The sequence below is a fragment of the uncultured Veillonella sp. genome, assembly GCF_937981445.1.
Lineage (GTDB): Bacteria > Bacillota > Negativicutes > Veillonellales > Veillonellaceae > Veillonella_A.
Genome location: NZ_CALJON010000051.1, coordinates 1 through 108,846, shown reverse-complemented (window position 1 = coordinate 108,846; position 108,846 = coordinate 1). Strand labels below are relative to the sequence as shown.

Below are 108,846 nucleotides of genomic sequence, written 5' to 3'. Positions count from 1 at the left end.
GATCTTCATTGATTCAATAAAGTCGTATCGAGACGAAGATGGATGGTTAAAAAATATATTTGAACGATTATTAACTGAGAAAGTAAAAAAACTTATAGCAGAGTATTCTCAGAAGACATCGACTCGTGAACAAGAATATTTAAGCTTTTTAAAAGCTACTTTAGCACAATTAAAAGAGAATGTTCATGCTGGATATTTCAGTGAAGACCGTGGAAGTGGTGATGAGGCGATTCAAGCAGAAGTAGATGACATTTTGAGGAATAAAGAAAAACTGTTATCTTTTAAAGACGAGAAGGGAAACTGGGAAACACGGCGATTCTTATTTTCTAAGTGGACATTACGCGAAGGTTGGGATAATCCTAATGTATTTGTTATTGCTAAGTTACGAACATCTGGCAGTGAAAATTCAAAAATACAAGAGGTTGGACGTGGCTTAAGACTTCCTGTTGATGAAAATGGTCATCGCTTATTGCAAACTGAGTTAGATAGCCGGCTAAGCTTTTTAATTGGTTACGATGAAAAGGATTTTGCACAGAAGCTAATTTCTCAAGTTAATAGCGATGTAAATGTACAAATAAATGAAGTTACATTGACAGATGAATTAATTAATCAAATATTAGCAGTAGATACTTCATTAACAAAAGATCATTTACTAGAGCAGTTAGATGAGGCTAATATTATTAACCGTAGTAATGATTTTAAAGAGGGCGGATTTGATAAATTAGTATCTATGTTCCCTGCTGTATTTAGAGAATCAAGAGTTGCTAAAGAGCATATTACTGATGGTGGTTTAAAAACTAAAGATAGAGTGAAGTTGAAGAAATCTAATTGGAATCAAATGAGAGATTTATGGCAAACTTTCTCTAATCGTTACATGATTAAGTTTGATCGTTTAAATGAAACCGAATTAAAAGAGTTAATTGATGCTTGCATGCATAATGATGATAATTTTATGCTAAAAAAGGTGGAATTTAATAAGGAAAGTGTTGTTTATACGGGAAAAGAACAGAAAATGAAGCTCCAAGATTCTGATTATTCTTTAGAATATGGACAAACGATTTTGCCAGGAATGGTGTATGGTGAATTTGTTATAAAATTAGCTCGACTAACAAGATTAAAACCAGTACAGATTCATAGAAGTTTATATAGTACTATAAAAAATAAGTATAAGAGTGATACTCGATATTTAAATGAAGATACATTAAATAATTTAAGCCGCGATTTTAAAGCTAAATTTGAAGAGAAATATGAGCAATATTATCATTATGAAAAGTTAGATTTTCAAGCCAATACATCTATATATGATACAAGTAAACAAGACTTCAAAGAAGATATTCTTGCTACAGCATTGGGGATATATGAAGATGATAGTGTTGGCGAGGATAGTAGATCTTTGTATGAAACACCTCCAATTAGATATGATTCTTCAGATCCAGAACAAATTTTATTGAAACGAAATTATGGATCAAATGTTATTACTTTTGGTAAATTGCCTAAACGAGCTATTCAAGTTCCTAAATATATGGGAGGGACAACAACGCCAGATTTTATATATGTTGTTGAGAATGCAAATAAGCAAAAAGTATACTTACTAGTTGAAACAAAAGCCGAGGGTAGTGGTAAGCGTGAATCTGACACACAAATTTTGAAAATTCAAAGGAAATTCTTTGAGAAATTGAAAAATCAAGGTGTTGAATATAAAGAAGCAACTTCTGCTCAAGAGGTATATTCCTTATTAAATAAAATTGCATCAAGTAAATAGTCAATTATTGTGATGAATAGAAAGTGGGCATAGTTTTGGCAATTAAAGGCTCTGTTATTACATTATTCTTGTAACAACCACTGATGACTCACTATGGGCTATCGTATGTTTGAATCGAGTACAAAAAGCTCTGCTAAAAAAAGCGATAAATTTTATACAAAGAGAAAAGGATGCATTGCCTACGGAAAACAGACTAATGAAGGGTTTGTAGTTTTAAAAGGCAGTGATGTAGTTATGGAAAAAACTAAAAGCTGCCCAGATTCTGTTATAAAAAACAGAAAGAAATATGCTAACAAAATAAAAGATGGGAAGTTAATAGAAGATATATCTTTTTTCACGCCTTCGGGAGCGGCAACATTTGTTCATTATGCGAGTGCAAATGGACGAACGGCTTGGAAACGAGAGAAAGATGATAAATCATTAAATGATATTGGAGCAGAGATAAGTAATACAATAAAAGATTAATAGATTAGAGTTTTAAGGAGTCCCCCATGCGCGAAAATTTAATCAGCATTAGCGAGATGGCCAAGCTTCACAGTTTGACGCGGCCGGCGCTACTATATTATGACTCGATTGGCTTATTTTCGCCGGTTGTGGTGGATGAGTCCAATGGATATCGCTATTATGGACGGCATCAGATTCCCGTATTGAGGGAGATTTGCTTTTTGAAGTCCTTAGGCGTTAGTTTAAAAGAGATTGAAGCCCATCTAAATGGCCGTGATTTACAATCCGAGGTGGTTTTGTTACAGCAACAAGCGGCAAAGCTCGCCAAAGAAAAAGAACAATTAGAGCGAAAGCAATTGGCTTTGCAGCAACGCCTGTATTTATATCGTGAAGCCGTGGCCGCTACGAGTCATCCTCAGGAGGAGCCATTCTTGCGTTATTACAAAGATCGGCAGATTATTTTCTGCCCTTGGGCTGAAGAGGGGGCTACTGTAGATCGTGAAGATATTCATTTTACATCTATGGAGCTTTGGCGTGAACTATATTCCCATGAATTCTTGCCGGCTTATAGCTATGGCATGTTATTTAAAAAGGATAGTGTCATTACTGGTAATGTATTAAATGGTGGTGGCAGTTATATTCGGATACCTCCAGAAAGTGGCCATTTTGATGCGGAAGAGATTACCTTGCCTGAAGGAAATTACATTTGCCTATATAAAACAGGCCGGCCTAATGATACGACGCAATTAGAAACACTCTTGCAGTGGGTGAAAGAGCATGGCTATACGATTTGTGGTGATGTAGTGGATGCCTGTTTCTTGGATACTACTTTTGACGAAGCCGATCATGATGCGCTATTTTCCATGCTTCAAGTGCCCGTTGAAGGCGGGGCCTTGTAATATTACATTCCTAAAAAATTATATAGTATAAAATAAAAGACTTTTTCATACTGTCCCAGTACATATATGGCTAAACGCTTATACGTTAGACTGAAGTAGATTTAATTAGACTAAACATATCTAAAATATATCTAAACGTATCTAATTATATCTAGGTATAGCTAATTCTCATCAGTACTGGAGCTTATGAAGAAGTCTTTTTTATATTAGTATGATAGTTTATTTTAGTATGATATTTTATAGAGAAATATTTTCTATAGAAATTTCATGTAAATTTAATTTTTTAAATGCTTGACTGTAAAGTAACTTTATAGTTTAGAATAACAACGTGCTAAGAAATACAACAGTAAAAAACAAGTGTTGAGTTGTATTTTAGGAGCAGTGGTTTGAGACAAAAGGAGTGTTGAAACGTGGTAGCAATTTTTATTTTACTTCAACAAGCGATTGAAAGCTTCGTAAAAGGTTTATAATAGGCAGTCCTATTGGCTCAATAAGATGTTTGATTATAAATCAAAACAAATCTAAAAAATCTTTAAAAGCATAACAACAAAACAAACAAAACAAAAAACAAAAACAAAACACTAACATGAAAAATGCATGTCCTACTAAGGGCATGCATTTTTTATTATTTCTTTAAAAGTTGTAAGTTTTCGATTTCATTTTTAGCTTCGATAAGAAGTGATTTTATTTGTGCTACTTTTTCGTCTGTACAAAGGAAGACTGGCAAGCTAATGCTAAGTGCAATGCGTTCCGTTTCAGATAGCGTAATAGGGGTAGCATAGCAACATAAAAAAGGCGTTGTCTCCTCAGATTCATGAGAGATGTTAGATTGCTTAATGTCTTGAAGTTGAGTCCATAGTACATCCATATCTGTAATTGTATGAGGCGTTACGGCTTCAAGACCTTCAGGGTAGATCTCCTTAAGTTCTTCCAAGGTGTAATAGGATAGCAATGCTTTGCCCAGTGCTGTTGCATAGGCAGGCAATTTTTTCCCTGTATGAGAAATAATTTGAATGGGCATTTCAGTTTTAGGGACTTCTTTTAACAAGTATAAGATCTCCGTGCCTTCTAAAATACCTAATTGACACATTTCATTAGATTGCTCTGTAATGCGCTGCATAACAGTTTTGACTTTTGGAATTAATTCATTGGTTACATCATAGGAGCTAGCAATGGCATGTAAAGAGATACCGATGAAATATAAACTAGTGTCATCATCTAAGTGTAAATAATTTTGAAAGGTCATTTCTTGTAAAATTGGTGATAGGGTGCTCTTAGGAATTGAGAGTTGTTGAGCAATTTGGGTCAAGGTCAATCCTTCAGGATGGCCGGACAATAAATTAAAAATACTGAGCACGCGCTCTGTTGGCTTATGGAACATAGTTAAACATCCTTTGTCATTAAATAGTTAATCTCTATTATAAAGGGGAAATAGATTTTAGCATACTCTTATTTATAAAACAGAGAGGATTTAGAGTAAAAAACGATATAATTTCAAAATTTGCATAATGCGATATAGGTATTTTTTCAATCTCCTATTGACATAATACTTCATTCTGCGTATGATGTAAACATGAAGTACGGATATATGTATAAATAGTTCGTAAATACGGACAATAAAAGAGCCTATGAAGCGGATTATGAAATGCAGTAGTACCACAACGTGCGAAACAGGGAAGTAAATACCATAACATACAATAGAAATTACATATGCCATGGTAAATAACGTACGAAATAATTAATTATGTACATTTAGGTTGATGTAAGTAAGGAAAGGTGAGAGTATGGCTATCAAATCATTATACGAAAGTATTAATCAAAACATTCAAGACACAAAATTATCTATGAATGGTCCTAAAGGTGAATTGCCTTTAACTGATTCGTTATTGCGTGAATCTCCAAGTGGTAATTTGTTCGGTATGACTGTAAATGCTGGCATGGGCTGGGATCCAACAAAACTTGCCAATGGCGATGTCATGTTGATTAGTACGCAAGGTGGTATTAAAACATCTGAACGCACTGTAGCTGTAGGTTTACATAATGGTCACTTTGAATTGTCTGATTTGATGACAGAAGCTGCTGATAAAGTGGCTGAACTTGGTTTTGTACCTCATGCAGCATTTGTAACAGATCCATGTGATGGTCGTAGCCAAGGAACGATTGGCATGTTTGACTCCTTACCTTATCGTAATGATGCTTCCATCGTAATGCGTCGTTTAATTCGTTCCTTACCGACTCGTAAGGCGACTATCGGTGTAGCTGGTTGTGATAAAGGGTTACCAGCTATGATGATGGCTTTGGCAAGTATGCATAATGAGCCAACAATTCTTGTACCAGGTGGTGCTACTTTAAAATCTAATGATGGTGAAGATTTAGGTACGGTTCAAACAATTGGCGTTCGTTATGCTAATGATGAAATTTCTCTAGATTATGCAGCGTCCATGGGCTGTAAAGCATGTGCATCTCCTGGCGGTGGCTGTCAATTCTTCGGGACAGCTGGCACATCTCAAGTTGTGGGAGAAGGCTTAGGCCTTTCTATTACACACTCCGCGTTAGCTCCATCAGGTCAACAAGTATGGCGCGATATGGCACGCATGTCTGCACAGGCTGTTATGGACTTAGCGGCTCGTGGTATTACAACAAAAGACATTTTAACTGATAAGGCTGTAGAAAATGCGATGGTTATTCATGCCGCTTTTGGTGGTTCGACAAATTTACTCCTTCATTTACCAGCAATCGCTTATGCAGCTGGATGTAAGAGCCCAAGTGTAGATGATTGGTCTCGTATCAATAAATTGGTGCCACGTCTTGTCAGCGTATTACCAATTGGGCCAGTAAACTATCCAACTGTATATGCTTATATGGCTGGTGGTGTACCAGAAGTAATGCTTCACTTACGTAAACTTGGTTTATTACATGAAGATGTGTTGACTGTAACTGGTAGCACATTAGGTGAAAACCTTGATTGGTGGGAACAATCAGAACGCCGTCAAGCTTGTCGTGCGCATCTTGAAAAAACAGAAGGTGTATCCCCAGATGAAGTTATTTTTACACCAGGGGAAGCTAAAAAACGCGGTATTGGCTCAACAGTAACATTCCCTAAAGGTAATATTGCACCAGAAGGGGCAGTAGTCAAATCTACCGCTATTGATCCATCTGTTATTGATGATGACCATGTATTCAGACATACAGCAAAAGTAAAAGTCTTCACGTCTGAAAAAGCAGCTATTACAGCACTAAAAGAAGTAGGTAAAGTAGAAGCTGGCGATATTCTTATCGTTATGGGCGGCGGGCCCAAAGGAACTGGTATGGAAGAAACCTACCAATTAACTTCAGCATTAAAACATTTACCATATGGTAAACATGTATCTCTTATTACTGATGCTCGTTTCTCTGGTGTATCAACAGGTGCTTGCTTTGGTCATGTAGGTCCTGAAGCGCTCGCTGGTGGTCCGCTTGGCAAATTACAAGATGGTGATATTGTTGAAATTATTGTAGATACAGTAAACTTGGAAGGCAGTTTAAACTTTATTGGCCGTGAAGGTGAGCTTGTATCCTATGAAGAAGGGGCAAAAATCTTAGCAGAACGTCCAATGCGGACTGATTTACATGAAGATGATGATTTACCAGACGACACTCGTTTATGGGCTGCATTACAAGATGTAAGTGGTGGCACATGGCAGGGTAATGTATATAATGTGGATAAAATAATTGAAGTACTTGAAGCGGGTAAGAAAGCTTTGGCTGAAAAATAATTGTCAACCATAGGAGGAGCTCATTATGCCTTTATTGATCACTGCCGTAGCAGTTGTACTGTTAATATTTTTAATCTCAAAATGTAAGATTAATACATTTATTTCACTCGTAATTGTATCTACTTTGGCGGGGATTGCCTTTGGCATCCCTTTGCCAAAACTTCCTAATACATTAGAAGCCGGCATGGGTGGCACATTAGGTCATATTGCTTTAATCTTTGGTCTTGGCGCCATGCTCGGCCGTGTAATTGCCGATGCAGGTGGTGCACAACGAATTTCCATGACTTTAATTGATGCCTTTGGTGAAAAGAGAATTCAATGGGCCATTGTAGTGGCATCATTTATTGTAGGTATTGCGTTATTCTTTGAAGTAGGTCTTGTTCTTTTAATTCCTATTGTATTTACTATTTCTCGTCAAATGAAGGTGGCACCTATTTATTTAGGCTTCCCAATGTTAGCGTCTTTATTAGCTACACATTGCTTCTTGCCACCACATCCAGGGCCAACTGTTATTGCAGGTGAATATGGTGCTGATATGGGTAGCGTTTTACTATATGGTATTTTAATTGCCATCCCTACAGTTATTTTAACGGGTCCTGTATTTACTAAAATAGTAAAAGGCTATATGCCATCTGTATTTGAAAAAGCAGGCGATATTACAGCTCTTGGTGAACCTAAACTCTTTACAGATGAAGAAATGCCAGGATTTAGTATTAGCATGCTATCTGCCATGCTACCTGTTATTTTGATGATTTTTGCAACAATTGCTAATATTGTTAAAGATATTGGACATATTGAAAATGCCCTAGTTTTAGAATCTGTTAACTTCGTAGGCAATCCATCTATTGCTATGCTTGTGTCAATTATTTTTGCAATCTATGTATTAAATCTTCGCCGTGGCACACCTATTAAAGAAGTTATGAATTCTTGCTCTAAGGCGATTGCTTCTATCGGTATGATGCTTCTTATTATCGGTGGTGGCGGGATTTTTAAACAAATCCTTATCACTGGTGGTGTAGGTACTTATATTGCGTCTATGTTCCATGGTACGTCTATTTCTCCAATCTTATTCGCTTGGGCTGTAGCAGCTATTTTGCGTATCTCTCTAGGATCTGCTACTGTAGCAGCTTTATCTACAGCAGGCTTAGTAGTACCTGTATTGGCTACTACTGATGCGAATTTAGCACTAGTAACATTGGCAACTGGCGCGGGCAGTACTATTGCATCTCATGTAAATGATGCCGGCTTCTGGATGGTAAAAGAGTATTTTGGCTTAAGCTTAAAAGAAACTTTTGCTACATGGACTGTATTATCTACAATTGCATCTATATCAGGCTTAGTGTTTGTACTTGTATTAGATATGTTTGTATAGAAAAGTATTAAAAAAGGTACAGGCTCAGACCTGTACCTTTTGATTTGAGGAGGATTTGTATGTTTAAGGGCGTATATTCACCAGTCATTACAATTATGGACGACAATGGTAAATTAGATGCTGTAGCGATGCAACAGCATATTAATCATTTAGCAGAATCAGGTTTAAATGGTTTATTATTTCTTGGTAGTTTAGGTGAGTTTTATGGCTTTTCTGTAGAGGAAAAAAAGGAAATCATTGACTTAGCTGTAAAAACCGTTAATAAGCGTTGTCAAGTAATTGTAGGCATTGGTGGCACTTCATTAGATGAAGTAAAAGAATTGACAGCCTATTGTGAAAAGGCGGGGGTAGATGCACTTAATATAGTATCGCCTTATTATTTTGGGCCTACTGAAACAGCAGCAGAAGCCTATTTTGGTGCTATTGCAGATGCAACGACTTTGCCAATTATGTTGTATAATTTCCCAGATCGTGTGGGGAGTGATTTAACACCAAAATTAGTGGCTACATTAGCGTCTAAGCATAAAAATATTGTAGCGATTAAGGATACGGTAGATAATATTAGTCATACACGCCGCTTGGTTAAAGCCGTAAAGGCCGTTAATCCTGAGTTTAGTGTATTATCTGGCTTTGATGAATATTATGTAGTAAATCGCTTCTCTGGTGGTGATGGCACCCTTACCGGATTGACTAATGTGGCACCAGAATTGTTTGTAGCACTTCATAAGGCCTATGAAGCAAAAGAGTTTGAAACTATGGAATCCTGTGCCAGCAATATTTCTAAACTAATGAGCTTGTACGAAGTGACTGACTTATTTATTGTAGCTATTAAAGCCGCTGTGAAGATGCGAGGACTAGCTATGAGCACATATACTAAGGCACCTGGTTTGCCAATTAGTAAAGATGAGGAAGCCCGGGTTGCAGCGATTTTAAAAGAAGTCAACTTAATATAGTAGCCTGCTTAGAGTTAAGATGAGTTTACATTTATTGTTAGACTAATGCAGTTAATAATAGCAGCGTTTATTTTATGGACATATTGAAATCAGGTCATACAGCGAGAAGTCTGTTTGATGTCAATTTCTATAACCATGGGATAGGCGCTGCCTTATTGTTTTACGGGAATACGTTTCATTGTTTTACGGAAATACGCGTCAAGGTATAGTTTATAGCAAAAAACATTATCAAGCAGGAATATGCCACTACCATATGGAAATAATTATATATACGGATGTTAACTATCTTTTATTTTAGCAATCGTTGTGTAATTAATGATTGTTTGATTAGAGGAGGTACAGTATGAAAAAGGTTACAGCAATGGTATTGGCCGCTTTGTTTGCCGTTGGTGCAAGTGCGGTGGTTTCGGTGGATGCGCGAAGTGTACATGGTCAAATTACAGAGTCAGCTCGTCCTGGACGCTGGTATGGTAGTGATATGGAGGCAAAAGAGTTGGCCGTGGCTGGTGTTCCTATGGGTGTAACATTTAATGATATTATAAAGAGTTTGGGAACTCCGACTAAGACGAATTATTTACCTGGTAATGGTCCTTTAATGTCCGTGGAATACGGGGGCATTAAATATTCGACTATGCTACGTGAAGATTATATAACTATGATAGAGATTTCAAATCGTGATGCCACGACCTATCGCGGCATTGCTGTAGGGGATAGTATTGATCGAGTATATGAAGTATATGGTCAGCCTTTGATGGTGTCGGCTCGTAATTGGACAAATCAATATTCTGAGCCAAGCTGGTTTTATGGCCGTTTATTTATGACGAGTGAGTTAATTAAAGGTATTTGGTTTGCTAATGATGGCAAAAAAGTAACGCGTATTATTATCATGGATGGTATTACAAATTTTGAACACAAATAATGATACAGGGAAAAACAAGATTACAGAGATTGTTTTAGTAAATACTATGGGCGCGGCTTTATAGGGGTTGACTTGAAGTCGACTTCAAGGTGTATTCTTAGATTATACAAGGGTACTTTAAGTATTACTGATTTTTAGATTATATAAGGATACTTTAAGCATTACTGTTCCTTAGATTATATAAGGATACTTTAAGTATTGCTGGAGGATGTATTTTAAAAGTATATAAAGTCTATTAAGTCTACCCAAAGTAGTAAAGAGTGTATTTTATATACTATGTGATTAGTATTGAGGAGGTTATTATGTTAGGCACTTTTACGTATGAAAATCCTACACGAATTCATTTTGGTGAAAATTCTTTAGAAGCATTAAATCAAGAATTACCTAAGTTTGGTGATAATGTATTATTAGTATATGGCGGTGGCTCCATTAAAAAGTCTGGCCTTTACGATAAAGTAGTAGCAATTTTAAAAGCTCATGGTAAAATAATTGTAGAGGATGCAGGCGTTATGTCTAATCCTACATCTGATAAGCTCAATGAAGGGGTAGCACGTGCAAGAGCTGGCAAAGCTGATTTTATTTTAGCTGTTGGCGGTGGTTCTGTAATTGACTATGCAAAAGCGGTATCTGTATCCATTCATTGCGAAGAAGATCCATGGGAAAAATATTTTGAACGCATGGAAGATGTATCTTGCGACATTGTACCAGTGGGCACAGTGCTTACTATGGTAGGGACTGGTTCTGAAATGAATGGTGGCTCTGTTATTACAAATCATGACAAAAAATTAAAAATTGGCCATGTTTTTGGTCCTAATGTATTCCCTAAATTCTCTATTTTGGACCCAATTTACACGTATACATTGCCAAAATACCAAATGGTTGCTGGGCTCTTCGACATTATGTCCCATTTACTAGAACAATACTTCTCTGGCAAGGATGATAATACATCAGATTATGTTATTGAAGGTTTATTGCGTTCCTTAATTCATAGTGCTCGTGTTGCTGTAGTAAATCCTAAGGATTATGAAGCGCGCAGCAATATTATGTGGACCGCTACTTGGGCGCTTAATACTTTCACTCACATGGGGAAACCAGGGGACTGGATGGTTCATATGTTGGGCCAAGCTGTAGGGGCGTATACGGATGCCACTCATGGCATGACTTTGGCTGCTGTATCCTTACCTTACTATAAACATATTTTAAAAGAAGGACTTCCTAAATTTAAACGTTATGCTATGAATGTATGGAATGTAGATCCAGCTGGCAAATCTGACGAAGAAGTGGCTCTTGCAGGACTTGATGCCATGGAAGCATACATGAAAGAAATTGGCGTAGTTATGAACTTAACTGACCTCGGTGCTACTCCAGATATGATTGAAGGCATTGCTGATGCGACTTTCATTCTTGAAGGGGGCTATAAAAAGCTAACTCGTGATGAAGTGGTGGATGTACTACGCGCTAGTTTATAATTAAATTGAGTAATTGGTATGGTAATAGAGAAAGCACTCCTTGTGGGGTGCTTTCCTTATAGAAGGGGTGCTATTATGGAACGACCATATATGTTTTGTCATATGCTTACATCATTAGATGGTAAGATTATGGGTAATTTTTTTGATACGCCAGAAGGTATTAAGGCTGGTGAGGTGTTTGATAATATCGTCTTTGGGGCGGAACCATTTTACCAGGCCGATGCTTGGATGTGTGGGCGCATTACAACGGATGATAATTTTACCTTTTATAAGAAACCCGAATTAGATGAACAGGCGCTAACTGTACCAGAAGGGGATTTTGTACTGCCTAAAACAGAGCGCTTTTTCTATGTAAATGTTGATGGATCTGGTAAATTAGGTTGGACTACTAATACCATTGAGTATGCAGGGGCTAAGGCGCAAGTTTTGGAAGTTTTGACGGAGAAGGTAAGTAATGCCTATAAGGCGTTTTTACGAAAATTACAAATTCCTTATATTATTGCTGGTAAAGATACTATTGATGCACCTTTGGTAGTAAAGAAATTAAAAGACCTATTTGGCATTGAAACCTTAATGTTAGGCGGCGGTGGCATCGTCAATTGGACTTTCATTCAAGCTGGTCTTTGCGATGAACTCAGCGTTGTTATAGCAGCATCGGCTGATGGTTCTATGAAGACGCCCGCTTTATTTGCGGCCCCAGAGGGTCTTGCTACGGATACACCTAAGCGCTTTAAATTGATTGAAGTAAAGGTTCAATCAGGTGGCTCTTTATGGATTCGCTATAAAGTGATAAACTAAGTAAAATGAATAAGATGTTATTTACAAAAACGAATTAGATGTTATTTATAAAAACGAATTAGAGTTTATTTATAAAACGATTCATTTTTTACTTATAAAATCTGTTCGATTTTACGTTATATAACATTTTATATGTTACTTATAGTAATGGTGAAACATATAGGAGGGCTTTATGGGACATAAAGTACTTATTGTAGTAGATATGCAAAATGATTTTATTTCAGGTGCTTTAGGTTCTGCAGAAGCCCAAGATATTGTGAGCAAGGTAGTGAAAAAGATACAGACTTTTGAAGGGTCTATCTATTACACCTTGGATACGCATGAAGAGAATTATTTAAAGACCCAAGAAGGCACACATTTGCCTGTTCCTCATTGTATTGAAGGCACTGAAGGGTGGCAGTTGGCGCCAGACATTATAGCAGCACGCCCTATTACGGCAGAACATGTATATTGCAAAGGCCAATTTGGCTCTGTAGAATTGGCAGAAGACTTACGCGATTTCAACGATATGGAAGGCATTGACTCTATTGAACTAGTTGGTCTGTGCACCGATATTTGTGTAGTGTCTAATGCTATGTTGCTCAAAGCCTTTTTACCAGAAGTACCTGTTACAGTAGATGCATCTTGTTGTGCTGGTGTGACTACGGAGTCTCATGAAGCGGCGTTGACCACGATGAAGGCGTGCCAAATTATAGTTAAATAAGTTAACAATGTGAACGCCTCTTTTGATAATGAAGGCTCGTAGCATATAGTTAAATAAGTTAATAAAGTAGATCTGCCTTTTCATTGTGAAGGCTTGCAGATTGCAGCTATATATGAAGGTTGGAAGCAAATAATTATAGTAAAGCAGTCCCTTTTTATAGGGACTGCTTTTTGCTTTTTTATAAAAATAAAAAAAGTTTTATAGTACGAAATCATACCTCTTTACATTGGTCCGATTTTGTACTATAATAATTCCTGTAGAAAGTTATAGTACGAATTAGGACTAAGGGGAGGATGCTTATGAAGCACTTATATCATGAGCAAGTGTTAGCGATAGGCAGTTATTTTGGACAATTAAATGAATTATATAGTCAGTGGGCGAAGCGTCATGGATTGACTTATAATAAAGTGGCTATTTTTTATACATTGCACTATCAAGAATGGGCCACACAGAGTCAAGTATGTCGTGAGTGGGGGATTTCAAAGCAAACCTTATCCACGATTTGTAAAGAGATGGAACGCGAAGGGTATATTAGCTATGATGTACCGCTGGCTGATAAAAGGGAAAAGTTGATGCGTTTAACTCCCAAAGGGCGTGATGTTATTGGACCTCACATGGAAGAGTTAGAAACGATTGAAAGTAAGTCCTTAGATACCATTGGAACACATCGTATTGAATCAATGCTAGATACGATGCACCAATTTTTAACGCAGTTTTCCCAAGAAAGCGCTAAATTTGAAAAATAAATTAGTGGATTTGCCAAGTCAATAAAGCTGATTTATTTGCTAATCTATAAAGCTGATATATATTAAGTTAATAAAGTTAATAAAGTTAATAAAGTTAATAGAGTTAATAAAGTTAATAAAGTTAATAAAGTTAATATATGTGCTAAGTCTATAAAATCGGCATATATGATGAGTCTACAAGATTGATAAATGGGTTAACGTAAAATTTTAATACATGGAGGATATAATGTTAACAGGTTACATATTATTGGCGATTGCCATTGCAGTAGAGATTTTTTCTACATCTATGTTGAAATTGTCTGCTGGGTTCACTCGTGTAGTGCCTAGCATTATCTTTGTTTTGGGCATGAGCTTATCTTTCTTTGCCATGGGGCGCGCTCTTTTATCCTTGCCACTTAGCATCGCTTATGCGGTGTAAGCTGGTGTAGGTACGGCGCTTACGGCCTTATTAGGGGTTGTTCTTTGGAAAGAAGAACTTTCTATGACTGCTGTGGCTGGCATTGGACTCATTGTCGTGGGCGTTGTTTTATTAAACTTAAAAGGACCTGCACATTAATAAGATATATATTACTTAATTAATAAATAAGTCTATATCGTAAGAAAAAGTAATAAGTCAACAATCAAATACTTTATATAAGCACCATTTCCAAATGGTTATTTATTGTAATTAGCGCTGCTATATCGGGCATAATTGAGCTATTACATGAAAAATAACCTAAGGGGATGGTGCTTTTTTAACAGGTATTTACCTGTGGCTAGACTATAAATAACAGTTAGACGGTTTTTTTGAAAAAACCTATTATTAAAGTAGGAAAGTTTATAGTTTTAGAGGTAATTAGGTATACAGAATTTAGAGTGTATTTAAAGGGGGAAACGCTTATGACTAAAAAAGAACTAGTTAAAGCTGCCATACGTGGCGAAAAACTTAAGTCCATTCCATATGCTATATGGAGCCATATGCCTGATGTAGATCGGGATGTGCCTGCTATTGTACAACGGACTTATGATTTTTATAAGGCCTATGATGTAGACATCGTTAAAACTATGAATAATGGTATGTACAGTGTGGAAGATTTTGGCTGTGAAATTGATTTTTCGGACGTGGCCAAAGGTGGCGTTGCTAAAGTAATTAGTACGCCCATTAAATGTGCTGACGACTGGCTTACGATTAAAGAAGTGTCCATTGAAAAGGGCGCTCTAAAACGAGAGCTTACGTATTTACATGATTTACTAGAGCGTTTAAAAGGTGAAGAGGTACCCGTTGTATTTACTGTATTTAGTCCTATGACAACAGCTAATAAATTATGTGGCGGTAAGGTACTTGACTATATAGCACAAGGATATGGTCCTCAAATTCATGAAGCCCTAAAAGAAATTACTAAGACCACGGTTAAGTTAGTAGAGCGTACCATTGAACTCGGAGCGGATGGGATTTTCCTAGCTTCTCAAATGTCTTCGTATCAGATTTGTGACGAGAGCTGCTATAAAGAGTTTGGTGCTCCTTATGATACGCAGCTCATAATGGCGTCTAAGGGGTGGTGTAATATTTTACATTCCCACGGTACTAATATTATGTTCGATATTCTCAAAGATTATCCAGTGCAGATTTTCAATTGGCATGCATGGGAGACATTACCATCTGTTGAGGAAGTTAGCTGCTTTGTAGGTAAAACAATTATGGGTGGCATTGACCGTATGGATATTACCAATGGTCATAAAAATGAAGTGCGTCACCAAATTTATGAAACCATCAAGCAAACACATGGTCGTAATTTAATCTTATCGCCTGGTTGTGTAATTAGACATCCATTAAATACAGAGATGTTATCTTTTGTTAAAAAGGTAAAAGATGAAGTAGAGAAAATAGTATTGGCATAAGCTTCTTGAAAAGGTACAATTATTAAACGAGGAAAAAAGGTTTGTATAAACTTTAGATTCCATAAGCAGTAATTGATATCTAAAGGAGCTTTGAGATGGATAAAAAGATATATTTTCAAGAGAGAATTAAGCAATTACATCACCTTATGAATTCAGAAGGGTTAGATGTAGTTTTAGTGCTTAAGCCAGAGCATGTAATGTATTACAGTGGCTTTAATCCCATTATTAACTCAAAGCCCGTATTTTTTGTGCTAACTAAGGAAGGCGAGTCCTTCCTTTTAGTACCAGCTCTTCGTTATTCTCATGCTAAAGAAGAAGCTTCTGTGGAAGATGTGAAAGTGTATGGTATGTGGGGACGCATTGAATCACTGGGAGCAGATCCTTTAGATGTACTTCGTCAATTAGTTTCTGGCGAGAATTTACGGGTGGGGCTTGAATTGAATTATATCTCGGTAGAATGGTATAAAGCTTTACAACATATATTGAGTCCTTGTGAGATTCAATCTATTAGTCCATTGATTGGCCAGCAAACATTGATTAAAGATGAGTATGAAATTGACTTGATTCGCAAAGCGGCTCGTTTAGCTGATTGTGGCACGACTACAATTATTCATCATTTACAGCTTGGGCTAAATGAGATGGAAGCTTGTACTGAAGCGCAATATGCTATGCGCCAATTATGGCAAAACGAGTTCAAAGACTATGAGCCCTGTGGGTATGGCACGGTTGATGGCGGTATGATTGATAGCTTATTTGCCTGGTGCTTGACCAATGAACGTATTGCTTATGGCTGTGATACGCCCAAAGCCTATTGCGTTCAAAGTGGTGATATAAGCTTGCCTATGGCTTGGGCAAAGCTTGATGGGTATCATGCAGAAAATGAGCGTACCATTTTAGTCGGATCCGTTAGTGGGACTAGAGAAGTCGCTTATTTAGCTATGTTAAAGGCGCGGCAGAACGTGTTTAAGGCATTGCGACCTAATGTGCCAATTCGTGATCTATATCATGTAGCAGCGGAATGTTTTAGCGTAGCCGGTTTTGCTCATATTTTACCTGGTCGCATTGGGCATGGCATAGGGACTTCGGCCCATGAAGCATTGTCCATTAATGCAAGTAATGAGGGCAAAATAAAACCTGGCATGATTATAAGCATCGAGCCAGGTGTAATGGATCCTTCTTGGGGTGGCGTAAGACACTCAGATACTGTCTTAATCACTCCAACAGGGTATGAAGTTTTAACAAAATCGCCAGCAGGCGAACTTCGCATATAAATTGACTAGTTGCTAATAGATTATAGTTGGCACGCCATGGCTAAGGGCTTCTTTTGTGATTTTTATGAAGGCATTAATGGCCTCATTTTGATGAAGGCTAGATATGTAATTTATGGCGATTTGTCGCGGCTCTTGATGAGGGAGTGGCAAGACTATATGCTTGTCGCCGAACGGATAGGCACTGCAATTAATCAGTGTTTCAGGGCAAAACATAAAGCCCATGCCAAAATGGCACATGGCCATCATGGTGCCAACATTGCGCAAGGTTAAGGCTACATTAGGTTTGAGATTATGGCTGGCTAAGAATTTAGCGTTAAATTGCCCTATTAAAGTATTATCCGTAAGGGTAATGAAGGGGCAGGTTTTAATAATATCAAACACAAAATCAGGATCTGCTTGGTAGTTAGTAATATAACTTTTATTGGGATAATGAGCTTCTAATATTTTTCTGGCAATTACTAGGTAAATGGGATCTTTATACAAAGGAATCGTTTTAATATTTGGCTGATTTTTAATTGCATAGCCAATAGATAGTTCCACTTTTCCTTGCATTAAAGCTTCATTGACTTCTGGTGTGGTGCCTTCAAATAAGGTGACCTTGGTTAAGGGATAGCGCTTTTGAAATTCTGTAATAATTGGTGGTAATAAATACTGTCCTCTCGCGTAGGTGGTACCAATGGTGATGGACGCAGGCATCATATTTTTCAAGGTCCAAATAGCATCTTCTAGATTTTGTTGCTTCTCCAAAATATCTTGGGCATAACTTTTTAGGATAATGCCTGCTGGCGTAATTTTCAAAGGCGGACCATATTCAAACAGGGAAATGCCTAGGTCACTTTCGATTTTTTTGATGTGACCACTGAGGGACTGTTGGGTAATATGAAGTTTTTTAGCTGCATTGTTGAAATTTAATTCACTTGTGAGAACAAGAAAGTATTTTAAGTTTAAGAAGCTAATCAAAGCACTACCTCCTTATATGGGGTTCCGTATTTATTTACATACACATTTACTTTAGATTTAAGTACTTGTTTGTTTTACATCTAACTACTTGTTTGTTTTACATCTAACTATTCATTTGCTTTATATTTAAACACTCATTTGCTTTATATATAAATATTCATTCTATTTTGTATATACCAATATTTGTATATACAAATATAAGTATATAGGAAAACAGGCTCTTTTTAAAGTTGAGAGCTATTTTAAAAATGCAAAGGAGGCATTTTTATGAATATTCTAATAACTTTAATTGTCATGATTGTGGTGGGGTATGCCATTATAAAAAAGGTAAAGCCGCAAACTATATTAGTTATGGGCGGTATATTTTTGATGGTATTAGCCTTCTTGATGGGCTATAAAACATCTTTTATTACGGGCAAAATGGTGAGCACGGGTTCGCCTATGTTTGATATGTTTGGGTATATTAAATATACCTTGGCCTCTGACATTTCCACAATCGGTTTAAGTATTATGTGTGGTGCTGGTTTTGCTAAATATATGGACCATATTGGGGCCAGTGCACGCCTAGTAAAAATCTCTTTGAATCCATTACAAAAACTGCATTCACCATACTTAATTAATGCTTTGGGCTTTGCTGTATGTATGCTTATGTCATTAACTATTCAAAGCGCTTCTGCTTTGTCCATGCTTACGATGGTTACTATTTATCCGATTATTACGCGCCTAGGCGTAAGTAAAGTAGCTGCTACTTCAGCTATTGCTACAGGCCATTTACTCGATTGCGGCCCAGCAGCGGCTACAAGCCAAGTGGTAGAACGTTTATCTCATTATGGCATTAACAAATTCTTCGTAGAACATCAATTGCCGGTATACTTTATTGCCTTAGTAGCTGTAACTATTACTCATTTCTTCTGGCAAAAATATATGGATAAACGCGAAGGTATTGTAGCCGGTGAAGAAGGTAGTGTGGATCACGACAAGATTAAAGGCGATGTGGCCACACCTCCAGGGCCTTGGATTTATGCAATATTACCATGTGTACCATTAGCTTTAATTATTATTTATAGTGAATATGTGTATAAATCAATTAAGATTGATATTATTGTGGCTATGCTAATCAGCTTTGCTGTGGCTATGATTTGCGAATTTATTCGCTATCGTGATTTCAAAAAGGTATCTAAAAGTATTGAAGTGTTCTTCAAAGGGATGGGCAACATGTTTGCTGTTACTGTGTCCCTTATCGTAGCAGCTGAAGTATTTGCTTATGGTATTAAATCCATGAACTTCGTAAGCGACATTGTGGGAATTACGCAAACAGCAGGCTTTGGCTTAACCCCAATTACTATTGGCATGGGTGTTCTTATTGCCCTAGTAAGTGCTGTAACAGGTTCTGGTGTAGCCGCTTTCGTATCCTTTGCATCCTTAATTCCAGGCTTCGTAGAAGGCTTTGGTGGCAATATGATTGTCATTCTTCAATTGCTACAAAATGTGGCTAGTTTGTCTCGCCTCATTTCTCCAGTAGCAGCTGTAATCGTTATTGTGGCTGGTATTTCTGGTGTTTCTCCAGTGGCTATTGTAAAACGCAACTCTGTACCTGTATTAGTGGGCTTTATCGTATCTACTATTAGTGTATTGATTATGTTTTAATAAAACTTAGAGTGTATAGCTTTAAATATACTATTTGATACATAGAGAGTTGATTCTATGGATTACTAGGGAGGTATGGCTGTGAATAAAGACTTATCTAATGCATATGTTTCAATTCTTGAGAAAGAGTTAGTAGTTGCTTTGGGGTGTACAGAGCCGATTGCCATAGCATTTGCTTGTGCTAAGGCGCGGGATGTACTAGGTAGTTTGCCAACTCATTTAGATGTATATTGTAGTGGCAATATTATTAAGAATGTTAAAGGTGTCACAGTGCCTCATTCAAATGGCAAGAAAGGCATCGAGGTGGCCGCTATCTTAGGTGCTATTGCAGGTCATAGTGAACGAGGATTGGCCGTATTAGAGGGCATTAAGAATGATGACTTAGCTATTTGTGAGCGATTATTGGAAGCGCATATTTGCAATGTTGAACTTGTAGAGAATGTGCCCAATCTTTTTATCCGTGTAGTAGCTCATTCAGAAACAGGCATTGTAGAAGTTGTGATTGAAAATACGCATTCGAATATTATTCTTGTAAAAAAAGATGACCAAGTTATATTCGGGGACGAAGTACAATCAATAAAAAAAGACTTAGTGCCTGATTTGAAAGAACTTCTTACGGTGAAGGATATACTAGAATTTGCCAATACGGTGTCTCTAGATTTAGTGAAGCCCGTGCTAGGGCGGCAGATTGAGCTCAATAGTAAGATTGCAGAAGAGGGATTAACTAACTCTTATGGCGCGGCTGTAGGGCAGACTATACGTGATCATCAGAGTCCTACTGTGTATAATAAAGCACGCGCTTATGCAGCGGCTGGTTCGGATGCTCGTATGAGTGGTTGTCCTTTGCCAGTAGTTATTAACTCGGGTAGTGGCAATCAAGGGATTACAGTTTCTGTACCATTGATTGTATATGCACGAGAACAGAATATTAATGAAGAGACATTGTATCGCGCTTTGATTGTAAGTAATCTCATTGCTCTGCATCAAAAACGATATATAGGTAGTTTATCTGCCTATTGTGGGGCTGTCAGTGCGGCCTGTGGAAGTGCTTGTGGCATTGCCTATATGGAAGGTTTTGACTATGACGGCATTAGTGATGTTATAACTAATACAATTGCCACCGTAGGAGGCATGGTTTGTGATGGGGCAAAGCCTTCTTGTGCAGCAAAGATTGCTGTGGCCTTAGAAACGGCTTTTTTAGCTTTAGAAATGGCTAAGAATCAACGGAGTTTTAAATCTGGTGAAGGTTTAGTAAAAACTGACGTAGAGAAAACTATCGCTTGTGTGGGCACTATGGGACGTGTCGGAATGTATGGGACGGATGTAGAAATTTTAAATTTAATGCTCGATAAAGTAGAGCTTTAGCATCCTATGATTTTAAAATTAGAATAGTTCTAATTTGTTATATTTTTTCTTAAACTATATATCTCTTAACTTAGCATGTGGGCTCTTTCTAGGTAATAGAAAGAGCCTTCGTGCTAAAAGAAAAGGAGTCCTATTCAATATAGACTAGATAGGTTATAAAATGAGAATTGATTGCAAATTGATGCAAAGTAGTAAAAATCTGTAGTTTTTCATTTGACAAATTGACTAAAAAGGTCTATAACAGAATCGTAAGTTAAATACAGTATTTGTGTACAAACTGATTAAAGGATTTCGAAAGGAGTTAATTGAGAAATAATCTCAAATTATCAATTGAGGCGGAAAATTGAAATTGAGACTAGATTTATATTTATCGATGTGTTATAATGAGTTTGTAAGCAAGAACTGATACTTACAAATAATCAATAAAAGTTGCTATTGAAAAAGTAACTTCATAATTTAAGTAAATTAAACATTAATTAAGTAATTAAAAACAGAAGGGTCTTAGGTGATTTTTTATGAACAAGAATATTACTAAAGCACTAAATGAACAAGTAATTTTTGAATTTAACTCCGCATATTTATATTTAGCTCTTTCTTTGGCTATGGCTGATGCTCGTTTCAAAGGTTTCTCCGCTTGGTTGCGTCTTCAATACCAAGAAGAAATGGAACATGCATTCAAGATTATTGATTACTTAGAAAGCCGCAACGAAACTACTACTTTAGGCGATATTAAAGCGCAAGCAGTAGATGTTCAAGACCCACTAAAAGTTGCTGAAGCTGTTTACCAACATGAACAAGCTATTACTGCTAAAATCAATGATTTATATGCCTTAGCTACAGCTGAAAAAGACTATGCAACTGTAAACTTCTTGAACTGGTTCGTAACTGAACAAGTAGAAGAAGAAGCAAGTGCTCGTGATCTTGTTGATGAATTCAAATTCGCTGGCGATAGCCGTGCAAGCCAATTGTTCGTTGATGCTCGTTTGGGCCAACGTCAATAATTGACTAATATATAGTCCTTAAAGTAAGGATGCTAAAATTTAATACAAAGTGTAATATATTACAGTAGTAAGTATTACTGATTAAAAGACTAAAAGCGATTTAGAGCCGGTGCTCTGAATCGCTTTTTTGTGTTTAAAAGCTAGTCTGTGTCTTAAAAGTCAAAAAAAGTCAAAAAGTTTAAAAACTTTGACTTTTATTCTTGACAAAAGTCAAAAAGTCAACTATGATATAGCTAAGGTCGAAAGGACAAAAAGACAAAAGATAAAAAGGTGAAAAAAGATAAAAGTAAAATTAGAAATACTAAAAAACATAAAAAAATAAATGTTAATGAATAGTGTAACAAGTAATAGATAATTTACATATAAAGGTGGCGAAAAAAATGGGCATTTTAGCAGATCGAATTGAGCAATTTATTCTTTCCAAATTGTTAGAAGAACAAAAGAATATGGAAGAGGGCATTGTCCTTCGGCGTAATGAATTGGCTGACGAACTAAATTGTGCTCCATCGCAAATCAGTTATGTATTGAGCACACGGTTCTCCAATGATCGCGGCTTTATTGTTGAGTCGCGCCGTGGTCTTGGCGGTTTTATTAGTATTACTCGCATCCCTATGAAGTCTGTATCTATACAGACGATTAAGCCTATGACTGTACCAGCTACGGGGCAGCTTCCTTGTGGGCCATCGGGGGTAAGTAAGTCTAGTATGGCACAGAGTGCGGAGCAAGGTGCTAATAAAAAGGCGAAATCAACTAGGCGAAGTGCCAATGATACAAGAGCTGGGGCACAACAGAGTGGCGATGCCATTACGATTGGTGCCATTGACCATTTTCTATTTGAAATGATTCAAAGTAATTGGTTAAGTCGACGTGAAGCGGCATTACTTCATGAGGCTTTTAGAGTGCTGATGAAGGAAGAAGATCAAGCGCGTCGAGAATCTAATGTTAAACAACTTTGCCAGAAAATTCTTTCCATGGTGAAGGAGGGATGATATATGTTATGTGATAATTGTAAAAAAAATGAAGCCAGTGTCCATTTAACACGTGTTGTGAATGGTAAGAAAACAGAACGTCATCTTTGTTCTACTTGTGCAAGTAAGCAATCGAATGATGGTCTAGGCGGTGGCTTCTTTAATTTCGGAACGCCATTGATTGACAATGACTTCTTTACTAATGATTTCTTTACTAATGCTTTATATCCAGAAAGCTTCTTGAAGCATCAACAGGCTGTACGTTGCGATCGTTGCGGCATGAGTTTTGATGACTTTAATCAAAGTGGCAAATTTGGTTGTGATCATTGCTATGAAGTATTTGATGCACAAATTAGCCCACTTGTAAAACGACTTCAAGGTTCCTTAGCCTATGAAGGGCGTGTTCCAAGTCGAGGCACTGGGGTATTTAAGACAAAGCATCAAATAAAAAGACTTCGTCAGGAATTAGATAAATCCATTCGAGCTGAAAAGTTTGAAGAAGCAGCGCGCATTCGCGATGAAATTAAAGTATTAGAAGAGTCCTTACATGGTAAGGCGGAATAAAGGAGGGACACTAATGTTAAATACTATATTAGATGAACCTTTAAGTGGCTGGTTACGCAGCAAGGATACAGAAGGTAAAATTGATTCCCATATCGTCTTGTCTAGCCGTATTCGGTTAGCTCGAAATTTTAAAGGACTTGTATTCACTAATCGGAATAATATGGAAGGGCTTGAAAAAGTTGACACTATGATGCGCGGCGTTTTAGGTGCTTTGAAAGACGCTGATGGTCATGAATACTCCAATATTAGTTTAAATAAATTATCCGATGTGGAACGGGAGATTCTCGTAGAAAAACACTTGATGAGCCCGCAAATGAGCCAAAACTTGCCACATCGTAGTTTAGTCGTTTCTGATGATGCTTCTGTAGCCATTATGGTAAATGAAGAAGATCATATTCGCATCCAAGCCATGGAAGCAGGGCTTCAATTACAAAAGGCCTATGAACATGCAATAAAAATAGACGATGCTATTGAAGGAAAATATGATTATGCCTTTAGTGAACGGTATGGTTATTTAACAGCCTGTCCTACCAATGTGGGGACGGGGATGAGAGCTTCCGTTATGCTTCATTTACCAGCCCTTGCTATGACCGGTCGTTTAGCACGAGTAGTTCGAAATATTATTCAATTAGGTTATTCAGTGAGAGGCCTTTATGGCGAAGGTTCTCAAGGATTAGGGAATATTTATCAAATATCCAATCAAGTTACCATGGGTATTAGTGAAGAAGATACAATTGATCAACTCCAAAAAGTCCTTGAAAAACTAGTTCAAGAAGAAGTGAAAGCGCGTGAAACTATAAAAACAGGTGATTTTGAAGGCTTTGAAGATAAAGTATGGCGTGCTTATGGTACATTGCAATACGCCCGTCGTCTCAGTGGTGAAGAAGCACTTAGCTTATTAAGCGATGTGCAATTAGGTCGCGATTTAGGTGTATTACCTACGGGCAATACAGATATGTTTAATGAATTAGTCGTTACGACTCGACCTAATTTCTTAAGTAAATATGCTGGTAAAGAGCAGATGACTGCACCTGAACGAGATAGTTACCGTGCTAAGGTCGTTCGTGATCGTTTAGAGAGAAATTAAAACAATATAGTATGAAATAACATAACATGAAATAACATAATATAATCTTATGTTGATATAGATTGGTAAAAATAATATATAGTAATAAATACATACAAATAGATATTAAATAAGTAATTAGATGATGACAAAACTAGAATGAGGTGATTATATGTTAAGTCGTTTTACAGATGGGGCGCAACAAGTATTAACTATTGCGCAAGAAAAGGCCGAAGAATTTGGACACAATTTTATAGGTAGTGAACATTTACTACTCGGCTTATTAGAAGAAGGGCAAAGCGTTGCAGCTAAAGCGCTTCAAAAATTAGGCCTTGAAAGCAAGGCGTTAGAAAAAGCCATTCTTGATGAAGATGGCCGTGGCGCGGGCTATGTTACATCCATTGAGATGACACCGAGAACTAAGCGTATTTTGCAATTAGCTGTAGACTCTGCTAATCAAATGCAACATAATTATGTAGGGGCTGAACATATCTTGCTTGGTATTTTACGTGATGGTGGCGGCATTGCTGTAAGCATTCTCCAACGATTTGGTATTCGCGGTGAAGATATAGTAAAAACTATTAATGGTCTTATCGGCGGTGCAGATGGTAAAGGAGATAGCAAAGATGGTGCTAAAGCGCAGGGTAATGGCAATTTAGGCGAACTTGATGGCTTTGCTACAGACTTAAATGAGCAGGCTAAACAAGGCAAGATTGACCCTGTTATTGGTCGTGATAATGAAATCAATCGTGTAATCCAAATTTTGAGCCGTCGTACTAAAAATAATCCAGTTTTAATTGGTGAACCAGGGGTTGGTAAAACAGCTATTGCGGAAGGCTTAGCACAGCGTATAGTAAGCCAAAATGTGCCTGAAATTTTACGTAATAAACGGATTATTTCCCTTAGTTTAACAGCGATGGTGGCAGGTGCTAAATATCGTGGTGAATTTGAAGAACGACTCAAAAAAGCCATTGATGAAGTGCAAAAGCATGATGATATGATTATCTTCATTGATGAACTTCATACCTTAATCGGTGCTGGTGCATCTGAAGGGTCTATGGATGCTGCCAATATTTTAAAACCAGCTTTAGCGCGTGGTACATTCCAAGTGATTGGGGCCACAACACTTGATGAATATAAGAAACATATTGAAAAGGATGCCGCTCTTGAACGTCGTTTCCAACCTGTTCTTGTAGGCGAACCAAGTGAAGAAGAAGCTCTTCAAATTTTGACTGGTCTTCGCGATCGCTATGAAGCCTTCCATAAAGCAAAAATTACTGATGCGGCATTAAAAGCGGCTGTTGAGCTCTCCAGTCGATACATTTCTGATCGTTTCTTACCAGATAAAGCCATCGACGTAATGGATGAAGCAGCATCTAAAGTGCGTATGAAAGTATTTACAGCACCACCTGATGTAAAGGAATTAGAACAGCGTTTAGCTAGCATTCAAAAGGAAAAAGAAGAAGCTGTTGTAGCTCAGAACTTTGAAAAGGCTGCTACACTTCGAGATGAAGAAAAGAAAATCGCCGATGAAATTGAGGCTAAACAAAGCGAACGCAGCAAAGCTGATGAAGAAAAACTTGTTGTTACAGAAGATGACATTGCTTCTGTTGTATCCCAATGGACTGGCGTACCAGTAGCGAAACTAGCAGAAGAAGAATCAAAACGCTTAATTCGCTTAGAAGATGAACTTCACAAACGTGTAGTTGGTCAAGATGAAGCCGTAGTGGCTGTAGCCAAAGCAGTTCGCCGTGCTCGTGCCGGTCTCAAAGATCCTAAACGTCCAATTGGATCCTTCTTATTCCTCGGTCCAACTGGTGTGGGTAAAACTGAATTGGCTCGCTCTTTAGCAGCTAATCTTTTTGGTGATGAAAATGCTATGATTCGTCTTGATATGTCTGAATATATGGAAAAACATACTATATCCCGTTTAGTTGGGGCGCCTCCAGGCTATGTTGGATATGATGAAGGTGGTCAATTGACTGATGCAGTACGTCGTAAACCATATAGTGTTATCTTGTTTGATGAAGTGGAAAAAGCTCATGCTGATTTCTTCAACATTTTATTACAAGTACTTGATGATGGCCGTTTAACAGACAACCAAGGTCGTACGGTAGACTTTAGAAATACAGTTATTATTATGACAAGTAACTTAGGTTCTAACTACTTAAAAGAAGATAGTGCCGCTATGGGCTTCTTGGCTGCTAAGAATAAAGACAATGCAGAAAAAACAGCTGACGCTAAATTTGAAGAAGCTAAGAAGAACACTATGGATGCAGTAAAACGTCATTTCCGCCCAGAGTTCTTGAACCGTATTGATGAAATGATTGTATTCCATCCATTAAAAGGGGAAGATTTGAACAAGATTGTTACTATTTTGTTAAAAGGTGTAACTGACCGTCTTGCTGAACGTAATGTAACTTTGGAAGTATCTCCAGAAGCATTAGCTATTCTTGTAAAAGAAGGTTCTGATTTTGCCTTTGGTGCTCGTCCATTAAAACGTGCTATTCAACGCTTGATTGAAGATCCAATTTCTGATTTGATCTTAAAAGGCGATGTAGTAGATGGCACGACCATTAAAGCAGAAGCAAAAGATGATGACATTGTTATGACAGTGTAAGTTTGAGAATGAATTTACGAATGAGAATACCAGTATAATGAGGATGCTCAATGTTATGACAATATAAGTCTAAGCTCAAACGCATGATATATGTCCTATATTATGATGAAATGGTTCAAAACTATGTAATCTGTTTATAAAATATTGCACTAAAGCCACGTACTTTCGTACATTCCATGAAATGAAAATCCTCCGTGAAATGTAGTGAGTACGTGGCTTTTTTTTATTATATTTTATGTTATGATAAGAGGTAAGCAGTTATATAGTATAGGTAATACATGAAGCTTCTTATAGCATACAGTTAACCTAATGTTTTCAACATATAAGTAGTGTCATGTATGATAAGCGATAGTTAGGATAATTAGCTACAATATGTAATTAATAAATAGAGGTAAGAAATGGCTAAAGTTAAAACCATGTATTTTTGTAATAATTGTGGTGCAGAATCTCCTCGTTGGTTAGGTAAGTGTCCACAATGTGGACAGTGGAATACTTTGGTGGAAGAAGTGGTGAGGGAGACAAATACTAAGGGCACAGCCGCCTATGCACCAGTGGACCGTAAAGCCACTAAGCCCGTGTCTTTAGCGGACATTAAGACGGAAGATTCACCGCGTATGTCTACGTCTTACGGAGAAATAGACAGAGTCTTAGGCGGTGGCATTGTGCCAGGGGCGCTTATGCTTTTAGGTGGGGATCCAGGGATTGGTAAATCCACGTTGTTACTCCAAGTGTCCGGCGCCATTGCAGACAAGGCAGGCTATGTGCTCTACGCGTCTGGTGAAGAGTCGCAGATGCAACTTAAATTAAGGGCTGAACGTCTTCAAATTACAGGACAACATTTATCTGTTATGGCCGATACGAATTTGGATTCCATATTGCAAGAAGCAGCACAGAATAAGCCGATGCTCTTAGTAATCGACTCCATACAGACTATGTTTACTGATAATCTTGATTCCGCGCCAGGCAGTGTGGCGCAAGTGCGGGAGTGTACGGCTAGATTGTTGCGCTTTGCGAAGGAGCAAAATGTGCCAGTTATTATCATTGGCCATGTAACAAAGGAAGGCAATATTGCAGGTCCGCGCATGCTAGAACATATAGTGGATGTGGTGCTCTATTTTGAAGGCGAGCGTTCCTACCAATTCCGTATTTTACGGAGTATAAAGAATCGCTTTGGCTCCACTTCAGAAACAGGCCTTTTTGTAATGGAAGAAGAAGGTCTTGTAGAATTGTTGAATCCATCGGCTACTTTGTTGGCAGAGCGCACAGAAGAGGAAGTAGGCTCTGCTGTTATGGCTTATTTAGAGGGGATTCGCCCTATTCTAGTGGAAGTGCAAAGTCTGGTAGCTACTACGGCTTTTGGCATGCCACGGCGTACTTCCATTGGTTATGATTTAAATCGTCTTATTGTACTGCTTGCGGTGCTAGAAAAACGTTGTAATTTTAATTTAGGCAATAAAGATGTGTATATTAATGTTATTGGTGGCCTTAAGGTGAATGAGCCTGCTTGCGATTTATCTGTGGCGGCGGCTATTGTGTCGACCTTGGAGAACCAACCGGTGCCAGCTGATATGGTTATTTTAGGGGAAATTGGTTTAACTGGTAATATTCGAAGCATTCCGCGCATTGAGCAGCGTATTATGGAAGCAGCTAAGATGGGCTTTACAAAGTTTATTGTACCTAAGGGAAATACAAAGCAGTTAAAAAGTGATTGGAAGGATATTACGATTCATGCCGTTACTAGTGTGGAAGAAGCAATGCGCATTATATTTTAAGAGTAACCTTTGCGTGGCACCTTAAGTGTATAGGAGCGTATGTTAAGTGTCGATTAGTAGGTTACGTATCGATTGAGTATATTTTAAAAGATTGTAAAACATTTTAACAAAAATGAAAAAAATTTTATGTTTTATTTGAGAATTTATTGTACAATATATAAAGACATTGCGAAGGGAGGTGAAATACATGGTCTATAAAATATTACGTTATGTCATAGCCTTATTGGTTGGCGTTATGGGGTATGTATTAACTGATAATTTTATGCCCGTATTGGAGCCTATAATTGACGTGAAATTTTGGAATACTGGATTTTTAGGTATTTCCTTCATTAAAATATTAGCTCTTGCCTTGGGTGGTATGTTAGGTGCTGTAGTGGGATATATTATTTCCATGCCTATTATTAACCAAGGTTTGCGTTTGGCACGAAATTTAGAACGTTTACTATCCCGTGTACCTAGCCAGGATTTAATGGCCGGCACAGCCGGATTACTCTTTGGACTTATAATAGCAAATTTAATTGGCTTGGCATTTCATCAAGTTCCTATTATTGGTTCCTATATTCCTATTATTTTAAGCGCCATCTTTGGTTATATTGGTATGCGTTTAGCTTCGAATAAAGGACCTGAATTATATAACAATTGGTTACAAAATCGCATGCTAAGTCGCGATAAGAAAAAAGAGACCAATCATCAAAAGGCGGTGCCTGAAACGCCACGGGTAGGCGAATTTGAATCTATCTCGGCAGCTAAGCTCTTAGATACGTCTGTTATTATTGATGGTCGTATTGCAGAGCTTTGTAGTACGGGGTTTTTAGAGGGGCCTTTAGTGGTGCCACTCTTTGTATTGGAAGAGTTACAATTTATTTCTGACTCCTCAGATGTATTAAAGCGCAATCGCGGCCGCCGCGGTCTAGATATTTTGCAAGGTATGCAACAGAAGGATGATCTTCTTATCAAGGTTATCGATGATGATTACGAAGACATTAATGAAGTTGATTCCAAATTAATGCGTCTTGCCATGGAGCGTAAGTGGAAAATTATTACCAATGATTTTAACTTAAATAAAGTAGCTAGCTTGCAGGGCATTTCCGTGCTTAACTTAAACGAGCTTGCCAATGCACTTAAACCAGCGATGATTCCAGGTGAGTGGATTCGCGTACAGGTTATTAAAGAAGGTAAGGAAGAAAATCAAGGGGTGGCGTATCTTGATGATGGCACTATGATTGTCATTGAAAATGGTGCTGAATATGTAGATACATCCATTGATGTGATGGTTACGTCTGTACTACAAACGAGTGCTGGTCGAATGATCTTTGCCCGTGCGAAAGGAAATAAAGAATGATAAGTTGTATTTTGCTGGCTGCTGGAGCTGGTAAGCGGATGCAGAGTAAAGAAAACAAAATATTTTTACAATTAGGTCCCTATTCCGTATTGCAATGGAATTTAGTGCATATGAGTGAAGACTCTGGCATCGATGAAATTGTCGTTGTAGTGGCGGATGGTGAAGCAGCAAAAGTAAAATCACAATATGAAGCGATTCAACATTTAGTAAAGCCTTTTGTGAAAATTGTACTAGGAGGCAAAGAGCGTCAAGATTCAGTTATGCGCGGTACGGCTGCGGTCTCTAAGGAGACGGAGATTATTTTAGTTCACGATGGAGCCCGCCCTATGGCAAAAGGGGCTTTGTTTAAAGCTGTTGCACATAAAGCTCATACTATGGGCGCTGCTGTGGCTGCGGTGCCAGCAGTGGATACGATAAAACAAGTTGTAGCTGGGGAGATGGTAGACGCTACCTTACCGCGCGAGACTTTGTATGCAGTGCAAACACCACAAGGGTTTCGCCGTGCTATATTAGAAGGGGCTCAGGCCTATGCTAAAGAGACAAATTTCTTAGGTACTGATGATACTTCTTTGGTGGAGCACTGGGGGAAGCCTGTGGCCATTGTAAGTAGTGAATACAGTAATTTTAAATTGACTACCCCTGAAGATATTAGTAAAGCAAAGCATTGTTTAGGAGTGATGGAACCGATGATGCGCGTAGGATTTGGCTATGATGTACATCGCTTTAAAGAAGGCCGTCCTTGTATTTTAGGGGGCGTGACCATTGATAGCCCTATAGGTCCTGATGGACATAGTGATGCGGATGTACTCTTACATGCTCTTATGGATGCCCTCTTAGGTGCAGCAGGATTGCCCGATATTGGTTACTGGTTTCCACCAGAAGATGACACCTTTAAAGGCGCTTCTAGTATGGACCTATTAAATCAAGTCGTATTAAGACTACAAGAAAATGGATTTAAGGCGTATAATGTAGATATCATGGTGATTGCAGAAGCACCAAAATTAAAACCTCATATTGAGGCTATGAAGGCCAATATTGCTAAGGCATTAGGTATTACGGCAGATTTTGTAAGCGTAAAAGCTACGACTCACGAAAAGCTCGGTGCCTTTGGTCGTAAAGAAGGATTAGCTGCACAAGCTGTTGTAACAATTTGCCCTTTATAGGGCGTTTTAGTTGATACGCAGTGTCGATGCAGTATCATAGGCATATTGTGTTATATAGATACAATAGAGAAAGGATTTTTTATTATGATGAAAGTTCGATTTGCTCCAAGTCCAACTGGCCCTTTCCACATTGGTGGTGCCCGTTCGGCTCTATTTAACTGGCTACTTGCTCGTAAGGAAGGGGGCAGCTTCTTACTTCGTATTGAAGATACAGATTTGGCTCGTTCCACTAGAGAGAGCGAAGAGAATATTAAAGCCGCTTTAAAATGGCTTGGCATGGATTGGGATGAAGGCATTGACGTAGGTGGTGAACATGGTCCATACCGTCAAACAGAACGCCTTGATTTATATAAAGAAATTACAGATCGTTTATTGGCGGAAGATAAAGCGTATTACTGCTATTGCTCTGAAGAAGAGTTGGAAGCAGAACGTCAGGCTCAATTAGAACGTGGGGAAACACCTAAATATAATGGCCATTGCCGTCATTTAACGGAAGAACAAATTGAAGCTTACAAAAAAGAAGGGCGCAAACCAACAGTGCGCTTGCGTGTACCTTTAAATGAAACCTATGCATTTGATGATATGGTTCGTGGTCATGTATCCTTTGAATCCAATGGTGTAGGTGATTTCGTTATTGTAAAATCTGATGGCATCCCAGTTTATAACTATGCTGTAGTTATTGATGACCATACTATGGAAATTACGCATGTAATTCGCGCGGAAGAACATTTATCAAACACACCACGCCAAATTGCCATTTACAATGCCTTGGGCTGGGACGTACCTACTTTTGGTCATATTTCCTTGATTCTTGGCAAAGACTATAAGAAAATGAGTAAACGCCATGGTGCTACCTCTGTTGACCAATATCGTCAACTTGGTTATTTGCCAGAAGCGATTGACAATTTCTTAGCCTTACTTGGTTGGGCGCCAGAAGGTGAGCAAGAATTATTCACTATGGATGAATTAATTCAACATTTCTCCATGGATCGAGTAGCTAAAAATCCAGCAGTATTTGATATTGATAAATTGAACTGGATTAACTTCAATTATATGAAAAACTTAAGTGATGAAGCATTGTATGAACTTTGCTTACCTCATTTACAGGCTGCTGGTTATGCTAGTGAACAGCCTGATGAGGCAGAAAAGGCTAAGCTTATTATGCTTTGTGTATGCTTAAAAGATCATATTAGCTTTGGGGCTCAAATTAAAGACGAAGCTAAATTGATTTTTGAAGATAAAGAAGTACCAACTGAAGAAACTAGAGCAGAGATTGATGCTGTATTAGCAGAAGAATCATGTATTACTGTACTTACAGAATTCCGCAATGCCATTGCAGCATTTGAAGAGATTACACCAGATGTAGTAAAAGCGACTATTAAGGGCATTATGAAAGCTACTAAATTAAAGGGCAAATTTGTATTTATGCCAATTCGTATTGCTACTACAGGTCAAATGCATGGACCTGATTTAAATTACATCATTACCTTATTCGGCAAAGAAAAAACAGTAGCGCGCTTAGACGAAACAATTGCGAGCTTACGCTAATTCGCTAAGATCAGCTTACGCTAATGTTAATTTGTTAAGAAACGTATAGCTTACGCGATTTGTTTTGAGGCGTATAGTTTACGCTAATTTGCTAAGAATACGTACCGATTTTAATACAGACTGTGGGGGATTACTACAGTCTGTATTACTGCGTAAACGGTAAAATGACTGAGGCTTGAGCACATTTTATGTTGGCATAGAATGTGATATTCATATAAACCCGTAAGGAGGATTATTATGGAAACAATGGTGGAACGCTTTCTTCGTTATGTGAAAACTGAAACAAGGTCAAATGAAGAATCAACAACCGTGCCAAGTACGCAAACACAGGTGGAGTTTGCTAAGGTATTGGCTGAAGATTTGAAAGCACTCGGTGTTCAGGGTGTGAAAATCAACCCAAATAATGGCTTTGTTATTGGTGCTTTACCGGCTAATACGGATAAAGACGTACCAGGTATCGGTTTTATTGCCCATATGGATACAGCGGACTACAATGCAGACAATATTACCCCTCGTATTATTGAAAACTACGATGGTGGCGATATTGTGTTGACTCAGGATCCAAAACAAGAGCCAAAGCTTGTGTCCACGGTTAAAGCATTTCCTAATTTAAAAAATTATGTAGGAAAGACTTTAATTGTTACTGATGGCCGCACATTACTCGGTGGGGATGATAAAGCGGGTATTGTAGAAATTATGGAAGCTTTGCGTTACTTTGTGGAACATCCTGAAGTAAAGCATGGCCTCATTATGTGTGCCTTTGGTCCTGACGAAGAAATTGGTCGTGGCGCTAATTTGTTTGACGTGAAAGACTTCCCAGTAGCCTTCGCTTATACAGTTGATGGTTCTAAACTAGGTGAGCTTGAATACGAAACCTTTAATGCTGCTGGTGCTGTAGTCGAGCTTACGGGGATTTCCGTACATCCTGGTTCTGCTAAGAATACGATGATTAACTGCAATAAGCTCGCTATGGAGTTTGACCGCATGTTACCACAATGTGCCGTGCCAGAATTAACAGAAGGTCATGAAGGGTTTATCATGTTGTATGAATCCAATACAACCGTTGAAAATGGTAAAATGGAATATTTAATCCGCGATCATGACCGCGCACAGTTTGAATGTAAAAAACAAAACTTTGAACTTGCTGCTAAAGTGTTAAACGAACGCTATGGTCGTGAAGTGATTAAACTTACTATTACTGATCGTTATTACAATATGTATGAAGTAATCAAAGACCATATGGAATGTGTTGAAATTGCTGAGAAGGCAATGAAAGAAGCCGGTGTAACGCCTATTATTCAACCAATTCGTGGCGGCACTGATGGTTCTAAAATCTCCTTTATGGGTATTCCCACACCAAATATTTTCACTGGTGTAGAAAATTTACATGGACCTCATGAATTTGCCTGTGTAGATCACATGGAATTGTCCGTAAAAACGATTATTGGCATTTGTACAGGTGCAGAACAATCAGCTAAATAATTTTGCACAATTAATTAGCCCTTTCTAATTGACTTTATCTAGTGTTCATGGTAATATCTTATATATATCGAAAAAATTGTTTTTAATGACGATGATCGAAAGAAGTACTTTGTAACTAGCTTTACAGCGAGAACTAGATAGTGTGAGAGTTCAAGTATAGACAGGGGAAATGCCTTCGGGAGTTGACAAGCTGAAGCCGAGTAGGTTTGTCCGGTTACGCCCGTTAAGCGTTTGAGTGGGTGTATACCTAACAGAGTGGAACCGCGGGCCACCGTCTCTGTATTGAGATGGTGGCCCTTTATCATTAAACGGAAGAGAGGCATCGGTGACGATGAGAGAAATTAAAGTATTTAATACGATGACAAGAGAAAAAGAAGTATTTAAACCTGTAAAGGACGGGGAAGTTAAGATTTATGTATGTGGTGTAACCCCATATAATCATCCCCATATAGGGAATGCACGCCCTTTTGTTACTTGGGATGTTATTCGTAGATACTTGACTCATGTGGGCTATAAAGTAACTTATATCCAAAACTTTACAGATGTGGATGACAAAATCATCAACACATCTAATGGTGAAGGTGTATCCTGGGATATTATTGCTAATCGTTACATTGATTCCTATTTTGAAGTTATGGATAAATTACATGTACGCCATGCCGATGTATATCCTCGCGTATCTGATCATATTGAAGAAATTATTGCTATGATTGCGGCGTTAGTGGAAAAAGGCTTTGCTTACGAGCTAGACGGGGACGTATACTACAGTGTTGAAAAATTCCCTGAATATGGTAAACTATCTGGCCGTACGCTTGATGATATGGAAGCGGGCGCTCGTGTAGATGTTAATGACCGCAAGCAAAATCCTATGGACTTTGCACTTTGGAAGGCTGCTAAACCAGGCGAACCATTCTGGGAAAGTCCTTGGGGGAATGGCCGTCCAGGTTGGCATATTGAATGCTCTACTATGAGTAATAAATATTTGGGCGATGAATTTGACTTCCACGGTGGTGGTAGCGATTTAATCTTCCCACATCATGAAAATGAAATTGCTCAATCAGAAGGCTGCACAGGACATCATCCTTCCGTACGCTACTGGTTGCACAATGGCTTTATTACAATCAACCAAGAAAAAATGAGTAAATCCTTAAACAACTTCTTCTTGGTTAAAGATATTTTAGAAGAATATGCGCCAGATGCATTGCGCTACTTCTTACTCAGCACTCATTACCGCAGCCCATTGGACTTCAGTGATGAACGCTTAGAAGAAGCCAATAAATCCTTAGAACGCATGACAACAGCTATTGAAAATCTTCTTTACTTAGAAGCAAGTGAAGAAGGCGAATGCGATGATGAAGCTAAGGCATTACTTGAAAAAGCACGTGCTTATCGCGACGAATTTGAAGAAGCTATGGCTGATGATTTCAACACAGCATTAGCAGGGTCTCCAATGTTTGGCTTAGCAAAAGAAATCAACATTTACTACCAAGCTGTGCAAAATTGCAATGGCAAAGTATGTCATGAAACATTAGATGAAGTTAAAAATATCTTCAAGACTATGACTGATATTTTAGGCATTTTAGATGATGCTTGGGAAGGCGCATCTAAAGGTGCTGATGCAGAAGAATACGAAAAATTGATGCAAGTTGTGCTTAATGTACGTCAACAATGCCGCGAACAAAAGCTTTGGGATTTAGCTGACGCAATCCGTGATGAACTTGGCAATATTGGCATTATCATTGAAGACTCTCCACAAGGGGCACGGTGGAAAAAACGTGAAGTTTAAGCGCTATCAATTTTTGAAGAGCACCGCTATTGAAAAACTGAAAACGCGTGATTTGCATGAGGGAGTGATTCTGGGAGACACAGATGACTCCCTCATGCTTGCCTATATAGGGGATGCGGTGTTTTCCCTATTTGTACGTCAGCATATTTGTTCTGTAGGCATTACTAAGGTACAAGTGATTCATACGCTAGTTACGGAGTGTATATGTGCTAAAATGCAGGCTAAGGCACTTTATTACTTGGAAGAGGAAGGCATTTTAAATGAAGTAGAACTATCCGTGGCCAAACGAGCGCGCAATAGTAATGTAAATGTTCCTAAAAGTGCTACGGTGCAAGAATATCGTAGTAGTACGGCTTTTGAAGCCGTTATTGGGTATTTATATGGATCTAAACAAGAGGCACGTTTAGCTATTATTATGGAAACAGCCTTTAAATTTATGATTCATCAGTTAGTATAGAATGTAAGGAGAGTCACTATGAGTGATTATATTGTAGGACGCAATGCCGTGCGAGAGGCACTTCGCAGTGGCCGCTCTATTCAGCGTCTGTTTATTACTAATGAAAAGCTACAAGGCTCTTTGCAAGAAATTATAAAATTGGCGAAGGATCGTCATATTGAAATTCGAAAGGTGGGCGAGCAGCAATTAAATAAATATGCGGAAGGTGTTGTTCACCAAGGTGTAGTGGCTTTAGTGGCTCAGGTGGCATTTGCGGATCTTCAAGAGGTATTGCAACAGCAGGCTCTTGGAGCGGAGAATCAAGCCCCCTTATTGGTCTTATTAGATGGTATTGAAGACCCTCACAATATGGGAGCAATTATTCGTACTGCTGAATGCTGTGGTGCGACGGCCATATTGATTCCTAAGCGTCATAGCGCTCCCATTAATGCCACTGTAGGAAAGACCTCTGCTGGGGCAGTGGAGTTTATGCCTTTGGTACAGGTTGGCAATGTGGCACAAACCATTGAGGATTTAAAAAAACAAGGATTTTGGGTCTTAGGGGCTCATATGGAAGGGCAACAGACTATGTATGAGGCCGACATGACCATGCCTTTAGTGCTCGTTATTGGCAATGAAGGTAAGGGGCTAAGCCGTTTAACTAAGGAAAAATGTGATTTCTTAGTGACCATTCCCATGTATGGTAAGCTCAATTCCTTGAATGCATCTGTAGCAACAGGTATTTTATTATATGAAGCAGTGCGGCAACGTCAAGCAAAATAAGACTTGGTATGACTCGTTGCTGTGTATATAAAAGAGGCAGTTATGAGAGAGGATATTTTAATAGTAGACGGTTACAATGTCATATTTGCTTGGCCTGAACTTAAGAAAATCAGCAAGAGTTCTTTGGAGCATGCACGACGTCGCATTAAAGATATTTTGCAAAACTATGGTAAGCATAAAGGCTATCAAGTGGTATTAGTTTTTGATGGTAAATATGCACATCATGGGCAAGAACGTTCCTATAAAGGGGACGAGTTTACTGAAATATATACGGTTGATGGGGAGACTGCTGACTCTTGTATTGAGCGCATCGTTTTTGAATTGCGCAATCAATATAAGAATGTGTATGTATGCACTTCGGACTATGCAGAGCAAAGTCAGGTTCTTGGCTTTGGGGCCTTACGTATTTCCAGTCGAGAGCTAAAAGGTCAGGTAGAGCGTGCAAAAATTGATGAACAGCGGTATTATAAGGGCCTTCATAAAGGCGATACCGTTCAATTGCAACGCAATGAGCTAGGGCATCAGATTTCCGGCCCCATAGCCAATAAGTGGGAGACCATGAGGCGAGGGAAGAAATAGGCTATATAAACTGTTGCAGAACTTATATATATAAAGTATAATGTAATTTATATTAGTGGGATTATGCGTTTGGGAGGCTGCCATGCATGTTGAGCCATATATTAAGGAAGAGTACAAGCGTTATATCGGTTTAACAGATGAAGAAGTGGTTAAGCTATCGCAAGAGCAGGATGATCCTGTAGCTGTAGATTATTTGGTAGACAAATATAAGAACTTTGTGCGGGCTAAAGCGCGCTCTTATTTTTTGATTGGTGCCGATAAGGAAGACATTATACAAGAAGGCATGATTGGCTTATATAAGGCAACCCTCGATTTTAAAGATGATCGCTTGGCTTCTTTTAAAGCCTTTGCTGAATTATGTGTAACGCGTCAGATTATTACAGCTATAAAAACAGCAACAAGACAGAAACATATTCCACTTAATTCTTACGTTTCTTTGAACAAACCGATTTATACGGATGAACCGGAACGAACTTTAATGGATGTTATCGTAGAAGGTCAGGGCGCTGACCCAGAGGAATTATTCATTAATCGGGAAGAGTTTTCTGATATTGAAGCAAAGATGGGCACTATTTTAAGCGATTTAGAAGGCAAGGTATTGATGGGCTATTTAGATGGCAAATCATATCATGAAATAGCTGCTGAAACGAAGCGCAGTGTTAAGTCCATTGACAATGCGTTACAAAGGGTAAAACGTAAGTTAGAAAAATATTTAGAACACCGTGATAAAGCGATGAAACAAAATGAAATGTAGGAAGGATGACAATTGTGAGAAATTTTTTAATGTTCGCTGAGGTAGTAGTTTCCATTTTATTGATTTTAGTAGTAGTTATGCAATCCAGTAAAAGTGCTGGTATGGGTGGCTCCGTTGGTGGTGCTGCGGATTCCGTGTTTGGCGGTAAAGCAAGAGGCATCGATGGCTTATTATCCCGTTTGACTATTATTTTGGGCATCATCTTTGCCGTACTTAGTCTTGGACTTGGTATTTATTTAAATCAATATTAATATAGAGCCTGCCTTGCGCAGGCTTTTTTTATATGTAAAATTTGTGTATAAATATTGTCATCTTGCCCATAAAATGGTTAAATCATGTTAAGATGAGAGTAGAAGTATAATGTATTACGCAATGATGTAAATGTATTACACAATGAGGCAAATTAGGTTATTTGCAAGTATGGATAAAAGAAAAGGTGATGAGTATGAAACAACGATCAAGTAAGAAAATGAAAGATGTAGTACCATCCAATACAGACGAGATGAAGAGTTTACGTGATGAAATTGTGGAGTTTTTTGCAGATATTCGGCCGGAAGCATACCACATTGAAGATGCAGCGTATGTACTAGGCATTAAGGGCGCTGATGAATTAGCTGAGTTTATGTCTACAGTGGCAGACTTATCTCGTGAAGGTATCCTTAGTACAAAAGATGATGAGTATTATTTTTACAAAGACGCGGCACAAGCTGATGCTGAAGGTGGTCATGAAATAAGTAAACACGAAAGCAAATATGGAACGGAAAAGAATCGGTTTACATCACTAAGTAAAATGAAGGATAAAACGAAAGCGGCCCATAAGGAAGAGAAGAAAAAACGTCAACTTGGCGATACTGCTGCCAATACTTGGTATCAAGGCATTTATAAAGGACAGCGTCAAGGGCGTGGTCTCTTTGTAGGTGAGGATGGTGTTACTGAAATCATTATTCAGCCAGAACATCGTCATGGCGCACTTCACAATGATGAAGTCAAAGTAGAAATCCTTGGAAATACTTATCCTGGAGGCCGACCAGAAGGTGTTGTTCGAGATGTTGTAACACGAGCCAATACCTTTATTGTAGGGACCTATGATCGACAAAAAAGTTTCGGCTTTGTTATTCCCGATGATGAACGTATTGTAGATGATGTATATGTGGAATTAAGTGCTACCATGGATGCCCGTAGTGGTGCTAAGGTGCTCGTTGAAGTTACAGAATGGCCAACATCTCGTGGCCGTCATCCTGAGGGCCGTATCGTACAAATTTTAGGCTATAAAGGCGATGTGGGGCTAGACATTAACTGTATTATGGCAGAGCATAAGATTCCTTTTGCATTTCCAGATAATGTATTACAAGAAGCAGATAGTATTAATCTAGCTATTGATGTGGAAGCGGGACGTTTAGATCTTCGTGCGGTTCCTATGGTGACGATTGATGGTGAAGATGCGAAGGATTTAGATGATGCGGTGAGCTGTGAACTCTTAGGTAATGGCAATTTTATGCTCGGTGTACATATTGCCGATGTAAGTCATTATGTACGGGGCGGTTCTTTGCTCGACAAAGAGGCGTATAAGAGAGGCACCAGTGTGTATTTAGTAGACCGTGTAGTGCCTATGTTGCCACCCGTTCTATCAAATGGTATTTGTAGCTTAAATGCCCATGAAGATCGCTATGCCATGAGTTGTATCATGGAAATTAACTCCCAAGGGCGGGTTATCAAATCTACTATTACTCCATCAGTAATACGAGTTGATCGACGTTGCAGTTATAATGAAGTATATAAGGCCTTAAGTGAACAGATTATTCCTGAAGACTTAACAGAACTCATGCCTTTGGTGCACAATTTACATGATGTAGCGAATGCATTAATTCGCATGCGTGAAAAATCAGGCGCCTTAAACTTTGAATTCCCTGAATATAAGGTCTTATTAAATGAAGAGGGTACGCCACTTCGCATTGTGCGTAAAGACCGGACTATTGCTGAGAAAATCATTGAAGCTTGTATGCTCATCGCCAATGAAACGGTAGCTACTTATTTATCTAATACGGATAAACCGTCCATCTATCGTATTCATGAACGCCCTAGTGAAGAAAAATTGAATGCCTTACAAACAGTAGTAACTTACTTAGGTAAATCATTTCATTTTGACGCAGATACTATTGAGCCACGGGATATTCAATCCTTTTTAGACAGTATACAAGGCACTGAGGTGGAACAAATCGCACAAATTATGACCTTGCGATCCATGCAACAAGCTCGTTATTCACCGGTAAATGCAGGCCATTTTGGTTTAGCATCAAAATGTTATACCCATTTTACGTCTCCTATTCGTCGTTATCCGGATTTAATTGTTCATAGATTATTGAAAAAAGCCTTGCATTGGCGTAATGGCTATACTCAATATGATGACACGGAAGCGTATTTAAGCAAGGCTGCCGAACATTGCTCGATTCAGGAGCAAGTGGCAGTGGCAGCAGAACGAGATACATTAGACCTTAAAAAGGTTCAATATATGGAACCTTTCGTTGGCGAAGTATTTGAAGGACGTATTAGCTCTATTACTTCGTTTGGTATGTTCGTTGAACTTGAAAATGGTATAGATGGTCTTGTGCATATTGCGACTCTAACAGATGATTACTATTTCTTTGACGAAGAGCATTTTCTTTTGGTAGGGCGTCAAAGTGGCAAGGAATACCATTTGGGACAAGAGGTAACGGTTACATTAGTCAAAGCTGATTCTGCTAAGAAACAAATTGATTTTGTACTCGGTGCTGTAGAGGATATTTCGTACTTCTTAAATCGCATAAATCGACGCATGGGTAAGCCTATTGGTTATGGCAGTAACGCCCTTGCTAATGGAGGATCCTTAGGGCGCAGTCGCGGTGCTTTAGAATCTAATACTTCACGCAAGAGTGGTCGATCATCACGATTTGCACCGGTTTTTAGTCGGGAAAAAGCAAATGGTACGAGTAAGAAGAAAGATAAAAAGCGTAAAGATAGTACAAAGAAATCGAAGGTAAAAGGCAAGAAGAAGGATAAGGGCAAACGTAAGGCAAAACGCTAGGAATTTATCCATTTGAGTATATGAAGTTATATTATTAATGGTATAATAGAAGACAAAATAGAAGACAAAATGTAAGAATGTAATTTAGCAATGTAATTTAGCAATGTAATTTAGTAATGAAATTTAGTAATGAAATCGTTGTGTTTAATTACATTCGATTGTTGAGGTGGTATAGATTTGAGTAAAGCAGGTAAAAAGGACGGCAATAGTTTAATAGCCGATAATCGAAAGGCTCGTCATGATTATCATATTCATGAAACATTTGAGGCGGGCATTGTATTGACTGGTACCGAAGTGAAATCAATTCGCCAAGGGCGTTTGAATTTAAAAGATAGTTTTTGTGGCATTGAAAATGGTGAGCTGTTTTTGTATCAGACGCATATTAGTCCATATGAACAGGGAAATCAATTTAATCACGAACCACTTCGTACACGTAAGCTTTTAATGCATCGCAGTGAAATTCATAAACTCTTAGGGCAAGTTAAGGAAAAGGGCTTTTCCTTGGTGCCTTTGAATTTTCATTTCAGTCATGGTTTAATTAAAGTTACGGTAGGTCTTGTAACAGGTAAGAAAAACTATGATAAGCGTCAAGATATGGCGGAGCGCGATGCGAAACGAGATATTCAAAGGCGTATGAAAGAACAGAGTCACGATTATTAAGGGTTTCTTTTACTGTAAGGTTGAGTCATTGTTTCTATATTAAATCATTACAACTTTTATAGACATTTACTTATTTTATAGTAGTTAGTTCACTTTAGAGTAATTAGTTTCCTTTATAACAATTAAACTATTTGCCTAACTACTCGTATAATAATAAAGGCTGTCATGTAATCCTTGTTAGTATATACATGGCAGCCATTTTTTATAGGAGTATAGGTGGATCAAGGCTCTTAGTTGACAGTTTTTAGGCAGTTAGCTATAATTAAATTTGCACACATATGGGGACGTAATGGTTTCGACAGGGGTGCGTGTATCATAGATAGCGAGTCGGCGTTCCATGAGGCCGTAAAACGGTGGAACTTTTAAATTAAACGCAAACGAAAACTTTGCATTAGCTGCATAAGCTACGTCTTACCTTGCTCTGCCCGTGAGCAGGGATAAGGCGTCAAACTACGGGCTCGCCTGATTTATATGCTCAAGTAGATTAGGTTAAAACCCTGAGCTGGGTTAGTGTAGTTTGTCGGTGTACAATAGCTAACTAAGAACTAAAACAGCGACTGCACTCGGAGAAGTCTGTGGGGCAACACTTTTGGACAGGGGTTCGATTCCCCTCGTCTCCACCACACTAAATTAGCTATATTGAGCTAAGTATTTAATAATAAACGCCTTTATATACATCATACATTCAGGTTTGCTACGCAAAAATTCAGTATGCTGTATATAAAGGCTTTTTTCCTAATAACATAAATACCCCTAACGCTAAACTGATTAGTCTAACTTTAGGGGATTTTTAATATGCTATAGCAATTGGTATGACGCTATGCAATAGGTATGATGTTTTGAATTATAAAATTTTAGGCAAAATGAATTCAATCCAAGGGATGCCGATTAAAATGAATATGGCAAGGTAGATGATGCCGAAAATGGCACCAAGTTTCCAGAATTCAGGACCTTTAACATAACCACTAGCAAACCAAACAGGGCTATGACCTGTACCATAAGGTGTTAAGATACCCATGATGCCCATTGGGAGCAAGAGGATTAACATGATTTGGCTAGCATCGGCGCCAGGAATTTGTAAAATCAAGGTTGCAAATAGGCCAACCATGGCAGTTACATAGGCTGTGCCAGAAGCGAAGAAGTAACGAAGTACGCAGAACGCGAGCAATAGGCCTAGCGTAGCCCACATTAAGTCTAAGCTTACGAGGGAGGAACCAAATGCATTGGCTAACCATTTTAAGAAACCTACATTTTTAAGGCCTTCAGCCATAGGTACTAATGTGGCGAACCAAGTGAGTACATTCCAGGCTGGTTTGTTGGCTAAGAAATCACTCCAAGTGATGATTTTAGATACAACCATTAAGATGATAACTACAAGTGCTGTAGTAGTAGGGTTGATTTTAAAATAGCCGGCACCAATCCAAAGTACAAGGGCTAAAACAGAAATACAAGCCATGGCAATTTCGGCGCCAGACATTTTACCAAGTTTGTGGAATTCTTCCTTAGCCCAAGCAGCGATTTCAGGAGAACCTTTTACTTCAGGAGGGCAAAGGAAATAGGTTAATACTGGTGTAATAAGGAAGAGTAAAATGCCTACTGGTGCAACGGCTAAGAACCAACTTGTCCAGTTTACAGTAGGTACACCGGCTTTGGCAGCTAATTCCACCGCAAGTGGGTTAGGTGCTTGCCCAGTGAGGAATAAAGTACTTGATACACAAGTGGTAGCAAGGCTGACCCAGCAAAGATAGGATCCAATTTTGCGAGGATTTTTGTCTGGATAGCTGTCGAACATAGGGCAAATACTTGAAACGATAGGGTAAATGGTACCGCCACTACGCGCTGCATTACTTGGAATAAATGGTGCTAAAATTAAATCCGTAATAGCAATGGCATAGCCAAGACCTAAAGAGGATTTACCTAATTTTTCAACTAAGTATAAGGCAATACGACGACCAAGACCACTGTTTTGGTAGCCGATACCAATCATGAAGGCGGCAAAGATTAGCCACACGATGGAGTTGGAGAAACCGCTAAGCCCCCAATTAACCGCTGATGCGGCTGTAATAGTAACCGCTTTACCTGCCTTGTCTACAACAGGCATACCAACTTTAAAGAGAATAGATAAAGTAATAGCAATAAGTCCAATAAAAGCTGGTGGCATCGGCTCTAAAATTAAGCCTACAACTAAAGCGGCGAAGATGCTAACGAAAATCCAAGCACCTGTTGTCAGTCCTTCAGGAGCACCGATGGTAAATACAATGAGACCAATAATAATTGGAGCTAAGTATTTGCTAGCTGCTCGAAGATTAAATTTTGATTCCATAAAAAAACTCCTTTCTTTTTAACTTATAAGCTTATGGATTCCTAAGTTCTTAGTAGCTTATAAATTAGTGCATGATTTATTATATAGAAAAATTCATGTAAAGTATAGAAAAATATAGAGTAGAAATGCTTATATATACTAAATAGTTGGCATTATTTTAATCGGGCTTAAATAGGCTGTGTTAAAATTGATAATTAATTTTTGTAAATATTTAAAAATTTCGTTATTTATGGATAATATAGTTAATATATGAGAAAAATTTAGGGAAAATATCCTTATAATTTTGATTTATATATTATTTATTCATTGTTTGTTGATTTTATTCGAATATAAAAAATTCTGTAGCTGCTTATATGATTATGAAGATAAAATAGATTTTATATAGGTGTTGTATAGTTGTTGAGAGTTGTTTATTGAAAAATCATAAATGATAAATTTTAGTTGACAATTTAGTCAAATTCCTGTATTATTATTTTTGTTCCATTCATGCCGGAGTGGCGGAATGGCAGACGCACTTGACTCAAAATCAAGCGGGTAACACCGTGTGGGTTCAAGTCCCACCTCCGGCACCAGATTTTAAAAGAGTTCCGTTACAATTCGTATAATTTAGGATTGTGACGGAACTCTTTTTTGCTTATTTTATAAAATTAAATTTAAGCGTGTTAAATACTGACAGCTAACAGCCTATTATGATTAAGGCGAATAGTATGGAGAATAGTGAGGAATCTAATTTATAGAATAAGGCGTTATTGAATTAGAGGGGGACATAAATAAAAAAAGAGGATAAGTTTCACAATATAGGATAATTAGAGCCTATGCGGTGGAGTAAGTCCTCCTTATTTATATTTAAACATAGAAGGATGATTGTGGTAGTTTCAGTCATAAAAGTTGATTTGAATTATAGTATATGTAGAATTTTATCATTAATTAATAAAATTAACCTATAAATAAGATATAAAAGCTAAATTAAATGTTCTATATATAAAAAATCTATGTTTAACATTTTGTTTATTTTGATTGTTGTGAGACAATATAATAATTTGTATGGTTTATTATATTGTTGATTACGTATTAATGGAAAAGTCCCTGTTATTATCGTAAAGAATAGAATTAATTTAATTCTTTATTTATGCTATATTATGTTATAAAAATAGATTAAAAAAATATATTTAAGTTTACTCATTAAAAATAATGATTGACATATAGTGTATAAATAAGTATAATTCATTTTAATTTTAAATATTATAGTTGTGTTTGTTGATATAGGAGAGAAAGATTTTATGAATAGAGTGTTTAAAGTTATTTGGAGTAAAACGAAAGGGTGCTACGTTGTTACTTCTGAATTAGCAAAATCCCATGCTAAGGCTGCTAGTTCTAAAAATAAAGTAAGAAAAGCTGTAGCAACAGTGCTGTTAGGAACTACTATGCTATCTCAGCATGCTGTTTATGCTAGTTTAATTACAGCGGATAAAGGGTTTATGGATGGTACAAACAATGTTGCTTGGGATTCTGGTAGTACAGGTAGCTACAGGTTACTATTACGTGGTATTAATGGTATTACTACTACGTTAAATGCCTATGATACCACAGATGAAAATGGTGTTGGTGTTGAGGGGCCTAATCGAAATACAGCAAGGCAAGTATTAACGATAGGTCTTAGTACAGAATCTCAAGAAAAATTAGATCAAGCCGCAGCTGCAGCATCATCTTCTGCTACTTCAGCAGAATCTTCAGCTTCAAGTGCAAGTAATGCAGAAAGTAGTGCTAATACTGCATTAAGTGGTGCTAATACTGCATTAAGTGGTGCAACAAGTAGTGCATCGAGTGCGATAGCTGCCGAATCCAGTGCAAGTAGTGCCTCAACAAGCGCAGCTGCAGCAGATTCGAGTGCATCTAGTGCAAGTGCTAGTGCCACAGCAGCCGATTCTAGTGCAAGTAGTGCCTCAACCAGCGCCAATAATGCAAGCACCAGTGCAAGTAGTGCCGCTACTAGTGCCAATAGCGCAAGTACGAGTGCAACAGCAGCTGATTCTAGCGCATCTAGTGCAAGTACCAGTGCCACAGCAGCAGACTCCAGTGCAAGTAGTGCCGCTACTAGTGCCAATAATGCAAGCACCAGTGCGACAGCAGCTGATTCTAGCGCATCTAGTGCAAGTACTAGTGCAAGCAGTGCTTCAACTAGTGCCAATAGCGCAAGTACTAGCGCTACAGCAGCTGAATCCAGCGCAAGTAGTGCCTCAACAAGCGCAACAGCAGCTGATTCTAGCGCATCTAGTGCAAGTACCAGTGCCACAGCAGCAGACTCCAGTGCAAGTAGTGCCGCTACTAGTGCCAATAGCGCAAGTACCAGTGCAACAGCAGCTGATTCTAGTGCATCAAGTGCAGCTACTAGTGCCACCGCAGCTGACTCTAGCGCATCCAGTGCAAGCAATAGTGCAAGTGCTGCCGATTCTAGTGCAAGTAGTGCCTCAACTAGCGCATCTAGTGCAAGTACAAGTGCAACTGCAGCCGTTTCTAGTGCATCCAGTGCAAGTACTAGTGCCACAGCAGCTGCATCCAGTGCAAGTAGTGCCTCAACAAGCGCAGCTGCAGCAGATTCGAGTGCATCTAGTGCAAGTACTAGTGCCACAGTAGCCGCATCCAGTGCAAGTAGTGCCTCTACAAGCGCCGCAGCAGCAGATTCGAGTGCATCCAGTGCAAGCATTAGTGCGACTAATGCAGAATCTAGTGCTACCAGTGCATCTACAAGTGCAAGTAATGCAGAATCTAGTGCAACAGAAGCAAGTAGCAGTGCAAGTAGTGCGAGTGCCAGTGCAACAGCAGCTAATTCAAGTGCATCCAGTGCAAGCATTAGTGCGACTAATGCAGAATCTAGTGCTAGCAGCGCATCTACAAGTGCAAGTACTGCAGAATCTAGTGCGAAGGTAGCGTCAGACAGTGCATCCAGTGCAAGTACTAGTGCAATAGCCGCTGATTCTAGTGCATCCAGTGCAAGCACAAGTGCAAGTGCTGCCGATTCTAGCGCATCTAGTGCAAGTACCAGTGCCGCAGCAGCAGATTCGAGTGCATCCAGTGCAAGCATTAGTGCGACTAATGCAGAATCTAGTGCTAGCAGTGCATCTACAAGTGCAAGTAATGCAGAATCTAGCGCTAAAGTAGCGTCAGACAGTGCATCCAGTGCAAGTACCAGTGCAAGCAGTGCATCTACAAGTGCAAGTAATGCAGAATCTAGCGCTAAGGTGGCGTCAGACAGTGCATCCAGTGCAAGCATTAGTGCGACTAATGCGGAATCTAGTGCTAGCAGTGCATCTACAAGTGCAAGTAATGCAGAATCTAGCGCTAAAGTAGCGTCAGACAGTGCATCCAGTGCAAGTACCAGTGCAAGCAGTGCATCTACAAGTGCAAGTAATGCAGAATCTAGTGCAACAGAAGCAAGTAGCAGTGCAAGCAGTGCTTCAACTAGTGCCAATAGCGCAAGTACTAGCGCTACAGTAGCCGAATCCAGTGCAAGTAGTGCCTCTACAAGCGCAGCTGCTGCTGATTCTAGTGCATCTAGTGCAAGCACAAGTGCCACAGCAGCTAGTTCTAGCGCTACAGCAGCCGAATCCAGCGCAAGTAGTGCCTCAACAAGCGCAACAGCAGCTGATTCTAGTGCATCTAGTGCAAGTACCAGTGCCGCAGCAGCAGATTCGAGTGCATCCAGTGCAAGCATTAGTGCGACTAATGCGGAATCTAGTGCAAGCAGTGCATCTACAAGTGCAAGTAATGCAGAATCCAGTGCTAAGGTAGCGTCAGACAGTGCATCCAGTGCAAGTACTAGCGCAATAGCAGCCGATTCTAGTGCAAGTAGTGCCGCTACTAGTGCCAATAGCGCAAGTACAAGTGCCACAGCAGCTGACTCTAGTGCAAGTAGTGCGTCAACTAGCGCATCTAGTGCAAGTACAAGTGCAACAGCAGCTGACTCTAGTGCAAGCAGTGCGAGTGCCAGTGCAACAGCAGCTAATTCGAGTGCATCCAGTGCAATCATGAGTGCGACTAATGCAGAATCTAGTGCTAGCAGCGCATCTACAAGTGCAAGTAATGCAGAATCTAGTGCAACAGCAGCTAATTCGAGTGCATCCAGTGCAAGTACTAGTGCTACAGCAGCTGATTCTAGTGCAAGTAGTGCAAATTCTAGTGCTAATGCAGCAGCAGAGAGTGCCACAAGTAGTGCTTCTAGTGCAGTAGCGGCGAATTCCAGTGCAATTGCATCGGCTGGTAGTGCACAAAGTAGTGCTTCTAGCGCGGTAGAAGCTAATTCAAGTGCAGTTCGTGCAGAGTCGAGTGCTAATGCAGCAGCGGAGAGCGCAACAAGTAGTGCGTCTAGTGCGGTAGCAGCTAACTCAAGTGCATCTCGTGCAGACTCTAGTGCTAATTCGGCAGCTGATAGTGCGCAAAGCAGTGCATCCAGTGCGGTAGAAGCTAATTCTAGTGCGTCCAGTGCGGAATCCAGTGCAACTGCAGCAAGCACTAGTGCATCCAATGCTGAATCTAGCGCAACAGCAGCAAGTACTAGTGCAAGTAGTGCAGAAAGTAGTGCAAACAATGCAGATTCTAGCGCACAATTAGCAGCAAGTAGTGCTACTGTAGCTACCAATGCTGCCGCAACAGCTAATAGCATCTTAGATACTTTGAATTCTGGTGGAATTTCAGGCGGCACAATTGATGGTGAAGGTGCATTAGCAACTGGTAAGGGATCTCAGGCAATCGGAAATAATACAACTGCCTATGGCACTAATGCACAAGCAACTGCAACAGGTGCTACTGCATTAGGTGCAAATTCTCAGGCTAGTGCAAATAACTCTGTCGCATTAGGGGCTAATTCAGTAGCTAATGAAGAGAATACTGTATCAGTAGGTTCTGTTGGCAATGAACGTCGTATTACTAATGTAGCTGATGGGATTAATGATACTGATGCTGTTAATGTTCGTCAGTTGAATTCTATGAATAGCTCTTTGACTAAGGAAATTAGAAATGTAGGCTCCTTGAGTGCATCATTAAGCGCTTTGAAACCAATTCAATATGATCCAGCTGAGCCAACTCAAGTTATGGCTGGTGTAGGCACATATCGTGGTCATAATGCTATGGCTCTAGGGGTAGCTCATTATGTAAATGATTCTACTATGTTTAATGCTGGTATAGCTTATGGCGATCATGATGCAAAAGTAATGGCTAATGCGGGTGTTACCTGGAAGTTTGGCACGTCTTCACAAAGAGAAAAGGCTGAAGCGCAACAATTAGCAGGGAAGGAAGCACAGCAACGTATTAATCAATTAACGGCTGCTAATCAAACACAGGCAACTCAAATTCAACAGCAACAAGCTGAATTAACTGCTCAAAATGAGCGTATAGCTAAATTAGAAGCTCTAGTGGCACAATTAGTAAGTAAATAAGCTTGTTTTGACAGATAAGAAGTATTTCTAAAATGAAAACTAGCAACTCTTTAGTATATTTTGGTATATCGAAGTAGTTGCTAGTTTTTTCATAGAGGATACAAATTGATAGATGTAAAATGATATAGGGTTTAGTATGATAAAATAATAAGTGTAGTACGATTCATGCAAAATTGAATTAGTGGCAATGCAATTCATCTAAATAAATTAATTATTTTAATATGTTTAGTGTTATAAGGAGCATAGGATGAAGGAGAAAATTCGTATTGGAATTACATTTTTTTGGGGCCCATCGTATAAGCATATTTGGTCAAATGGTGCAGGACAAAATATGTATTTTATGAAGGAAGCACTCATGCAAATTCCCTTTGTAGAAGATGTTTACTTTGTATTTTGGGGGAACGATATTAAGACTTTGCCTAAAGAACTTGAAATAGATGCTATGGATGTAAAAATATATCCATATGAAGAGGTAGTAGCAACGACGGATATACTAATCGAAGGTACTCTTACTTTAGAACCATTTTACGAAAAGGCATTTCGTAAGTATGGAACTAAGATTATTTCTTTCCGCATGGGAAATGATTTTATATGGGACATGGAAAAATTCTTAGTTAATAAAGATGGTGGACGGGCGTTTAATGGATCTACTTATGATGCTGTGTGGGTTATTCCTCAGGTTGCTAAAACTAATATTCCTTATATTAGTATTATGACTGATGCAAAAGTAAGTGTAGTACCGCATATTTGGAATTCTTTCTTTTTTGATCGCCAAGTAAAACAATTACAAGAAGGCCTTCATTTTGGTTATAATCCAAATAAAAATAAAACAGGTCGTAGAGTGTCAGTGTTTGAACCTAATACATCTGTAGTTAAAAATTGTTATACACCGGTACTTATTGCAGAAGAAGTATATAAGCGGGACAAAAGTGCCTTGGAACATGTATATCTTTGCAATACTTATGATAAACGTAATGTGTCTGGCTTCCATAATTTTATAGGTTATACAAAGCTAGTAAAAGAAAATATTATGACTGTGGAAAACCGTCACTTAATGCCATACTTTTTATCTCGCTATACTGATATTGTATTATCTTTTCAATGGGAATTAGGGCTTAATTATGCGTATTATGAAGCTTTATATGGAAATTATCCACTTGTTCATAACTCACCATTCTTAAAAGAAGCAAATGTAGGATATTTTTATAATGAGTTTGATGCGTTTGAAGGGGCAGATCGGCTTTTAGAGGCAATTTATCATTATGATGAGAATTATGATGAGCACAAGGCCAACAATGAAGCTTTTTTAGATACTTTATCTCCATATAATAAGAATCTTGTAAAAGCATATGAAACATCACTTGAAGAAGTATTGCATTAAGCAGTGTGTCGTACGTTTTATATGAAGACCTTAGTATAAAATAAAAGCATATAAAGTCAAAATCGCATAAAGTAAAGTTTTATAGAGTTAAGTCAAATAAAAATTTTACCTCTAAGCATATTAAGTATGATTGATTTATATAAAATAGTCTCTATACTATAGAATCCGATGGTGGTATACTGATACTGTTTTTCAAGTAATGGTTTGTTAACTTGTAAAAAGAAGTAGAAAGGGGGATTTGTGATGAAAGTAGGTTTTAATTACATCACAGAGCCAAGTCGTCGCCGTGTAGGTTTATCTGTACTTATCGGTATTATTGTAGGTATTATTGGTGCTATTGCTAAGTGGGGGTGGGAAGTACCATTTCCGCCACGTAATCCAGATGTTTTCTGGCCAATTGGGGCTATGGAACACGTAACACCGCCAAAAGTTGTTCTCGATATGTTCCATACATCTGATTTGTCTTATACCTTCTCAGGCGTACATTTACCATTGGATGTATTTATCGTTCATGTATTATTTTCTGTTGTATTCGGTGTAATGTACTGCGTGATTGCTGAATATTGGCCACGTATTAAAATGTGGCAAGGGTGCGTATTTGGCTTCTTTATTTATTTGTTTGCTCATGTCATTGTAATGCCTTTAATGGGGCTTGTTCCGCCATTGCCAGAAATTCCATTTGATGAACATCTATCTGAATTATTTGGCCATTTATGGTGGTTGTGGATTATGGAAGTGGCACGTCGCGATTTACGAAATCGTATGACGGGAGAACTTGATCCAGAAAAATATGAATAATGACACGAATGACCTAACGAATTATTAAGCCAATATAAATTAAGCTAATGTACATTAAGCGAATCTAAATTAGATTAATGTACATTAAGCCAATCTAAATTAGGCATATCTAAGATTGTCATAAAGTAAAAACCTCATCTAATGTAAGACTTTGCATATCTTACTAGATGAGGTTTTTACTTTATATTTTTTGTTACATATTAATATGTATTTTACTATATAGATCTCACTATATAAAACTATCTAACATTATCTAATTTTAGATAGAGTACGTTAAGTAGTTTATTTTATAGAAGATGTATCTTATTTGCATTAATCTATAATCGAGGATATTATTTATTATATTTTTTTAACAAATCAGCTAATAAAACGCCGTGTTGCTCTTCTTCTTTTGCAATACGAGCGACTTCCTTAGCAGCGTCTTCAAAGCCGGCTACCTTAAGTTCATCAGCGCGGGCAGACAATTTTTCATCGGCTGCTTCTTCTAGGTCTTTGATTTGTTTTACTAAGTCCCAGAAATCTTCAGCTACTTCGCCATTGGCGATGGCATACATGCCAGCATGTTCACCTTCTTGCACTGCAATGTGGTGGAACAGTTCAGCAGCATCATCTAATCCTTGCTGTTTAGCTAGTTGCGCCAAGGCCATGTACATTTTTACGCCAAATAGTTCACCTTGAAGTGAGCTAGTAAAAATTTCTTCGAATTGAGATCCTTTTATTGAGTTATGTAATGCCATAATATAATCCTTTCTTTTAAATCAGTGTTGTTTTAAAAATAGTATGTAATTTACTGTTTGTATGTTTGTATAATCATTGTACTACATATAATTATTTTAGTCAATTTAAGTGCATGCAATTTAATAAATCTAATATAGTTTGAGTCCTAATCATATGATGGCAAAAGGGGAATAGGTAAATTGAAAACTTTGCATCTATTTCCTTCGAATTATATTGACAACAATGCATATTTTCGATAAACTGATGTATGGTACTAGAGTTTTCAAAATGGTTTTCAAATAATCAGTATAGTTAAGAAATGAATAGAGTACTAAACTACTAAGTAAAAGTATATGTGTTGTAAAAGGTGTGTTAGGAGGGGACAATGAAAAAGAGAATTCTTGAAGCGGCCGTAAAAGAAATAGAACTTCATGGCGCATCGTTTCGCATGGATGATTTAGCTAAGCGATTAAACATTAGTAAACGTACTTTGTATGAAAACTTTTATTCGAAGAATGAAATCATTGAAAAGATTGTAGTAGCGCGTGCTCATGAGTATCACCGCTTACATCATGAGATTTTAGCTGATGAATCGTTGGGTTTTGAAGAGAAATTACGCAAATACTTCACTAAACTTGATGTAAATAATACGATTCGAGGCGACCAATATCGCGTTATGTTTGCAGCTATTCCATCTTTGATTGAACAAGTTGAGCGTGTTATGGAGGAAGATTGGAAAGAGCTGGAAGTATTTTTAGAAAAACAAATTGAGTTGGGTGTATGCCGTCAATTCAATGCCCAAGTGTTGGTGAACATGTTGAAAAGTATAGTGCAAACAGTGTTAAGGGATTCAAATCGAAATCCTGAATATTGCTTTGAACTATTCGAAGATATTGTAGATATTGTGTTACACGGAATTTTAACTGAGGAGGAAAATAATGAGTAAGTTTCGTTATTTCGGAGCTGTTGTAGGCATTATGGCGATGGTCATGGTTCTTGCTGGTTGTGGTAAGCAAGAACAGCAACAAGGTGAAATCGCTGTTAACACCTACAAAATTGCCACTGCTGATACACAAATTCCAGTATCATTTAATGGTACTGTAACAGCTCAGAACAGCACAGCTATTCATGCACGTGTGTCTGGTCATGTGGTGGAAAAATATGTTAAAGGTGGGGAGCAAGTTGTAAAGGGGCAACCATTGTTCCGTTTAGACTCCCGTCAATATGAAGCTAATTTAGCAAGTGCACAAGCTACTGCTGCTAGCAGTAATGCATCGTATTTAAATGCTGAACGCGATTTACAGCGTTACCAACAGTTAGCAGATCAAGATGCGATTGCACGTCAAACTCTTGATACGCAAGCAAGTACAGCAGAACAACAACGTGCCGCTTTAGCAGCTAATGAAGCGTCTGTTCGTATTGCACAAGATAATTTAGAAGACGTAGTAATTTACGCACCATTTGATGGTACATTACAAATGGATGATGTGGACCTTGGTACGTATGTAACAGCTGGTTCTACAACTCTTGTTACATTAAACTCTGTAGATCCAGTGTATGTACAATTCAGTATGAGTGAATCGGAATACTTGAACTTTATGAAAACAAGTGGTTCTGATATGACGAATAAATCTTTACAACTTCGTCTTGCTGATGGTAGTACATATCAATACACTGGTACTATTACAGAAGCCGCTAAAAACCTAGACAGCTCTTCTGGGCAATTAGTGTTTAAGGCATCCTTCCCAAATCCAAATCGCTTGTTAATTCCTAATATGTACGCTACCGTTATTTCTCCTGGCGACATCATTAAGAATGCTATCTTAGTTCCTACTAAGGCAATTACACAAGTACTTAATAAATCCTTTGTATTCGTAGTTGATGAATCTGGTACGGTAACGCAGGTTCCAATTGAAACAAGTGGTACACAAGGTATTTATACAATTGTAACTAGCGGTGTAAAATCTGGCCAAACTATCGTTGTTGACGGCTTGACTAAAGTTCGTAATGGCGTGAAGGTAAAAGGCACTGAAGTTACTAAAGGACAATTAGAATCAACTAATAAATAAGGGGGTATATCGTGTCGAAATTTTTTATTAACCGACCTATATTCGCCATCGTTATATCGCTGATTATTACTATTGTTGGTGCTATTTCAATGTTTACCTTGCCAGTTGCGCGGTATCCAGAAATTACGCCACCGCAAGTACAGGTTGATGCTACTTACACTGGTGCCTCTGCATCAGTTGTAAGTGATACGGTAGCATCAGTTATTGAAAGCCAAATCGTTGGTGTACAAGACTTTGACTACATGTTATCTACAAGTACAAGTAATGGTACGTATTCCCTAACAGTTCAGTTCGACCAAGGTACTGACGCCGACATGGATACGGTTAATACACAAAACCGTGTGCAACGTGCACTTGCGTCCTTGCCAACAGAAGTTCAGACTATCGGGGTAACAACTACTAAATCTACAGGCGATATGTCGTTGGTATTTGCTTTAAAATCACCAAATGAAACATATGATGAAACATTCTTAAAGAACTATGCATCTAACTATATGATGGATGAAATTAAATCCATTGATGGTATTGGTAGTGTGCAGGAGTTCGGTGCTGACTTTGCTATGCGTGTATGGCTCGATCCAACAAAGATGGCGCAGCATAATGTAACAGTAGCAGAAATTAACAATGTAATTTCGAGTCAAAATAAACAGGCTGCAGCTGGTACTATTGGGGCTGACCCAACACCTTCATTGCAGCAAAAAACAATGCCAATCACTTTGGCCGGTCGTTTGACTTCACCTGAAGAATTTGGCAATATTATTATCAAAAAAGATAGTAATGGTAATTTATTACGCTTAAAAGATGTGGCAACTATTAACTTAGGTGCCAAGAGCTACAGCGTATCTGCTGTTGGGGAAGGTAAACCAGTAGCCGTGTTCGCCATTTCCTTAACAAATGATGCGAATGCGATTCAAACAATTTCTGAAGTTAAGAAAATCTTAGCTGAACAGGAAAAAAGTTTACCACCTGATGTAGAGTTACAAATTGTCGTAGATAATACGGAATTCGTAACGGCATCTATTGAAGAAGTTATTCATACTTTCGTAGAAGCCTTACTCTTAGTTGCCATTATTGTGTATATCTTCTTGCAGTCATGGCGATCTACTTTGATTCCGATGATTGCTGTACCAGTATCCTTGCTTGGTACATTTGCAGCGTTTGAAGTATTAGACTTTACAATTAATACATTGACTCTCTTTGCCATGGTATTGGCCATTGGTCTCGTAGTCGATGATGCGATTGTAGTTATTGAAGCCGTTGAATATGAAATTAAAGTCAATGGCAAGAACCCTCATGATGCAACTGTTGCCGCTATGCAGAACGTACAAGGCCCAGTAATTGGTATCGCCTTTGTATTGGCATCTGTATTTATTCCAGTATCCTTTATGGGTGGTATGACAGGTATTTTATATAAACAGTTCGCCTTGACTATTGCCGTGTCAGTGGGCATTTCGGCGTTCGTAGCCTTGACCTTAACACCAGCTCTCTGTGCTATGATGCTTCGTCCTCATAAGCCAACAGAAAAGGAAAACTTCATTCATCGCGGGCTTAATAAATTCAACGAATGGCTAGATAAATTTAGTGATTGGTATGGTTATCGCTTAGCTAAATTAGCTCGTCATTTATGGATTACTATAGTTGCCTTAGTAGCTTTTGCCTTAGTGTCTGTAGGCGTATTTAGAGTATTACCTTCCGCCTTCGTTCCAGCAGAGGACAGTGGTTACTACATGATTGCCATTACACTTCCAGATGGTGCGACTACGTCTCGTACACTAAGTGTAATTAGTAAAGTTAGTGAGTTCCTACAAGAAGATAAAGATATTAAAGGTAATATTGGTGTATCTGGTTTCGATATTTTAGGTGGGGGCCAGAAAACAAGTGCTGGTATTATCTTTGCTACGTTGACTGATTGGGGTGAACGTACAGGTGTAGGGCAGGACATTAATGCTAAATTAGGTAAAACTATGGGCTTTGCGGCAGCAAATGTACCGGAAGGTACTGTACTTGCCTTGAATCCACCTCCAATTCCAGGTCTTGGTAGTACGGGTGGTTTCTCCATGTACATTATCAATAAAGCAGGCGATACACCGGAAGAAATGGCGCAAGTTGTAAACCAATTCTTAGGTGAAGCGCGTCAAAAACCTGTATTTGCTTCTATCTATACAACCTATAGTGATGGCACACCATCTTATGACTTCCAAATCAATCGTGATAAAGCAGCTCGCGATGGTGTTAATGTAAGTGATATTTTTACTACACTTCAAGGTTTCTATGGTGGTATTCAGGTTAATGACTTTACTGAATTCGGTAAAAACTATAAAGTAGTTATTCAGGCAGATCAAGACTATCGTATTTCTCCTGAAATGAATAGTAATATTTATGTAGCCAATAGCAGTGGTACTTTAATTCCTGTATCTAACTATATTACCTCTACAGCAACCACATCCGTATCTACAATTACTCGTTTTAATAACTATCCAGCTGTTAAAATTGGTGGTAGTGAAGGTCCTGGTTACAGTTCTGGTGATGCTATTGCGGCACTTGAAGAAGCAGCTCAAAATCTTCCACAAGGTTATACCTTTGAGTGGGCTGAACAATCCCGTGAAGAAGTTAAATCCGGTAGTCAAACTGCCTTGATCTTGGGCATGGGTATTGTCTTCGTATTCTTGGTGTTAGCTGCCTTATACGAATCTTGGAAAGTACCATTTGCCGTATTATTCTCTGTGCCTTCAGGGATTGTTGGTGCAGCGGTAGCTCCGTTCTTGCTCAATTTAACTGGTAGCTATAGCTTGACTAATGATATATACTTGCAGATTGGTTTGCTAACTCTCGTTGGTTTGGCCGCGAAGAATGCCATTCTGATTATTGAATATGCGAAGATTCGTGTGGATCAACGTGGTATGCGCATTGTTGATGCAGCTATTGAAGCGGCTAAGATTCGTCTACGCCCAATTTTGATGACGTCTTTAGCATTTATTCTAGGTTGTATTCCATTGGCTATTTCTAGTGGTGCCGGTGCTGGTGCTCGTGTATCCATGGGTATTACTGTAGTAGCTGGTATGACAAGTGCTACCATCTTCGGTATTTTCGTAATTCCAATGCTTTTCATTATGATTGAGAAGATTGGATTAGGTAAGAAAAAATAAGAAAAGTTAATAGACTCAGGGACTGTATTTAATTTAGCGTGAATATAGTTTAAATAACTAAAGTATTAAAATAAGTTATTGTTATTAACTTTTATAATAAAGACCGATGCAATTTTGCATCGGTCTTTTTCTTATACTAGATATGACCGAGAATATATAAAGTCTTTATGTAGAGGATGAATGTTTTGTGATGGTGGTAATGTTTAGATAAAATAATATAGAATATATAATTTACTTAATTAACTATTAATAATATGCATTTCTAGTATGAGTAATATTTATACATCTATGATATAATCATAATCAAGTAGAATCAGTTGAAAGGGAGTCCTTTTATTTATGTGTTGATGGAGGTAGTGTTTATGAATATTGCTATTTCGTTAGTAGTAATTCTGTGGGTTGGCCTACTAGTATTTAAGCGCTACAAGGCACAGGCTGTGCTCTTGCTTGGTGGTATGATACTCTTAGTACTATCCCATTTGCTTGGTTATGGTGAAATTATTCCAGCTAAGCAGTCAACAGGCAGTTTTATTTTTGACATTTTTGAACAAATCAAGAATCTGTTCAGTAGTCGCGCTGCTAAATTAGGCTTAAATATTATGGCCGTAGGTGGTTTTGCTCGCTATATGGACCACATTGGTGCGTCCCGTGCGCTCGTAACATTAACGATTAAACCATTGCAGACATTGAAGTCTCCATACATCGTATTAAGTGCTTGTTGGATACTTGGTATGGTAATTGGTCTTGCGATCAATAGTGCTTCCGGTCTTGCCATGTTATTAATGGTTACTATGTATCCTGTATTAACAGCTCTTGGAGTAAGTAAATTATCTGCTACAGCAGCTATTGCTACGACTCTTTGCTTAGACTGGAGCCCTAGTGATACAGGTACAATTTTCGCAGCTGAACTTGCTAATATTGACCCTGTAACGTATTGGCATTCCTATCAAGTGCCAGTAGCTTTATGCGTTATCCCAGTAGTCGCAGTATTGCATTATTTTACTCAAAAATATATGGATAAACGCGATGGTCATATAGTTCAAGCACAAGCTGGTAGTGTAAACGAAGATAAGATGACTAATGAAGATTTGAAGAAAGAAGCACCTATTTATTATGCGATTCTTCCAATTATCCCATTAGCACTTATTCTTTCCTTCTCTAGTTTATGGATTTCCTGGATTAAGATGAATATTATTGTAGCTATGTTTGTAGGGACTACAGTAGGTATGATCTTCCAATTTATTCGCACTCTTGATGGTAAAAAGGCCATGGAAGATTTACAAGTTTACTTTGATGGCATGGGTCGTCAAATGGCGAATGTAGTCAGCCTTATCGTAGCTGGTGAAATCTTTGCTAAAGATTTAATGTCCATCGGTACTATTGATGCCCTCATCGAATGGGCTAAAACATCAGGCTTTGGTGGTATTGGTATTACTCTAGTTATGGTTTCCATCATCGGTATTTCTGCCGTAGTTATGGGTTCTGGTAATGCGCCATTCTTCGCTTTTGCTAACTTAGTACCAAATATTGCCGCTCATACGGGCGTATCAACTGTACTTATGATTTTGCCAATGCACTTTATTGCCAGTGCGTTCCGTGCTATTTCTCCAATTACAGCTGTAATTGTAGTAGCGTCTGGTATGGCCGGGATTTCGTCCTTTGACCTTGTAAAACGTACAGCGATCCCAATGATCGGTGCTGGTATTACCTTAGTTGTAGCAAACTTTATATTCTTCTTATAAGAGCTTGATTCCCCAACGGATTGAAACTACTTTTTATCATCTTCATCACAAATAAAAGCAGTACTAGTGAAATGCAATCGCTAGTAGTGTTTTTTATTGCTTTTAGTGGAGGATTAAGAGGTCTTTTCGAAATTGTGTTTAAGGGACCTTCAGTTCGGACGTACGTTTAGGAGGGTGGGCAGTTCGGACGTACGTTTAAGGAGGGAGACAGTTCGGACATGCGTTTAAGGAGGGTGGCAGTTCGGACATGTGCTTAAGAAAGGGGGCGAACTTGCGTTTAATGGACCTTTCAGTTCGGAAGTATGGTTAAGGAGACTTTTCAGAAGTAGTTTTATTTATTTGCCATCGCTTTAGGGGCTTTGGGAGAATTATTTAATAGTTTTAAATAAAATAAATCAGGCTATGATGATTTTTTGTAATGATAAAAAGAATGGTAATTTTATTAAAATTGCTGCTCTTATGCATACAGAAAGAAAGTAAAATATGCTATAATATATAGATGACAAATGCAAGTTCATTGTATTTATTTAAGAGGTGAAATCATGAGTAATGAAGTAATTTTAGTAACTGGTCATAAAAGTCCTGATACAGACTCTTTTTGTTCTGCTTTAGGTTATGCAAATTTAAAAAATCAAATGGGTATTCCTGCGAAAGCGATTTGCGCAGGTCCTGCTAATAAAGAAACAAGCTTTGTGCTAAATCATTTCGGTATTGAACATCCACCAATCGTAACTAGCTTTGCTGTACGCATTAAAGATGTCGTGGAAAAGGTGCCAGCTGTTCCTGCTACGGCTGGGTTAAAAGAAGTTCTTGCATGGCGTGAAGAACATGATATGAACCGTGTCCCTGTAGTTGATGGCGACAAGTTCGTAGGTGTTATTATGCCTAAGCATTTGATTGAAGCCCTAAGTGCTGCATGGCAAGATAATAAAGACGTAAAAGCTGGCGATATGGTATCTAAAGCTGGTTGCCAAGTAATTGATGGGGATTTAAAATTAAAAGAATTTGATCGCGGTCATGCTGGCGCATTCCCTGTAGTTGAAGGAGACACCTATCTTGGCATGGTACGTGCCAATGTGGAAGCACTAAAGGAAAAACAAAAAGTAATCCTTGTAGACCACAATGAAAAAGTACAAATCATCGATGATATTGAAGATGCAGAAATTATTGAAAATATTGACCATCATCGCATTGGTGGTTTAACAACTGAAAACCCTATTTTTATTCATTACGAACCAGTAGGTTGTTCCTGCATAATTATTGCCAATTTCTATTGGCAATATGGTCAAGAAATTCCTAAACAAATCGCAGGTGTATTATTATCTGCTATTATTTCTGATACTGTATTGTTCCGTTCTCCAACTTGCACACCTAAAGATAAAGAAACAGCTAAAAAATTAGCTGAAATTGCTGGTGTTGATTTGGAAGCCTATGGTCTTGAAATGTTAAAAGCTGGTGCAGATGTATCTGATTTTAGCGATGAAAAGATTGTACGCACAGATATGAAAGAATTTACTGCTAATGGCCAAGTAATTAGCATTGGTCAGCTTACGACTATGAATGCTGATGATGTATTGACTCGTAAAGCTGATTTATTAGTAGCTCTTGAAGAATTACGTTCTTCTAATGGCTATGCAGCGTCTTACATCATGGTAACAGATATTCTTAAAGAAAGTACTAATTTGTTATTCGCTGGTGATGTAGATACTGTAGTAGCTAATGCTTTTGGCAAAGAAGTAAAAGACCAAGAAGTATTCTTGCCTAATACTTTATCTCGTAAGAAACAAATTGTTCCTCAAATTTTAGGAGCTATGAAATAAGAATAATTAGCTACATAGGGCTAGTTAGTATACAAGGACGAAAACGTTGCTCTTAGCAACGTTTTTGTTCGTTCTATATAGGTTGTAAAAGAAAGGTTAGTTATGAGTCAAACATTATTTGAAGGTCTAAATAAAGAACAACAAGAAGCAGTTAGAACGACTGAAGGGCCATTGCTCATTGTTGCCGGTGCAGGCTCTGGTAAAACACGTGTGTTAACCTATCGCATCGCCTATTTATTAGAACAAGGAGTCAATCCATATGAAATATTAGCGATTACATTTACTAACAAGGCAGCAAAGGAAATGAAGAGTCGTGTTGAAGATATTGTGGGCTCCTTGGCAGATCGTATTTGGCTTAGTACATTTCACTCCTTTTGTGCTAAATTCTTAAGATTTGAGTTAGATAATTTTTTAGGTTACAGCAAAAATTTTACAATTTATGATACCGGTGATTCACAAGTTGTTATTAAGGCTGCTTTGAAGGCGCTGAACTTGGACGATAAATACTATCCTGTAAATGCTATGATGAGCCAAATATCTGATGCGAAGAATCGCTTGTTATTTGCTCGTGATTTCCGCTTAGAAGCGCGTGATTTTTATAGTCAAAAAGTAGCCGATGTATATGAATATTATGAGCGCGAGTTGCGTAAAAATAATGCGCTAGATTTCGATGATTTATTATTGGTGGCAGTAAAATTATTACAAAGCCGTGAAGATATTTTAGAAAAATACAGTGGACGCTTCCGTTATATTATGATTGATGAGTATCAAGATACGAACCATGCACAGTATACTTTAGCTCATTTATTGGCTTCTAATTGGGGCAATATTTGTGTAGTAGGGGATGCGGACCAAAGTATTTATGCTTGGCGTGGCGCCGATATTCAAAATATTTTAGACTTTGAAAAGGATTATCCTAATTGTAAGTCTATTAAATTAGAACAAAATTATCGCTCTACAAAAACTATTTTGGAAGCAGCGAATGCAGTGATAGAAAATAATGAAGGACGTCCAGAAAAGAATTTGTGGACTGATAAAGACTTGGGCGCGAAAATTCGTCATTTTACGGCCCAATCTGAGCAAGAAGAAGCGGCTTTCATTAGCCAGACAATTGCTAAAGAACATGAGACGCATGATGTGCCATATGGTGATATGGCTATTTTATATCGTACTAATGCCCAGTCTCGTGCTCTTGAAGAAGGGTTAATTAAACGTGGTATTCCTTATACCATGGTGGGTGGAACGAAGTTCTATGACCGCAAAGAAATTAAAGATGTACTGGCCTATTTAAAGGTTATTTTCAATCCTTTTGATGATTTGAGTTTAATACGCATCATTAATGTACCAAAACGTAGTATTGGGGCCACAACAGTGTCAAAACTACAAGAATTTGCTAGAGAAACAGGCAATTCTCTGTTTATGTCTTTGACGATTTTAGACCAAATTCCTACAATTAAGGGTAAAACACGCGAGAAATTAGAAGCGTTTAGCATTTTAATTTTTACTTTAGTGTCCCGTATGGAAGAGTTTACTGTGTTGCAGTTACTAGAAGAGATTTTGGAGCAAACAGGCTATCTAAAAGAGTTAGAAGCGAGTACTGATCCACAAGATGAAGCGCGCGTAGAAAATATTGGTGAATTACTTTCTGTGGCCAAAGTTTTCTTAGATGAAAATCCTAATGGTACAGTGCAGGACTTTTTGGAACAAGTGGCCTTAGTTAATGATGTGGATACATATGAGCAAGCAGACTCAAAAGTAACATTAATGACCTTGCACTCTGCTAAGGGCTTGGAGTTCCCTATCGTTTTCTTAGCTGGCTTAGAGGAAGGCTTGTTCCCACACAGTCGTACACTTATGAATCCAGAAGAAATTGAAGAAGAACGACGCCTCTGCTATGTAGGGATTACGCGGGCTGAAAAGGAGCTTTATATGCTCAATGCGACTACACGCACTGTATTCGGTCGTACCAATAGTTATTTGCCATCGCGCTTTTTAAAAGAAATCCCTAGTGAATTTATTGAAGAATTGCGTGCAAAGCGGCGCATTCCTGATGAAATTAAACGCCATGTACCACCTCATATGTCAGTCTTATCAAGACCAGTCACAAAACCAGTGGTACGCAATCCTGTAGTGGCAGATTGGCAAGTAGGTGATACTGCTAATCATAGCAAGTGGGGTGAAGGCACAGTCATTGAAGTACAGGGCAGTGGGTCAGGGATGAAATTAAAAATAAATTTCCCTACCCAAGGTGTACGTATTATAATGGCAAAGTTTGCACCTATTGAAAAAGTGTAAGCTTGTAAATGTATAAATAAGTCACCATTATTTAGTAGGAGACAGATGATGACAGAGTTAAATAAGTTAAAAGCTCGCTATACGAGCGCTACTAATGAGGAAGAGAAGACCCATGCACTTCAAGCCTTATTGGCACATTGTGGGTATTTGTATTATGTAAAAGATGCGCCTGAAATGGAAGACTATGAGTATGATCGATTATATCGTGAACTCGTAGAATTAGAGGCGGCCCATCCAGATTACATCACTTCGTATTCACCAACGCAGCGCGTGGGAGCCAAATTAAGTGGTGATTTTCCTAAAGTCATTCATGGCCGCCCTATGCTAAGTCTTAGCAATGTGTTTAATGAAGACGAAGTAAAAGCTTTTGGGCAGCGCGTATCAAAAGAGTTAGGACATACGCCTGACTATGTAGTAGAGCTTAAGATTGATGGCTTGGCTGTTAATATTCACTATGAAAATGGCTTACTTGTACGAGCTGTAACTCGTGGTGATGGCCGTGTAGGTGAAGATGTGACCGCCAATGTGCGCACCATTCAATCAGTTCCTTTATATATTGAAAATGCACCGCCATACATAGAAATTCGCGGTGAAGCCTATATGCCTCATAAGGAATTTCAACGCATTAATGAAGAGCGAGAAGCAGCTGGTATAGCTACTTTTGTAAATCCTCGAAATGCCGCAGCAGGATCCTTACGCCAACTTGATCCAGCGGTAACCGCAAGTCGCAATTTAGACTTTTTTGCCTATGCCATTGGCATGGAAGAGGGGTCCAATATTCACTCCCAACAGGAGCTATTAAAGGCTTTAGAATCGTATCATTTTCATGTAAATCCTCATTATACCTTGTGCCACACAATCGATGAAGTGGCGCAGCGCATTGCGTATTGGGACACAGAGCGACATAATTTACCCTATGATACAGATGGTATGGTAATTAAGGTAAATAGCTTTGAAGATCAAGAGCAATTAGGTGCCACTGTAAAAGATCCACGTTGGGCAACGGCATTTAAATATGCCCCTGAAGAAGTGGAAACTATCGTCAAAGATATTACTATTAATATTGGCCGTACTGGTGTTTTAACGCCTACGGCAGAACTAGAGCCTGTATTTGTAAGTGGCACCAATGTGGCACGAGCGACCCTTCACAATGAAGACTTTATTGTAGAAAAAGATATACGCATTGGCGACCATGTAATGATTCATAAGGCTGCTGAAATTATTCCTGAAGTTATTAAGGCATTACCGGAAAAGCGAACTGGCACAGAAGTGGTCTTTACGATGCCAAGTCAATGTCCTATTTGTGAATCTCCTACGGTGCGCCGTGACGGGGAAGTAGCAGTACGCTGCAGTAATCCTCATTGTCCGGCTGTGGAAAAAGAGAAGATGATTCACTTTGCCTCGCGCGATGCCATGAATATCGAAGGGTTAGGGCCTAGTATTGTAGAGAGTCTCATTCGGTATAAATTAATTGCTACCGTAGCTGATTTATACAAGCTTACAGAAGAACAACTCATTACAATGGAGAGAATGGGTAAAAAGTCAGCTCAAAATTTACTTAAAGCCATTAATGACTCTAAGAGTCGTGGCCTTGGTCGACTTTTATTTGCCCTAGGCATTCGCCTCATTGGTGCCAAGGCAGGACAAACCATTGCACAACAATTCCCATCTATGGATGTATTAATGAAGACGACTGAAGAAGAATTTACCAATGTAGCTGAAATTGGACCTACTATGGCGGCCAGTTTGACTCAGTTCTTTAAGGATGAACATAATCGTGAATTAATTGAAGAATTACGGAGCCTTGGCGTAGTAATGGAGGAAGTTATTGAAGCCCCTCAAGGGGATGAACTAGCAGGTGAAACCATTGTTCTTACGGGCACATTATCTAGTATGGGGCGGAAAGAAGCAGGTGAGCTCTTAGCTAAACATGGGGCCAAAATAACGGGTTCAGTAAGTAAAAAGACGACTATGGTTATTGCTGGTGAAGAAGCAGGTAGTAAATTAACTAAGGCTGAATCCTTAGGCATTCGTGTAGTCACTGAAGCGGAATTTTTAGAACTTATTAAAGATTGGTAATAGCATTCAAGTCTCTAAAAGATTATTAGCAGAATTAAATGTTTCTAAAAGATTATTAGTAGAGTTAAATGCTTCTAAAAGATTATTAATAGAATTAAATGCTTCTAAAAGACTACTAGTGGAATTAACTATGTCTAAAGAGCCGCTAGTCGAAATGAAATCGTCTTATATTTGGCTTGTTCTAGGCGATTTGGTATAATGTAACAATGAAAGGATGTGTACTGATGAAAATCAATCGGGATGAAATAAAGAATATTGCTCTTTTATCTCGTCTAGAAGTGGATGAGGCTTATATGGAGCAAGTAGAAAAAGCGTTAAATGATGTACTTTCCTATGTGACTGAACTCGAAGAACTCAATCTTGAAGGGGTGGAGCCAATGGCTCATGCAGTACCACTTCAAAATGTATTCCGTGAAGATGAAGTAAAACCTTCACTAGATCACAAACTTGCTATGCAAAATGCACCAGAAGAGACTGACGGTTACTTTACGGTGCCTCGCGTAGTACAGGAATAGGAGGAACAACCGTGACCATTCATGAATTACATAAAAAACTCGTAGTAAAAGAGTTATCCGCAGTGGAATTAACCAATGCTATTATTGCACATAAAGCAAAAACAGAACCTATCGTGCATGCTTACTTATCTGACTCTCATGAAGAGGCATTAAAAGTAGCGGCTGCAGTAGATGCAAAAATTGCAGCAGGGGAAGCCATTTCTCCATTGGCTGGGATTCCAGGGGCGATTAAAGACAATATTTGTATTAAAGATCAAAAGGCTACTTGTGCCTCTAAAATGTTAGAAAACTTCGTGCCTCCTTATAATGCCACTGTTATTGAACGATTACATGCATTAGATATGGTAAGTCTTGGCAAACTTAATATGGATGAATTTGCTATGGGTGGTTCTACAGAAAACTCGGCACTTGCCAAAACAACAAATCCATGGAATGCAGATTATGTTCCAGGTGGCTCATCTGGCGGTAGTGCAGCCTCTGTATCAGCTGGTAGCGCTGTATGGGCATTGGGCTCTGATACAGGCGGATCCATTCGTCAGCCAGGCGCTTATTGCGGGGTTGTAGGTTTAAAACCAACTTATGGTAATGTATCTCGTTTCGGTCTTATTGCCTTTGCGTCCTCTTTAGATCAAATTGGCCCTGTTACACGTGATGTTACTGATGCGGCTATCGTATTAAATGCAATTTCTGGTCATGATGATAGAGATTCTACGTCCATTCCGGGAGAACGTCCTGATTATACTAAGGCCTTAGTAAGCGATGTAAAAGGCTTAAAAATCGGTCTTCCTAAAGAGTTCTTTGGGGATGGCATTAATAGTGAAGTTCGTGAAGCCATTCAAAAAGCAGCAAAAACGTATGAAGAGTTAGGTGCTGAAATTGTAGAAGTAAGCTTGCCAACAGCTAAATACGCTTTATCTGCGTATTACATTATCGCGCTTGCAGAAGCAAGCTCTAACCTTGCTCGTTATGATGGCGTAAGCTATGGTCTTCGCGTGCCAGCTGATAATTTAGTAGAAATGTCTACTAAAACGCGTACACAAGGTTTTGGTCCTGAAGTACAGCGCCGTATTTTGCTTGGCACTTATGTACTCAGCTCTGGTTACTATGATGCATACTACTTAAAAGCACTAAAAGCACGTCGTTTAATTAAAAATGAATTTGATGCTGCTTTTGAAAAAGTAGATGTATTATTAACACCAACTGCACCAAATACAGCATTCAAATTTGGTGAAAAAATTAATGATCCATTATCTATGTATATGGAAGATATTTGTACAACACCTGTTAACTTAGCAGGTATTCCTGGTATTTCGATTCCAGCTGGCTTTGCTAGCAATGGAATGCCAATTGGACTACAATTGTTAGCTCCTGCTATGGGAGAAGAAGTATTGCTACGCACCGCATATACCTTTGAACAAGCTCGTCCAGAATGCAATAAAGTAGCAGCCATTGGGGAGGTAACACTATGAAATACGAAACAGTCGTAGGGCTTGAAGTCCATACAGAACTGAAGACTAAATCTAAAATTTTCTGTGGATGTACTACTGAATTTGGTGGCGATCAAAATACCCATGTATGTCCTGTGTGCTTGGGCTTACCAGGGGTACTTCCAGTGCTTAATAAAAAAGTAGTGGAATATGCCATTCGCGTAGGTTTAGCTCTTAATTGTGAAATTTTACATTTTAATAAATTTGACCGTAAAAACTATTACTATCCAGATCTTCCAAAAAATTGGCAAACATCCCAATATGATTTACCAATTTGTTTAAATGGACATCTTGATATTGAAGTGAATGGTGAAACTCGCCGCATTCGTATCACTCGTATTCATATGGAAGAAGACGCTGGTAAACTCGTACATAGTGGCAGCACTATTAGCACATCTGATTCTTCTAATGTAGACTATAATCGTACAGGGGTACCACTTCTTGAAATCGTATCTGAACCAGATCTTCGCTCTGGTGAAGAAGCACGTGCTTATGTTGAAAAATTACGTTCTATTATTAAATACTTAGACGTATCTGACGTTCGCATGGAAGAAGGTAGTCTTCGTTGTGATGCTAATATTTCTGTTCGCTTAATGGGTGAAGAAAAATTAGGCACTAAAACAGAAATTAAAAATATGAACTCTTTAACGGCCCTTCAAAAAGGGATTGAGTATGAAGCAGTTCGTCAAGCTGAAACCATTGAAGATGGTGGTGAAATTGTACAAGAAACACGTACTTGGGATGATAGCAAAGGGGTTACTCTTTCCATGCGCAAGAAGGAAAAAGAAAACGATTATCGCTATTTCCCAGAACCAGACTTGGTTCCTATTGTTATCACTGATGAGCAGATTGAAGCAGCTCGTAAGGAACTTCCTGAGCTTCCAGATGCTAAGCAAGCTCGTTTCCAAAGCGAATATGGTTTATCTCATGAAGATAGCCGTATTTTAACAGCAGCTCGTGAAACTGCTGACTACTTAGATGCTACTGTAAGAGCTGGTGCTGATGCTAAAACCGCCGCTAACTGGATGCTTGGCGATATGGCTAAACTTGTAAATGATGCTAATATTACTTTTGCAGAAGCGCAAATTAAACCAGAACAATTAGCTGGCATGATTGCTCTTATTAATAAAGGCACAATTTCTGGTAAAATTGCTAAGAAAGTTATTGTATCTATGTGGGAATCTGGCAAAGATGCAGCCACTATCGTAGAAGAACAAGGTCTTGTTCAAATTACTGACACCGGCGCTATTGAAGAGATTGTAAAACAAGTTATTGCTGATAATCCTAAATCTGTGGAAGACTTCAAGAGCGGTAAAGGTAAAGCCATTGGCTTCTTAGTAGGGCAAGTAATGAAACAAAGTAAAGGCCGTGCTAACCCAGGTGTTGTAAATGAACTATTGCAAAAGCATTTAAATGCCTAATCGTAATACCAACGGATAGACTTATATTAGACCTAAATTAGATATAAATTATATATAGATATTTAAAAGACTGAATCAATAGTAATGGTAAAAATAATCAATGCTAGATGTTTGCAGGATGTTTATCAATAGATAGGTCTAGTTTTATACTTTGCATGTTGGAAGATTACGCTCGTATCTATTTGACTCGAGGTTACCTGTGATTGACATTGTGTACATTTATATGTAGATTTCTTATTGTTTGTTCCGTATGATGAGGAGCGATGCCTATGCGTGAAGAACAAAATTCGTACGAAAACACAGAGACAAAAGTTTTGTCTGAAGAAGAACGCCAATCCTTTGATGGCATAACCATCGATGAAGAAGGTCGCGAGCAAACTGAGCATCATATTAATGAAGAAAAGCGAAATTACTATGAGTCAGGCGAGCAAGCGCCACGTATAAAAGTGTTTTCCTTTACCTCTTTAGGTTGGAAGGGCAAACTCATACTAGGTGCTGTGGTAGCAGCGATTTTAGTAGTGGTCGTCTTCTTTGGTGGCATGATACTATTGGGGGCGGCGGTTCTGGCCGTAGCAGCTCTTATTTTAGGGCTCATAAAAAAAATATTCTTCTAGTTGTGCTGAGTAAAAATTAATAGTATGACGCCTCGTCATAACAAGTCGTAAGTCAGGTTTGCTTCGCAAAAATTCCTTACTTCTTTGTTATGATGAGGCGTTTTTATTTTTTGAAGCACAACAAGAAGTTTTTTTATGAACGCCTAAAATGGGGGAAGGGAAATGTTAGGTTGCAAAAATTCCTTATTGGTTTATTATGAGGTGGAGAATTTTACTTGCTTTTTATAAGAACTTTTTGTACTGTTAAATTAATGATCTGTTATAGTAATATCCACGTTTTTTGTATTTTTTACTCAATATAGTGATTGAAGTATAAATTTTCTAGATTCAACTGGGGTGTTTTTATGGATACGAAACCAATTGTGGCTTTGATGTATGATTTTGATAAAACTTTGTGTACTAAGGATATGCAAGAATATGGTTTTATTTCGGATTTGGCAATGGAACCAGCAGAGTTTTGGGAGACAGCAAACTCCTTAGCCGAAAAGGAAGAGATGGACGGCATTTTAGCTTATATGTATACCATGGTTGATACTTGTCGAAAAAAGGAAGTACGTATTACTAAGGAAAAGTTTAATGAATTAGGTAAGGGCATTGAGTTCTTTCCTGGCGTATTAGATTGGTTTGATCGAATTACTACATATGGTTTGAATGAGGGCTTACAAGTAGAGCATTATATAGTTTCCTCTGGCGTAAAAGAGATTATAGAAGGTACGGCTATAAAAGATGCATTTAAGAAAATTTATGCCTGTGAATTTATGTATGATTATAATGGTCTTATAGGTTGGCCAAAAGTGGCGGTTAATTATACAGGGAAGACGCAGTTTTTATTTCGCATCAATAAAGGCGTGCTTGATTTGACGCCACAAAGTGATGCGGAGCTCAATCGCTATACACCTTCAGAAGAGCGCCGTGTGCCATTTCGTAATATGGTATATATTGGTGATGGCATTACCGATGTGCCTTGTATGAAACTGGTGAAGGTAAATGGTGGACAATCCATTGCTGTGTATAATCCCGATAAGGGGAAAGGAACTGTTAAAAACTTAGTAAAAGACAATCGTGTTAATTTTATAAGTAAGGCTGACTATAGAGACGACAGTGAAATGGATGTGATTGTTAAAGCGATTTTAAATAAAATTGCTGCTGTTGAAACGATGCGTAATTTAGAGAAGTTTGTGGATAATTAATTGCTGGGGTGGAAGAGTTAGTAGCGCTCTTAAGTGATAGGATGAATTAGACTGGCTACATAAACATTATGCTAATCGGAAAATAAATGAAAGTAAGCCCTTCTTTGGTAAGAAGGGCTTGAGGGAAGATATCTATTTTTTTATTTTTATCAGATTAATGAAAAAGATGATTAAGGATCCTACAAAATTTAGACCATCAAATATAGTACCATCAATTGTGGTAGGAAAAAGGAACATCATAATCATGTCCAATGTTGTTGGATTTTCTGGTGGTACAAAGATATCTGAATAGTCACCGTATGTCATGAGGCCCCAAATCACTGTTACTAACAGAGAAAAAGAAATACGTTTGAAGTAACCTTCATTTTCCGCTCCGTCGGTCATTCCGTAAAGACCTACTATTGAAAAGAAAGCTGGGATACTTCCGAGCAGAATAGGATTTTCCGCTGGTGTCCAGTTGAATAGCCATCCCGTGATTCTCTCTATAAGCCAAGCTAAAATGAACACAACAATAAAATAGGCTAATAACTCTCCTATAAAATCTTTTATTTTTTCCATTGTAATACTCCTAAAAAATACTATTGCTCTAGGAAAAGGGAGCTTTTATTAAATGCACAGTTTAATTTACTAATTCAAATAGAATAGAAATATTTAATGTGATTCACTTATCGGGGCTAATATATATATCTTAGTTGGTCGGCCTCTGCCAGATGGAGCAGATACGCCAACATTCTTTATTAAGCCTACTTCGGTTAGACTTGATATAATTCTATTAATATTTCGGGTAGTTACATTTAATTGGCTTGCTAAATCGATAGCTGAAAAGGGCGTGTCCTTATTTTCAGCTATTTTTTTTATTTTTAAATATGTAGTAATGGTAACACCAGCAGCAGATAATGTATCGATTAGTTTTTGATTATTGGTAAAAGTATTAATGGAAGTAGTGGTGTTTTCATTTGTGTAGTGAATAATTTTTCCATTACTATCAATACTAGTTAAATTATCATGAGTTTTACTGGATCTAATATGATTTAGTGCATGGAAGGCATTTTTTTGCGCATCAAAGGCCGTTGTACCAAATCCAATACCACCGATTAAGGTTATTTTATGATAAATTTGAATATCCTCTATGGTAGATTTTATTAGTCTAATTGAAGAATTTATAGCACCACGCGAGGAGAATATTTCATAACGTAAGAGATCCTTTTGTATTAAATAACTACCAGGAATTTCTTGGCATAATTTTATAATTACTTCTTTGGCTTTTAAGTCTTTTTGTTGTAAATCGTAGGAAGTGGCTTCTTTTTGATATAAGAATTCAAGACTATCAACTTCAAGACGCAATATAGATACTTGAGTTTTGAAAAAATTATTTTGGATAAGTTGTTCTTTTAAAGATAATATAGCTTCTTTTATGGTCGTAGGACTACTACGCACCTGTTCAACAGGTACTTTTTTCTCTTTTAACTTATTGTAAATTAAAGTTGATGATGTAAGAATAGAGCTCACTTTTTGATGGTGAAATAATTCTAGATGTTGGTCTACTATTGTATTAATTTGAGTGTGTAGTTTTAATGGATCAAATGTTTGAAGATACAAAGCATCTGTAGGAATATGAGCTTCTTTAAAAATATCCATATATTCATTTTTGTAGGCATCTGGAACATCTAGTGAGATGTGAAGTGTTCTGTTTTTAGTGGTAAAGATTGATTTTAGAAAATAACGGAAGTATTCTAGTCCTCTTGTTTGACAGGCTACAGCTATAGTATCTGGTTCTAGAAAAGAACTAGCATAACGATAAGGCGTAGCTCCTGAGAAAATCCAAGCTGTAATGGAATGCTTGGATTCTTCGTAATATGTTTTTATTTCTGATAAATCAGTGTAACAAAAACTGACTACCGTATATTGTGGCTGAGGGAGCAATTCAGTTGTTATTTGTTTAATTGTGCGTATCATCTCATCTGAGTTGCTAATAATACCTATTGTTTCCATAATACCTCCTTTATTTTATTTATTATAGCAGAATATAGACCCTAAATAATAGATTATGCATTTATTATAATTGACAAATAGTATGATTTACATTATATTAGGAATAAATAAAGAAAAGTTCTTTAATTAAAGATGGTGGAGGTATTGTTATGGTTATTATGGGAAGCATAATTGTAATTGCTACATTTTATGCAATAATTAAGAATTTTGAAACCCGTCTTGTATTGATTGCTTCGGGACTATTAATGGGCATCATAGGTGGAAATTTAAGTGGGGCTATTAACGAGTTCTCAAAGGGCTTAGTAAATTCGTCTCTTACACCTATTATTTGTATTACTATGGCATTTAGTGCTGTACTTGAAACAACCGGATGTAGTCAGCATTTAGTTATAGTGATTACAAGAGTGTTGAAACGAATGCGGTATATAGTTATTCCTATGACTGTAATTTTAGTATGGTTTATAAATATTTCTCTTATGAGTGCTGCTGGATTAGCTGCTGCAGTAGGGACTATTTTAATTCCCACATTGATAAAATTAGGAATTAAACCTGCTATGGCTGGTAGTGCAGTATTACTAGGGACTTGGGGATATAGTGTAAGTCCAGGAAATCCATTTATTACACAAGTATCAGATTTATCAGGTGTATCTAATATGGATATTATAATGGACTTTGCACCATATGCTTTAATAGCTGTTTTAGTTAGTGCTGCTACCTTATTAATAATTTCAATTGTAACGAAGGAAAATATATTTCACGCTAAGGAGATACGTTCCGAAGATATGAATCATGTGTCTGAACTTGATGGGGGTGAAGGATTAGGAAACGCTAAAGAAACAGTTAATTATTTATATGCCATAATTCCGTTAGTACCTATAGTGCTACTTATAATTTCTAGTCCTTTATTTAAATTACTACCGGAAATATCAATTGTTAACTCTATGCTAATAGGAACCTTGCTTTGTTTAGTTGCGACCCGAGCCAATATATCTGACTTTACAAAGTCATTTTTTAAAGGTATGGGAAATGGCTTTGTTAATATTATTTGTTTAATAGCTGCTGCAGGGGTATTTATTCAAGGTATGAATAGTATTGGATTAACGCAAGCCTTAATTGATGGCATGTCACAGTCAGTTTCCTTAGCTAAGGGTTCTGCTACATTTGGGCCGTTTATTTTGGCAGCTATTTCAGGATCTGGTAATGCCGCTATTTTAGCCTTTAATGGAGTAGTTACACCATTTGCTGGTAATTTCGGGTTAACTATTTCTGATATGGGGGCCGTAGTACAAGCTACGGGCGGAATAGGACGGACCCTGTCCCCTGTTGCAGGCGTTACACTAATTTGTGCTAACTTAGCCAAAGTTAATCCTATTGAGCTTAGCAAAAGAAATATACTACCAGCAACAATGGCGGCAATAGTTTTGATGATATTAATATTATTTTAAGGCTTTTTAGTAAGAAATGATGGGTGATTATATTATGGATAGCATGACAAATTATAGACGGTTAGATGATATTTATTTTACAACTGACGCGATGCGTAATGTATTTAGTGATAGTAATAGAATTCAAAAACAAATGGATTGTGAGGCTGCATTAGCTAAGGTAGAAGGTGCATTGGGGATTATTCCTAAAGAATGTGCTGCAGAAATTCAGGCAAAATCCAGTATACAATATATTGATTTTGATGAATTAAGAACATCATTAGTAAAAACTGGACATCCATTTGTTGCTTTAATAAAAGAATATAAAACTATTTGTAAGGATAATGCGGGTGAATATGTTCATTGGGGGGCCACTACGCAAGATATTTTAGATACGGCAGCGGTTTTACAAATTAAAGAAGCCTATGCTTTAATACAAGACAGTGCTGAGAAATTATTAGTCATATTAGCTAATAAAAGTTTAGAATGGAAACATTTGATTATGGCTGGGAGAAGTAATGGACAACAGGCTATTCCAATTACTCTAGGGTACAAGCTTGCTGTATGGGGATTTGAGTTATTGGATGATATATTACGTTTAGAAAGTGGAAAAGAACGTTTTTTTAAAGGTCAATTTGGTGGTGCTGTTGGCACATTGGCTTCTTTAGGCACGCAGGGGTTAGAGATACAAAGGCTATTTTTAAATGAATTAGGCTTGTATAGACCAGCTATAGCATGGTCTTCATCACGTTCACATTATAGTGAATTAGTTTCCAATCTTGCTATTATGGGAGCAACTCTTGGAAAAATTGGTAGTGAAGTATATGCCCTTCAAAAAAATGAAATTGGTGAATTAGAAGAATATCAAGGTGATGGTTCAGTAGGGAGTAGTACTATGCCACACAAACGAAATCCTTTTAAAGCTATGCAACTGTCTACTAATGCAAAGCTAATACGTGGTTATGCTGCTACGATGTTAGAATCTTTGGAAACAGAACATGAACGGGACCCTAGAAGTGCATCTGTAGAGACAAGTGTATTGGAAAATAGCTTTAGTTTATTACATGCGTCTTTGGAAAAAGGAATTCATTTGATTGAGAATTTAGTAGTATATCCGGAACGAATGCTTGATAATTTAAATGTTTTACATGGTTTAATTTTTTCAGAACCTATCATGTTAGAATTAGGAAATCATATGGGACGCCAAGAAGCGCATCATATTGTACATGAATTAGCTAGAGAATCGTTTGAAAGAAAAGTACCATTTATTGATTTACTAAAGAATAATACTGTTGTAAGTCAATATATGTCGGAAGATAGATTGGACGATATTATGAAATATGAAAACTATTTAGGCGAATCAGAATATTTTGCCGAATCATTTGCCGACAAAGTAAAAATGTATGTAAGTGATAAATAAGAAAATAGTATAACAGAGCATACGATAAAAAAGGAAAAATCTCCTGAACAGGCTCCTAATATAAAATAATTGTTTACTAGTAAAATGATTTAGTCTTTGGCGAAATAGAAAAAGTGCTGCTCCCTAACTTTAGTAGGGAACAGCACTTTTTTGATTTCTAGTAAATTTTAATATAGTAAGAGGGGAGGTTATACCACTTTTTTACTACTTTCTTTTTACTGCTTTTCTTTTATTGTTTTCTTGTTTCTGATTTTATTTAAATCGTCTTCGCTAAAATCTCTTCCTTTAACTTCAAATATGTTTCCGTATAATATGGCGTCATTTGTGATTCTTGTAAGTCATTGCCATAGGCACGGCGGCTCACTACGATAATTGGCGGGCTTTGGATGCGTTTAGCTACTGCCATGCCACTTTGCAGTCGCCACCAACGTTCTAAATCGTCTATAAATTCTTGGGCTGAGTTAAAGTAGTGATCTATGCTTTGCGGTAAGTTTAGTACTGTTTCTAATGTGCCAGCCACATAGGCTTGGAGAATGTCTTCAGGGGTGAGGCGATTCCAAGGTTCAATAAAGGACTGAAATAATCTGTCGTGATATTCATATTGAAGTGGATCACCTTGTCCTTTAGTAATATCTTGTTGATCAGACAATTCGGCACTAGGAATAATATCGATGGAGCCTTGTGGAATAACTTGGCGTTTATAGATCTTTTCGTTTAAATAGATAGCTAGACTATAGACTTGATGTTTCCATAAATCTCCCGTAGCAGCAAGGAAGCCGGCCATGTCGCCATACAAGGTGGCATAGCCGATTGATAGTTCGGTTTTATTGCCATTACAAGTGAAGGCGCCACCGATTGCTGCTGCAATACCGGCGAGTATGCGAGATGAGCGATCACGGGCCTGAATATTTTCTTTTATAAATGGCGTAATATGGAGGACCTCATTTTTGCTGTCACTAATAAAAATGAGCTCGCTTAATTGCTTAGTTGTAAGTTCTAAACTAGTTTCTACAGGACAGACCGCATAAGGGCAGCCAAGATTTTTGGCCAAGTCATGAGCTAAATCTTTAGTAGTATCAGAATTAAAGCGAGAGGGCATATTGACTAAATACACATTGGCAGGCCCTAAAATATGTGCATATAGGGCCGCATTCAAGGCGGAATCAATCCCCCCAGATACACCGATGACAACTTTTTTTATGCCGGTTTGATGTAAAAATGTGGTGAGTCCATAGTTGAGTGCTTTGTATATTTGTTCGCTTTCATTATACGTTAACGAAGTATTTACTATGGAAGTAGTTTCGTTTACATCAGACTGTTTATCTTGACTTAAATACACTGCGTCATGGTACACTGATTGAATTGACTCTTCCCTTTTTAATTGTTCAGTGGTGTCTTCTTTAAGGGGCAGTCGAATGGCCTTTATAGTAGGTTCAAAGGCAGGGAGTTGTTCTTTGATTTGTCCTTTAGTATCGTAGTACGTTGATTGCCCATCAAAGGTGCAAATTGACTTACCATTATTTTGAAGACCTACGGAGTTAATGTAAACGATTGGAGTTTTTAATGTTTTGGCCCGCTCCTGGAAGAGACGATGGCGACGTTCATTTTTACCTAAGGTAAAAGGTGAAGCTGATATATTAATATAAGCTTGAATTGGCGTCTTGCAGTCTTGGCTTTTTTTGTATAGCAGCTCCGTTGGGGAGAGGGGATAATTATCATCCCAACTATCTTCGCAAAGAAGGGGCGCTATAGTGATGGCTTCATCGTTAGGTCCTTTTATGGTCAATAGACTGAGTAAGTCTTCTATGGATGTTTGCTTTTCAAAGGCCAAGGTTTGCAAATCGGTGAAATAGCGTGCTTCATTGAAAAAGCGATAGTTAGGGGATAATGTTTTTATAAAAAATGGGTAGTGTCCATGACTTGGTTTGATTAATTTACCATGTTGTGCACAGTAAATGGCATTAAATTTTCTTGCTCGGCCATCGTAATTATGAGTCTTTGGATCAAGCCCTACATTGCCAAAGATAAGGGCCATGGAGTCTGTTGCTTTAATTATATCTTCGCCGAAGTTGAGGCATTCTTTCACAAAGGCGGGTTGCTCCCAAAGATCACCGATTAAATAGCCACTAAGGGCGAGTTCAGGGAGTACAAGGACATCAATGCGCAATGCGTTAGCATATTGCATAGCCTTTAGTATTGTTTCTTTGTTTTTTCGTGGATTACCAGGGACAATTTCAATTTGTCCCATTCCGATTCGAATCATAGTACCTCCTATAGGTAATAGTATTCAAACTATTTATTGTTGCTGATTTGATACAGTGGTCTCTAATTTGTTTTTTATACGTGGTATATCTGTAATAAAGAAGGTCGCAATGAGGGCTAACCAACAAATGGGATTTAATGTGAGCCACGATTCTTGTAAGGTGTAAATATCTGCTAATTTACCAATGAGTGGTGCAATAATGCCACCTAAGGTAATGCCTAAGCCCAAGGTAATTCCTGAGGCGAAACCGATATTTTTATTTAAATAGACCTGACCTAAAATAACAATAGGGCTATATTGAGAGAAGACGCCAAAGCTTAAGGGGATCAATAGAGCCATGGAGAGCCAATAAGAATCACTCAACGTGAAGGCTAGCATGAGTGGAACAAGACTGATGTAACAATAACGAATGACTTTTACATAGCCAAGTCTATCCGCTAAGGTGCCACCCAGTAATGTGACGATGAAGCCACTTACGAAGAATGCGCTAAGAGCGAAGTTGCCAGATGCGGTACTTTGCATGAGATGGGTAATCCAATAAATTGGAATGAACGTATTGAGTACGGAGAATATAATGGAGCGAGCCGCAATGATGATAAATAATATATTAAAGCTCTTCCAGTCATTTTGAGCGGAACCAGTACGCGTTTTAGCTGCTGTATGCTGCCGTTCTTTTACTAGTTTATAGGGCTTTGTATATAAGTAGATAGCTCCTAAAATAAGGGCCATAATAGTAAAGATGATAAGGCTCTTAGGGCCCCATATGTAGGCCGTGCTCCCTAAGATAGGACCGATGGCAAAGCCTGCTTGGCCACCTGCGGAGAAATAGCCCATTACTTTTCCTTTATTGGCGCTTGATAATGCATTCACCCAACGTGCTGCTTCTGGATGAAATAAGGCGGACCCAAAACCCGCAATGAGGGAGCACACCAGAAGCGCTTCATAACTATTCACAAAGCCTAGGGAGGTAATGCTAAGACCACAAATTAATATGCCTAAGGGGATACTTTGCCAAAAGGTGCGCTTGTCCGCTAAATAGCCGAAAAATGGTTGGGCTACGGAGGCGAAGGCCGTATTGCAGAATATAATAATGGCAGCCTGTTCGTATGTTAAATTGTAAGTAGAAATAAAAAGAGGCAGTAAGGCTGGCAAGGAACCTTGCGCCGTGTCATTAATCATATGACAAATAGCAGGAAAATATTCTGACCAGCGCGTCACTTTAGGTGGCGCCATAGGTTCTTGTACTACATTCGCTTCTTCAGACATAAAGGCCTCCTGGGAATTTAAATCTATTAATTTATGATTCCAATCTATTAATAATTTCATTAAATTTTATAGTCATATTCAGATTTAGGTATGACCCTATATTTCATATAGTTTTATTGTAACAGATTATAAATAAAAAAGTAGAAAAAATTTACATGATTCTTACAGTATATGTATCCTACCATTGTCTTTTGGACAATTTATTACTCGTGTAAAACAAGTTCATGAGATGTTGCGTTCAGATTTTGGAGGGGCGAGGCAAAATGTAGCATTATTCACACATGCTCTTTTTATGAAAGCCTTCTTCCAGGTCTTAGATAAGCCAATGGCTTCGACACAGGAACTGATGAATACATTTTTTGATTGCCCTATAATTTACAATTGTGATGTATTCACTTATGAAGTTAAGTAGGGGGAATATTTAATATTTGTTCATTCATGGGGACTCAGGGGGTAGGGGTATAGTCTTAGCAATTTGAACTGCTATCTATGTAATTCATGTAGTAGCGTAGTATGAAATTGCCTGCTGTAATTTGCTGTAATACTTCCGTAAGATTACTGTAAAAATCTACAAGGTAAACAATAAATATGTTATAATAACTTATACAATTTGGTGCCTTTGACGTACTAATGAGGTGCTTAGGGCACACTAATGAGGTGCTCTGGATACACTAGTGAGGTGCTCTTGATGCACTAATGAGGTGCTTAGGGCGCACTAATGAGTGCCCTAAGTTTATAAATTTTGCCTACAGGGCATTATTAGAGACAGTTTGAGCTGTGATCATATAAAGGAAATACATCATCTATGAACGTTGTTTTAAGTACATTAAATTCAAAATTTATACATTCGTCCTTAGCCCTTAGATATCTAAGGGCTTATGGTCGTACCCGTGGACAGGCATATGACATAGTAGAATATACTATTAATATGCCTGTTTTGGATATAATTAGCGATATTACAGAGCATAATGCCGATGTTATTGGTTTTGCTTGTTATATTTGGAATATTGACATGACGCTTCATGTGGCGCAAATTCTAAAGTCTATCAATCCTAATCTTATTATTGTATTAGGGGGGCCAGAAGTTAGTTATACAGCATGCCGTATTTTAGAAGCGAATCCTTATATAGACTTCATTGTGCAAGGTGAAGGGGAAGAAGTATTTACTAATTTTATTGAACGATTAGCTGCTAAAGTCTCTCCTTTTGAGCCTGCTGTAGAGGGACTACTTGGACGTGATCGAGAAAAAAATCAAATAGTAGGCTCTGAAGTAGTAGCCGAGGTGAAGGATTTAAGTGTTATCCCGTTTCCTTATGAAGAAGCTGATATGGAAGGCTTAGAACATAAAATTATGTACTATGAGTCCTCTCGAGGATGTCCGTTTTCTTGTCAGTATTGCTTGTCAGGGAACGCTAATACAGTGCGCTTTTTTCCATTGGAGCGAACTTTAAAGGAATTGCAGTGGTTTATTGACCATCAGGTAAAGCAGATTAAATTTGTGGACCGTACATTTAATTGTGCTTCTCATCATCATCTGCCTATTATGGAGTGGATTGTGCAGGCCCATACAACAACAAATTTTCATTTAGAAATGGAACCTGTTCTCATGGGGCCAAAGGAAGTGGACATATTGTCTACAGGTCCTAAGGGACGTATTCAAATTGAAGTGGGTGTACAGAGTACAAATCCGGATACCTTAAAAGCAATTAAACGTTATAATAATTGGCCTCATATTTGCGAGGTCATTGAGCCTGTAATTAAGGCGGGCCGCACTCATGTACATATGGACCTCATTGTAGGTCTTCCTCATGAGCCGTATGAACGTTTTGGTCAATCCTTTAATGATGTCTTTGCCTTACAGCCTCATGCGCTACAGCTGGGCTTTTTAAAATTATTACAAGGGTCAGGTTTAGAGCGTAGTCATGAATACTCCTATGTATATGACCAAAAAGCACCTTATGAGGTACTGTCTAGTCATGTAATGCCTTACGAAGACATACGATTTCTGAAGCATTTAGAAGATGTGTTTGAGCGATTTTATAATAGTGAGCGCTTGCGCACAGTGTTCGGATATATTGGAAAGCGCTTACTTACGGAGAAGGCAAGTCCGTTCCATTATTTTGAAACTATGACAAAAGCTTGGCTTGCTGAAAAATTGCACCAACGAAAGTTAAATGATAAGGACCAAATGGCCTTTTTATATGAATTTTTCAAGAGTCAAGGTGATATAGTGAGTCAGGAGTTATTACAATACGACTGCCTTGTGAGCTATAAGGGCAAGGTTCGTGGTGATGAAATAGGCTTGCCAAAACAGACGAAGGAGCTCTTGCAGCAAGGTGAAGAATTCTGGCGCAATGAAGAGGTCGTATCGCAATACATTCCGCACTATCGATTTGTAGAGTGGCGACGCATTCGTCAAGATTATTGTGAACATGAGGTGCATGTAAGCACTGCTCATATATTAGGCGCTATAACTGAAGAGCAAGCCTTGGAATTTGAACGAAACGGTACTGACACAGTAACACTGATTATAGATGTAAAAGAGCGCCAATCTCCTTTTGTGCGCCCTATGATATAAATAATTAACATAAACAGGATTTGAACCGCAGTGAATGGAGGCATATACGATTTATGAGTGATACGACGAAACCGAAACGGTATCGAGTGTACTCGAAATTTTTAAAAGAAACGTATGGTGAAAAGGTATACAAGCTCCCGGTGGCATTGCCTTTAACCTGTCCTAATAGGGATGGGTCAGCAGGTGTAGGGGGCTGTGTATTTTGTGGTGAAATTGGGGCGGGCTATGAGAACTTACCTGCTACTATGACTGTAGGGGAACAATTGAAGGCTAATATTGCTCATATTGCTCCTAAGTACAAGGCCTATAAATACATTCCTTACTATCAAAACTTTAGTAATACCTATTTACCTTTAGACCAATTTAGAGCCTATATGGAAGCAGGCTGTATTGATACAACGGTAGGCCTTGCTATTGCTACACGGCCTGATTGTATTAATGATGCCTATTTAGAAGTCTTACAAGATATACGAGAACAATATAAAGTAGATATTTATTTAGAATATGGATTGCAGTCCGTGAACTATCATACGCTTAAGAAGATTAATCGAGGTCATGGCTTAGCTGAATTTATTGACGCCGTTCTCCGTACGAAGCGCTATGGCATTAGCACTTGTGCACATATGATTTTAAATCTTCCGTGGGATACGATGGATGATACCATTGAAGGGGCTCGTATTTTATCGTCCCTTGGGGTGGACCAGGTGAAATTACATGCTTTATATATTGTGAAAAATACCTTGATGGCTAAATGGTATGAGGCCGGTGATTTTACTTTAATCTCCGCAGATGAATATATTGATCGCGTTATTGCCTTTTTACGTCATTTAGATCCACAAATTGTGCTACAGCGCTTGGTGGGCCGTGCGCCAGAAACGAATACCTTATTTACTAATTGGTCTATGGGGTGGTGGCGCATTCAAGAAGAAATTGATCGTCGCATGGAAGAAGAGGATGTAAGACAAGGCGACTTATGTACTTATTTAAATGGTGAAGCAGTTTGTAAATTCTTTTAAGGTAAAGGAGAGTTAAAGGAGACCCTATGAGTGAACGCACATTTACATTTCCACGCTATGAAATGGCAGGACCAATTTTAGGCGTACAAGAGCGTCATTTGCAAATTATTATTGAAGAATTACCTTGTCATGTGGTAAGTCGTGGTGATACCTTGCAAATTTCTGGTGACGATGAAATTGTGAATCAGTTTTGGCGCGTTATGGAGGAACTAGTATTTCTCTATAAGGAAAGTCGTTCGATTACAGAGCAACAAGTTCGCATTGCTGTTAAAATGGTAAAAAATAAAAAGGCTGATTTATTACATACCATGTTTGAAGATGCCATTAATATTACGGTGAAAGGTAAAATGATAACGCCTAAAACAGAGGGGCAAAAACGTTATGTTGATGCGATTCGTCATAATACCATTACCTTCGGGATTGGCCCAGCTGGTACAGGGAAGACATTTTTAGCCGTTGCCTTAGCTGCATTTTATCTAAAGAATCGCGATGTGGAGCGCATTATACTCACTAGACCAGCCGTAGAAGCAGGGGAAAAACTAGGATATTTGCCAGGTGATTTAAAGGAAAAGGTAGATCCCTATTTACGGCCACTTTATGATGCGCTAAATGATATGTTTGGCATGGAACAAGTGGAGCGCTTTATGATGCGGGGCATTATTGAAATTGCACCGCTTGCCTATATGCGTGGACGCACCTTAGAAAATGCCTTTGTTATTTTAGATGAAGCGCAAAATACGACACCTGAACAAATGAAGATGTTCCTCACTCGTTTAGGTAATCAGTCTAAAATGGTCATCAATGGTGATAAGACGCAAATTGACTTGCCTAATCGTGTGCAGTCGGGCCTTATGGAAGCAGAAAAAGTCTTGGCACGGGTGCCGGGCATTGAAATGGTACGCTTTAGTGACGAAGACGTGGTACGCCATGATTTGGTAAGTAAGATTATTTGTGCGTATGAATCCTATCAAGCTCGTATGGACATGCAAGAAGAGAAGAAACAAAAGCGTTTAGCTGCTAAGGCGGGGAAAGCAGAAACTCTTTCTAATGCTGAAAAGACAGAAATGAATAAAGATAAATAAAGACAAATTAAGATGAATAAATCAGCTTTAAAATATTCATATACATTACTAGAAGGGAAATGGAATGGAAGTAACAATTAGTTATATGGAAGGGATGAGTCCCAATCCTGATAATGAAGCCATCATTATGAAGGTCTGTGGCGAAGTCAGCCGAGTGTATGGCTTAGGGAATGAAGAAGAATTGAGCGTACTGCTTTGTGATAATGCGTATATTCACAAATTAAATAAAGAGTATCGTCAAATTGATCGACCTACTGATGTATTGTCCTTTGCCCTTAATGAAGGGGAAGACAATGGTGAATTAGAGTCTCACTTACTTGGTGATTTGATTATATCTTTAGAACGTACTGCTGAACAGGCTGAGGAATATGGACATCCTTTTGAACGTGAATTAGCCTATTTAACAGTTCATGGTTGTCTTCATATTTTAGGATATGACCATATGACTGAAGAAGATAAAAAGGAAATGCGTACGGAAGAAGAGTTCGTACTAGGAAATTTAGGTTATGTGCGGGAGGATGCACCATATAATGAATAAAGATGCTCATTTTAAATCTGGCTTTGTGGCCGTAGTAGGACGTCCTAATGTGGGGAAATCTACATTGATTAATGCTCTTATTGGCGACAAAATCGTAATTGTTTCTGATAAAGCGCAAACCACGCGCAATCGCATTGTTTGTGTATATATGGACGAGAAGAAACAAATTGTATTTATGGATACACCAGGAATTCACAAACCAAAGCATAAGCTTGGTGAATTTATGGTAAAGGCCGCTGTAGACTCCTTAAAAGAAGTAGAGGCGGTGTTATTCTTAGTAGCTGGCAATGAAAAACGTGGTCCAGGGGATAATTTTATTATTGAACAATTAAAGAATGTAGATGTGCCGGTCTTTTTAGTGATTAATAAAATTGACACCTTAACTAAGGAACAAGTATTGGAAACAATTGTGGAATATCAGAACTTATATCCTTTTGAAGGTATTATTCCAATTTCCGCGCGAGAAAAAGATAATATTCAAGAAGTATTGCATGTCTTAGAAGCTGTATTGCCAGAAGGACCACAGTATTTCCCAGATGATATGATTACGGATCAGCCAGAACGGTTGATTATTGCTGATATAGTACGTGAAAAAATTCTACTTAAAACAAGAGAGGAAATCCCTCATGCCATTGCTGTTGATGTGGATGAAATGAAACAACGCGATGATGGCACAACGTATATTCGTGCCACTATCTATTGCGAGCGAGACTCTCAAAAGGGTATAATAATCGGTAAAAAAGGTAGTATGCTCCGTGAACTTGGTGCTGAAGCGCGCACTGACATTGAACGTTTATTGGCAACTAAAGTGTATTTAGATTTATGGGTCAAAGTCAAAAAGGATTGGCGCAATAAATCGGGCATGCTTTCTGAATTTGGTTATGAATAGAAAGGAATGATTCATATCGATACGCCGCTGGAGGCTGGTTTTATACTGGGCGGTTTAGCCGTGCTCTGTATTTTACTTATTAATGTATTAGTATTGGCTAAATTTTCCTTTGCTCGTTTAAGTGAGGAACATTTAGATGATGTGGAAGATTTAAGTGACGGTGCTAAAGCCTTTTAAAGAACGTTGTATCGACGCCCAGAACGTTTTGTTAATACATCGCAGTTCTTAATTCTATTTTTTATTGTTCTTTTATCCAGTGTAGGAACCTCTTTATTAAGCCCTTATATTGGCTATTGGGAGACGACCCTAGGCTTACATAATGATGCATTAGCCTTACTGTTTGATGTTATTGTGATAGCCCTCATTGCGTTAGTCATTCTCGTGTTTGGGGAAATCATGCCGAAGGCCTTAGGTCTTTCATTCCCACTTCGTTATATTCGATGGTCTGCTAAAGTGGCTTGCTTCTTAGGCTATGTAGGGACTCCTTTTATCTGGGTGGCACAACGGGCCAGTGAAGTATTACTGCGCTGGGTTGGGGCACCTTATAAAAATGAATTAGACTTAGTACATACAGAAGAAGAAATTCGTATGATGGTTAATCGCAGTCATTTAGAGGGCCAATTAGATCATGTAGAAGGTGAACTGATTGACAATGTATTTGACTTTGTGGAACGGATGGCTAAAGAAGTTATGATTCCACGTCAAGATGTGGATTGCATTTATGTGGAAGACAGTTTTGACGATACTTTAAAGAGTATTGCAGAAACAAGCCATACGCGCTATCCGCTTTGCGTGGAAGATAAGGACCATGTGATTGGTTTAGTTCATATTAAGGACTTAATGGAGCAGAGGGAAAAAGCGGAAAAAGATATGCGTCTCATTCGCCGTGATATTTTGACAATTCCAGAAGTGATGAAATTGTCTGTATTACTTCAATATATGCGGACACGCCGTATTTATCAGGCTGTAGTAGTTGACGAATATGGTGGCATGGTGGGCCTTGTGTGCTTAGAGGATATTATCGAAGAATTAGTGGGCGATATTAAAGATGAGCATGAAAATGATATTCCTGCTATTGTGTCTAATACTGATGGCTCCTTTGAGTTTGATGGCAAAGTATTAGTGGATGAAGTAAAATATGCTATGCATGTAGACTTTGATGACCCTGAAGAGGATACCATTGGCGGCTTTATTTTTGGACTCTTAGAACGAACTCCAGTGGTGGGCGATACAGTAGAAGTAGCTGGATATACATTTACTGTTACAGAAATGCAAGGATACCGTATTGCACGCCTTAAGGCTACGCCTATGGAAGTGCCTGAAGAGGATGATGCAGAGACAGCAGAATAGGAAGCTAAAGGCTAACTAAATGGAACTGAGAGTAAAATCCAAAGACGTTTAGCCATGTTGATATACTGAATGGGGGTTACAGAGCCTATGGCTTTAGGCGTAAATTGTGAGGCCATTGTATTGTGGCGAAGAAAACATAAACTGTATTCTGTTATCACGTTTTTGACGCGTCAAAAAGGCATTATACGTTGCTCCGTACCCCATAAACGATTACAGGGAATGCGTAGCACCGGGTATTTACAGCCTTTTAGTGCCGTTGTGATTACAGTTGTGCAGCAAGGTGAATATTTTAATTTACAACAAATTGATGGCCGTTATTTGATACGCTCTATTGAAACGGATTTGAATTGCATTTGTTATGCAGCCTTTGCTGGTGAATTGATTAGTCGTCTATTTCCTTTAGAAGAAGTGGACCCTGGTTTATTTAATTTGGTGTATCGATTTTCACAGCTAATACGGCAAAAACCTGTGCCACTAGCGGTCATTTTATTGGGTTGGCAATTATTGAGCCGTGCTGGCTTTGTCCCATCTGCTACAGATTATGCCAAGGCTAATGGATTAGAGCGATTTTTAAAAGAATTTACGGGCAGTACAGGTCTTACATTTTCTAAAAAGGCACAGGAGGCGCTGGGACAGATTCTTTTATATAACTGGAGTACTCAAGAAAGTGTAGATTTAACGCGGCCTTTGTGGCTTGAGTTAGAACGCAATTTATTTGCCTATGCTACCATGCAATTAGGAGAAGAATTGGGGTCGTTGACTTTTTTACATACTATGAAGGCAAAGGCGCTATAAAGACATACATCTATTATGGGTTGACAATATAAGAGGGACTTGGTATGGTAACAGAGGTTACAGTCCTAATAAGAATAAAGTTTTAGGAGGAACGGACATGACATTTCAAGAGATAATTTTAAATCTGCAAAAATTCTGGGCAGAACAAGGTTGTATCTTACAGCAACCATATGATATGGAAAAAGGGGCAGGGACTATGAATCCTGCTACATTCTTGCGCGCCATTGGACCTGAGCCATGGTCAGTATGCTATGTAGAGCCGTCTCGTCGCCCTGATGATGGTCGCTATGGTGACAATCCAAACCGTTTATATCAACATCATCAATTCCAAGTAATAATTAAGCCGTCTCCTGACAATATTCAAGAATTATACTTAAAAAGCTTAGAAACATTAGGTATTCACAGCGAAGATCATGATATTCGCTTCGTAGAAGACAACTGGGAATCTCCAACCCTTGGGGCTTGGGGACTTGGTTGGGAAGTGTGGCTAGACGGTATGGAAATCACTCAGTTCACCTATTTCCAACAAGTAGGTAGTATTGATGTAAAACCAGTATCTGTAGAGATTACATATGGCTTAGAACGTCTTGCCATGTACATTCAAGGTGTAGAAAATGTATATGATTTGAAATGGAATGACAATGTTACTTATGGCGACATTTGGCATTTAAATGAAGTAGAACAATCTGCTTATAGCTTTGAACTAGCTGATACAGATATGCTCTTTAAACTATTTGATATGTATGAAGCTGAAGCGAAGCGCATTTGCGAAGAAGGTTATATTTTACCAGCCTATGATTATGTATTAAAATGTTCCCATACCTTCAATTTACTTGATTCGCGCAGTGCCATCAGTATTAGTGAACGCACCGCCTTCATCGGTCGTGTTCGCGCCTTAGCACGTATTTGCGCACAAGCCTATTTGGACAAACGGGAAGCTTTAGGATTCCCACTTTTGAAAGGAGATAAATAACATGGCCAAAGATCTATTATTTGAAATCGGGGCGGAAGAGATTCCTGCGGGAGCCATGCCTGGTATTTTATCTCAATTAAAGTCCTTAACTGAAACAAAATTAAAAGAACATCATTTAGGCTATCAAGCTATTCGTACACTAGGTACGCCTCGTCGTATTATTTTGTTAGTTGATGGTGTAAATGATACTTCTGATACATTAAATGAACGGCATAAGGGGCCATCTGCAAAAATTGCCTTTGACGCTGATGGCAATGCGACTAAAGCAGCCCAAGGCTTTGCTCGTGGTAAAGGGATTGATGTAGCGGACCTCGTTGTAGAGGATGGCTATATTTATGCTAATACAACTACTGAAGGCGTGGATGCGATGGATATTTTTACAAAAATCTTGCCAGAGCTTATTCATGACCTCAGTTTCCCTAAATCCATGCATTGGGGTGATTTAGACGATAAATTTATCCGTCCAATTCGTTGGATTTTAGCATTACTAGATACAGCTTTAATTCCTGTGGAATTTGCTGGTGTACGCTCCTCCACATTTAGCCGTGGTCATCGCTTCCTTGGTAAACGTGGTGTGCTTGTGCAACATCCAGTAGATTATTTAACAGCATTAGAAGAAAACTTTGTTATCGTCGACCCTGAAAAACGTCGTCAGATGATCGTAGAACAATTAGAAGCCATCGCAGCAGAAAAGAAGGCTACTATTGTGTGGGATGAGGATTTACTTGATGAAGTAGTATATTTAGTAGAGTATCCAACCGCTCTTTGTGGCACATTTGATACTTCCTATTTAGAACTTCCTGATGCAGCCGTTATTACGCCAATGAAGGACCATCAACGATATTTCCCACTAACTGATGGAGAAGGTAAATTATTACCTATGTTTTTAACGGTTCGCAATGGTGATGCTAAGAGCATTGATGTAGTAGCAGCAGGGAATGAACGAGTTCTTCGTGCTCGCCTTGACGATGCTAAATTCTTCTTTAATGAAGATCGTAAGAAGTCTTTAGCCGAACGTACCGATGGCTTGACTAAGATTGTCTTCCAAGAAGGTCTTGGCAATTTAGCTAATAAAACAGATCGCTTGTTAGAGCTTGGTACTATGCTTGGCGATATGTGCGGTCTTGAAGAAGATGAAATGGCTGAATTAGAACGCGCTACTGTATTGGCTAAAACTGATTTGACAACTGGCATGGTAACTGAATTTACAGAACTCCAAGGGGTTATTGGTAAAGAGTATGCTTTGCTAGATGGTGAATCTGAAGAAGTAGCGGAGGCTATTTTCGAACAATATTTACCTCGTTTTGCTGGTGATATGTTGCCAACTACAGCGGCTGGCAAAGTCTTAAGTATTATTGATAAAGTGGACAATATTGTGGCTACCTTCAGCCGTGGTTTAATTCCAACCGGCTCTCAAGATCCATATGCTCTTCGTCGTCAAACGATTGGTGTATTAAATATCTTAAGTCAAAGTGGCTATAATGTAAGTTTAGAGCCTTTATGGCGCGCTAATTTATCTTTACTTGGTGTAGACGAATCTAAGCATGACGAAATTGTCGCACAATTAGCTCATTTCTTTGTACTTCGTTTGAAAAATATCTACTTAGATCATGAAGTGCCTCATGCAGTGATTGAACTTGTATTGTCTAAAGACTCTACTACAGTAGCTGCCGCAGATGGTCTTGTAAAAGCGGTGATGAATCATCGTGTAGATGAAAATGTAGAATTAGTACAAGCTTTTACACGTATGTATAATCTTGTAAAAGAAGTAACATATGAAGCAGTGGATGCTAAGCTCTTTGAAACTAAGGAAGAGCAAGCTCTTTATGATTTGGCCCTAGGTGCATATGAAGAATCTAAAGCGGCTTATGAAGCAGGAGATTTTGCTAAAGTCGTAGCCTTGCCAGAAACCTTAGTACCAGCTATTAATGCGTTCTTTGAAGCCGTAATGGTTATGGCTGATGATGAAGCCGTTAAAGCGAACCGCTTACAATTAGTACGCCTTGCTTATGAAGTTATGTACGCAATTGGTGATGTAAGCGCTTTAAAATAGTCGTATATTATTAAAATTTTTCGAAATACTTTGAAAAAGAATCAAAAACTCTTGACAAAGGCTAAAAAAGTCCTTGTCAAGAGTTTGTTTTATATGTTATGATTATTCTGTTAATTTGAGATAGTCCGCTGCCTATGAAGTATGGGTAAGAATGTCTACAATAAGGAGGAAATAAAAGTGAACATTATTAACGTAATTGAGCAAGAACAACTTCGTGCAGACATTCCTGCATTCCGCGCTGGTGACACCGTACGTGTACACGTAAAGGTTGTGGAAGGTTCCCGTGAACGTATTCAGGTTTTCGAAGGCCTAGTAATCAACCGTCAAGGTGGTAGCGTTCGTGAAACTTTCACTGTTCGTCGTATCGCTTCTGGCGTAGGCGTAGAACGTACTTTCCCAGTACATAGCCCACGTTTAGCTAAAATCGAAGTTATGCGTCGTGGTGTTGTTCGTCGTGCTAAATTGTACTACTTACGTAATCTCACTGGTAAAGCTGCGCGTATTCGCGAAAAACGCTAATCTTTCCAATAAAGGGCTGCCTTGGGCAGTCCTTTATTTTTTTGTCATTTTATTGAAATTACGGAAAGTAAACCCTTTAAAATTCACCTTATTAGTATGATTGACTCGCTCCATTAAGATTAGTTTGATTGAGGCAAATAAGCTTTTTAAAAGATGCCGGTTTAATTTTAAGGGCTTGAATGAAAATTTATATACCACTAATTTTAGACTTAATTATTTTAGTGTATAATAAATTTGAATGTGTATGGCGCAAAGTTAAATGATTATGCTAGATTAATAAATTTGTGTTACCTATATAGTATTAGAAGGAGGCGGCGATTATGGCAGATATGAAACAAGATATATTTCCTGTAGTGCACTGGTTCCCTGGTCATATGGCGAAGGCCACTAAAATGATTAAGGAATATGTAAAAAAAGTCGATGTAGTCATAGAACTATTAGATGCTCGTATTCCGCGCAGTAGTGCGAATCCGGTGATTAGTGAAGTAGTAGGGCAAAAGCCTCATATTGTAGTGCTTAATAAGGCTGATTTAGCGGATAAAAAGGCTACTAAGGAATGGACTGAATACTTTTCAAATCAAGGTGTTACTGTGCTCGCCATTGACTCTAAAACTGGCAAGGGGAATAAGCAATTAGTAAAGGCTGTAGAGCAATTGGCCCGTCCGATTATTGATAAATGGTTAAAGAAGGGCATTCGTAGCCGTTCTGTGCGCACGATTATTTTAGGGATTCCTAATGTGGGAAAATCCACATTAATTAATAAATTAGCTGGTGCAGCAGCTACTCGTACAGCAGATAAACCAGGCCATACAAGAGGTCAGCAATGGGTTAAAATTGGTAAGAATTTAGAGCTTTTAGATACACCAGGCGTATTGTGGCCAAAATTAGAAGACCAAAGAGCGGCAGCTAGACTAGCTATGACTGGGGCTATTTCTGATGATGTATATGATTTAGAATCCGTCATGAAACAATTACTTCGTCAAATTAAGGACGCAGACCCACAAATTTTACAAACTCGTTATAAGCTTAGTGAAGCTGAACTTGAATCTACGGATACTTTATTAGAGTCTATTGGTCGACGCCGAGGCTGTTTAGTTAGTGGCGGTGTTGTAGACTTTGAAAAAGCACGCCGCATTGTATTAACTGACTATCGCAATGCAAAATTAGGATTTTTGACTTTAGATGGCGTTCATGAAGAACCATTAGACGCTTCCGCTGAAGAGACCGCAAGCAAAGATCCTTCACCTGAGGAGACAGGCCGCCAAGCTGTTTCAGCGGATGCTGCATCAGTAGTAGAGGAGTAATATGACACAAGAGGAATTTCACAAACTTAAAGTGGCTCAAATTAAAGAACTATTAGCGGGATCCGTGGCTTTTGATTATATTATGTGGGCGCAAGAAGACAGTCGGTCATCAGTAAAAAAATTAGCTCAATCATATATTTTAAAACAAAAGAAACAGCTCTTAGAAAAGCAACGTCTTGACGCTCTTTATATGTATGAAGAGAGTTTCTATGAAGAAGACTTGTACCATGTAGCCGGTGTTGATGAAGTGGGCCGCGGTCCTATTGCAGGACCGGTTACTGTAGCAGCAGTTATTTTGCCGCCCAATTTGTTTTTAGCAGGTCTTAATGATTCTAAAAAGCTCTCATCCCATAAGCGAGATCTTTTATATGATGAAATAATGGCGAAGGCTATTGCGGTGAGTTGTATTTCCTATGGCCCAGAGGTGATTGATGAGCTCAATATTTATGAGGCAACGCGTCAAGCCATGTATGAAGCCATTAATACTTTAAAGGTAAAGGCTGAAGCGGTACTCGTTGATGCTATGCCATTGCCGGATTTGACGGTGCCTGTTGAATCGTTAGTCAAAGGGGACTCAAAGAGTGCGTCAATTGCAGCCGCCTCCATTATTGCCAAAGTTATACGGGACCGCTATATGGAGTCTTTAGAGGACGAATATCCAGGTTATGGTTTTCCAGAGCATAAAGGATATTATACAGAAGTTCATAAGGCAGCGTTAGAAAATCAAGGAATTACGCCTTTACACAGACAATCATTTGAACCCATTCGGACAATGGTTGGATTTCAACCTAAGAAAAAATAAAATAATCTAAAATGAATAAGCACTGCATGAGATATATTTGTCTCATGCAGTGTTTTTTTATTTTGGGCAAAAATGATTGATAGAATAGTATAAATATAATTTTATAAGTATAAAAAAACTCATATTCTTTACTAATAGACCGAACAAGTAAGATAAAAATGTCAAGTTATGTTGTGATAAAAGTATCGTTCTGTAGGGATGTATACAGTTGTGCATATATTTACAACTTTAATATTTATTGTTAATTTAAAGTAGTAAGAGGTGAGTTATGCATATAAATATACAAACAATGAATCATATAGAACTAGGGGCTTATGGGGAAGAGCAAAGTCGGCACTACTTAATTAACCAAGGATACCATATTTTAGGGCAGAATATTAGAACGCCTTTAGGTGAGTTAGATATATTGGCACAAAAGGATAGCATATTGGTTGTGGTAGAAGTTAAAACACGTCGTACCCGCTTATATGGTTTGCCTTGTGAAGCGGTGTCCTGGCATAAACAACAACATATAAAAGGGGCCTTGCAGTGGTATTTGCAGTATGCGTCATTAAACTTTACCAGCATACGATTTGATGTTATGGAGGTTTACATACAGGCCGATAAAGTGCGTTTGCGCCATTTACAAGGCTGTTTTGAATAGTGTTTCGGACTAAAGGTATAAGGAGGTAAGACTATGTATGCCAAGACATATGGCATGGTCATTGTAGGAATTGAAGGCATTTTAGTGCAAGTGGAAGTAGATATTGCTAGAGGTCTGCCTGCTTTTGAAATTGTAGGCCTACCTACCGCAGCTGTGCGAGAGGCGAAAGAACGGGTACGGGCAGCTATTCGTAATGCGGGCTATGAGTTTCCCATGCAGCGCATCGTCGTCAATTTAGCACCAGCCGATATAAGAAAGGATGGGTCAGGTTTAGACTTAGCCATTGCTATGGGGATTATCTTAGCGTCTACTTCATGGTCTAGCGAGGGAACATCAAAGCGGGTTTTAATGGAAAAGACTGTATTTGTAGGTGAATTATCCTTAGAAGGAAAAATTAAAGCCGTTCGTGGTGGTTTGGCCATGGCTTTAAAGGCAAGAGATCTTAATATGATGCAAATGGCTACAGCCACTGAATTAGGAGAGGAAATGCTGTGCGGCTTTGGTAAACAGGTATTAGTCAGTTCGTCTTTGCAAGATTTAGTTTCTATGCTAATGAGCCAAAAAGAACCTAGATTTGCCAAACAAAGACTTATAAAGGGGGCTACAGATGATGTAAGTGAAGATTTTTCTTCCGTTCAAGGTCAAACTATGGCTAAAAAAGCCTTAGAAATTGCCGCAGCTGGCGGTCATCATGTGCTTTTAACAGGTTCTCCAGGGGCCGGTAAGACTATGCTAGCACGGTGCATGCCAAGTATTTTGCCACCTCTTAGTGAACAAGAGCAATTAGAAATTAGTCAAATCTATAGTGTGGCTGGCCTATTGCCTAGGTCAGGATTAATTACACAACGCCCCTTTCGCAATCCTCATCACACTGTCACATTAGGGGGCATGACTGGTGGCGGTAGCATTCCGAAACCAGGGGAACTAACCTTGAGTCATGGTGGCGTATTATTTTTAGATGAAGCACCAGAATTTAGTCGTTCCGTACTAGAAGTATTGCGGCAACCCTTGGAAGAAGGACTCATTCATCTCAATCGAGTACGTGGTAGTTATACATATCCAAGCCGTTTTATTTTACTTATGGCCATGAATCCCTGCCCTTGTGGCTGGCATGAAGGTGGGGAGGGCCATATTTGTACTTGTACTAAATGGCAAATAGAGAACTATACAAAGCGCTTATCTGGGCCACTCATGGATCGATTGGATATGACTGTGCAGGTTACTAGGCCTTCCTATGAGGAGTTGGTGGCAGAGCATAAAGGGGAAACATCACAATGTATTAGACAGCGTGTGATGGAGGCAAGAGCGCGCCAAGAATTTCGTTTTAAGCAATGGGGCTATAGTAAGTGTCAGTTAAATAGTGAGTTAAGCCATAAGCAATTAGTAGAGTCTTGCCAGTTAACGAACAATGGCGCACGATTGTTGGAGCAAGTGTTTAGAGAATTACATATTAGCGTTCGTAGTTATGACCGTATTTTGCGAGTCGGTCGAACCATTAGTGATCTAAAAGGAAAGGACGAAGTGGACTCCATAGAGTTAGCCGAAGCATTGACTTATAGAACGAATTAGGCTAGAAACGCTAGAGTCATAGGAATTATGATTCATTTGAGCGTTTGCGATGCCCTATGTATACGATATATGAGTTATATAAGTTATGTGAGATATATAAAATATAAAGTGAGATATATAAAATATAAAGAATATATAGAATATGCAGAGCATGTAGCATATGAAGAATATATGGATTATGTAGAATATATAAGTCATATAAGACTGTTAACCCTATAGAAAGAATGGAGTATATAGTTGTATAGTGTATAGGAGATAGATATGGCAAATCAAAAGGTAATGACGAATGGACTCAATGAACAGGACATACAGCAAGAAGAGTTAATTTATTGGGCTGCTTTAGGAAGTATGCCAGGTGTAGGAGCTGTAACTTGCAGACAATTAATTACGCATTTTGGTTCACCTAAAAGTGCGTGGCATGCATTGCAGAGCGAGGCCCTTAACTGGACTGATGTACCCATTACCAAGCGAAGTCGAACAGCTTTAAAAAATAGTATAGGCCATATAAGTCTTAAAAAGATTGAAGACCAACTAATGCGCTGGCACATAGGGGTCATTCCTTTTACCAGTTCTTTATATCCAAAGCAATTAAATGAGATTTTTAATCCGCCCGCTGTTTTATTTTATCGAGGAAATGCTAGGCTTTTAGAGCGCAAGTATATGGTAGCTATGGTGGGGGCCAGAGACTGCTCTCATTATGGTCGGAATGTAGCGAATGTATTAGGTGCTCAATTAGGTCGTGCCGGAGTCGTTGTGGTAAGCGGTGGTGCACGGGGGATTGATTCCTATGCTCATGAAGGGGCTTTGTCTGGTGGCGGAGAAACCATTGCCGTGATGGGCTGTGGATTAGAGCAAGCCTACCCTAAAAGTAATGGTCCTTTATTTAGACGTATTGAAGAATCTGGTGGTGTATTGCTTTCTGAATATGGTCCTGGCATTATGCCCATGGGGTACCATTTTCCGATGCGAAACCGCATCATCACTGGACTTGTTAAGGCCGTTATTGTTGTAGAAGCTAAAAAGCGCAGTGGTGCGTTAATTACGGCGGACTATGCAATTAATGAAGGGCGCGATGTGTTGGCAGTACCAGGGGATATTTTATCAGATAATTTTGCCGGCAATCATTGGCTTATTTCAGAAGGCGCTGCACTCATAACAAAAGTGGACGATGTATTTTCTCATTGCGGTTGGTCCTATGAAAAGCAGGCATCTACAAGGGCCTTAAAAAAAGATAGTAGCCATAATGGCAGTGGTATGATAAGCTTTACTATGGAAGAGCATAAGATTTTAGAGGCTTTGAATCACTCGGACGAAACCTCATTAGAATCGTTAGCATTGAGTACAAATCTTCCAGAAGGGGCGCTTCATCTCAGTTTACTAAATTTAGAAATGAAGCGATGTATAGCACGAACTCCAACTAAGGGGTATATTATCTTAGAACTTGGGAGGAATCAGTTTGTCCATTAAACGATCCATTGTTATTGGTGAAAAAGATAAAACAAATACAAAAAAAGAAGAACGCCGTGTAGAGGGGAAGGTGGCACTACCTAGTAAATCTGGAGATAAACCGGTAATGCAAGTAGTTGGCGAAAGTTTGAATACGACCCCACGCTCTTATAACCCAGACGGGAAAACCTTAGTTATAGTGGAATCTCCAGCTAAATCTAAGACCATTGAAAAGTTTTTAGGCCCTGACTATGTAGTAAAAGCGAGTATGGGGCATTTACGGGATTTACCAAAAAGCCAATTAGGCATTGATGTAGAAAATGGCTTTATTCCTAAATACTCTAATTTGACTACACGTAAAAAATTAATCCAAGAATTGCAAGATGAAGCAGATAAATCAAAAGCTATTTTGCTGGCTACTGACCCAGACCGCGAAGGGGAAGCCATTTCTTGGCATTTAGCGTATATTTTAAATGTAGATGGCGGTTCAAAATGTCGTATTACATTTAACGAAATTACAAAACATGCTGTGGCAGAAGCTATTAATAGTCCGCGCACCATTGACCAAGACATGGTTGATGCGCAACAAGCACGCCGTATGCTAGACCGATTGGTGGGCTACAAATTGAGTCCTTTGCTTTGGAAAAAAGTGTGTAAAGGCTTAAGTGCAGGCCGTGTTCAATCTGTGGCGGTGCGTTTAATTTGTGAACGTGAGCGAGAGATAGAAGCTTTTATTCCAGAAGAATATTGGACTATTTCGGGTCAATATAAAACAGCTAATAAAGAAGCTTTTGTAGCAGAATTAACACATAAGGATGATAAAAAAATTGCCATTGCTAATGAAGAAGAAGCAAGGGCTATTGAAGCTGAATTAAAAGGTGAAAATGCGCAAGTTATGAGTGTTGATAAGCGCAAACGATCACGTCGTGCACCAGCACCTTTTACGACGTCTACCTTGCAACAAGAAGGGGTTCGTAAATTAGGCTTTGGAGCTAAACGGACTATGATGATTGCTCAGCATTTATACGAAGGCCTTGAAATTGGTGGCTATGGTCATGTAGGTCTTATTACATACATGCGTACTGACTCCACTCGTATTGCTGCAGAAATGCAAAGTGCAGCCAAAGATTATATTGTTCATACGTATGGACCTGACTATTATCCTAAGAAGCCCAATGTATATGGTACTAAGGAAAGTAGTCAAGATGCGCATGAGGCGATTCGTCCTACATCATTAGAATTACCGCCTAATATGGTAGCGCAATTTTTAAGTCGTGATGAATTAAAGTTATATACATTAATTTGGAATCGCTTTATGGCTAGCCAAATGGCGCCGCAACAATCAGAAATTGTAACGGCTCAATTAAAAAGCGGAGATTATACATTAAGAGCATCAGGTAGTAAGGTTATTTTTAAAGGCTTTACGGAAGTTTACGAAGATAATAAAAAGGATGATGAAGTACGTCTTATTCCTACTATGGAAGAAGGCGAATCGGTGTCAAATGAAACAATTGATCCAGAGCAACATTTTACGCAACCACCAGCTAGATATTCGGAGGCAAGTTTAATTAAAACTTTGGAAGAGCGTGGCATAGGTCGTCCTAGTACGTATGCGCCAATCATTGATACCATTATTTCACGCAATTATGTAGAGCGCCAAGATAAACAATTTGTGCCTACTGAATTGGGCTTTGTAGTAGTAGACTTTTTAATTGCTCATTTTGAAAAAATTATTAATGTAGATTTTACAGCTCACTTAGAAGAAGATTTAGACTATATTGCCAATGGCAAGGAAAGCTATCGCGATGTATTAAACTCCTTTTACTCCGTTTTCTCTGAAGAATTAGAAGAAGCGAATGAAGTAGATAAGGTTAAAATTGCTGATACGAAGAGCGATGAAATTTGTGACCTTTGTGGTAGTCCTATGGTCTATAAATTTGGCCGCTTTGGCCGTTTTTTAGCATGTTCTAATTTCCCAGAGTGTAAAAATACGAAGCCTATTACTGTGAGTACGGGGATTACATGTCCTAAATGTGGTGAAGGGACTATTGTAGAGCGTAAGTCTAAGCGGGGTCGCATCTTCTATGGCTGTGATAAATACCCAGCTTGTGATTTTACTCTTTGGAATAAACCGATTAATGAGTTTTGTTCTACTTGTGGTAGCATCATGACGGAAAAGACTTATAAAAATGGAACAACTAAGAAATTCTGCTCCAATGAGACTTGTCCAACACTGCCTAAAAAACGGACACGCAAGAAAAAGGCTACAGCAGAAGTTACAGAGAGTGCTGAAGTTAAAACTGATAGCAGCACTGTAGAGGCTGAAAATAAATAGGGTCTTTAATGGCTAAAAGTAAATAGATATAATACAGTCGTAGATATTAATACGCAATGTAATGGCTGAAAGTAAATAGCGTATATTATAAATTGTAAGTATAAATGATTGAAGGAGATAGATTTTGAGTATTAAACCAATTACCATTATTGGAGCCGGTCTTGCTGGCTCTGAAGCGGCTTGGCAATTAGTAAAGCGTGGTATTCCTGTACGCTTATATGAAATGCGTCCGGTAAAACAATCACCGGCTCATCATACCGAGCAATTTGCTGAACTCGTATGCAGTAATTCGCTACGCGCTGGCAACATTGAAAATGCTGTGGGCCTTTTAAAAGAAGAAATGCGCCAATTAGATTCGCTCATTATGCGCTGTGCTGATGCTACAGCGGTACCAGCAGGTGGTGCCTTAGCGGTGGATCGCCATTTATTTAGTCAAATGGTGACTGATACATTAATGAACCATCCATTAGTAGAAGTGGTGCGCGAAGAAGTGACTGAAATTCCTAAGGAGGGCACAGTTATTATTGCGGCGGGCCCACTTATGTCAGAGGCCTTATCAGAGGATGTAAAGAAACTCACAAGTACAGGGGATTTTTATTTCTATGATGCGGCAGCGCCTATTGTAACGGCCGAATCCTTAAATTACGATAAAGTATTTGCTGCATCTCGTTATGATAAGGGCGATGCCGATTATTTGAACTGTCCAATGACTGAAGAAGAATACAAGGCCTTTTGGGATGCCTTGACTACCGCTGATGTGGTTAAACCAAAAGAGTTTGAAAAAGAAATGTATTTTGAAGGTTGTATGCCTGTAGAGATCATGGCTTCCCGTGGTATTGATACATTGCGCTTTGGACCTTTAAAGCCAGTGGGGCTTGTAGATAAACGCACTGGCACGGAATCCTATGCGGTGGTGCAACTTCGGAAAGAAAATAAAGAAGCCACCATGTTCAATTTAGTGGGATTCCAGACACATTTAAAATGGGGCGAACAAAAACGTGTATTCTCTATGATTCCAGGTCTTGAAAATGCTGAATTTGTTCGTTATGGTGTAATGCATCGCAATACATATATTAATTCCCCTACATTATTAAATGAACGATTCCAATTAAAGGCAGACCAGCGTCTGTATTTTGCAGGTCAAATGACTGGCGTAGAAGGCTATTTAGAATCGGCCGCATCAGGTCTAATGGCAGGCTTACAAGTATTCCAGCAAATCAGCGAAAAGGAACCAATTCATTTTCCTAAAACCACTGCAATGGGTGGCTTGAGTCAATATATTAGTGCCTATGAAGGTAGTGATTTTCAACCTATGAATATCAATTTTGGTATAATGGAACCATGGCCAACGAAAGTGCGTAAGAAAAAAGAAAAAAATGCTCTCATTGCTCAGCGTGCATTAGAAGAGTTGGCTAAAGTTAAGGAGGACTATTCACTATGAAAACAGAATTTCATGCCACCACCATATGTGCCGTAAAACGGGATGGCAAAATTGCCATCGCTGGTGACGGTCAAGTGACTATGGGACAGAGTGTTGTTATGAAAAATACAGCGCAAAAAGTGCGCCGTTTATATAATGGTAAAGTAATTTCCGGTTTTGCTGGATCAGTAGCCGATGCCTTTACTTTATTTGATAAGTTTGAGGCAAAACTAAATCAATACAATGGTCAACTCGTGCGCAGCGCTGTTGAGCTTGCTAAAGAATGGCGCAGTGATAAAATGCTCCGCAATTTAGAAGCCTTGCTCTTAGTAGCTGATGGAGAAACTATTTTACTTGTATCTGGCAATGGCGAAGTTATTGAACCAGATGATGGCATTTGCGCTATTGGCTCTGGTGGTAACTATGCTTTGGCTGCGGCTCGTGCCTTAGCTGCTAATACAGAGCTTTCCGCCCGCGATGTGGCTGAAAAAGCATTACATATTGCAGCAGATATTTGTGTATATACCAATCATAATGTAATTGTGGAGGAAATTTAATGGAAGTCAATAATTTTACGCCACGACAGATTGTGGCTGAATTAGATAAGTATGTGATAGGGCAAAAAGAGGCTAAAAAGATGATTGCCATTGCCCTTCGTAATCGTTGGCGTGCTAAGCAGTTGCCAGAAGATGTGCGCGAAGAATATATTCCTAAAAATATTCTTCTCATTGGCCCTACTGGGGTAGGTAAAACTGAATTGGCTCGCCGCATGGCTAAATTGGTGCGTGCTCCTTTTGTAAAAGTAGAAGCCACTAAGTTTACTGAAGTGGGCTATGTGGGCCGCGATGTGGACCAGATGATCCGCGATCTTGTGGAAAATGCAGTGCGCATGGTCAAAGAAGAGATGATGGAATCTCAAGAAGCAAAGGCTGAAGAATTAGCAAATCAGCGGTTATTGCAGATTTTATGGCCTAAAAAAGAAAAAGAAACTAAGAAAATGACCAATCCTTTAGAAATGTTGTTTAGCGCACCTGCTGAAGATGAGGAACATAAAGAGGAAGAGGCTAAAAAAGAAGAAGAAAGCGCTGACATGTCTGAAAAACGGGCACAATTCTATGAACGCTTAAAACATGGTCTCATGGATAGCCGTGAAATTGAAATCGAAGTGGAAGAACAAGCCAAAGCCTTTGCCATGCCGCTTACTGGGAGTCCAGATAATATGGGCACCGACATTACCGACATGCTAGGGTCCATTTTACCTAAGAAGAAAAAGAAACGCCATACAACAGTAGGGCAAGCGCGCAAGATTTTCATTCAAGAAGAAGGGCAAAAATTGCTCGACATGGATGCTGTAAATGATCGCGCTATTGAACTAGCTGAACAAGAAGGCATTGTGTTTATCGATGAATTTGATAAAATTGCTGGCAATAATGGTCGCAGTGGCCCTGATGTATCTCGTGAAGGGGTGCAGCGCGATATTTTACCAATCGTTGAAGGGGCGACAGTGAATACAAAATATGGTCCTATTAAAACAGAGCATATTTTATTTATTGCAGCCGGTGCATTCCACGTTTCTAAGCCATCTGATTTAATTCCAGAACTTCAAGGACGTTTCCCAATTCGTGTTGAACTTGATAGTTTGACTCAGGCGGACTTCAAAGAAATCTTGACTACGCCACAACAAGCATTGCTCAAACAATACCATATGCTTCTTAAAGCCGATAATGTAAACATTCATTTTAAAGAATCAGCCATTGATAAAATGGCAGAACTAGCATATCGAGTAAACAATGAAACGGAAGATATTGGTGCTCGTCGCTTACATACAATTTTAGAAAAATTATTACAAGACATTTCCTTTAATGCACCACCTAATGAACCAGTGGATGTAGAAATTACAGCTGAAATGGTAGAAGAACGATTAGGTACCATCGTTAAAGATGTGGACTTGTCAAATTATATCTTGTAATAAAAAATCCCACAGAGCTTAAGCTTTGTGGGATTTCTTTATATGGATTTCATTATATGTAATTATACGGGCTTACTAAGTAATTCATGGATAAAATGACGATTCTTCTTTAGGGAATTCACATAAAATGAAATAGCGGCGCCTGGCATGTGGATAGGAATGTCCATACGGTTTTCCACGGGCTCCATGTGCTGATGTGTCATATTAGTAGTAAAGCTTGGTAAATTGGATACTTTGATTAGTTCGTTAAAGGCATCGGTAGAGATTTGCTCTATAAACTTAGTATTCTTTAGGGATTCTACAAAGTCAGTCCAAATACCTAATTGGTTTTTTGCCCGTAAAAGCATAGTGAGTCCATCTAAATCTTCCGTAGTTATAGATGTTTTTTCACTTAAGGCATGGTCCTTTGGTATAGATAAATACAGCTGTTCTGTAAAAAATTCTTCGGAAATAATGGACGGATTGAGTATGTCTAAATTCACTGCTTCCGTGGTGATGATGATTTGATAGATCTCGTTTAACAAGCCTTTAGTTAATTCTTCGTGGCTCGCTAATTGGCAGTTTATTTGCTGTTCGTACTGTTTTTCTTTGAGTCGAGCCTCTACTTCCATAATAGGGCCTGGCGCGATGGCACCAACAAAGAGTGTAGATTGTTTTAATGAAAAATGATGTATATTCGATTCGAACTCATGACTATGACGCAATAATTGGCGTGCTTGAGATACAGCATAATAGCCGGTTTCTGTTAGGGTCATTTTATTTTTAGCGCGAATAAATAACTGTACGCCCAATTCATCTTCTAATCGCTGCATACTTCGAGTTAATGCTGGCTGTGAAATGAGCAGTTTTTCTGCTGCATTAGATAAAGTTCCATAGTCATTAAAGGCTACTAATTGCTCCAATAAACGAAGATCAATCATAGATGCTCCTCCATAATACAGAATAGATTGTTTCATACGTAGGGAAATATTTCACTATTCACTTTGATTATAGCACAGTAAAATCTTTATTTTGCATTATTTCATGAAACTAGCTATTGACTTGAAGTTGACTCAAAGTATTAAGCTAAAGATAGATTCTACATGAGACGGTAGAAGCCATAGGTTATAGAGCTATAGCATTATAAAATTATAGCCCTATGAAGTCATAGCAGTATAGCCTTATAGAGTCATAGGGTTATGGACTATGTGCTATGGTGTACAAAACGAGAAAGCGAGGGTATTTTATGAATATTAAAAAGATTTTGGGGCTCTTGGTCATTGTGGCAGTGGCTATAGGATTATTTTCCTATAACTATGTGGTAGGCCAAAAGGACAGTACTAAAATTACGACCATGAGTACTAATTCGGAAAGAGGGGGTAAGGAAGCGCAAAATTTAATTGGCACAAATAAAAAGGCATTGGTTGTATATTTTTCTAGTACCAAGGGGTTATATGGTGGAGATAAACCTGCCATAGGATATACACACTCTGTGGCCAATTATATTATAGAAGCTACTGGTGCGGATGAATATGAAATTGTACCAGCTAAAGAATATCCAGATAATCATCAACAAACTGTTGATATAGCAAAGGCTGAACAGGCGAATAATGAGCGACCAGCTATAAAAAATCCATTCCCTGATGTAAGTAAATATGATGTTGTATTTGTAGGTTCGCCTATATGGTGGTATGAATATCCTATGGTAGTGCGCACGTTCTTGGATCAAGTCGACTTAAATGGTAAGGTAGTGATTCCGTTTACTACGCATGAAGGGTCTGGCATGGGCAATACGAAAGAGCAACTAGAAAAACAGTACCCTAATGCTACTGTATTGGATGGCATCGCTATTCGTGGACGTGAGGCAACATCTGAGGATTCAAAAATAAAAGTAATAAATTGGCTTAAACAAATTGGGATTGCGAAATGAAATTACAAATAAAAATAACTAGTATAACTGCTCTTATAATTGTTCTATTATCATTGCCACTTATCTTTTTACTGCAAAGAGATATTGTGGATACAAAGATTAATATAGTTAGCTATAGCCTAGCTTTAATTGCCTATGTGAGTTGGCTTTGGGCTATATTGTTAACGAGCCGTTGGCCGTGGTTATTGCGCCAGATGCAGGTCTTAGGACCTGGCAGTGTGATACAAAGTCATAAAGTAGTAGGGCCTATCAGTATAGTTTTAGCATTGGTTCATTATATAATGTCTTTTTCAATGCATGAAAAGATTGTGTATACAGGTATAGGTGGCGGTATTGTGATTAGTATAGCTATTTTAGCTATGTGGCAGCTTAAACCTTCTACTATGAGACGGTGGCTCCATCGAGGCGCCATTTTGGGGGTCATTCTTATTTTGGCTCATGTACACCTAAGCAATCGCATAGCCGTGATAACACCATTTATGATGCTCTTTGATGCGTATACTGTAGCTGTTGTAGGCTTGTATATGTGGAAACGGTATTTAAAGTAGCTTGTGGATTGAGTGTACAGGCATAGCAGAGTTTGGCGGAGGCTATGACTTATATGGTGCGGAGATTTAAAGTGAATACAATAGGGGCTATACTGCATATAAGCGTAAAATTATGAATGTACAGTTTTAATTATAAAGTTATACGTGTAAAATTATATGTATAAAGTTATGAATATAAAATTATGAATATAAAATTATGAATGTAAATTTATGAGCATAAATTATATATTAGGGAGGTCATAGGTATGGCAAAGCAAATTTTAATTTTAAATGGCACGTCTAGAAAGAAAGGAAATACGGCAGCGTTAACCGCATCATTTCGCAAAGGGGCCGAAGAAAAGGGGCATAAGGTTCAGGAGATTTTTGTAGATGATTTAACAATTAATAGCTGTGTTGGCTGCAATCAATGTACTAAGCGAGGCGCAGAGCCTAATCCATGTATTCAAAAAGACGATATGATTAAAGTGTATGAAGGATTTAACGGAGCGGACATAATTGTCTTAGCTAGTCCCATTTATTACTGGGCCATTACAGGGGCCTTAAAAACAGTAGTTGATCGTACATATGCTTTGAGTCATTCAAATGGTGGAATTATGCCTAAGAAAGATGTGGCCTTTATTGCAGCGGCGGCAAGCGATGAGTTTGATGAAGTGGTAACTTGGTATAATGTAGTAACAAATTATTTACAATGGAATCGCCGTGGCATGGTTCTTTGTGATGATGTAGTCAATGTGGGGGACGCACAGGCAAGAGAGGATAAGTTAAAGGAGGCCTATGAATTAGGCATTTCTTTATAAATAGCAAGAGTATAAGTGGTATAGAGAACAAGTAAAATAAAATTGCTATAAAGAATAAAGTATAAAGAATAAAGTATAGAGTATAAAGAAAAAGTATAGAGTATAAAGAAAAAATAGTATACATTAAAAAGGTTGCCATTGCTTAATAGCAATGGCAACCTTTTCTTATAAGACATTACTTTCGTCGTTTAGATGACTTCGATGTTATTTTGTTAGTGTTGTTAGCCCCAGTTGGCTTATTAGATGTTGTCGATGAAGCTGTTGTTGAAGCTGTTGCACTATGCTTCGAGCGTCCAGTAAAACCGTTTTTAGCAGCTTCTTCGGCGGCTTCATGAGAGGCTATTAAATATTCGTCATAAGACCCTTTAATCTGCAAATATATAAAGAGAACGATGCCTATGGCTATGACAATTAGACTCGTCATTTGTGCAGATTTTAATCCCATGGTGAGATCGACATAATCACCGCGTAAGAATTCGAGACCAAAGCGAGCGGCAGAATATAAAATGGCATAGAGTACAAAGACTTGTCCTTTTTTGTGGCGTTTCGTGCTGAAGAGAAGAAGAAATACAAAGATTAAAATATCAATTTGGCCTTCCCAAATTTCAGCGGGCCATAAAGGCTGGGCCCCATAAGTTCGATAGGCTAAGGTAGTTTCAGGATATAAAATACCAAAATTACCGCCCGTAGGATGACCAAAGGCGTCGCCATTCATCAGATTGGCCATACGTCCTACAGATTGACCTAAAATAAGCGCTGGTGCAAAAATATCGGCAAAAGCAAGACTATCGATGCCATGCTTTCTAGTGTACCAAAAACCGGCGATTGTGCCGAGCACAACACCGCCTTGAATGGCCATGCCACCTTGCCAAACAAAGGGGATTTCTAATAAATGATTGTGATAATAGGCCCAGTCAAAAAAGAATACATCCCAAAGACGTGCACCGATAATGCCGGCAATGCCTACGAGAATAGAAAAATCTACAATATGTACATGCCAGCCGCGACCATCGCGCTTAAACAGATAATAGGCTACGATAGCCGCACTAATAATCCCTAAGGATAGGAGCAAGCCATAAGCACGAACGGGAAAATCACCGATAAAGAATAAATATTGATGCATAAATACCTCCTCAATTGTGTATAGCTATATTATATAGGAGGAAGCCTTGGTATGACAATGAAAATGCCGTATGTTATAATTAAAAAGTTAAGTACTTGAGAGAAGAATTTAAGGGAGCGACTATGATACAACGAATTGCCTTTTTAGGGCCTAAGGGGACTTTTACAGAAGAAGCATTGCAGCGCTATGGAGAGCATGAACAGTGGCAAATTGATGCTGTACCTGCTCATACTATAGAGGAAGCCATTGAACTAACGATGCGTGATGAAACAGATTATGCCTTTGTGCCAGTTGAAAATTCCTTAGGTGGTACGGTGCTGACCACGATGGATTATTTGACAGAGCATCGCCATATTGAAATTTGTGGAGACATTGCTATGCCTATTCGCCATTATGTGTGGGGCCTTCCTGGTGCTAAGCTGGGTGAAATTACCACCTTATATTCTCATCCGCAAGCGATTCGGCAATGCAAGCCATTTATTATGAAACAGGTACCACATGCTCATATTATATATACGGGCTCTACGGCTGAAGGCGGTGAAGTAGTAGCACAGCAGAAGGATATAAGCAAGGCTGCTATTGGCGGTAAAGCATTAGGTACTACCTATGGCCTTAAGGCAATGAGCGGGGAGGCACAAGAAAATTCATATAATTTAACACGCTTTATTTTAGTTCGTCATAATGAGCGGATTAAAGACCAGTTACGTAGTATGGATACAGGTGCCGTCAATGGCGGTAAATTATCTTTATTATGTGAATTAGATGGTCTTCGCCCTGGGTCCCTATGGGAAGGTCTGGGCATATTTGCGAAGCGACAGATTAATCTTGTAAAAATAGAATCTAGACCTACCAAAGGTCGATTGGGGGAATATAAATTCTTCTTTGATCTACAAATTGAGAGCAATGGTGAAGCCGTACGAGATGCCTTAACAGAACTTTACAAGGTGGCAACAGATGTACAGCTTTTTGGACTGTATCACACCATTGTAATTGAATAATAGAAAGGAATTCATAGTAGTTTATGAATAAGATAAGTAAATCATTAATACTAGCGGCGCTAGTGGCTACCATTCCTACATGGGGACAGGGGGCTCATATTGAGGTAACTAAAGAAGACAGCCCTATCTCTAAAGTAGAGGTAGTGAAGATAACAAAAGAACAAGACTCTGTTACATCTGCTTATGGAGTTAATGACAAAGCTGTAAGTACAGCAAATGTCAAGGCTGCGAAGAACGATAAAGGGCAAGTAGTTGCCACAGAGAAGGGTT

82 protein-coding genes, 1 tRNA gene, 1 other RNA gene, 4 pseudogenes and 1 other annotated feature are annotated in these 108,846 nt (G+C 38.5%); of the genes and pseudogenes, 77 read left to right on the top strand and 11 right to left on the bottom strand.

The genetic code is table 11. The annotated features are described in order from the left end of the window. The 3 genes from Q0376_RS08310 to Q0376_RS08300 form a co-directional block, all read left to right on the top strand. On the top strand, nt 1-1,762 hold a 1,762-nt coding region (locus tag Q0376_RS08310; RefSeq protein ID WP_298706435.1), incomplete at its 5' end, for a type III restriction-modification system endonuclease. 105 nt (nt 1,763-1,867) lie between these two features. Beyond that, nucleotides 1,868-2,227, top strand: a complete 360-nt coding sequence (locus tag Q0376_RS08305) for a DUF4357 domain-containing protein (protein WP_298706433.1) — start codon at nt 1,868-1,870, stop codon at nt 2,225-2,227. A 26-nt stretch (nt 2,228-2,253) separates the two neighbouring features. After that, nucleotides 2,254-3,105, top strand: a complete 852-nt coding sequence (locus tag Q0376_RS08300) for a MerR family transcriptional regulator (protein ID WP_298706431.1) — start codon at nt 2,254-2,256, stop codon at nt 3,103-3,105. A 625-nt stretch (nt 3,106-3,730) separates the two neighbouring features. Here the strand turns inward: Q0376_RS08300 and Q0376_RS08295 are convergent. After that, nucleotides 3,731-4,486 (bottom strand): IclR family transcriptional regulator, encoded by a 756-nt coding sequence (locus tag Q0376_RS08295; protein ID WP_298706429.1) that lies wholly within the window; start codon nt 4,484-4,486, stop codon nt 3,731-3,733. Between the two features lie 403 nt (nt 4,487-4,889). On the opposite strand from Q0376_RS08295, the gene Q0376_RS08290 reads away from it, so the two are divergent. From Q0376_RS08290 to Q0376_RS08240, 11 genes are all read left to right on the top strand, one after another. Next, nucleotides 4,890-6,860: a YjhG/YagF family D-xylonate dehydratase gene (locus tag Q0376_RS08290; RefSeq protein ID WP_298706427.1), complete on the top strand. Its 1,971-nt coding sequence runs from the start codon at nt 4,890-4,892 to the stop codon at nt 6,858-6,860. Between the two features lie 25 nt (nt 6,861-6,885). Next, the gene (locus tag Q0376_RS08285; protein WP_298706425.1) at nt 6,886-8,232 is read left to right on the top strand and encodes a gluconate:H+ symporter; all 1,347 of its coding nucleotides are present in this window, start codon (nt 6,886-6,888) and stop codon (nt 8,230-8,232) included. Between the two features lie 59 nt (nt 8,233-8,291). After that, entirely contained in the window at nt 8,292-9,185 is an 894-nt protein-coding gene (locus tag Q0376_RS08280; protein WP_298706423.1) for a dihydrodipicolinate synthase family protein, read from the top strand. A gap of 343 nt (nt 9,186-9,528) precedes the next feature. After that, nucleotides 9,529-10,104, top strand: coding sequence for a hypothetical protein (locus Q0376_RS08275; protein WP_298706421.1), 576 nt, complete (start codon nt 9,529-9,531; stop codon nt 10,102-10,104). Between the two features lie 302 nt (nt 10,105-10,406). After that, nucleotides 10,407-11,573: an iron-containing alcohol dehydrogenase gene (locus tag Q0376_RS08270; RefSeq protein WP_298706419.1), complete on the top strand. Its 1,167-nt coding sequence runs from the start codon at nt 10,407-10,409 to the stop codon at nt 11,571-11,573. Between the two features lie 75 nt (nt 11,574-11,648). Continuing rightward, entirely contained in the window at nt 11,649-12,371 is a 723-nt protein-coding gene (locus tag Q0376_RS08265) for a dihydrofolate reductase family protein (RefSeq protein ID WP_298706417.1), read from the top strand. Between the two features lie 172 nt (nt 12,372-12,543). Then, on the top strand, nt 12,544-13,074 hold the full coding sequence (locus Q0376_RS08260; protein WP_298706415.1) for a cysteine hydrolase family protein: 531 nt from the start codon (nt 12,544-12,546) through the stop codon (nt 13,072-13,074). Nucleotides 13,075-13,373: 299 nt separating this feature from the next. Further along, nucleotides 13,374-13,820, top strand: coding sequence for a MarR family winged helix-turn-helix transcriptional regulator (locus Q0376_RS08255; protein ID WP_298706413.1), 447 nt, complete (start codon nt 13,374-13,376; stop codon nt 13,818-13,820). A gap of 226 nt (nt 13,821-14,046) precedes the next feature. Further along, on the top strand, nt 14,047-14,238 hold the full coding sequence (locus Q0376_RS08250; RefSeq protein ID WP_298706412.1) for a multidrug efflux SMR transporter: 192 nt from the start codon (nt 14,047-14,049) through the stop codon (nt 14,236-14,238). 461 nt (nt 14,239-14,699) lie between these two features. Further along, on the top strand, nt 14,700-15,698 hold the full coding sequence (locus tag Q0376_RS08245) for a uroporphyrinogen decarboxylase family protein (protein ID WP_298706410.1): 999 nt from the start codon (nt 14,700-14,702) through the stop codon (nt 15,696-15,698). Between the two features lie 95 nt (nt 15,699-15,793). Then, on the top strand, nt 15,794-16,969 hold the full coding sequence (locus Q0376_RS08240) for a Xaa-Pro peptidase family protein (RefSeq protein WP_298706408.1): 1,176 nt from the start codon (nt 15,794-15,796) through the stop codon (nt 16,967-16,969). Between the two features lie 12 nt (nt 16,970-16,981). On the opposite strand, the gene Q0376_RS08235 is transcribed toward Q0376_RS08240, so the two are convergent. Continuing rightward, a complete protein-coding gene (locus tag Q0376_RS08235) occupies nt 16,982-17,929 on the bottom strand; it encodes a LysR family transcriptional regulator (protein WP_298706406.1) in 948 nt (315 codons plus the stop codon). A gap of 267 nt (nt 17,930-18,196) precedes the next feature. On the opposite strand from Q0376_RS08235, the gene dcuC (Q0376_RS08230) reads away from it, so the two are divergent. From dcuC (Q0376_RS08230) to ssrA, 21 genes and pseudogenes are all read left to right on the top strand, one after another. Further along, nucleotides 18,197-19,576, top strand: a complete 1,380-nt coding sequence (gene dcuC / locus Q0376_RS08230; RefSeq protein WP_298706405.1) for a C4-dicarboxylate transporter DcuC — start codon at nt 18,197-18,199, stop codon at nt 19,574-19,576. Nucleotides 19,577-19,657: 81 nt separating this feature from the next. Next, nucleotides 19,658-20,941 carry a serine dehydratase subunit alpha family protein gene (locus tag Q0376_RS08225; protein ID WP_298706402.1) on the top strand — a complete coding sequence of 428 codons (1,284 nt, stop codon included), beginning with the start codon at nt 19,658-19,660 and terminating at the stop codon, nt 20,939-20,941. A gap of 515 nt (nt 20,942-21,456) precedes the next feature. Beyond that, complete coding sequence (locus Q0376_RS08220; protein WP_298706399.1) at nt 21,457-21,942, top strand: ferritin; 486 nt, start codon at nt 21,457-21,459, stop codon at nt 21,940-21,942. A gap of 380 nt (nt 21,943-22,322) precedes the next feature. Beyond that, nucleotides 22,323-22,550, top strand: a pseudogene (locus tag Q0376_RS08215) (CtsR family transcriptional regulator); the annotation flags it as partial. A gap of 384 nt (nt 22,551-22,934) precedes the next feature. Continuing rightward, nucleotides 22,935-23,474 (top strand): UvrB/UvrC motif-containing protein, encoded by a 540-nt coding sequence (locus tag Q0376_RS08210; RefSeq protein WP_298706396.1) that lies wholly within the window; start codon nt 22,935-22,937, stop codon nt 23,472-23,474. A 13-nt stretch (nt 23,475-23,487) separates the two neighbouring features. After that, complete coding sequence (locus Q0376_RS08205; RefSeq protein WP_298706395.1) at nt 23,488-24,561, top strand: protein arginine kinase; 1,074 nt, start codon at nt 23,488-23,490, stop codon at nt 24,559-24,561. Between the two features lie 151 nt (nt 24,562-24,712). Beyond that, the gene (locus tag Q0376_RS08200) at nt 24,713-27,160 is read left to right on the top strand and encodes an ATP-dependent Clp protease ATP-binding subunit (protein WP_298706393.1); all 2,448 of its coding nucleotides are present in this window, start codon (nt 24,713-24,715) and stop codon (nt 27,158-27,160) included. A gap of 398 nt (nt 27,161-27,558) precedes the next feature. Further along, a complete protein-coding gene (gene radA / locus Q0376_RS08195) occupies nt 27,559-28,932 on the top strand; it encodes a DNA repair protein RadA (protein WP_298706391.1) in 1,374 nt (457 codons plus the stop codon). Between the two features lie 187 nt (nt 28,933-29,119). Next, complete coding sequence (locus Q0376_RS08190) at nt 29,120-30,274, top strand: PIN/TRAM domain-containing protein (protein WP_298706389.1); 1,155 nt, start codon at nt 29,120-29,122, stop codon at nt 30,272-30,274. Beyond that, nucleotides 30,271-31,437 carry a 2-C-methyl-D-erythritol 4-phosphate cytidylyltransferase gene (gene ispD, locus Q0376_RS08185; protein ID WP_298706387.1) on the top strand — a complete coding sequence of 389 codons (1,167 nt, stop codon included), beginning with the start codon at nt 30,271-30,273 and terminating at the stop codon, nt 31,435-31,437. Before Q0376_RS08190 ends, ispD begins: the two co-directional genes overlap by 4 nt. A gap of 87 nt (nt 31,438-31,524) precedes the next feature. Continuing rightward, nucleotides 31,525-32,985, top strand: coding sequence for a glutamate--tRNA ligase (gene gltX, locus Q0376_RS08180; RefSeq protein WP_298706436.1), 1,461 nt, complete (start codon nt 31,525-31,527; stop codon nt 32,983-32,985). A gap of 237 nt (nt 32,986-33,222) precedes the next feature. After that, the gene (gene pepT, locus Q0376_RS08175) at nt 33,223-34,467 is read left to right on the top strand and encodes a peptidase T (protein WP_298706385.1); all 1,245 of its coding nucleotides are present in this window, start codon (nt 33,223-33,225) and stop codon (nt 34,465-34,467) included. An 82-nt stretch (nt 34,468-34,549) separates the two neighbouring features. Continuing rightward, nucleotides 34,550-34,749, top strand: a binding site (T-box leader). A gap of 49 nt (nt 34,750-34,798) precedes the next feature. After that, nucleotides 34,799-36,253, top strand: a complete 1,455-nt coding sequence (gene cysS, locus Q0376_RS08170; RefSeq protein ID WP_298706383.1) for a cysteine--tRNA ligase — start codon at nt 34,799-34,801, stop codon at nt 36,251-36,253. After that, nucleotides 36,243-36,710 (top strand): Mini-ribonuclease 3, encoded by a 468-nt coding sequence (locus tag Q0376_RS08165; protein ID WP_298706381.1) that lies wholly within the window; start codon nt 36,243-36,245, stop codon nt 36,708-36,710. Before cysS ends, Q0376_RS08165 begins: the two co-directional genes overlap by 11 nt. 18 nt (nt 36,711-36,728) lie before the next feature. Continuing rightward, on the top strand, nt 36,729-37,472 hold the full coding sequence (rlmB, locus tag Q0376_RS08160; protein WP_298706379.1) for a 23S rRNA (guanosine(2251)-2'-O)-methyltransferase RlmB: 744 nt from the start codon (nt 36,729-36,731) through the stop codon (nt 37,470-37,472). 42 nt (nt 37,473-37,514) lie between these two features. Next, nucleotides 37,515-38,051: an NYN domain-containing protein gene (locus Q0376_RS08155; protein ID WP_298706377.1), complete on the top strand. Its 537-nt coding sequence runs from the start codon at nt 37,515-37,517 to the stop codon at nt 38,049-38,051. Nucleotides 38,052-38,133: 82 nt separating this feature from the next. After that, nucleotides 38,134-38,805: an RNA polymerase sporulation sigma factor SigH gene (gene sigH / locus Q0376_RS08150; RefSeq protein WP_298706375.1), complete on the top strand. Its 672-nt coding sequence runs from the start codon at nt 38,134-38,136 to the stop codon at nt 38,803-38,805. A 14-nt stretch (nt 38,806-38,819) separates the two neighbouring features. Further along, nucleotides 38,820-39,056 carry a preprotein translocase subunit SecG gene (gene secG, locus Q0376_RS08145; protein WP_298706374.1) on the top strand — a complete coding sequence of 79 codons (237 nt, stop codon included), beginning with the start codon at nt 38,820-38,822 and terminating at the stop codon, nt 39,054-39,056. A 194-nt stretch (nt 39,057-39,250) separates the two neighbouring features. After that, complete coding sequence (rnr, locus tag Q0376_RS08140; protein ID WP_298706372.1) at nt 39,251-41,866, top strand: ribonuclease R; 2,616 nt, start codon at nt 39,251-39,253, stop codon at nt 41,864-41,866. Nucleotides 41,867-42,043: 177 nt separating this feature from the next. After that, complete coding sequence (gene smpB, locus Q0376_RS08135; RefSeq protein WP_298706370.1) at nt 42,044-42,526, top strand: SsrA-binding protein SmpB; 483 nt, start codon at nt 42,044-42,046, stop codon at nt 42,524-42,526. A gap of 280 nt (nt 42,527-42,806) precedes the next feature. After that, nucleotides 42,807-43,149, top strand: a transfer-messenger RNA (tmRNA) gene (gene ssrA / locus Q0376_RS08130). A gap of 221 nt (nt 43,150-43,370) precedes the next feature. On the opposite strand, the gene Q0376_RS08125 is transcribed toward ssrA, so the two are convergent. Beyond that, on the bottom strand, nt 43,371-44,849 hold the full coding sequence (locus Q0376_RS08125; RefSeq protein WP_298706368.1) for a DASS family sodium-coupled anion symporter: 1,479 nt from the start codon (nt 44,847-44,849) through the stop codon (nt 43,371-43,373). A 488-nt stretch (nt 44,850-45,337) separates the two neighbouring features. Between Q0376_RS08125 and Q0376_RS08120 the strand changes: the two genes are divergently transcribed. Together Q0376_RS08120 and Q0376_RS09330 are read left to right on the top strand one after the other, a co-directional pair. Continuing rightward, nucleotides 45,338-45,421, top strand: a tRNA-Leu gene (locus Q0376_RS08120). A gap of 708 nt (nt 45,422-46,129) precedes the next feature. Beyond that, a pseudogene (locus Q0376_RS09330) lies at nt 46,130-46,261 on the top strand (ESPR domain-containing protein); the annotation flags it as partial. A 272-nt stretch (nt 46,262-46,533) separates the two neighbouring features. Here the strand turns inward: Q0376_RS09330 and Q0376_RS08115 are convergent. Next, nucleotides 46,534-49,053: a hypothetical protein gene (locus Q0376_RS08115; protein WP_298706366.1), complete on the bottom strand. Its 2,520-nt coding sequence runs from the start codon at nt 49,051-49,053 to the stop codon at nt 46,534-46,536. Nucleotides 49,054-50,528: 1,475 nt separating this feature from the next. Here Q0376_RS08115 and Q0376_RS08110 point away from each other — a divergent pair. Beyond that, nucleotides 50,529-51,662: a DUF2827 family protein gene (locus Q0376_RS08110; protein WP_298706364.1), complete on the top strand. Its 1,134-nt coding sequence runs from the start codon at nt 50,529-50,531 to the stop codon at nt 51,660-51,662. A 243-nt stretch (nt 51,663-51,905) separates the two neighbouring features. Beyond that, nucleotides 51,906-52,460 (top strand): DUF1440 domain-containing protein, encoded by a 555-nt coding sequence (locus Q0376_RS08105; protein WP_298706362.1) that lies wholly within the window; start codon nt 51,906-51,908, stop codon nt 52,458-52,460. Between the two features lie 332 nt (nt 52,461-52,792). On the opposite strand, the gene Q0376_RS08100 is transcribed toward Q0376_RS08105, so the two are convergent. Further along, complete coding sequence (locus tag Q0376_RS08100) at nt 52,793-53,197, bottom strand: ferritin family protein (RefSeq protein ID WP_298706360.1); 405 nt, start codon at nt 53,195-53,197, stop codon at nt 52,793-52,795. Nucleotides 53,198-53,562: 365 nt separating this feature from the next. Between Q0376_RS08100 and Q0376_RS08095 the strand changes: the two genes are divergently transcribed. From Q0376_RS08095 to Q0376_RS08040, 12 genes are all read left to right on the top strand, one after another. Beyond that, entirely contained in the window at nt 53,563-54,123 is a 561-nt protein-coding gene (locus Q0376_RS08095; RefSeq protein WP_298706358.1) for a TetR/AcrR family transcriptional regulator, read from the top strand. After that, the gene (locus Q0376_RS08090; RefSeq protein ID WP_298706356.1) at nt 54,116-55,246 is read left to right on the top strand and encodes an efflux RND transporter periplasmic adaptor subunit; all 1,131 of its coding nucleotides are present in this window, start codon (nt 54,116-54,118) and stop codon (nt 55,244-55,246) included. The genes Q0376_RS08095 and Q0376_RS08090 overlap by 8 nt, the downstream gene beginning before the upstream one ends. Before the next feature lie 11 nt (nt 55,247-55,257). Continuing rightward, complete coding sequence (locus Q0376_RS08085) at nt 55,258-58,392, top strand: efflux RND transporter permease subunit (RefSeq protein ID WP_298706354.1); 3,135 nt, start codon at nt 55,258-55,260, stop codon at nt 58,390-58,392. A 362-nt stretch (nt 58,393-58,754) separates the two neighbouring features. Further along, the gene (gene dcuC / locus Q0376_RS08080; RefSeq protein WP_298706352.1) at nt 58,755-60,134 is read left to right on the top strand and encodes a C4-dicarboxylate transporter DcuC; all 1,380 of its coding nucleotides are present in this window, start codon (nt 58,755-58,757) and stop codon (nt 60,132-60,134) included. 542 nt (nt 60,135-60,676) lie between these two features. Continuing rightward, complete coding sequence (locus Q0376_RS08075; RefSeq protein ID WP_298706350.1) at nt 60,677-61,954, top strand: manganese-dependent inorganic pyrophosphatase; 1,278 nt, start codon at nt 60,677-60,679, stop codon at nt 61,952-61,954. Between the two features lie 102 nt (nt 61,955-62,056). Continuing rightward, nucleotides 62,057-64,249 (top strand): DNA helicase PcrA, encoded by a 2,193-nt coding sequence (pcrA, locus tag Q0376_RS08070; protein WP_298706348.1) that lies wholly within the window; start codon nt 62,057-62,059, stop codon nt 64,247-64,249. Nucleotides 64,250-64,297: 48 nt separating this feature from the next. Continuing rightward, nucleotides 64,298-66,328, top strand: a complete 2,031-nt coding sequence (gene ligA, locus Q0376_RS08065; protein WP_298706346.1) for an NAD-dependent DNA ligase LigA — start codon at nt 64,298-64,300, stop codon at nt 66,326-66,328. A 224-nt stretch (nt 66,329-66,552) separates the two neighbouring features. Beyond that, nucleotides 66,553-66,843 carry an Asp-tRNA(Asn)/Glu-tRNA(Gln) amidotransferase subunit GatC gene (gatC, locus tag Q0376_RS08060; protein WP_298706344.1) on the top strand — a complete coding sequence of 97 codons (291 nt, stop codon included), beginning with the start codon at nt 66,553-66,555 and terminating at the stop codon, nt 66,841-66,843. 11 nt (nt 66,844-66,854) lie between these two features. After that, complete coding sequence (gene gatA, locus Q0376_RS08055; RefSeq protein ID WP_298706342.1) at nt 66,855-68,312, top strand: Asp-tRNA(Asn)/Glu-tRNA(Gln) amidotransferase subunit GatA; 1,458 nt, start codon at nt 66,855-66,857, stop codon at nt 68,310-68,312. Further along, entirely contained in the window at nt 68,309-69,751 is a 1,443-nt protein-coding gene (gene gatB, locus Q0376_RS08050) for an Asp-tRNA(Asn)/Glu-tRNA(Gln) amidotransferase subunit GatB (RefSeq protein ID WP_298706340.1), read from the top strand. Before gatA ends, gatB begins: the two co-directional genes overlap by 4 nt. 269 nt (nt 69,752-70,020) lie before the next feature. Beyond that, nucleotides 70,021-70,365, top strand: coding sequence for a DUF4229 domain-containing protein (locus Q0376_RS08045; RefSeq protein WP_298706338.1), 345 nt, complete (start codon nt 70,021-70,023; stop codon nt 70,363-70,365). A gap of 344 nt (nt 70,366-70,709) precedes the next feature. Continuing rightward, on the top strand, nt 70,710-71,555 hold the full coding sequence (locus Q0376_RS08040) for an HAD family hydrolase (protein WP_298706335.1): 846 nt from the start codon (nt 70,710-70,712) through the stop codon (nt 71,553-71,555). Nucleotides 71,556-71,687: 132 nt separating this feature from the next. On the opposite strand, the gene Q0376_RS08035 is transcribed toward Q0376_RS08040, so the two are convergent. Next, nucleotides 71,688-72,113 carry a hypothetical protein gene (locus Q0376_RS08035; protein WP_298706333.1) on the bottom strand — a complete coding sequence of 142 codons (426 nt, stop codon included), beginning with the start codon at nt 72,111-72,113 and terminating at the stop codon, nt 71,688-71,690. Nucleotides 72,114-72,206: 93 nt separating this feature from the next. Further along, complete coding sequence (locus Q0376_RS08030; RefSeq protein ID WP_298706331.1) at nt 72,207-73,547, bottom strand: hypothetical protein; 1,341 nt, start codon at nt 73,545-73,547, stop codon at nt 72,207-72,209. Between the two features lie 149 nt (nt 73,548-73,696). Between Q0376_RS08030 and dcuC (Q0376_RS08025) the strand changes: the two genes are divergently transcribed. Beyond that, nucleotides 73,697-74,992, top strand: a complete 1,296-nt coding sequence (gene dcuC / locus Q0376_RS08025; RefSeq protein WP_298706329.1) for a C4-dicarboxylate transporter DcuC — start codon at nt 73,697-73,699, stop codon at nt 74,990-74,992. A 34-nt stretch (nt 74,993-75,026) separates the two neighbouring features. Continuing rightward, a complete protein-coding gene (locus Q0376_RS08020) occupies nt 75,027-76,391 on the top strand; it encodes an adenylosuccinate lyase family protein (RefSeq protein ID WP_298706326.1) in 1,365 nt (454 codons plus the stop codon). Nucleotides 76,392-76,647: 256 nt separating this feature from the next. Here Q0376_RS08020 and nadE read toward each other — a convergent pair whose 3' ends face one another. Further along, on the bottom strand, nt 76,648-78,654 hold the full coding sequence (gene nadE, locus Q0376_RS08015) for an NAD(+) synthase (RefSeq protein ID WP_298706324.1): 2,007 nt from the start codon (nt 78,652-78,654) through the stop codon (nt 76,648-76,650). Nucleotides 78,655-78,687: 33 nt separating this feature from the next. Continuing rightward, entirely contained in the window at nt 78,688-79,920 is a 1,233-nt protein-coding gene (locus tag Q0376_RS08010; protein ID WP_298706322.1) for an MFS transporter, read from the bottom strand. Nucleotides 79,921-80,725: 805 nt separating this feature from the next. Here Q0376_RS08010 and Q0376_RS08005 point away from each other — a divergent pair. The 19 genes and pseudogenes from Q0376_RS08005 to hslU all read left to right on the top strand — a co-directional run bounded on the left by Q0376_RS08005 (nt 80,726) and on the right by hslU (nt 103,201). Further along, a complete protein-coding gene (locus Q0376_RS08005) occupies nt 80,726-82,498 on the top strand; it encodes a B12-binding domain-containing radical SAM protein (protein ID WP_298706319.1) in 1,773 nt (590 codons plus the stop codon). 53 nt (nt 82,499-82,551) lie between these two features. Then, complete coding sequence (locus Q0376_RS08000; RefSeq protein WP_298706317.1) at nt 82,552-83,514, top strand: TIGR01212 family radical SAM protein; 963 nt, start codon at nt 82,552-82,554, stop codon at nt 83,512-83,514. A 26-nt stretch (nt 83,515-83,540) separates the two neighbouring features. After that, nucleotides 83,541-84,596, top strand: a complete 1,056-nt coding sequence (locus Q0376_RS07995; protein ID WP_298706315.1) for a PhoH family protein — start codon at nt 83,541-83,543, stop codon at nt 84,594-84,596. Nucleotides 84,597-84,660: 64 nt separating this feature from the next. Beyond that, entirely contained in the window at nt 84,661-85,134 is a 474-nt protein-coding gene (gene ybeY / locus Q0376_RS07990; RefSeq protein ID WP_298706312.1) for an rRNA maturation RNase YbeY, read from the top strand. Further along, nucleotides 85,127-86,023 (top strand): GTPase Era, encoded by an 897-nt coding sequence (era, locus tag Q0376_RS07985; protein WP_298706310.1) that lies wholly within the window; start codon nt 85,127-85,129, stop codon nt 86,021-86,023. The genes ybeY and era overlap by 8 nt, the downstream gene beginning before the upstream one ends. A gap of 6 nt (nt 86,024-86,029) precedes the next feature. After that, a pseudogene (locus Q0376_RS07980) lies at nt 86,030-87,373 on the top strand (hemolysin family protein). An 87-nt stretch (nt 87,374-87,460) separates the two neighbouring features. Continuing rightward, on the top strand, nt 87,461-88,168 hold the full coding sequence (locus Q0376_RS07975) for a DNA repair protein RecO (protein WP_298706308.1): 708 nt from the start codon (nt 87,461-87,463) through the stop codon (nt 88,166-88,168). Nucleotides 88,169-88,265: 97 nt separating this feature from the next. Beyond that, on the top strand, nt 88,266-89,141 hold the full coding sequence (gene glyQ / locus Q0376_RS07970) for a glycine--tRNA ligase subunit alpha (protein WP_298706306.1): 876 nt from the start codon (nt 88,266-88,268) through the stop codon (nt 89,139-89,141). A gap of 1 nt (nt 89,142) precedes the next feature. Then, nucleotides 89,143-91,194, top strand: coding sequence for a glycine--tRNA ligase subunit beta (glyS, locus tag Q0376_RS07965; protein ID WP_298706303.1), 2,052 nt, complete (start codon nt 89,143-89,145; stop codon nt 91,192-91,194). Between the two features lie 177 nt (nt 91,195-91,371). Continuing rightward, on the top strand, nt 91,372-91,713 hold the full coding sequence (gene rplS / locus Q0376_RS07960) for a 50S ribosomal protein L19 (protein ID WP_298706301.1): 342 nt from the start codon (nt 91,372-91,374) through the stop codon (nt 91,711-91,713). Between the two features lie 320 nt (nt 91,714-92,033). Next, the gene (gene ylqF / locus Q0376_RS07955) at nt 92,034-93,017 is read left to right on the top strand and encodes a ribosome biogenesis GTPase YlqF (RefSeq protein WP_298706299.1); all 984 of its coding nucleotides are present in this window, start codon (nt 92,034-92,036) and stop codon (nt 93,015-93,017) included. 1 nt (nt 93,018) lies between these two features. After that, the gene (locus tag Q0376_RS07950; protein ID WP_298706296.1) at nt 93,019-93,819 is read left to right on the top strand and encodes a ribonuclease HII; all 801 of its coding nucleotides are present in this window, start codon (nt 93,019-93,021) and stop codon (nt 93,817-93,819) included. A gap of 289 nt (nt 93,820-94,108) precedes the next feature. Further along, nucleotides 94,109-94,462 carry a YraN family protein gene (locus Q0376_RS07945; RefSeq protein ID WP_298706294.1) on the top strand — a complete coding sequence of 118 codons (354 nt, stop codon included), beginning with the start codon at nt 94,109-94,111 and terminating at the stop codon, nt 94,460-94,462. Nucleotides 94,463-94,495: 33 nt separating this feature from the next. After that, entirely contained in the window at nt 94,496-96,031 is a 1,536-nt protein-coding gene (locus Q0376_RS07940; RefSeq protein WP_298706292.1) for a YifB family Mg chelatase-like AAA ATPase, read from the top strand. 261 nt (nt 96,032-96,292) lie between these two features. Beyond that, nucleotides 96,293-97,498: a DNA-processing protein DprA gene (dprA, locus tag Q0376_RS07935; protein ID WP_298706290.1), complete on the top strand. Its 1,206-nt coding sequence runs from the start codon at nt 96,293-96,295 to the stop codon at nt 97,496-97,498. Further along, complete coding sequence (gene topA, locus Q0376_RS07930) at nt 97,488-99,812, top strand: type I DNA topoisomerase (protein WP_298706288.1); 2,325 nt, start codon at nt 97,488-97,490, stop codon at nt 99,810-99,812. The genes dprA and topA overlap by 11 nt, the downstream gene beginning before the upstream one ends. A 124-nt stretch (nt 99,813-99,936) precedes the next feature. After that, nucleotides 99,937-101,253, top strand: coding sequence for a methylenetetrahydrofolate--tRNA-(uracil(54)-C(5))-methyltransferase (FADH(2)-oxidizing) TrmFO (gene trmFO / locus Q0376_RS07925; RefSeq protein ID WP_298706285.1), 1,317 nt, complete (start codon nt 99,937-99,939; stop codon nt 101,251-101,253). Next, the gene (gene hslV, locus Q0376_RS07920) at nt 101,250-101,789 is read left to right on the top strand and encodes an ATP-dependent protease subunit HslV (protein WP_298706283.1); all 540 of its coding nucleotides are present in this window, start codon (nt 101,250-101,252) and stop codon (nt 101,787-101,789) included. The genes trmFO and hslV overlap by 4 nt, the downstream gene beginning before the upstream one ends. Next, nucleotides 101,789-103,201: an ATP-dependent protease ATPase subunit HslU gene (gene hslU, locus Q0376_RS07915; protein ID WP_298706281.1), complete on the top strand. Its 1,413-nt coding sequence runs from the start codon at nt 101,789-101,791 to the stop codon at nt 103,199-103,201. The genes hslV and hslU overlap by 1 nt, the downstream gene beginning before the upstream one ends. A 62-nt stretch (nt 103,202-103,263) precedes the next feature. Here hslU and Q0376_RS07910 read toward each other — a convergent pair whose 3' ends face one another. Then, nucleotides 103,264-104,121: a LysR family transcriptional regulator gene (locus tag Q0376_RS07910; protein ID WP_298706279.1), complete on the bottom strand. Its 858-nt coding sequence runs from the start codon at nt 104,119-104,121 to the stop codon at nt 103,264-103,266. A 305-nt stretch (nt 104,122-104,426) separates the two neighbouring features. On the opposite strand from Q0376_RS07910, the gene Q0376_RS07905 reads away from it, so the two are divergent. The 3 genes from Q0376_RS07905 to Q0376_RS07895 all read left to right on the top strand — a co-directional run bounded on the left by Q0376_RS07905 (nt 104,427) and on the right by Q0376_RS07895 (nt 106,455). Continuing rightward, complete coding sequence (locus tag Q0376_RS07905; protein WP_298706276.1) at nt 104,427-105,110, top strand: flavodoxin; 684 nt, start codon at nt 104,427-104,429, stop codon at nt 105,108-105,110. 86 nt (nt 105,111-105,196) lie between these two features. After that, nucleotides 105,197-105,658, top strand: coding sequence for a hypothetical protein (locus Q0376_RS07900; protein WP_298706273.1), 462 nt, complete (start codon nt 105,197-105,199; stop codon nt 105,656-105,658). A 245-nt stretch (nt 105,659-105,903) separates the two neighbouring features. Beyond that, nucleotides 105,904-106,455, top strand: a complete 552-nt coding sequence (locus Q0376_RS07895; protein ID WP_298706271.1) for a flavodoxin family protein — start codon at nt 105,904-105,906, stop codon at nt 106,453-106,455. Between the two features lie 373 nt (nt 106,456-106,828). Here Q0376_RS07895 and lgt read toward each other — a convergent pair. Continuing rightward, nucleotides 106,829-107,578 (bottom strand): annotated as a pseudogene (lgt, locus tag Q0376_RS07890) (prolipoprotein diacylglyceryl transferase); the annotation flags it as partial. 122 nt (nt 107,579-107,700) lie between these two features. Between lgt and pheA the strand changes: the two are divergent. Then, entirely contained in the window at nt 107,701-108,576 is an 876-nt protein-coding gene (pheA, locus tag Q0376_RS07885) for a prephenate dehydratase (RefSeq protein ID WP_298706266.1), read from the top strand. Nucleotides 108,577-108,599: 23 nt separating this feature from the next. Continuing rightward, nucleotides 108,600-108,846 (top strand): hypothetical protein (locus tag Q0376_RS07880; RefSeq protein ID WP_298706263.1); only part of this gene is annotated, 247 nt, incomplete at its 3' end.

Coding starts and splice junctions, on each gene's coding strand:
- glyS (WP_298706303.1), top strand. CDS start 89,143: ATGGCCAAAGATCTATTATTTGAAATCGGGGCGGAAGAGATTCCTGCG.
- Q0376_RS08255 (WP_298706413.1), top strand. CDS start 13,374: ATGAAGCACTTATATCATGAGCAAGTGTTAGCGATAGGCAGTTATTTT.
- Q0376_RS07950 (WP_298706296.1), top strand. CDS start 93,019: ATGACACAAGAGGAATTTCACAAACTTAAAGTGGCTCAAATTAAAGAA.
- Q0376_RS08265 (WP_298706417.1), top strand. CDS start 11,649: ATGGAACGACCATATATGTTTTGTCATATGCTTACATCATTAGATGGT.
- Q0376_RS08205 (WP_298706395.1), top strand. CDS start 23,488: ATGTTAAATACTATATTAGATGAACCTTTAAGTGGCTGGTTACGCAGC.
- dcuC (WP_298706352.1), top strand. CDS start 58,755: ATGAATATTGCTATTTCGTTAGTAGTAATTCTGTGGGTTGGCCTACTA.
- Q0376_RS08100 (WP_298706360.1), bottom strand. CDS start 53,197: ATGGCATTACATAACTCAATAAAAGGATCTCAATTCGAAGAAATTTTT.
- Q0376_RS08240 (WP_298706408.1), top strand. CDS start 15,794: ATGGATAAAAAGATATATTTTCAAGAGAGAATTAAGCAATTACATCAC.
- Q0376_RS08285 (WP_298706425.1), top strand. CDS start 6,886: ATGCCTTTATTGATCACTGCCGTAGCAGTTGTACTGTTAATATTTTTA.
- Q0376_RS08045 (WP_298706338.1), top strand. CDS start 70,021: ATGCGTGAAGAACAAAATTCGTACGAAAACACAGAGACAAAAGTTTTG.
- pepT (WP_298706385.1), top strand. CDS start 33,223: ATGGAAACAATGGTGGAACGCTTTCTTCGTTATGTGAAAACTGAAACA.
- Q0376_RS08000 (WP_298706317.1), top strand. CDS start 82,552: ATGAGTGATACGACGAAACCGAAACGGTATCGAGTGTACTCGAAATTT.
- Q0376_RS08295 (WP_298706429.1), bottom strand. CDS start 4,486: ATGTTCCATAAGCCAACAGAGCGCGTGCTCAGTATTTTTAATTTATTG.
- gatC (WP_298706344.1), top strand. CDS start 66,553: ATGAAAATCAATCGGGATGAAATAAAGAATATTGCTCTTTTATCTCGT.
- dprA (WP_298706290.1), top strand. CDS start 96,293: ATGGCAAATCAAAAGGTAATGACGAATGGACTCAATGAACAGGACATA.
- ylqF (WP_298706299.1), top strand. CDS start 92,034: ATGGCAGATATGAAACAAGATATATTTCCTGTAGTGCACTGGTTCCCT.
- ybeY (WP_298706312.1), top strand. CDS start 84,661: ATGGAAGTAACAATTAGTTATATGGAAGGGATGAGTCCCAATCCTGAT.
- glyQ (WP_298706306.1), top strand. CDS start 88,266: ATGACATTTCAAGAGATAATTTTAAATCTGCAAAAATTCTGGGCAGAA.
- Q0376_RS08280 (WP_298706423.1), top strand. CDS start 8,292: ATGTTTAAGGGCGTATATTCACCAGTCATTACAATTATGGACGACAAT.
- Q0376_RS07895 (WP_298706271.1), top strand. CDS start 105,904: ATGGCAAAGCAAATTTTAATTTTAAATGGCACGTCTAGAAAGAAAGGA.
- hslV (WP_298706283.1), top strand. CDS start 101,250: ATGAAAACAGAATTTCATGCCACCACCATATGTGCCGTAAAACGGGAT.
- Q0376_RS08200 (WP_298706393.1), top strand. CDS start 24,713: ATGTTAAGTCGTTTTACAGATGGGGCGCAACAAGTATTAACTATTGCG.
- Q0376_RS08155 (WP_298706377.1), top strand. CDS start 37,515: ATGAGAGAGGATATTTTAATAGTAGACGGTTACAATGTCATATTTGCT.
- Q0376_RS08095 (WP_298706358.1), top strand. CDS start 53,563: ATGAAAAAGAGAATTCTTGAAGCGGCCGTAAAAGAAATAGAACTTCAT.
- Q0376_RS08210 (WP_298706396.1), top strand. CDS start 22,935: ATGTTATGTGATAATTGTAAAAAAAATGAAGCCAGTGTCCATTTAACA.
- ispD (WP_298706387.1), top strand. CDS start 30,271: ATGATAAGTTGTATTTTGCTGGCTGCTGGAGCTGGTAAGCGGATGCAG.
- gatB (WP_298706340.1), top strand. CDS start 68,309: ATGAAATACGAAACAGTCGTAGGGCTTGAAGTCCATACAGAACTGAAG.
- Q0376_RS08125 (WP_298706368.1), bottom strand. CDS start 44,849: ATGGAATCAAAATTTAATCTTCGAGCAGCTAGCAAATACTTAGCTCCA.
- ligA (WP_298706346.1), top strand. CDS start 64,298: ATGACAGAGTTAAATAAGTTAAAAGCTCGCTATACGAGCGCTACTAAT.
- Q0376_RS08305 (WP_298706433.1), top strand. CDS start 1,868: ATGTTTGAATCGAGTACAAAAAGCTCTGCTAAAAAAAGCGATAAATTT.
- pheA (WP_298706266.1), top strand. CDS start 107,701: ATGATACAACGAATTGCCTTTTTAGGGCCTAAGGGGACTTTTACAGAA.
- Q0376_RS08110 (WP_298706364.1), top strand. CDS start 50,529: ATGAAGGAGAAAATTCGTATTGGAATTACATTTTTTTGGGGCCCATCG.
- dcuC (WP_298706329.1), top strand. CDS start 73,697: ATGGTTATTATGGGAAGCATAATTGTAATTGCTACATTTTATGCAATA.
- Q0376_RS07905 (WP_298706276.1), top strand. CDS start 104,427: ATGAATATTAAAAAGATTTTGGGGCTCTTGGTCATTGTGGCAGTGGCT.
- Q0376_RS08005 (WP_298706319.1), top strand. CDS start 80,726: ATGAACGTTGTTTTAAGTACATTAAATTCAAAATTTATACATTCGTCC.
- Q0376_RS07945 (WP_298706294.1), top strand. CDS start 94,109: ATGAATCATATAGAACTAGGGGCTTATGGGGAAGAGCAAAGTCGGCAC.
- Q0376_RS08300 (WP_298706431.1), top strand. CDS start 2,254: ATGCGCGAAAATTTAATCAGCATTAGCGAGATGGCCAAGCTTCACAGT.
- era (WP_298706310.1), top strand. CDS start 85,127: ATGAATAAAGATGCTCATTTTAAATCTGGCTTTGTGGCCGTAGTAGGA.
- Q0376_RS08105 (WP_298706362.1), top strand. CDS start 51,906: ATGAAAGTAGGTTTTAATTACATCACAGAGCCAAGTCGTCGCCGTGTA.
- pcrA (WP_298706348.1), top strand. CDS start 62,057: ATGAGTCAAACATTATTTGAAGGTCTAAATAAAGAACAACAAGAAGCA.
- Q0376_RS08290 (WP_298706427.1), top strand. CDS start 4,890: ATGGCTATCAAATCATTATACGAAAGTATTAATCAAAACATTCAAGAC.
- Q0376_RS08075 (WP_298706350.1), top strand. CDS start 60,677: ATGAGTAATGAAGTAATTTTAGTAACTGGTCATAAAAGTCCTGATACA.
- Q0376_RS07995 (WP_298706315.1), top strand. CDS start 83,541: ATGAGTGAACGCACATTTACATTTCCACGCTATGAAATGGCAGGACCA.
- Q0376_RS08010 (WP_298706322.1), bottom strand. CDS start 79,920: ATGTCTGAAGAAGCGAATGTAGTACAAGAACCTATGGCGCCACCTAAA.
- sigH (WP_298706375.1), top strand. CDS start 38,134: ATGCATGTTGAGCCATATATTAAGGAAGAGTACAAGCGTTATATCGGT.
- cysS (WP_298706383.1), top strand. CDS start 34,799: ATGAGAGAAATTAAAGTATTTAATACGATGACAAGAGAAAAAGAAGTA.
- radA (WP_298706391.1), top strand. CDS start 27,559: ATGGCTAAAGTTAAAACCATGTATTTTTGTAATAATTGTGGTGCAGAA.
- Q0376_RS08270 (WP_298706419.1), top strand. CDS start 10,407: ATGTTAGGCACTTTTACGTATGAAAATCCTACACGAATTCATTTTGGT.
- rlmB (WP_298706379.1), top strand. CDS start 36,729: ATGAGTGATTATATTGTAGGACGCAATGCCGTGCGAGAGGCACTTCGC.
- Q0376_RS08030 (WP_298706331.1), bottom strand. CDS start 73,547: ATGGAAACAATAGGTATTATTAGCAACTCAGATGAGATGATACGCACA.
- Q0376_RS08020 (WP_298706326.1), top strand. CDS start 75,027: ATGGATAGCATGACAAATTATAGACGGTTAGATGATATTTATTTTACA.
- nadE (WP_298706324.1), bottom strand. CDS start 78,654: ATGATTCGAATCGGAATGGGACAAATTGAAATTGTCCCTGGTAATCCA.
- Q0376_RS08250 (WP_298706412.1), top strand. CDS start 14,047: ATGTTAACAGGTTACATATTATTGGCGATTGCCATTGCAGTAGAGATT.
- Q0376_RS08040 (WP_298706335.1), top strand. CDS start 70,710: ATGGATACGAAACCAATTGTGGCTTTGATGTATGATTTTGATAAAACT.
- hslU (WP_298706281.1), top strand. CDS start 101,789: ATGGAAGTCAATAATTTTACGCCACGACAGATTGTGGCTGAATTAGAT.
- gltX (WP_298706436.1), top strand. CDS start 31,525: ATGAAAGTTCGATTTGCTCCAAGTCCAACTGGCCCTTTCCACATTGGT.
- Q0376_RS08220 (WP_298706399.1), top strand. CDS start 21,457: ATGAACAAGAATATTACTAAAGCACTAAATGAACAAGTAATTTTTGAA.
- Q0376_RS08245 (WP_298706410.1), top strand. CDS start 14,700: ATGACTAAAAAAGAACTAGTTAAAGCTGCCATACGTGGCGAAAAACTT.
- dcuC (WP_298706405.1), top strand. CDS start 18,197: ATGAATATTCTAATAACTTTAATTGTCATGATTGTGGTGGGGTATGCC.
- rnr (WP_298706372.1), top strand. CDS start 39,251: ATGAAACAACGATCAAGTAAGAAAATGAAAGATGTAGTACCATCCAAT.
- Q0376_RS07975 (WP_298706308.1), top strand. CDS start 87,461: ATGGCTTTAGGCGTAAATTGTGAGGCCATTGTATTGTGGCGAAGAAAA.
- Q0376_RS08035 (WP_298706333.1), bottom strand. CDS start 72,113: ATGGAAAAAATAAAAGATTTTATAGGAGAGTTATTAGCCTATTTTATT.
- Q0376_RS08275 (WP_298706421.1), top strand. CDS start 9,529: ATGAAAAAGGTTACAGCAATGGTATTGGCCGCTTTGTTTGCCGTTGGT.
- Q0376_RS07910 (WP_298706279.1), bottom strand. CDS start 104,121: ATGATTGATCTTCGTTTATTGGAGCAATTAGTAGCCTTTAATGACTAT.
- Q0376_RS08190 (WP_298706389.1), top strand. CDS start 29,120: ATGGTCTATAAAATATTACGTTATGTCATAGCCTTATTGGTTGGCGTT.
- Q0376_RS08090 (WP_298706356.1), top strand. CDS start 54,116: ATGAGTAAGTTTCGTTATTTCGGAGCTGTTGTAGGCATTATGGCGATG.
- Q0376_RS07940 (WP_298706292.1), top strand. CDS start 94,496: ATGTATGCCAAGACATATGGCATGGTCATTGTAGGAATTGAAGGCATT.
- Q0376_RS08260 (WP_298706415.1), top strand. CDS start 12,544: ATGGGACATAAAGTACTTATTGTAGTAGATATGCAAAATGATTTTATT.